Origin of the sequence: Corallococcus aberystwythensis, from assembly GCF_003612165.1 — a bacterium.
GTDB lineage: Bacteria > Myxococcota > Myxococcia > Myxococcales > Myxococcaceae > Corallococcus > Corallococcus aberystwythensis.
In genome coordinates, this window is record NZ_RAWK01000004.1 from 1 (window position 1) to 85,062 (window position 85,062).

At 71.6% G+C, this 85,062-nt stretch carries 15 protein-coding genes; 12 read left to right on the plus strand and 3 right to left on the minus strand.

Annotation, left to right across the window (positions count from 1 at the left end):
• The first annotated feature begins 261 nt into the window (after positions 1–261).
• The 12 genes from D7W81_RS01235 (at position 262) to D7W81_RS01290 (ending at position 12,041) form a co-directional block, all read left to right on the plus strand.
• Positions 262–1,968, plus strand: coding sequence for a 30S ribosomal protein S1 (locus tag D7W81_RS01235; protein WP_120553470.1), 1,707 nt, complete (start codon positions 262–264; stop codon positions 1,966–1,968).
• A 145-nt stretch (positions 1,969–2,113) separates the two neighbouring features.
• A complete protein-coding gene (locus D7W81_RS01240) occupies positions 2,114–3,295 on the plus strand; it encodes a thiolase family protein (RefSeq protein WP_120553458.1) in 1,182 nt (393 codons plus the stop codon).
• A gap of 14 nt (positions 3,296–3,309) precedes the next feature.
• Positions 3,310–4,011 (plus strand): CoA transferase subunit A, encoded by a 702-nt coding sequence (locus D7W81_RS01245; protein ID WP_120553459.1) that lies wholly within the window; start codon positions 3,310–3,312, stop codon positions 4,009–4,011.
• A 3-nt stretch (positions 4,012–4,014) separates the two neighbouring features.
• Complete coding sequence (locus tag D7W81_RS01250; protein WP_120529113.1) at positions 4,015–4,677, plus strand: CoA transferase subunit B; 663 nt, start codon at positions 4,015–4,017, stop codon at positions 4,675–4,677.
• A gap of 74 nt (positions 4,678–4,751) precedes the next feature.
• Complete coding sequence (locus D7W81_RS01255) at positions 4,752–5,144, plus strand: TIGR02266 family protein (RefSeq protein WP_120553460.1); 393 nt, start codon at positions 4,752–4,754, stop codon at positions 5,142–5,144.
• 39 nt (positions 5,145–5,183) lie between these two features.
• The gene (locus tag D7W81_RS01260; RefSeq protein ID WP_120553461.1) at positions 5,184–6,479 is read left to right on the plus strand and encodes a class I SAM-dependent RNA methyltransferase; all 1,296 of its coding nucleotides are present in this window, start codon (positions 5,184–5,186) and stop codon (positions 6,477–6,479) included.
• Between the two features lie 6 nt (positions 6,480–6,485).
• Positions 6,486–7,883 (plus strand): VWA domain-containing protein, encoded by a 1,398-nt coding sequence (locus tag D7W81_RS01265; protein WP_120553462.1) that lies wholly within the window; start codon positions 6,486–6,488, stop codon positions 7,881–7,883.
• A 28-nt stretch (positions 7,884–7,911) separates the two neighbouring features.
• The gene (locus tag D7W81_RS01270; RefSeq protein WP_120553463.1) at positions 7,912–8,427 is read left to right on the plus strand and encodes a hypothetical protein; all 516 of its coding nucleotides are present in this window, start codon (positions 7,912–7,914) and stop codon (positions 8,425–8,427) included.
• Positions 8,428–8,500: 73 nt separating this feature from the next.
• Positions 8,501–9,886 carry a tRNA (N6-isopentenyl adenosine(37)-C2)-methylthiotransferase MiaB gene (miaB, locus tag D7W81_RS01275; RefSeq protein ID WP_120553464.1) on the plus strand — a complete coding sequence of 462 codons (1,386 nt, stop codon included), beginning with the start codon at positions 8,501–8,503 and terminating at the stop codon, positions 9,884–9,886.
• 36 nt (positions 9,887–9,922) lie between these two features.
• Positions 9,923–10,438 (plus strand): gamma carbonic anhydrase family protein, encoded by a 516-nt coding sequence (locus D7W81_RS01280; protein ID WP_120553465.1) that lies wholly within the window; start codon positions 9,923–9,925, stop codon positions 10,436–10,438.
• 32 nt (positions 10,439–10,470) lie between these two features.
• Positions 10,471–10,941, plus strand: a complete 471-nt coding sequence (locus D7W81_RS01285; RefSeq protein WP_120553466.1) for a cyclic nucleotide-binding domain-containing protein — start codon at positions 10,471–10,473, stop codon at positions 10,939–10,941.
• A gap of 305 nt (positions 10,942–11,246) precedes the next feature.
• Complete coding sequence (locus tag D7W81_RS01290; protein WP_120553467.1) at positions 11,247–12,041, plus strand: DedA family protein; 795 nt, start codon at positions 11,247–11,249, stop codon at positions 12,039–12,041.
• Between the two features lie 75 nt (positions 12,042–12,116).
• Here the strand turns inward: D7W81_RS01290 and D7W81_RS01295 are convergent, their stop codons facing one another.
• The 3 genes from D7W81_RS01295 to D7W81_RS01305 form a co-directional block, all read right to left on the minus strand.
• Complete coding sequence (locus D7W81_RS01295; protein WP_120553468.1) at positions 12,117–45,908, minus strand: non-ribosomal peptide synthase/polyketide synthase; 33,792 nt, start codon at positions 45,906–45,908, stop codon at positions 12,117–12,119.
• A gap of 243 nt (positions 45,909–46,151) precedes the next feature.
• Entirely contained in the window at positions 46,152–83,141 is a 36,990-nt protein-coding gene (locus D7W81_RS01300) for a non-ribosomal peptide synthase/polyketide synthase (protein ID WP_120553469.1), read from the minus strand.
• A 92-nt stretch (positions 83,142–83,233) separates the two neighbouring features.
• Positions 83,234–85,062, minus strand: a 1,829-nt coding sequence (locus tag D7W81_RS01305) for an Hsp70 family protein (protein ID WP_120553471.1), incomplete at its 5' end; no start/stop codon positions are given.

The window sequence follows — 85,062 nt, forward strand, 5'->3', positions numbered from 1 at the left end:
GTCCCACATAGGGCGGGCGGGCAGGGGGGCCCCGGCAGGCACCAGAGGTGCGGCGCCGCCCGGGTGTTCATAGAACACGGATCACCACTTGGCGCTGTGCCCCGCTTGACTCCCGGAAACTCAGGTGTCTAGGGTGCGCGGCTTCCAACCAGCCTTGCGTCCCTGTTCGAGGGACAATCGCGGTTTCCCGTCGCTCCCCGCAGGCGGCCGCGCACCCATCTCAACAGGGGGCAGTTGTACCGTTCCAAGGACTTCCACTTCATGCAGCAGAACGTGAACCAGCAGATCGACGGCGGTGACGAAGACTTCGCGGCGATGTTCGAGGCCTCGCTCAAGGAGCGTGGCGGCGACGGAATCCTGAAGGAAGGCGAGATCGTCAAGGGCACGGTCGTGCAGGTGACGAAGGATTTCGCGATCGTGGACATCGGCTACAAGTCCGAGGGTCAGGTCCCGATCTCCGAGTTCACCAATCCCCGCGGGGAAGTCACGGTCAAGGCCGGCGACCCCGTCGAGGTCCTCCTGGAGAGCCGTGAGAACGACACCGGCATGGTCGTCCTCTCCAAGGAGAAGGCCGACAAGATGCGCATCTGGGACGAGATCTCCGCCGCTTGCGAGCGTGATGAGATCGTCAAGGGCACCATCGTCGGACGCGTGAAGGGCGGCCTCTCCGTCGACATCGGCGTGAAGGCGTTCCTCCCCGGCTCCCAGGTCGACATCCGCCCTGTGCGCAACCTTGACCAGTACATCTCGAAGGAATTCGAGTTCAAGGTCATCAAGTTCAACAAGAAGCGCGGCAACATCGTCCTCTCTCGCCGCGTGCTGCTGGAGAAGCAGCGCGAGGAGATGAAGAAGGAGACCCTCAAGAACCTCAAGGAGGGTGCGGTCCTCAAGGGCGTGGTCAAGAACCTCACGGACTACGGCGCCTTCATCGACCTCGGCGGCATCGACGGTCTGCTCCACATCACCGACATGTCCTGGGGCCGCATCGGTCACCCCAGCGAGATGTTCAACGTCGGTGACGAAGTGCGCGTCGTCGTCCTCAAGTTCGACCCCACGCAGGAGCGCGTCAGCCTGGGCCTCAAGCAGATCCAGGAGGACCCGTGGCACCGCGCCGACGAGAAGTACCCCGTCGGCACCCGCGTCGCCGGCAAGGTCGTGTCCATCACGGACTACGGCGCGTTCATCGAGATCGAGCAGGGCGTGGAGGGCCTGGTGCACGTGTCCGAGATGTCCTGGACCAAGCGCCTCAAGCACCCGTCCAAGATCCTGGAGGTCGGCCAGACGGTGGAGGCCGTCGTCCTCGACATCGATCCGAAGGCCAAGCGCATCGCGCTGGGCATGAAGCAGATCGAGCAGAACCCCTGGACGCTGCTCGAGGACAAGTACCCGATCGGCTCCGTCATCAAGGGCCAGATCCGCAACGTCACCGACTTCGGCGTGTTCGTCGGCGTCGAGGAGGGCGTGGACGGCCTGGTGCACGTGTCCGACATCTCCTGGACCCAGCGCATCAAGCACCCGGGCGAGATGTTCAAGAAGGGCGACGAGGTCGAGGCGGTGGTCCTCAACATCGACGTCGAGAACGAGCGCTTCAGCCTGGGCATCAAGCAGCTCCAGCCGGACCCCTGGGAGACGCTGTCCGAGCGCCTGCCCGTGGGCAGCCGCGTGAAGGGCAAGGTCACCAAGGTCACCGACTTCGGCGCGTTCGTGGAGATCGAGCCGGGCATCGAGGGCCTCGTCCACGTCTCCGAGCTGAAGGAAGAGCGCGTGGAGAACCCCCGCGACGTGGTGAGCGAGGGCCAGGATGTCGAGGTGAAGCTCATCGACATCAACACCCCCGACCGCAAGGTGGCGCTGTCCATCAAGGCGCTCATCGGCGAGGGCGAGGACTACCGCGAGTACCTGCGCAAGCAGGCCGAGGGGTCCAAGGCCCGCCTGGGCGACGTCATGGCCTCCAAGCTGAAGAAGTAATCAGCCCAACGTCCTGACGTGAATAGCGGCCGGGTTCCCCAGCGGGAGCCCGGCCGTTTCCATTTGATTCGCCCGAAACCGGCGGTGATAAGTCGCATCCAAGCTTTCCCGGCAGCTTTCGGTTCCCTCTCAAGGAGACAGTTCCATGGCTCGTGAAGTCGTCATCGTGGGCGCGGCCCGTACCCCCATCGGCTCCTTCCAGGGAGCGCTGTCCAAGCTCACCGCCCCCCAGCTGGGCGCCATCGCCATCAAGGCGGCGCTCGAGCGCGCGGGAGTGAAGCCGGAGGCCGTGCAGGAGGTCATCATGGGCAACGTCCTCCAGGCCGGCGTGGGCCAGGCGCCTGCCCGTCAGGCGGCCATCTTCGCGGGCATCCCGGAGTCCGTGCCGGCCGTCACCCTCAACAAGGTCTGTGGCTCCGGCCTGAAGACGGTCATCGCCGCGGCGCAGTCCATCGCCCTGGGTGACGCGGACGTCGTCGTCGCGGGCGGCATGGAGTCCATGTCCAACGCGCCCTACATCAGCCACACCATGCGCGGCGGCTCGCGCATGGGGAACGTGGAGTTCAAGGACGCGATGATCCACGACGGCCTCTGGGACGTGTACGACAACGTCCACATGGGCATCTGCGCGGAGGCCTGTGCCACCACGCAGGACATCAGCCGCGCGCAGCAGGACGAGTTCGCGCTGGAGTCCACGCGCCGCGCCATCCAGGCCCAGAAGGAAGGCCTGTTCGCCGCGGAGATCGTCCCCGTGCAGATTCCCGGCAAGAAGCCGGATGAGTTCACCACCGTCTCCGAGGACGAGGGCCCCAAGAACGCCAAGCCGGACAAGATCCCGGGCCTCAAGCCCGTGTTCAAGAAGGACGGCACCGTGACGGCCGCCAACGCGTCCTCCATCAACGACGGCGCCGCGGCGCTGGTGCTGATGAGCGAGGAGCGGGCGAAGGCGGAGGGCCGCACCATCCTGGGCCGCATCAAGGGCTACGCGCAGGCCGCCCGCAAGCCGGTGGAGTTCACCATCGCGCCGGCGGACGCCATCAACACGCTGCTCAAGAAGCAGAGCATCACCGCCAAGGACGTGGACCTCTGGGAGATCAACGAGGCCTTCTCCGTGGTGTCCATCGCCAACAACCGCATCCTCGGCCTGGAGCCGTCCAAGGTGAACGTGCGCGGCGGCGCGGTGGTGCTCGGCCACCCGATTGGCGCGTCCGGCGCTCGCGTGCTCGTCACGCTGCTCCAGACGATGAAGGACCAGGACAAGAAGCGCGGCGTGGCGTCGCTCTGCATCGGCGGCGGCGAAGGCATCGCGCTGATGGTCGAGCGCTAAAGGACACGGCCCGCATGAACAAGGTCTACTCGAGCGCGGATGAGGCGGTCGCCGACATCCCGGACAACATCACCCTCATGAGTGGTGGGTTCGGGCTGTGCGGCAACCCCGAGAACCTCATCACGGCCCTCCACAAGAAGAACGTGAAGGGCCTCACCATCATCTCCAACAACTGCGGCACCACGGAGCTGGGGCTGGGCGTCCTCCTGCAGAACAAGCAGGTGAAGAAGATGGTCGCCAGCTACGTGGGGGAGAACAAGGAGTTCGAGCGGCAGTTCCTCTCCGGCGAGCTGGAGGTGGAGTTGAACCCGCAGGGCACGCTCGCGGAGCGCATCCGCGCCGGGGGCTGCGGCATCGGCGGGTTCTTCACGCCGACGGGCGCGGGCACCCAGGTGGCCGAGGGCAAGGAGTCGCGCATCATCGACGGGCGGCTGCACGTGCTGGAGACGCCGCTGAAGGCCGACTTCGCCATCATCCACGCGTGGAAGGCGGACACCTGGGGCAACCTGGTGTTCCACAAGACGGCCCGGAACTTCTCTCCCATGATGTGCATGGCCGCCAAGGTCACCATCGTGGAGGCGGAGCACATCGTGCAGCCGGGGGAGCTGGACCCGGACCAGGTGCACATCCCGAGCATCTTCGTGCACCGGCTGGTGCAGGCGAAGAACCTCCACAAGTGGATTGAGCGGCGGACCGTCCGCAAGAAGGCGTCCTGAGCCATGCCCCTGACTCGTGAACAGATCGCGCAGCGCATCGCCCAGGAGCTCAAGGACGGCTTCTACGTCAACCTGGGCATCGGCATCCCCACGCTCGTGCCCAACTACATCCCGCCCGGGGTGGAGGTGGTGCTCCAGTCGGAGAACGGCCTGCTCGGCATCGGGCCCTACCCGGACGAGGGGAGCGAGGACCCGGACCTCATCAACGCGGGCAAGGAGACGGTGACGGTGGTGAAGGGCTCCGCCTTCTTCGACTCCGCGCTGTCCTTCGGGATGATCCGCGGCGGCCACATCGACCTGGCCGTGCTGGGCGCCATGGAGGTCAGCGAAGAGGGTGACCTGGCCAACTGGATGATCCCCGGCAAGATGGTGAAGGGCATGGGCGGCGCCATGGACCTGGCCGTGGGTGCCAAGCGCATCTACGTGGCCATGGAGCACGCCAACAAGGACGGGCAGCCGAAGATCTTGAAGAAGTGCTCGCTGCCGCTGACGGGCCTCAAGTGCGTGCACCACATCGTCACGGACCACGCGTTCATCGACGTCACGCCCGAAGGCCTGGTCCTCCGGGAGCTGGCGCCCGGACTGACGGTGGAACGGGTGCAGCAGCTCACCGAGCCGAAGCTGAAGATCGCGCCCGACCTGCGCGAGATGAAGTTCCAGGCCTGAAGTAGGGTGCTAGGGTGCGCTTCCGTCTCTCCGAGTGAGACGGAAGCCCCCTCTCCCGGAGAACGGAGCACCTCATGGCCGACACTTCGGAGAAGCCCGTCCCCGCGCCTCGTGCGCACCGCATCGACCATGAGCTGCCCGTGGCGTACCGCACGGTGTCGGGCTTCGTGACGGACTGGGCGGTGAACCTGTCGCGCGGCGGGCTCTACATCAACACGCAGCAGCCCCTGCCGGTGGGCACGGTGGTGCGCCTGCTGGTGTCGCTGCCGGGGGCCAGCTTCCCGGTGGACCTGTCGGGGAAGGTGACCCGCACCAACGCCCAGGGGACCCCGGGCTCCGAGGTGCCGGGGATGGCGGTGGAGTTCCTGGACGTTGACGACGAGAAGCGGTCGCGCATCGAAGCGTTCGTGGAGCGCCTGCGGGAAGCCCTGCCGGCGGACGAGCGTGGCAGTGCGACCCGGAAGTAGCGCGGCCCCACCCAGGCCGCCCCCGCGAGTGCGCCTGCGATGACGACGCTGCCCGAAGCCCCCATTGAACTGACGATTGAACGGCTGGGCCAGCTCGGGGAGGGCGTGGCCTCATGGGAGGGGCGCACCGTCTTCGTCCCCGGCGCGTTCCCCGGCGATACCGTGCGCGTCCACCTGGAAGTCCAGGGGAAGGTGCTGCGCGGCCTCCTGGGCCAGGTGCTGACGGACGGCGCGGAGCGCGTGGTGTCGCGCTGCGTGTACTCCGACGCGTGCGGCGGTTGTGACTGGCTGGAGCTGTCAGTGCCCGCGCAGCGGTCCGCGAAGCAGGAGATCGTCCTGTCCACGCTGGAGCACCTGGGGCGCCTGAAGCGCTCGGACTTCGCCGTGCGGCCGTTGATGGTGGCGCCTCGGGACTGGGGCTACCGTCGCCGCGCGGTGCTGCACGGGGTGGGGAAGGGAGCGCTCGGTTACTTCGGCCGGCGCACGCATGAGCGCATCCCGGTGGACGTCTGCCCCGCGCTCACGCCCGTGCTCATGGCGCTGCCCGGGAAGCTGCCCCCGCTGCTCAAGCCGCTGGCCAAGGACACCGAGGAGGTGCTGCTGCTGGCCGAGGGCGACAAGGCCGCGTTCGCGGTGAACCTGAGCGGCCCGGTGACGGCGCGGCACCTGGAGGCGGCGGAGGCCGCGGTGCGCGCGCTGCGGCTGGAGGGCGCGGTGCTGGTGCCGAAGGAGGGCTCGGCGCGGCTGATTGGCCGGCCGGTGCTGCGCTCGCTGTCCCCGCTGCGCCCCGAGGTGCCGGTGTACCTGCGGCCGGATGCGTTCGCCCAGGCGCACGCGGAGGCCAACGTGGGGCTCGTCACCGCGGCCCTGTACGAGTTGGGCGCGAAGGAGACGGACTCCGTGCTGGAGCTGTACTCCGGCAACGGCAACTTCACGTTCCCCCTGGCCGGCACGGCCGGGCCGGTGCTGGGCGTGGAGTCGTCCCCGGTGGGCGTGGAGCTGGCGCAGCGGAGTGCTCGCGAGGGTGGGGTGGCCAACGTGCGCTTCATCCAGGGTGACGCGCGCAAGGTGTGCGACGGGCTGGTGGCGGAGGGGCGTTCGTTCGACCTGTGCCTCGCGGATCCGCCGCGCGCCGGGGCTCCGGGCCTGGCGAAGTGGATGCGTGCGTTGAACGTGCGGCGGGTCGTGTACGTGGCGTGCGACCCGGCCTCGCTGGCGCGCGACGCGGCGGGGCTGGTGGAGGCCGGTTACAAGCCCGTGGCGCTCCAGGTGGTGGACATGTTCCCGCAGACGCACCACGTGGAAGCGGTGATGTCCTTCGAACGGGGAGCCTGACGCGCCATGGACGCCCGCATCGTCGAGTTCGTCGAAGTGCTCCGCCAGAACGGCGTCCGCGTCAGCACGTCCGAGGTGCAGGACGCCCTGCGCGCCACCGCCGAGGTGGGCGTGCAGGACCGGGCGCTGTTCCGCTCCGTGCTGCGCACCACGCTGGTGAAGCGCGAACTGGACGTGGAGACGTTCCGCCGCGCGTTCGACTTCTTCTTCTCCGGCGCGGCCAGCACGTTCGAGGCCATCGACGCATCGCTGGCGAAGCAGCTGGAGGAAGAGGGCTACCTGGAAGGCGACCTGCTGAAGATGGTCATCTACCAGATGAACCTCCTGGCCCCGGAGATGTCCCCGCTGGCGCAGGCCCTCCTCGCGGGGGACCGCGCGCGGCTGGCGCAGATCTTCCGGCAGGCGTCGCTCCAGCTGGACCTGGGGCAGCTGGAGAGCCCGCTGCAGACGGGGTTCTTCACGCGGCGGCTGCTCGCGGGCGCGGGCATGGAGCGGGCGCGCTCCGACTTGAAGTCGCTGGAGGACGAGCTCAAGGCGCGCGGGCTGCAAACCGAGGGTGTGGAGATCGTCTCGCGCCACGTGGCCGCGGCGATGCGCAAGATTGAAGAGGCCGCTCGCGCGGAGGTGAAGCGCCAGTCCGAGGCGCGCATCCGCCGCCGCACGGACTCCGTCACGGAGAAGCCGCTGCACCTGCTCACGCAGGCGGAGGTGGACCAGATGGAGGCCGCCGTCCGCACGATGGCGGAGAAGCTCAAGAGCCGGATGATCCGCAAGCAGCGCTCGCACCGCCGCGGGTCGCTCCACGCGCAGCGCACCCTGCGCCGGAACATGCCCTGGGACGGCGTGCCCATGGTGCCCGTGTTCCGCACCCGCAGGCCGGAGCGCCCGGAGCTGGTGGTGCTCTGCGACGTGTCCGACTCCGTGCGCAACGCGTCCCGGATGATGCTGCTGTTCATGCACACGCTCCAGTCGCTGTTCGTGCGCGTGCGCTCGTTCGTCTTCGTGTCCGACGTGGGGGAAGTGACGCAGTTCTTCAAGGACCTGGACGTGAGCGAGGCCATTGACGCGGCGACCGCCGGGCGCACCGTGTCCATGAGCGCGAACTCCAACTACGGCCGTGCGCTGGCGGACTTCACGCGCGACCACCTGGGCAGCATCACGCGCCGCACCACGGTGATGATCATTGGCGACGGCCGCAACAACTACAACGCGAGCAACGCCTGGGCCCTCAAGGACCTGAAGCGCAAGGCCAAGCGCGTGCTGTGGATCTGCCCCGAGGACCGGGGCAACTGGGGCATCGGCGACAGCGAGATGCTCACCTACGAGAAGCACTGCACCCAGGCCGTGGTCGTCACCTCCGTGTCGGACCTGGCCCGCATCGCGGAACAGCTCGTCCCCGTCTGAAAACCCGCTTTCAAAGCAGAGGAGCCCCATGGCCCCGTCCTTCTTCGACGACTACCAGGACGTCCCCAACGTGGAGACCGGTCCGGACTTCGACGCCGCCGACGACCGCACGCTGCGCATGGCGTCCCGGCCGGTGGACAAGGCGCTGCTCGACCAGCTGGTCCGCTACCAGGAGACCTTCCTGACGCACGTGGAGGCGGACGCCGGCCCGGAGGCCATGGCCCTCGCGGCGAAGGCGGCGCTGGAGACAAGCGGCCTGGACGTCAAGGCGGCGGAGTGGGGGAGCGCCGTGCTCCGCGCCTTCGGTGGGCGGCGGTGGACGGTGCAGCGGCTGCGCTCGAAGCTGACGGAGCTGGAGTCCCGCTCCGGCCCGGAGGTGGACGAGGTGAAGAAGCGCGTCCGAAACGAGCTGGTGAAGCAGGAGCGCGAGACGGACGCCCTGGGCCGGCGCTACGGGGTGGAGACGGTGGCCCTGCTCCGGGAGCGCGAGGCGGAGGTGGTGGCGCTGCACACCCGGCTCACCAAGGTGCTCAGCCGGGGATGACCTGGAGTGTCCGCCCGGTTGCATTCCGCGTCCGGGCGTCGCATAACGGCCCGTTTTCCTTCAAGGCCCACCCATGAAGCGCTACTTCATCCACACCTTCGGCTGTCAGATGAACGTCAACGACTCGCTCCGCATGAGCGAAGCGTTGTCGAAGATGTCCTACGTCCCCACGCCCGAGGCGGACAACGCGGACCTCATCATCCTCAACACCTGCTCCATCCGGGAGAAGGCCGAGGACAAGATGCTGTCCGCGCTGGGACGCTACCGCGCGGTGAAGGCCAGCCGCGGCGCCATCCTGGGCGTGGGCGGCTGCGTGGCCCAGCAGGAGAAGGACAAGCTGCTGAAGAAGGTGCCCTACCTGGACTTCGTCTTCGGCCCGGACAACATCGCGAAGCTGCCGGAGGTCATCGCCCGCGTGCAGGACGCCCGCGAGCGCGTGGTGGAGACGGCCTTCGTGGACTCCGAGGAGTACGTCTTCCCGCGCGCCGACGCGGAGACGTCCCGCGGCAAGGTGTCCGAGTTCGTCACGGTGATGAAGGGCTGCGACAACGTCTGCTCCTTCTGCATCGTCCCGCACACCCGTGGCCGCGAGGTGAGCCGCAACTTCCCGGAGGTGCTCAACGAGGTGGCGGACCTGGCGGGCGTGGGCGTGCGCGAAGTCACGCTCATTGGCCAGAACGTCAACTCGTACCAGGGCGGCATCAGCTTCGCGCAGCTGCTGCTGCGCACCGCGGAGGTGCCGGGCATCGAGCGCGTGCGCTTCACCACGAGCCACCCGCATGACCTGTCGGATGAGCTGATTGAGGCCTTCCGCGTGCAGCCGAAGATCGCCCCGCACTTCCATCTTCCCGTGCAGTGCGGCAGCGACCGCATCCTGAAGATGATGCGCCGCGACTACACCGTCGAGCAGTACATGGAGCGGCTGGAGAAGCTGCGCGCCGCGCGCCCCGGCATCGCCATCACCACGGACATCATCGTGGGCTTCCCCGGAGAGACCGAGGAAGAGTTCGAGATGACGCTCCAGCTCACCGAGCGGGTGAAGTACGACAACCAGTTCTCCTTCGTGTACAGCCCGCGCCCCAAGACGGGCGCCGCGCTGCGCGAGAAGGACTGGGGCCCCATCCCGCACGAGGTGAAGGTGGCCCGGCTGGAGCGGCTGCAGAAGGTCCAGCGGCGCATCAGCGGCGAGTACACCCAGTCGCAGGTGGGCCTGGATGTGGAGGTCCTGGTCGAGGGCCCCTCGCGCTACGACGCCACCAAGCGCTTTGGCCGCACGCCGGAGAACCGCACCGTGAACTTCGAGGGCGACGCTCCGGCGGGCTCCGTCGTGACGGTGCACGTGGAGCGCGCCACGCCCAACCAGCTCGCGGGCAAGCAGGTGGCCGTGCTGAAGGCCCCCACCGTGGCGCCGCTGCCGGTGGAGCTGCCCGTGCCGCTGCATGTCCCGGCGGAGGCCTGACGCTTCCGCCGTCGTTTCGCCGTCGGAGGTGCCACCATGCCGTTGAAGCCGTTTCGCGGGGTCTCCCCCCGCGTCCATCCGAGCTGCTTCATCGAGGACTCCGCCCAGGTGGTGGGCGACGTGGAGCTGGGCGAGGACTCGTCCATCTGGTTCAACTCCGTGCTGCGCGGGGACGTGAACTCCATCCGCATCGGCAAGCGCACCAACATCCAGGACCTCACCATGGTGCACGTCACCAGCCAGGGTGACTCCACGACGGTGGGCGACGACTGCACGGTGGGCCACCGGGTCATCCTCCACGGGTGCATCGTGGGCAACCGGGTGCTGGTGGGCATGGGCGCCATCCTGATGGACGGCGTGGAGGTGGGCGACGACTGCATCATCGGCGCCGGCACGCTGCTGACGCCTGGGACGAAGATTCCCCCGGGTTCGCTGGTGGTGGGCTCGCCCGGCAAGGTGAAGCGCCCCATCCACGACGGCGAGCGCGAGTTCCTGGTGCAGTCCGCCCTCCACTACGTGCACACCGCCGCCGAGCACCGCGCCAGCCGCTGACGCGGTCACGTTGTGCGTGTTAGGAACACCCCATGGCTCTCGTGCCCGAGACGACCCTGAAGGCCTGTCCGCTCTTCAAGGGCTTCACCGACACCGGCATCTCCATCTTCGCGGCGGCGGCCGTGTCGCGCGCCTTCCCCAAGGGGACGGCGCTGTTCACCGAGGGCAAGCCGGGGGACTCGCTCCTCATCGTGGGCGAGGGCACCGTGCGGCTGAGCGCCCGGAGCCCGTCGGGCGAGGACGTGCCCCTGGGGGAAGTCACCGTCGGCGAGCCCCTGGGCGAACTGGCGCTCGTGCAGAAGGGCGAGCGGCTGTGCTCCGCCACGGCTCAGACGGACGTGATGGCGCTGGAGATCCGCGCGGCGGACTTCCAGAAGCTGCTCGCGGCGAAGCCGCAGGCCTGCATCAAGCTGCTGATGGGCATCGTCAGCCACTTCGGCGCGAAGGCCCGGGACAACCGGGACATGCTGCGCACGCTGGTGGCGCGGGCCCCGGGCACCTGACCGACTGTCGGACAGGCCGCGCGGGGCTCCTGCCGGAAGGCCAGAAGCGCAAAGGGCCCTGCCTCCCGCACCGCTGGTGGTTACTGTCCTCGCCTGGAGCCCCCCCGGGCTTCCAGGCTGTCGCACACCGTAGGTGTGGGTGGACAACAGGCCGAAGGCTTTCGTGATGGGTCTCGGGCGCTTGAGGTGGGAAGCTGGGCGGCCGGAGTTTTCAACTGCCATACCCGGTTGTTGGCTGGGTAATGGACGGGCCGGCCCGGGTGGTTGCCGAGCGGCCCTTCGGAAGCGATTGGACGGAACGACGCGTGGAAGAACTGCTTACCAACCTGCTCGGTGACTCCCAGGGCCTCTTCGCCTACCTGTCCGTGTTCTCCATCCTGGTGGCGTGCGGCCTGGGCGTACCGCTGCCCGAGGACATCTCGCTCATCCTGGGTGGGTTCCTGGCGCACAAGGGCGCGGCCGACCTGCCGGTGATGATGGCGGTGGGGTTCTTCGGCATCCTGGTGGGTGACAGCCTCATCTACCTGGCGGGGCGCCGGCTGGGCACACGGCTGGGGCGCGACCCGGGGGCGAAGGGTGGGGGGTTCTTCTCCAAGATCGTCACGCCGGAGAAGCGGGCGAAGGTGGAGTCGCTCTTCGTCACGCACGGCCAGAAGATCGTGATGATCGCCCGCTTCATGCCGGGCGTGCGCGCGGTGACGTACTTCACCGCGGGCTCTGTGCACATGTCCTACTGGCGCTTCATCTTCTGGGACGGGCTGGCGGCGCTCCTGTCCGCGCCGGTGTTCGTGTGGCTCGGGTTCCACTTCGGTGGAGAGCTGGACATGGTCATCCGCAAGCTGAAGGACGGCCAGGTCGTGGTGATGGGGACGCTGGCGGTGCTGGCGGTGGGCTACTTCCTGTACCGCCGCCGCAAGAACGCGAAGCTCAAGGCCGAGTCCGCCGCCAAGGTGCAGGCGGCGCAGGCAGCCCTGCCGTCCGTGCCGGAGACGCTGGACAACAGCGTGTCGCCGACGCGCGCGTCCAGCCCCAGCGCCTTCTTCGACGTGCCCGCCGACAAGGCGCCTCCGTCCGAGGCGGACCTGAACGCGCACAAGTAGCCGCCGCTCGCCGGTGACGTGGTTCACGGACCCCGCCCCCTCGAAGGAGGGAGCGGGGTTCTTCGTTGCGGGGCGTTACGCCTTGCCTGCGTCGCGGAGCGCCTTCGCCAGCAGGTCCGCCACCGGCTGCACGGTGGGCTCGCGCAGCAGCGTGTGGTGGGTGCCCGGCAGGCGGTGTGACTCCAGCCGGTCTCCCACGAGCGCGGCCCAGCCGCCGCCATTCGTCCCCGTGTCGCCGGCATTTGCCTCCGCCTGGATGCGCAGGACGCGCTGGTCCATCGCGGGCGGGTGGTAGCGCCGGGCCGCTTCGAGGTTCGCCTCGAAGACCTGGAAGAGGGCCGTGGCATCCACGCCGGGAGGCAGTGCGCCTGCGCGGGCCGCGGCCTCCAGCACCTTCGCGAGCGCTGCTTCGGGCTCCAGCGTCGCCAGCTCCGCCGTGTCCACGTCCAGGTCCGTCAGGGATACGCCCATCAGGTCCTGTGCGAACAGGCCTACCGCCAGCGTGCGGTCCAGGTTCGGCTCTGAGTCCGGCACCGTCTCCGGCACGTAGGAGTCGATCATCGCCACCAGCTCCACTGCTTCACCCGCCTCGCGAAGCTGGTGCGCCATCTCGTAGGCGATGACGCCGCCCAGGGACCAACCGCCCAGGTGATACGGGCCGTGGGGTTGGACGTCTCGCACCACGCGCACGTAGCTGGCGGCCAGGGCCTCTACCGTGTCCAGCGGTTCCTTCTCTCCGTCCAGGCCTCGGGCCTGGAGGCCGTAGAAGGGTTGATCCGGTCCCAGCCTCCGCGCGAGTTCCGCGTAGGCCAGCACGTTGCCGCCCACCGGGTGCACGCAGAAGAACGGCGGCGCGCTGTCTGTGCCTTCCTTCGTGAAGGGCACCAGCGGCGTGAAGGGCTTCGGCTCCTCCGTGGCGACTTCGCTCAGCAGCATCGCGAACCGCTCCACGCTGGGAGCCTGGAAGAGCGCCGACAGCGGGAGCTTCTGGCCCGTCTCCCGGTTCACCGCCGCCATCAGGCGCACCGCCAGCAGCGAGTGCCCACCCAGCTCGAAGAAGCTGGTGCGTACGTCCACCGCGGACACGCCCAGGGCTTCGGCCCAGAGGCGCGCGAGCATTGCTTCACGCTCGTCCCTGGGGCCCATGAGAGCCTCGCTGCTCGCGGGGCCGTCCACGGGCTCGGGTAGCGCCGCGCGGTCCACCTTGCCGTTGGGCGTCAGCGGGAGCACGGGCAGCGCGACGTAGGCCGCCGGCACCATGTACTCCGGCAGCGAGCGCTGGAGGTGGCTTCGGAGCGGAGCAGTGTCCACCTCCGGCGCCACGTACGCGACCAGGCGCTGCACGCCCGGCACGTCCTCGCGCACCCGCACCGTCGCGTCCCGGATGCCGGGGTGCGTGCGCAGCGCGGCTTCGATTTCTCCCAACTCGATGCGGTAGCCGCGCAGCTTCACCTGGAAGTCCACGCGCCCCATGAAGTCGAGCGTGCCGTCCTGCTTCCAGCGGACCCGGTCGCCCGTGCGGTACATCCGAGCCCCGGGCTCCGTGCTGAACGGGTGGGGGATGAAGCGCTCCGCCGTGAGGTCCGCCCGGTTGCGGTAGCCGCGCGCCAGGCCTTCGCCCGAGATGAACAGCTCGCCGGGGACGCCCACGGACACAGGGTTCAGGTTCGCGTCGAGGACGTACACGCCGACGTTGAGCATGGGCCGGCCGATGACCGGCGCCGGCTGCGTCGTGCCCTGGATGCACCCGGTGGTCGCCGCCACGGTGCCCTCGGTGGGGCCGTAGGCGTTGTACGCGCGCGTGCGTTCCGTCGCCGCGAGCACTCGCCACGTCACCTCGTCCATCGCCTCACCGCCGATGAAGCAGATGGATGGCACGTGGGGCTGTTCCAGGAAGCCCGCCTCCAGCAGCAGCTTGAACAGCGACGGCGTGCAGTCCAGCGCGTCGATGCGTCGCTGCTCCAGCCACGCGAGCATCGCCTCCGGATCCTGCCTCACGGCCTCCGGGACGATGCACAGGCAGTGGCCGTCTCCCATCAACAACAGCTGCGTCACCGATGCGTCGAAGTAGAAGGGCCCGTTGAGGCTCACCCGCATCACCTTGGGCGCTTGCGTGTAGCAGGCCTCCGTCAGCGAACGCCGCAGGTGTGCCAGCGAGCGGTGCTGGATCATCACGCCCTTGGGCATGCCCGTGGAGCCCGAGGTGTAGATGACGTACGCCAGGTGCTCCGGCCTCACGCCCGAGCGCGGGTTGCCCGGCGAGGACGCTTCGATGCGCCGCGCATCCGCGTCCAGCCGCACCACGTGCCGCACCGCCGGCTGCCACGCCTCCACCTGCGCTTGCGTGGTCAGCAGCACGGCCGCGCCGCTGTTCTCCAGGATGAAGGCCCGTCGCGTTTCGGGGGCGGATGGATCCAACGGGACGTAGGCGCCGCCCGCCTTGAGGATGCCCAGGATGGCGACGATGGCCTCCGGCGAGCGCTCCAGGCAGAAGGCCACCGGCACATCCGGGCCTACCCCCAGCGAGCGCAGGTAGTGCGCCAGCTGGTTCGCGCGCACGTTGAGCTGGTGGAACGACACCGTCGTGTCGCCCATCACCACGGCGGGGGCCTTGGGCGTGCGCGTCACCTGCTGCTCGAAGCGCGTGTGGAAGGGTACGTCGGCCTCGAAAGGGGCCGTCTCGCCGCTCCACTCCTCCAGCACCCACTGGCGCTCCTCCGCCGTCAGCAGGGGCAGGGTGTCCAGCGCGGCGTCCGGCTTCGCGACCGCGCCCTCCAGCAGTTGGACAAGGTGTTCTGACAAGCGGCGCGCGGTGGCGGGCTCGAAGAGGTCGGTGGCGTAGGAGAGGACACCCTCGAAGCCGCGCTCCGTGCGGCCAAGCGTCAGCTCCAGATCGAACTTCGTCGTGGGCAGGTCCACCTCCACCGGGCGCAGCGTCAGCTCCGGCAGGCGCACCTCCGCGTCCGGCACGTTCTGGAGCGCGAAGAGGGCCTGGATGAGTGGCGTGCGCGACAGGTCGCGCATGGGCTGCACGGCTTCCACCAGCCGCTCGAAGGGGAGGTCCTGGTGTTCGTACGCGCCCAGCGTGGTGGTGCGCACCTGCGCGAGCAGCTTGCGGAACGACGGGCGGCCATCGAACCGCGCACGCAGCACCAACGTGTTCACGAAGAAGCCGATGAGCCCTTCGGTCTCCGCGTGGCGCCGGCCCGCGATGGACGTGCCCACCAGCAGATCCTCCTGACCGGAGTACCGGTGCAGCAGCGTCTGGAAGGCCGCGAGCAACAGCATGAAGGGCGTGGCTCCTTCGCGCTGAGCCAGTGCCTCGACTGCCTCACTCAAGGTCCGCGACAGGCGCACCGGGAACGTCGCGCCCCTGGCGGACCGCTGGGGAGGACGCGGCTTGTCCGTGGGCAGCGCCAGGGCGTGTGGGGCTCCGGCCAGCTGCTGCGTCCACCAGCCGAGCTGCGCGTCCAGCACCTCTCCCTGGAGCCAGCCACGCTGCCAGACGGCGAAGTCCGGGTACTGCACCGGCAACGGGGCCAACGGCGAGGGCTGTCCCTGCCGGAAGGCTTCGTAGAGCGCGGTGACTTCGCGCACCAGGATGCTCATGGACCAGCCATCGCCGATGGCGTGGTGCAGGCACAGGAGCAGCACGTGCTCCTGCGCACCCAGCTTCAAGAGCGTGAGGCGCGCGAGCGGACCCTCGGCGAGGTCGAAGGGCTTCAGCGCGTCCTCGGTCGCCAGCCGCACGGCCTCCGCTTCCCGAGCGTCATCGGGGAGCCCCGTCAGGTCCACCACCGACAGGGCTCCGGTGGGGGCGGGGTGTACGTGCTGGCGGGGTTCTCCGTCGTGCGCCTCGAAGGTGGTGCGCAGCGCTTCATGGCGCTGCACCAGGGTGTCGAAGGCCTGTTGCAGCGCGGGCACGTCCACCGCGCCAGAGAGGCGCAACGCGGTGGGCATGTTGTAGAGCGCGCTGCCCGGGTCGAGCTGGTCGATGAACCACAGCCGCTGCTGGGCGAATGACAGCGGGTGAGGGCCGGGGCCTGTCGCTGGACGCAGCGGCGGCAGGGCGTTGGCTTCCGGTGCATCCGGCAGCCGCTGGGCGAGCGCCGCCAGGGTGGGGGACTCGAACAGCGCCCGGACTCCCACGTCCACGCCGAAGCGGGCGCGGATGCGGGAGACCAGCTGCGTGGCCAGCAGCGAGTGGCCGCCCAGCTCGAAGAAGTGGTCGTTGCGGCCCACGACAGGGACGTTCAGCAGCTCCTCCCACAGCGAGGCCAGGGCCACCTCCGCGGGCGTCGCCGGGGCCTCGTACGAGCGCGCCGCGCGCAACTGCGCCTCCGGTGAAGGCAGGGCCTTGCGGTCCAGCTTGCCGTTGGGTGTCAGCGGCAGGGCGGGCAGGGTGACGAAGGCCGACGGCACCATGTACTCCGGCAGGTGCCTGCGCAGGTGCTCACGCAGCGCGTCCGTTTCGCCGTCCGTCACCACGTAGGCCACGAGCCTCGCGTCGCCCGGGGCGTCCTCGCGCACCAGTGCCACCGCGTCGCGGACTCCGGCGTGCGAGCGCAGCGTGGCTTCGATTTCGCCCAGCTCGATGCGGTAGCCGCGCAGCTTCACCTGGAAGTCCAGGCGGCCCATGAACTCCAGCGTGCCGTCCGGCCTCCAGCGGCCCTTGTCGCCGGTGCGGTAGAGGCGTGCTCCCGGCTCCGCGCTGAACGGATCCGGCATGAAGCGCTCAGCCGTCAGGGCCGGCCGGCCCAGGTAGCCGCGCGTGATGCTTTCGCCTGAGAAGCACAGTTCGCCCGGCGTACCGATGGGCACCAGGCGCTGCCGTGCATCGAGCACGTACGCGTTCAGGTTCGCCAGGGGCCGGCCGATGATGGGCTCCGTCCGGAGGCTCCCCTGGATGGGCGCGCCCGTGGTGCCGACGGTGCACTCCGTGGGGCCGTAGCCGTTGAAGGCACGCGTGCGGTCTGTCGCGGCCAGCTTCCGCCACGCCTCCGCGTCCAGCGCGTCACCCCCCATGAGGATGACTGGCGGTACCCAGGCCCGCTCCAGCATCCCCGCCGTCAGCAGCGGCTTGAGCTGCGCGGGCGTGCAATCGAACGAGTCGATGCGGTGCTGCTCCAGCCACGCGAGCAGCGCGTCCGGGTCCAGGCGCAGCGCGTCCGGGACGATGTGCAGGCAGTGGCCGTCGATGAGCTGCACCACGCGCTCCACCACCGCGTCGAAGTACAGCGGCGCGTTGACGGTGACGCGCTGGCCACGGGGCTGGCCCGCGTAGAACGTGCGGCCCATGGCCCGGTGCATGTTGAGCACGGAGCGGTGTTGCACCATCACGCCCTTGGGCGTGCCCGTGGAGCCGGACGTGTACAGCACGTACGCCAGGTGCTCCGGGCCTGTGAGCGCGGGCAGGGGTTCATGGGAGAGGGCGCCCAGGCCCGCCTGCTCCACGTCCAGCCACACCTCTTGGACTCCGGAGGGGCTCCAGCCCCCGCATGCGGCTTCCGTTGTGATGAGCACGGCCGCGGCGCTGTCGCGCAGCACGAAGTCCTTGCGCGCGGGCGGGGCTCCCGGATCCAGCGGGACGAAGGCGCCGCCGGCCTTGAGCACCGCCAGCAGCGCGACCATCGCCTCCACCGAACGCTCCAGGCACAGGGCTACCCGTACCTCGGGCCCCACGCCCATGGACCGCAGCCGCCATGCGAGCTGGTTGGCCCGGGTGTCCAGCTGCCGGTACGTCAGCGTCGTCTTTTCGAAGACCACGGCCGGGGCGTCCGGTGTGCGCGCCACCTGACGCTCGATGAGGCCGTGCAGCGTGGCGTCGCGCTCGAAGTCCACCAGCTCACCGCTGCCCATGCGCACCAGCCGGATCAGCTCCTCTGGCGAGACGAGCGACACGTCCGCCAGCGGCAGGTCCGGCGCGTCGCACACGGTTTCCAGCAGCCGGCGCAGGTGCGCGATGAACCGCTCGATGGTGCTCGCGTCGAACAGGTCCGCCGCGTAGTGGAAGCGGCCCTCGTAGCCATCGCGGGTCCGGTTCAGGTCCAGGGCCAGCTCGAACTGGGACGGGGTGCTGCCTTCGAAGTGGACCGGCGCAACCGTGAGTCCGGGGACCGCCAGCTCTGGCACCGGAGCGTTCTGGAGCGCGAACATCGCCTGGAACAGCGGCGTGCGGCCCAGGTCGCGCTCGGGCTGGAGCGCTTCCACCAAGTGCTCGAAGGGGAGGTCCTGGTGCTCGTAGGCGCCCAGTGTGGTGGTGCGCACCTGGGCCAGCAGTTCACGGAACGTCGTCCGCGCGCCGAAGCGGCCGCGCAGCACCAGCATGTTCACGAAGAAGCCGATGAGGCCCTCCGTCTCCGCGTGCCGGCGGTTGGCGATGGGCGAGCCCACCAACACGTCGTCCTGTCCGGACACCCGCGACAGCACCGCCTGGAACGCCGCCAGGAGCGCCATGAACGGCGTGGCGCCTTCGGCTTGCGCCAATGCCTCCAAGCGCTCGCTCAGGACTCGCGGAAGGGTCACCCGGACCCAGCCGCCACGCTGCGTGGAGGTCGCGGTCCTCGGACGGTCCGTGGGCACGTCCAGCACGAAGGGCGCTCCGGACAGCTGGTGCTTCCACCACTCCACCTGCGCCTGGAGCACGCCGCCCTGGAGCCAGCCTCGCTGCCAGACAGCGTAGTCCGCGTACTGCACCGGCAGCTCTGGCAGGGCGGCGGTACGGCCCGCGCGCCGGGCCTCGTAGAGGGCCGTGAGCTCCCGCACGAGGATGCCCAACGACCAACCATCGGAAACGATGTGATGCAGGTGCAGCACGAGCACGTGCTCGCGAGCGTCCAGCTTCATCAGCAGGGCGCGAATGACCGGCCCTCGCGTCAGGTCGAACGGACGGAGTGTTTCCGCGTGGCCCAGGCGCTGGGCTTCAGCCTGCCTCGCGGCGCGGCTGCCCAGGGCCGTCAGGTCCACGAACTCCAGCGGGACATGGCCCTCGGCGTGGATGTCCTGCACAGGCTTGCCGGCCTCCATGCGGAACGTCGTCCGCAGGGATTCATGCCGCACCATCAGCGCGTCCAGGCTCGAGCGGAGCGCGTCCACGTCCAGGTCGCCGGTAAGGCTCAGCGGCAGCGGCATGTTGTAGAGCGGGCTGCCTGGCTCCAACTGGTCGATGAACCACAGCCGGTGCTGCGCGAACGAGAGGGGCAGGACTTCCGGCCGCTCCGCGCGGACCAGCGCGGGCAGGGCGGAGGTGGGGGCCTCGGACTCCGGCTTCCGGAGCGCGTCGATGCGTTCAGCCAACGCGGCGACGGTGGGCCCTTCCAGCAGGGCCCGCAGGGGCAGCTCCACGCCGAAGTGCGTGCGCACTCGCGACACCAGCTGCGTGGCCAGCAGCGAGTGCCCACCCAGCTCGAAGAAGCCGTCGTGGCGTCCCACGGCGGGGACTCGCAGCACTTCGGACCAGAGCGTGGCCAGCACCGACTCGGTGGGCGTCGCGGGCGGCTCGATGACGCGCTCGGTGACTGGCGCTGCGTCCGGCGTGGGCAGCGCCTTGCGGTCCACCTTGCCGTTGGGCGTCAGGGGCAGGGCATCCAGCGCGATGAACGCGGCGGGCACCATGTACTCCGGCAGGTGCCGGCGCAGGTGCTCGCGCAGGGGCGACGTGTCCACCTGGGGCGCGACGTAGGCCACGAGCCGGTCGCCGTGCACCTGCACCACCGCGTCCCGGATGCCCACGTGCGCGCGCAGCGTGGCTTCGATTTCACCCAGCTCGATGCGGTTGCCGCGCAGCTTCACCTGGAAGTCCAGGCGGCCCATGAAGTCCAGCGTGCCGTCCTCGCGCCAGCGGGCCTTGTCGCCCGTGCGGTAGAGGCGCGCTCCGGGCTCCGTGCTGAAGGGATCCGGCAGGAAGCGCTCGGCGGTGAGCGCGGGCTGGCCCAGGTAGCCGCGCGCGGTGCTTTCGCCGGAGAGGCACAGCTCGCCCGGCGTTCCGATGGGGGCCAGACGCAGCCGCGCGTCGAGCACGTAGGCGCTCAGGTTGGCCACCGGCCGGCCGATGACGGGCAGCGGCTGGGGGGCGTCCTGGACGGCACAGGTCGTCGCGTCCACGGTGACCTCCGTGGGGCCGTAGCCGTTGTACGCGCGCGTCCGCTTCGTCGCGGCGAGCTGCCGCCAGGTCACCTCGTCCATTGCCTCGCCGCCGATGGAGAGCCGGGCGGGGACGTGAGCGCGCTCCAGCATTCCCGCGGACAGCAGGAGCTTGAGCTGCGACGGCGTGCAGTCCAGCACGTCGATGCGCTGGCGCTCCAGCCATCCGAGCAGGGCCTCCGGCTCCAGGCGCACGTCCTCTGGGACGATGCACAGGCAGTGACCGTCCAGCAGCTGGATCACCTGTTCGATGGACGCGTCGAAGTACAGCGGCGCGTTGACGGTGATGCGCTGAGCACGCGGCAGGTCCTCGTAGATGCTCCGCGTCATCGCCTGATGCAAGTTGAGGACCGACCGGTGCTGGACCATCACGCCCTTGGGCGTGCCGGTGGAGCCCGACGTGTAGATGACGTAGGCCAGGTTGCCCGAGGTCGCCGCCGGGGGCGGGTTGTCCGCCAACTGGTCCGACAGTCGGACCAGTTCAGCAGTCGTCGGCGCCAGAGGCTGGTCCGCCAACGGGTCCGACAGTCGGACTGGTTGGGCAGTCGCCGGCGCCAGAGGCTGGTCCGCCAACTGGTCCGACAGTCGGACCCGTTCAGCGTCGTCCAGCCGCACCAGGTGGGGCACTTCCGGGTTCCACGCGTCTTGCTGGGCCCGCGTCGTCACGAGCACCGACGCGCCGCAATCCTTGAGGACGAACGACTTGCGCGCCGCGGGCGCGGACGGGTCCAGCGGCACGAAGGCGCCTCCGGCCTTGAGCACCGCCAGCAGCGCGATGACGCTCTGCGCCGAGCGCTCCAGGCACAGGACCACCGTCACCTCCGGCCCCACGCCCAGCGAACGCAGGTGCCACGCGAGCTGGTTCGCCCTCGCGTTGAGCTGCCGGTAGCTGAGCGTCGTCTCGTTGAACACCACGGCGTCCGCATCCGGCGTTTCGGCGGCCTGCCGTTCGAAGTGCTCGTGCACCGTGGCGTCGCGCTCGAAGTCCACGGTGTCGCCACGGCCGGTGCGCAGCAGCCACGCGCGGTCGTCGGCTGGGAGGAGGGACACTTCCGCCAGCTTCGTGCCGGGCCGGGCCAGTCCTTCCAGCGCCTGCCGCCACTGACCCAGGAGCCGCTGGACCGTTTCCGCTGTGAAGCGGTTGGCGTCATGGGTCAGGTGGAGCAGGAGCCTTGAGGCCGGCATCACCGTGGCCAGCAGCGGGTAGTTCGTGGACTCGCCGATGCGCAGGTCCCGCACGTCGAGCGCAGTGGAGCGCCGCAGCAGGGCCTCGTCGAGGGGGTAGTTCTCGAAGACGAGCAGCGACTGGAAGAGCGGCGTGCCGCGCGGCATGTCGCTCCAGCCCTGCGCACTGACGAGCGGCGTGTGCTGGTGCTGCTGGATGCCCAGTTGCTGCGCCTGGAGCGCCTGGAGCCAGGGCAGCACGGGCGCGGTTTCCTCGGGGAGCACGACGCGGACTGGCAGTGTCGTGATGAGCATCCCCAGCATGGCCTCCGAACCCGGCAGCTCCGGGGGACGGCCCGCGAGGGTGGTGCCGAAGAGCACGTCTCGCGTGTCCGCGTGGCGCGCGAGCACCAGTGCCCAGGCCGCCTGCGCCAGCGTGTTGAGCGTCAGCTGGTGCTGGCGCGCGAACGATTGCAGCTCCGCCGTGCGCTCCTCCGAAAGCTCCAGCCGCGTCTCCAACGGCAGGCCCTCGCCGGACGTCCTCGCCACCGGGGGAAGCTCTCCGGGCAGTGGCGTGGGGGTGGACAGGCCGGCGAGCTGCGCGCGCCAGAAGGCCTCGTCGCTCGCGGGGTCCGCCTTGCGCAGCCACGCGATGTAGTCGCGGAACGAAGCGCGCGACGCGGGCGGCAGCGAGGTGCCGGTGCGGAACGCGTCGTAGAGGGCGAAGACCTCCTGGAAGAACAGACCAGTGCTCCAGCCGTCCAGCAGCAGGTGGTGGTGGCTCCAGATGAAGCGCCAGTGCTGTTCCCCCAGCCGCACCGCGGTCACTCGCATCAGCGGCGCCGTCGCGAGGTCGAAGCCCCGCGCGCGGTCTTCCACTTCCAACCGCTCCAGCCCGGACTGCTGCTCCGGTCCGGACAGGTGGCGCCAGTCGTGCGCTTCAAAGGGCAGGGCGGCGTGCGCGTGGACGGCCTGGAGCGGCGCGTCCAGTCCGTCCCAGACGAAGGCGGTGCGCAGCACGGGGTTGCGGTCCACCACTGCCTGCCACGTCTTGCGGAACAACGCGATGTCCACGGCCGAGTGGATGGACCAGGCGCTCTGCGTGAAGTACGCGCCCCCGGCGGGAGCATGGAGGGCATGGAAGAGCATGCCTTGCTGCACCGGAGAGAGCGGGTAGAGGTCCTCGACCGTGGGGCCCTGCGCGGTGAGCAGCGCGTCCAGCGGGGCCTGTGCAAGCCGGGCCAGCGGGAAGTCACCGGGCGTCCTGCGGCGTGCGTCGTCGGAGTGCCGCTGCGTGATGAGGGTGCGCAGCGCGCGTGTGAAGGCCTGGGCCAGGGACTCGATGGTGGCGGAGTGGTGCCACGCGTCGCTGAAGCCGAAGTCCATCCGCAGCCGCCCGTCCACGACGAAGCCGTCGACGGCCAGCAGGTGGGCTCGGAGGGCCTGGGGCGCCACGGTCATGCCGGTGGGCTCGCTGCCCAGGGCGAAGAGCCTGCTGGCACCCGTGGAACCGTCGAGCTGGCCCAGGTAGTTGAAGACCACCTGCGCGGACGGCAGGGCCGCGAGCCTCTGGCGGATCTCCGCCGGTCCCATGAAGCGCAGCAGGCCGTAGCCGATGCCGTGGTCGGGCCACGCGTTCAGCGAGTCACGCACCGCACGCAGGGAGTCCCCAGCGGAGCCGCCCTCCGGCAGCTGGAAGAGGGCGGGCGTGAGCGACGTGAACCACCCCACGGTGCGCGATACGTCCGCGTCCGTGAAGAGCTCCTCGCGCCCGTGGCCCTCCAGGTCGATGAGCAGGCGTGACTGGCCCGTCCATTCTCGCAGGGCCAGGGCCAGGGCGGTCAACAGCACGTCGTTGATCCGCGCGCGCCAGGCTCCCGGCGTCTCCTGGATCAGCAGCCGTGTCTCCTCCACGTCCAAGCGCACGGACACGGTGCGGTGCGAGTCCGCGGTGCCGGGTCCCGAGCCGTCAGTGGGCAGCGGGGCCACGTCCCGCCGGGCCTCGTCGAGCCAGAGGGACGTCTGGGCATGCAGGGCGTCGGAGAGGGCGTGGGCTTCCAGCCTGCGGGCCCAGGCCAGGAAGGAGGTCGTCTTCGCGGGGAGCGCGGGAGGCTGGCCCGCGCGCAGCCGCAGGTATGTGGCCTCCAGGTCCTCGACGAGGACGCGCCAGGATACGGCGTCCACCACCAGGTGGTGGAGGATCAACAACAGGCGCTGCTCCTGCCCGGCGCCGAAGTGGAAGAGCGCGGCGCGCAGCAGCGGCGGTTGGGTCAGGTCGAACGAGGCCTGGAGGCGCTGGGCCTCCTCCTCCAGCCGCGCCGCGCGCATTCCGGCGGGCAGTGTGGACAGGTCCACCTGGAGCAGGGTGACCCGGGCCTCCTCGGGCGTGGCGTCCTGCTGGCGCCAGGCTCCGCCGTCCTCGCGCACGAAGCGCATGCGCAGGGCGTCGTGGTGGACCGCCAGCGCCCGGAGCGCCTGCTCCAGCTGCGCCGCCATCAACGGCTGACGCGCCTGGAGCAGCAGCACCTGGTTGAAGTGGTGTGCGTGGGTGGGGTCGCGCTCCAGCAGGTTGCGCTGGATGGGCGTGAGCGGCACCTCGCCTACGACGGGGCCCTGTTCCGCGCGATGGACCTCGCTGACGCGGGCCACGGAGGCCAGGGCTCCCAACGTCGGGTGCTGGAACAGGTCGCGGACCAACAACGTCACGCCGGCCTGCCGTGCCCTCGCGACGGCCTGGAGGCTGATGATGGAGTCGCCGCCCAGCTCGAAGAAGTTGTCATCGAGCCCCACGCGTTCGACGCGCAGCACCTGCGCCAGGACCGCCGCGAGCGTCCGCTCCAGCTCCGTGCGGGGCGCCACGTACTCCCGCTTCGAGGCTCGCCGGATGTCCGGTGCGGGCAGGGCCTTGCGGTCCACCTTGCCGCTGGAGGTCAGAGGCAGTGCCGGCAGCGGGATGAAGGCGGAGGGCACCATGTACTCCGGCAGCCGCCGCAGCAGCAGGTCCCGCAGCGACGCCGGATCCAGATCCACGCCGGAGACGACGTAGGCGACGAGGCGCCGCGCACCGGGGGCGTCCTCGCGCACCACGGCCACGGTTTCCCGCACGTCCGGGTGGGAGCGCAGCGCGGCCTCGACTTCGCCGAGTTCGATGCGGAAGCCGCGCAGCTTCACCTGGAAGTCCGCGCGGCCCAGGTACTCCAGCGTGCCGTCGGTGAGCCATCGAGCGATGTCGCCCGTGCGGTACATGCGGGCGTCCGGCGTGTCGCTGAAGGCGTCCGGGAGGAAGCGCTCGGCCGTGAGGGCAGGGCGGCGCCAGTAGCCCCGGCCCACCTGCACGCCACCGATGAACAGCTCGCCCGGGACGCCCAGGGGCACCGGCTGCCCGTGGCGATCCAGGACGTACATCGCCGTGTTGGCCACGGGGCGTCCGATGGGGACGACGCGCAGCACGGCCTCGTCGCGTGGGCACTCCCAGGACGTCACGTCCACGGCGGCCTCGGTGGGGCCGTAGAGGTTGTGCAGCGTGGTGTGCGGCAGGCGGGTTTGCGCTCGGAGCACGAGGTCCGCGGACAGGGCCTCGCCGCTGCACATCACCTGGCGCAGGCGCGTCAGGGACTCCAGGCCGGGCTCCTCCACGAAGGCGCGCAGCATGGACGGTACGAAGTGCGCGGTCGTCACGCCCTCGCGCTCCATCAGCGCCGCCAGGTAGTCCGGCTCCTGGTGCCCACCGGGCCTCGCGAGCACCAGCCGCGCGCCCGTCATCAGGGGCCAGAAGAACTCCCACACGGACACGTCGAAGCTGAACGGCGTCTTCTGCAACACCGTGTCCGAGGACGTCAGGCCGTAGCGCGCCTGCATCCAGCGCAGACGGTTGACGACGCCCGCGTGAGCGTTCATCGCGCCCTTGGGACGGCCCGTACTGCCGGAGGTGAAGATGACGTAGGCGAGCGCGTCTTCACCGGCCAGCGGCGGAGGCTGAGCGGTGGACTCGCGCGCGATGGCATCCCACCGGGCGTCCAGCGCGATGACGTGCGCGGCATGCGGAGGCAGCGCGGCGCGGAAGCGCTCCTGGATGAGGAGCACGGGTGCGGCGGTGTCCTCAATCATCCCCGCGAGCCGTTCCGCGGGCATGGCCGGATCCAGCGGCACATAGGCGGCGCCGGACTTCAGGACGCCCAACAGGGCGACGACCATCTCCAGGGAGCGTTCCAGACACACGCCCACCAGCGTCTCCGGGCCCACGCCGTGCGCACGCAGGTGGTGCGCGAGCTGGTTGGCCCGCGCTTCGAGCTGCGCGTACGTGAGGCGCTGGTCCTCGAACTGGAGCGCGATGGCTTCCGGCGTGCGTTCGACCTGGGACTCGAAGAGCTGATGAAGCGTGGCGCCGCGCGGGTACTCCATGCGCGTGTCGTTCCAACCGCGCAGCACCTGCTCACGCTCCCCGGCGGAGAGCAGCGGCAGCTTCGCGAGCGCGGCTTCCGGTGCCGCGACGATCTCCCTTGCCAGTTCCACCAGGTGCTCCGCCATTCGCGCGACGGTGGCCTCGTCGAAGAGGGCAGTGGCGTACTCTAGGCGGCAGGAGAGGTCCGTGCGGCTCTCCCAGACCTCCAGCGCCAGGTCGAACTTGGCCGTGTCGGTGGGCACCTCCACGGGGCTCAACTCCAGGGACGGCAGCGTGGCCCGCGCCTCCGGCGTGTTGACGACGTTGAGGCTGACCTGGAAGACGGGCGTGCGGCTCAGGTCGCGGGGCAGCTCGAGCGTGTCCACGACGCGCTCGAATGGCACGTCCTGCCGCGCATAGGACTCCAGGGCCTGGGTGCGCACGCGGCCCAGCAGCTCCACGAACGACGGCGTGCCTTCCAACCGCGTGCGGAAGGGCAGGGTGTTGAGGAAGCACCCCATGAGCCACTCCACCTCCGGCCGGGTGCGGCCCGCGATGGGCGTGCCCACCACGAAGTCCTCCTGGCCCGAGTAGCGCGCCAGCAGCGTCTGGAAGAGCGACATCATCACCATGAACGACGTGGCGCCGTGCTTGCGGCCCAGCGCCAGCAACGGCGCGGACACGTCCGCCGGGAACGCGAAGCGGTGCTGCGCTCCCGCGAAGGACTGGACGGAGGGACGCGGCCGGTCCGTGGGCAGCTCCAACACCGGCGCCCCGGCCAGGTGCTGCTTCCACCACGCGAGCTGCGTCTCCATCACGCCGCCGGCCAGCCAGTCGCGCTGCCACACGGCGTAGTCCGCGTACTGCACCGGCAGCTCCGGCAGCGGCGAAGGCTGCCCTTGCGTGAACGCCGCGTAGAAGCCCGTCAGCTCGCGGGCGACCACCATGTTGCACCACGCATCGGACACCGCATGGTGGAGCACCAGCGACAGCACGTGCACCCGGGGCTCCAGGCGCAGCAGCCGCGCGCGGATCACGTCCTGCTCCAGATCGAACGGCACGCGCGCCTGGTCCTGGCACAGCCGGAGCAACTCCACCTCACGGGCCTCGGGCGAGTCCCCGGGCACGTCCATCAGCGGCAGGGGCAGACCCCGCGCCGGGTGGATGCGCTGCACGGCGGCGTCCCCCTCCAGCGCGTACGTGGTGCGGAGCACTTCGTGACGGGCCACCAGGGCGTCCAACGCGGCCTGGAGCGCCGCGACGTCCAGCTCGCCAGTGAGCCGGAAGGTGGAGGCGTTGTTGTACGCGCCGCTCCCGGGCTCCAGCTGCTGGAGGTACCACAGGCGCTGCTGCGCGAAGGACAGCGGCAGGGGCCGGTCCCTGCGCGCCAACGGGATGGGCGGCGGCCCGCTGGGAGTGGCGGCGACGATGGGGGCAACCACTGCTGCGGGGCGCGGCGCCTCCGTGCGCGGACGCGCCACGGGAGGAGGAGGCGGGAGCCGCTGCGTCACCGGCTCCACCCGTCCATCCGCGCGCAGCCGCGCGTAGCGCCCGGTGCGGTACAGCCGCGCCGAGGGCTCCACCGGATGCGGGACCAGGCGCGGACGCTCCTCGGCTCCCGCCTTCCACAGGCTCGCGGGAAGCCCGGCGCCGGCCAGCGCCAGCTCTCCCACCACGCCCGCGGGCACGGGCTGTCCCGCCGTGTCCAGCACCCACGTCTGGAGCTGCGCCGGGACTCGCTCCCCTGGGATGCTCGGCAGCAGCGCGCCTTCGCCCGCCGCTCCGGACAGGAGCACCTCCACGCCCGCGGCGCGGTGCAGCGCCGAGGCCAGCTCCGCCGACGCGCCTTCCAACACCAGCGCACCCACCGTGCCCAGCGACTCGCGCGAGCCGGGCACGTCCGCCAGCGTGCGCGCGAGCCGGGCCGAGGCGTGCATCAACACCGCGCCGGACTGACGCGCCAGCGCGAGCATCTCCTCCACACCCTGGCCGCCCTCCACCAGCACCTGCTCCTCGCGGGCGGCGCCTTCCGCCTCCATCCGCTCGCGCACCGTGGCCAGCCGGCGCAGGCCCTCCAGCACCACCGGGGTCTCCAGGCCGAAGTCGATGAGGGCCGCAACCTCGTCCACGTCCGCCTCGCGCACCTCGCGCAGGCGATTGAGGCCGCTGTCCACCGTGCCGATGAGGCCCGTCGTCTTCGCGTGGTGCTCGAAGGTGCGCTCCAGGAGCGCGTTGATGTCCTCGGGGGACAGCTTGCTGATCTCCCCCTGATAGCCCTGCGCCATCAGCAGCGATGTGACGATGTCCGCCGAGCTCCGGAAGTAGCCGAGCAGCGGCTGGCGCACCGTGCGCAGCACCTCCTGTTCGTCGTCCCCCAGGAACGTGTGCAGCATGCACGTGATGTGTCCGCGCCCCGGGTGTCCGTTGCGGCGCCAGGCCTCGCGGTACAGCGCCACCTTCTGCTTCAGCTCCTCCAACGAGTGCGACAGCAGGCCCGTGAGCACGCCCGCGCCCAGCTCACCCGCCATGCGGAAGGTCTCCGGGTTCACCGTGGCGGTGAGCCACACCGGCAGCTCCTTCTGGACGGGCTTCGGTCGCAGCGCCACCTCCACCGTCGCGCCAGCGCCCGCGGGCCGCGTCATGCGCTCGCCGCGCCACAGCGCCCGCAGCGTCTTCAGGTGCGACAGGAGGATGTCGCGCCGGTTCTCGAAGTTGCCCGGCGCGAAGGTGAAGTCGTGCACGTGCCAGCCCGTGGCCACCGACAGGCCCACGCGGCCCTGCGACAGGTTGTCCACCACGGACCACTGCTCCGCGATGAGCAGCGGATCATGCAGCGGCAGCACCACGCTGCCAGAGCGCAGGTGCAGGTGCTTCGTGACGGCCGCGAGCGCGGCGGCGACCACCGCGGGCTGCGGGTACAGACCGCCGAAGGAATGGAAGTGCCGCTCCGGCGTCCACACCGCGGAGAAGCCGTTCGCGTCCGCGAACTTCGCGCCCTCCATCAGGAGCTCGTACTTCGGCCCGGACAGCGAGTCCTCGTCGTTGGCGAAGTAGATAAGGCTCAGGTCCATCGCCTTCGCGCGAGGCCCACCGCCGTGCAGACGCACCAGCCGCGCGGAGACCTGCTCCGGCGGGAACACGACGCGAAGTCCACGCGTCAGCGCCCACAGCGCCTCCAGGTCCGGACGGTCCGGCGAGGCCTCACCCGCGGCCAGCCACGCTCCGCTGTCCGGAGGGGACAGGCGCGCGTCCAGACCGGTGAAGAACTCCGCCAGCTCCCGGTGGCCCAACGCCCACGCGGGCTGTCCCGCGCCCACGGGCAGCAACCACGCCAGGCCGTCGCCGGGACCGGCCTCGGCCCACGCGGTGTCAGCAGGGGCTTCTGACGCCAGGGCCTCCTCCACGTACACCACGCGCGAAGCGTCCAGGCGCACGGAGGTGACGAGGTCGCGCGAGGTGACGAGCACCGGCACGCGGGCGCCCTCGGGCGCGTAGAGCGGCAGGCCGCCCAGGTCCGCGGGGCCCAGCGCGACGCCCGCGCCACCGGCCTCCAGCACGGCCCACAGCGCGATCAGCTTCTCCGGCGACGCGCGCAGGCTCACGGCCACGGGCGTTCCGTCCTTCACGCCCAGGGCCTTCAGCCTCGCGGCCAGGGCCTTTGCCCCCGCGCCCAGCCGGGCCCACGTCCAGTGCGCATCCCCTCGCGACACGGCGATGGCGTCCGCCTGACGAACGCGCCGGTCCGCGAGCAGCGCGGGCACGGACGTGTAGCCGGACACGGTGCGCGGCTTCGGCCACGCGCGGCGCTCGGCCTCCGTGGACAGGGGCAGGCGGGAGACCTGCGTGTCGGGATGGGCCAGGGCCGCGGACAGCAGCACCTGGAGGTGTTCCACCAGCCGCTTCACGGTGCTCGCGTCGAAGAGCTCCGTCGCGTACTCCAGCGCGCCGTGCACGCGGCCGGGGGACTCGGAGAGCAGGAGCGTCAGGTCCGCCAGCGTGGCGCCCCACTGCACGGGCGTGCCCGGCACCTCCACCAGCGATCCGCGCATGCCGGTGAGCTCCAGCGACATCGCGCCCGCGCCCGCGCCGGAGTGGAAGACGAAGACAGAGTCGGCCATGCGCCCCCGGCCAATGTCCTTGCCGGGAACGAGCGCTTCCACCAGGTATTCGAAGGGCACGTCCGGACGCGACTGGGCGTCCGCCACCTCGTCGCGCACCTGGACGAGCATGTCGCGGAAGGTCGGGTCCCCGGCGAAGCGGGTGCGGAACGCGGCCGAGTGCGCCACGTAGCCGATGAGCGGGAACAGCTCCGGCCGCGTGCGGTTGGCGATGGGCGTGCCGACGATGAGGTCCGCCTGACCGCTGTAGCGGTGCAACAGCGTCTGCCACGCCGCGAGCACGAGCATGTATCCGGTGAAGCCCTCGCGCTTCGCGAACGCGGAGAGCTCCCGGGCGAGCGCGGGCGGGAAGTCCACCGTCAGGCGCGCGGAGGTGAGCGGGCAGTCCTTCGGCCGGGGGCGGTCGGTGGGCAGGTCCAGCTGCCGGGGCATGGCGGCCAGGCGCTGGCGCCACCCCTGGTCCTGTTCGGCCAGGTGCGAGCCGGCGATGGACTCCCGCTGCCACGCGCCGAAGTCCGCGTACTGGAGCGGCAGCGGGGGCAGGGGGGACGGACGGCCCTGGAGGAAGGCGTCGTAGAGCTGACCCAGCTCCTGGACGAAGAGGGCGACGGAGAGCGTGTCGCAGACGATGTGGTGGATGCAGGCCACCAGCAGGTGCAGCTTCGTGTCCAGGCGGACGAGCGTGGTGCGCAGCACGGGGCCGTGGACGAGGTCGAACGGCTTCGCCGCGTCCTCGCGGGCGATGCGCAGGGCCTCGGGCTCGCGCGTCTCCATCGGGCCGCGCAGCTCCAGGCGCGTGAGCGGGATGCGCACGTGCGAGTGGAAGCGCTGCACGGGGCGGCCATCCACGGCGTCGTAGGTGGTGCGCAGGGCTTCGTGCCGCTGGACGATCTCCTGGATGCCACGCTCCAGCACGTCGGCGTCCACGTCGCCTTCGAGCCGCAGTACGAACGGGATGTTGTACGCGGACAGGCCGGGCAGGTGCTGCTCCAGGCGCCAGACGCGCTCCTGCACGAAGGACAGGGGCAGCTCGCTCGTGCGTGCGCGAGGCACCAGGGGAAGCTCCGCGGACACGCGGGTCTGGGGAGCCTGGCGAAGGAGCGGCTCCACGCGCAGGGCGATGCCCGCGACGGTGGGGGCCTCGAAGAGCGCGGCGAGCGGCAACTGCACGCCGAACGTGTCGCGCACCTGGTTGAGGAGCTGGGCGGCCGTCAGCGAGTTGCCGCCGATCTCCAGGAAGTTGTCCTCGCGGCCGACGAAGTCCAGGCCCAGGCGTTCGCGCCACAGCGCGGCCACCCGTTCCTCGATGTCACCGCGCGGCGCGTCCTCACGGCCCGCGGGAACAGGAGCAGGGGCGACAGGGGCGGAGGCCGTGTGCGCGGTGAGCCCCGGCATCAAGGGACGCGCGGCGGATGGGACGTTGGCTTCGGGGCCGGCGGACACCGGTAGTGCGGCCAGGACTGCTGACGGCGCTGTCGCGACGAACGAAGCGGCCACCACCGGTGCCACACCGGCGGACAACGTTTGCCCCATGAATGATGCGGGCGCATGAGGTCCCGCGACGGCGGACGGCTCCGGCGCCATGAACCAGGTGGGTTCAGTCGGTGCCACGTTGGCGGACGACTCCGACGCCGTGAACGGGGCGGACGCCTGCGGTGCCACGATGGACGGCAACGTCGATGCCATGAACGAGGCGGGCGCCTGTGGCCCAAGAACAGCGGACGGCTTCAGCCCCACATCCAGGGCCGGTACCTGCGGCGCCGGAACGGCGGTCGAACCCGGAGACTGGAGCTGGGCGGGCAGGGCGCGCGGGCGCGGCTCCACCCAGACGGTCTTCTCCTGGAACGCATACGTCGGCAGGTGCAGCCGCAGGCGCTGCTCATGCGCGTAGAACGCGCTCCAGTCCACGGTGACGCCGGCGGTCCACAGCTCGCCCACGGCTTGGAGCCAGGCCATCTGCTCCGTCGTCGTCCCGCTCTGGCGCAGCGACGCCAGCGCACGGACGCGGCCTCCGTCCTGGCCCAGGTTCGCGCGCACCAGCGGCGTCAGGTCCTGACCGGGCCCCACCTCCAGCAGCACCCCGCAGCCCTCTTCCAGCAGCGCGCCCACCGCGTCGGTGAAGCGCACGGGCTGGCGCATCTGGTCCGTCCAATAACGCGGCTCCGCCAGCTGCCCGGGCCGGGCGAACGTTCCCGTCAAGCTGGACACGTACCGCACCGCCGGCTCCGCATGGCGCAGCGACGCCACCACGCGCGCCAGCTCCGGCACCAGCGGCTCCACATCCGCCGAGTGGAACGCATGCGGCGCGGGCATCCGCACAAAGCCCGCCTTGTGGTTCCGCAGCTCCGCTTCCAACCGCGCCACGTCCTCCACCGGACCGGACACGACGCAGCGGTCCGGAGCGTTGATGGCCGCCAGCGACAGCCGGTCCGTCAGGAGCGGCTGGACCCGGTCCCAGGGCAGCGCCACCGCGAGCATCGCGCCCGGCGGCATGCGGTGCATCAGCTCCCCACGCACCACCGCGAGCCGCATCGCGTCCTCCAGCGACAGCGCGCCCGCGACACAGGCCGCCGCGTATTCGCCGAAGCTGTGGCCCAGCACCGCGTGCGGCGTCACCCCCAGGTCACGCCACATGCCCGCCAGCGACACCTGCACGCTGAACAGAGCTGGCAGCGCCACGCGCGTGTCCGCCAGGCTCGCCTGCGCCTCCGCTTCCGCACCAGTCGAGGGCGACAGCAGCCCCGACACCCGCGCACGCAGCGACGCATCCAACAGCGCGAGGCACGCCTCCAGGTGCTCACGGAACCGGGGCGACGCCTCCGCCAGCTCGCGCCCCATGGCCACCTGCTGCGCTCCCTGGCCGGAGAACACGAACGCCACGCGCGGCGCCCGGTTCGAGCCCTTCACCGCCGCCTGCTTCTGGAGCTGCCGAGACAGGTCCTCCGCGTCCTTCACCACCAGCGCACGGCGGAACTCGAAGACCTTGCGGCCCACGGCGTGGGTGAAGGCCAGGTCCGCCAGCGCCTGTGCCTCCACGCCCTCCCGGACATGCGCGTCGAGCCGCCGAGACGCCGCCTCCAAGGCCTCCGGCGTGCGCGCGGACAGCAGGACGAGCTGGTGCGAGCGCGAAGTGGAACCGCTCCACCGGACGGGGGCTTCTTCAAGGACAGCGTGGGCATTGGTGCCCCCGATGCCGAACGAGCTGACCGCGGCGAAGCGGGGCGTCTCCCCCCGAGGCCACGGCCGCAAGGTGGTGTTGACGAAGAACGGCCCGGCGTCGAAGTCGATGGCCGGATTGGGCCGCTCGAAGTGGAGGCTGGGGGGAATCTCTCCGTGATGCAGCGACAGCGCGGCCTTCATCAAGCCCGCGATGCCCGCCACCGTGTCCAGGTGGCCCACGTTCGTCTTCAGCGACGCCAGCGCGATGCGCCCCCGGTGCTCCGCGCCCAGTCCGTACGCTCGCGTGAGCGCCGTCACTTCAATCGGGTCGCCCAGCGGCGTCGCGGTGCCGTGGGCCTCCACGTAGCCGATGGCCTCCGGGGCCACGCCTGAGTTGGCCAGGGCCTGGGAGACGACGGCCGCCTGTCCCTGCACACTGGGCGCGGTGAAGCCGGACTTGTGCCGGCCGTCGTTGTTCAGGGCCGACCCTCGGATGACCGCGTAGATGGCATCGCCATCCCGCACCGCGTCCTCCAGGCGCTTGAGCACCACCGCGCCCACGCCGTTGCCCGCGAGCGTGCCCTGCGCCTTCGCGTCGAACGCGCGGCAGTGCCCGTCCGGCGAGAAGACCATCCCGTCCTGGTACACGTAGCCCGTGCGCTGCGGCACCGACAGGCGCGTGGCGCCCGCGATCGCCACGTCGGAGCGCCCCATCTGGAGGCTCTGGCAGGCCAGGTGCACCGCCACCAGACCCGTGGAGCACGCCGTGTACACGAGCGTGCTCTCACCGGTCAGTCCCAGCTTGAAGGACGTCTTCGTCGGCAGGCTCTCATGCGTGGCGGTGCCGTGCAGTTCCATGAAGGACGCGGCGTCCAGCGGCATCGCCTGCCGCACGGCGTCCATGTAGCCACTCTCGGCGGCTCCCGCGTACAGCGAGATGGCCCCGGGCGCGCGGTCCGGATCCACGCCCGCATCCTCCAGCGCCGCCCACGCTGTCTGGAGGAACAACCGCTGCTGCGGATCCGTGAACTGCGCCTCGCGCAGGGACATGTCGAAGAAGGAGGGGTCGAAGCGGTCCACGCCGTCGAGCACGCCGCCCGCCGGGACGAACGCTGGATGCTGCGACAGCTCCAGTCCCTCGGGCAGGCCGGGCAGCCGCTCCAGCTGCTCCGGCGTGAAGCGGGAGATGGACTCCACGCCTCCACGCAGGTTGTCCCAGAACTCGGCGACCGACATCGCCCCGGGGAAGCGGCCCGCCATGCCGATGATGGCGATGGACTGGGACGCCGCGGCCTCCGGCGCCTCGCGGGGACGCTGCACGGGCGCGGGGGCGCCTTGCGACTCGCGCTCCAGGCGCTGGACGAATTCGTGCACGGTGGGGTGTTCGAACAGCCACACCACGGGCACGTCGCGCTGGAGCTCCTCGCGCAGGCGCGCGGCGATGCGCACGACGGACAGCGACGTACCGCCCAGGTCGTCGAAGAGGTGGTCATGCACGCCCACGCGGCCGGTGCCCAGCTCGCGGGCCCACACGGGCGCGATCCGCTGTTCCAGCGGATGGGTGGGCTCCACGAAGCGGCCCTGGCGGCCGGTCGTCTCCGCGTCCGGCGCGGGCAGGGCCTTGCGGTCCACCTTGCCGCTGGGATTCAGGGGCAGGGCGGGCAGCATCACGAACACCGACGGCACCATGTACTCCGGCAGCCGCTGCCGCAGGCCCGCGCGCAGCGACGCGGTGTCCAGCGGCTGGCCGTCACGAGGCATCGCGTAGGCGACGAGCCGCTTGTCGCCGGGCACGTCCTCGCGCACCACCGCGGCGGCCTCCTGCACGGAGGGCAGGTCGCGCAGGGCGGCCTCCACCTCCGCCAATTCGATGCGGAAGCCCCGCACCTTCACCTGGTGGTCCACGCGGCCCAGGAACTCCAGCACCCCGTCCGGGCGCCACCGGGCCAGGTCTCCCGTGCGGTACAGCCGCGCGCCCGGCACCGTGCCGTGCGCATCCGGGATGAAGCGCTCCGCCGTCAGGTCCGGGCGCGACACGTAGCCTCGCGCCACACCGTCGCCCCCGAGGAACAGCTCGCCCGGGACCCCCACGGGCACCGGCCGCAGGCCCGCGTCCAGCACGTACACCGCCGTGTTCGCCAGCGGCGGACCAATGGGCACCGACGTGCCCACCTGTTCCGGCCGCTCCACCGTGTACGTGGTGGCGACGACGGAGCACTCGGTGGGGCCGTAGGCGTTGGTGAACGCCACGCCCAGCGACTCCACGGCCTTGCGCACGTGGGGCGCGGAGACGATGTCGCCGCCCGCGTGCAGTTCACGCAGCCGTCCGAGGATGTCCGGCCGGTGCTCCATCAGCTGCGCGAAGAGGCCGGCGGGCAGGTGCGCGAAGGTGACGCCGTGCTGCTCCACCACCCGCGCGAGCGCGTCCATGTCGCCCGCGGGAATCCCGGCCGGGAAGATGACGAGCCGGCCGCCGTGCAGCAGTGGAATCCACAGCTCCAGCACGGAGCCGTCGAAGGAGACGGGCGCGAAGAGGAGCGACGTGTCGCGCGCGCCATAGCGCGGATAGGGCTGCGCATGCATGAGCCGCAACAGGCCCCGCTGTTCAATGCCCACGCCCTTCGGACGCCCGCCGCTGCCCGACGTGAAGATGACGTAGGCCAGGTTCCTCGGGCCCACGTCGACTTCAGGCGCGGTGACAGGCTGGGAGGCGACGGACAGCTCCTCCACGAAGAGGCACGGCAGTGACGCGTCCGGCGGGTGCAGCCGTCCGTGCAGCTCGCGCGTGGTGAGCAGCAAGTGGGGCCGCGCGTCCTCCAGCATGAAGGCCAGCCGCTGCGCGGGATAGGACGCATCCAGCGGCACGTACGCGCCGCCCGCCTTGAGGATGCCGAGCACCGTGACCACGAAGCCCACCGAGCGCTCCAGGCACAGCGCCACGGTCACGTCCGGCCCCACACCCCGGGCCCGCAACACGTGGGCGAGCTGGTTGGCCCGCGCATCGAGCTGCGCGTACGTCAGGCGCTCGTCATCGGACTCCACCGCGATGGCGTCCGGGTGCAGCGCCGCCTGCATCGCGAACCGCGCCGCGACGGTGCTGTCGGACGGGTAGGGCCGCGCGGTGTCGTTCCACGCGGTGAGCACCTGCCGCCGCTCGTCCATCGTGAGCCAGGGCAGCGCTGACACGGGAAGGTCGGGACTGGAAGCGGCGGCCTCCAGCAGCACGTGCAGGTGGCCGGCCATCCGGGCCACGGTGTCGCGCTCGAAGAGGTCGGTGCTGTATTCGATGGCGCCCCGCAGGCCGTCGGGCGTCCGCGTGAGCACCAGGCTCAGGTCCATGCGCGCGGTGGCGGTGTCCACGTCCACCATGCGCATCGTCAGGCCCGGCACGTCGAACGTTCCCTCCGGAGCGTTCTGGAGCGCGAAGAGGGCCTGCACCAATGGCGTACGGCCCAGGTCGCGCCGCACCTGGAGTTCCTCCACCAGCTTCTCGAAGGGCAGGTCCTGGTGCTCGTAGGCCGCGAGCGTGGTGTCCCGCGTCCGCGCCAGCAGCTCGCGGAAGCGCTGCCCCGGCTCGATGCGGGCCCGCAGCACCAGCGTGTTGACGAAGAAGCCGACCAGTCCCTCCACGTCGCCCTGATTGCGGCCCGCGATGGGCGACCCCACCAACAGGTCGTCCTGCCGGCTGTAGCGCGACAGCAGCAGCTGCCACACGGACAGCAGCGCCATGAACGGCGTCGCGCCCTCCTGCCGCGCGAACGCCTCCAGGCGCTCACCCAATTCCCGGGGCACATGCACGGGATGGAGCGCACCGCGAGGCGAGCGCACCGCCGGACGGGGACGGTCCGTGGGCAGATCCAGGACGTGTGGTGCCCCCGCGAGCTGCTGCTTCCACCACGCCAGCTCCGTGAAGAGCACGTCCCCCTGGAGCCAGCCGCGCTGCCACGCGGCGAAATCCGCGTACTGGATGGGGAGGGCCGGAAGGGCGGGCGCCGTCCCGGAAGCGAAGGCCGCGTAGGCCGCCGCCACCTCGCGCACCATCACGCCCACGGACCAGCCGTCGGACACGATGTGGTGCATGGCCAGCAGCAACACGTGGTGCGCGGGTTCCAGCCGCAGCAGCCGCGAGCGCAGCAGGGGCCCCGTGCCCAGGTCGAACGGGAGGCCCGCCTCCTCCAAGGCCAGCTGTTGCACGGCCGCCTCGCGGGCGCCGGAGGACAGCGCCTCCAGGTCCGTCACCGGCAGCGTCCACGCAGGGGAGGGGTGGATGAGCTGGACGGGCGCTCCGTCCTTCATCGCGAACGTGGTGCGCAGGGCCTCATGCCGTTCCACCAGCAGCGCCAGCGCGCGGCGCAGGGCGTCCGCGTCCAGCGCGCCCTCCAGCCTCACGGCCCCGAGCAGCACGTACGGCGTGGCACCGGGCTGGAGCTGCTCCATGACCCACAGCCGCTGCTGCGAGAAGGACAACGGCAGCGTCCCTCCACGCGGAACGGGGCGAGGACCGGATGCGCGCGGCGCTCCGATGTTGGACAGGAGCTGTTCCTCCACCAGGTCGGTGACGCGGGCCACGGTGGACGCGGCGAACAGGCCCCGCAGGGGCACCTCCACCTGGAACGTGGCGCGCAGGCGGGAGAGCAGCTGCGTCGCCAGCAGCGAGTGTCCACCCAGGGCGAAGAAGTCATCGTGCAGGCCCACGTGCTCCACGCGCAGCACGTCGCGGAAGAGACCGGCGACCCGCTGCTGGAAGGGCGTCAGGCGCTCGGGGACGGCGGGGAGCGGCGCGGCCTGCTCCGGCGCGGGCAGGGCCTTGCGGTCCAGCTTGCCTCCGGGCGTCAGCGGCAGCGCGGTCAGCGTCACGATGGCGGAGGGCACCAGGTGCGCGGGCAGCCGCTCGGAGAGGAAGGCGCGCAGCACGGCCGGCTCGAGCAGCGGCGAGCCCACGACGTAGGCGACCAGCCTGGGGTCTCCGGGCACGTCCTCGCGCACGACGACCACCGCCTCGCGCACGGACGGATGCGCGTGCAGCGCGGCTTCAATCTCTCCGGGCTCGATGCGGAAGCCGCGCACCTTCACCTGCGCGTCCACGCGGCCCACGAAGTCGAGCGTCCCGTCCGCCCGCCACCGGGCCCGGTCCCCCGTGCGGTACAGCCGCGCGCCCGGCACGCCGCTGAAGGCGTCCGGGATGAAGCGTTCGGCGGTGGCCTCGGGGTGCTGGGGATAGCCGCGCCCCACGCCCTCGCCGCCGATGAAGAGCTCTCCCGGGACGCCCGGCGCCACGGGTTCGCCGTGCGCATCTAGGACGTACAGCCGAGCGCGGGCCACGGGCCGGCCAATGGGGAGCACGGTGGCCTCCGCCGGCAGCGCGTCCACCTCATGGAAGGTCGCGCAGACGGTGGCCTCGGTGGGGCCGTACAGGTTGACGAGCCGCCCCCGCGGGCCCGCCGCGAGCACGTTGCGCACCGCGCGGGGATCCGCCCGGTCGCCGCCGAAGAACACGTTGCGGAGGGCCGCCAGCGCTCCGGGCTCCTCGCGCGCCACTTCGTGGAAGAGGGCGGTGGTGAGCAGCACGGTGGTGGCGCCCACTTCGCGCAGCTTCCGGGCCAGGTGTGGCGGAGACAGCGTGATGTCCCGGGGCACGATGATCAGCCGGGCGCCGTTGAGCAGCGCGCCCCAGATCTCGAACGTGGCCGCGTCGAACGACGGAGTGGACACCTGCGCGACGCGGTCCTCCGGCGTCAGGCGCACGTAGTTCGTGTCGCGCACCAGGTGGATGATGGAGCGGTGCTCCACGCCCGCACCCTTCGGCGTCCCGGTGGAGCCCGACGTGTAGAGCACGTATGCCAGCTGCTCCGGCCACCCAGAGCCGGGCGCGGCCGGGTCCTGGCGCGACAGCGCCTCCGCGTCCGTGTCCAGGCACACGGTGGGCCAGGACGGCTCCGGGAGCACTGACAGCAGCGGCCGTTCCGTCACCATCGCGGACAGGTCCGCGTCCTGGCACATGAACGTCAGGCGCCGCGCCGGATAGGCCGGATCCAACGGCACGTAGCAGCCGCCGGCCTTGAGGATGCCGAGCATGCCCACCACGAGTTCCAGGCCGCGTTCGAGGCACAGGCCCACCCGGCCCTCAGGCCGCAGGCCCAGGGACAGCAGGTGCCGCGCGAGCTGATTCGCGCGCGCCTCCAGCGCTCCGTACGTGAGCGTCCGTCCCTCGTGCTCCACCGCCACGGCCTCCGGCGCGCGCAGGGCCTGGGCCTCGAAGAGCCGGGGGAGGGTGTCCTGCGCGAAGGGGAGGACTCCGGTGCTGTTCCACTCCACCAGCACGCGGGCGCGTTCGGCCGCGTCCATCAGCGGCAGGCGGTGGACGGGCACCGTCGCGTCGAGCGCCACGGCCTCCAGCAACACGCGGAAGTGGTCCGCGAGCCGCGCGGCGGTGGCCGGCGTGAAGAGGTCCCGGCTGTACTCCAACGTCCCGTCCAGCCCGCCGTCCCGCTCCAGCATCGACAGGCTCAGGTCGAAGCGCGACGTGCTGACTTCGGTGGGCAGCAGCTCCCCGTGGACCCCGGGCAGCACGGGCGGCGGCACGGGCGCGTTGTGCAGCGCGAACATCACCTGGAAGAGCGACGCGCGGTCCTGTCCGCGCTCCGGGGCCAGGGACTCCACCAGCCGTTCGAACGGGACGTCCTGCCACGTGTACGCGGACAGGGCGGACTCACGCACGCGATCCAGCAGCTCCGTGAACCGGGAGGCTCCGTCCACGCGGGCCCGCAGCACCAGGGTGTTGAGGAACACGCCGATGAGCGGCTCCAGCTCCGGCCGCGTGCGGTGGGCCACGGGGCTGCCCACGGCGAAGTCGTCCTGCCCGGAGTAGCGCGCGAGCAGCGCCTCGTATCCGGCCAGCAGCACCATGAACAGCGTCGCGTCCCGGCCGCGCCCCACCTGCTCCAGCGCGCGCACCAGCGGGGCCGGCAGCGTGAAGACGTGGCTGCCGCCGCGAGAGGTCCGTGGCGTGGGAAGGCCGTGCTCGGCGGGCAGTGCCAGCGCGGGCAGGTCCTTCAGCGACGCCCGCAGCGCGTCCAGGTGGGCCCGCGCCTCCTCCGACTCGCCCTGCTGGTGCTGCCACACGGCGAAGTCGGCGGCCTGCACCTCCAGCGACGGAAGCGGCGACGGACGGTCCTCGCTGAATGCCGTGTAGAGGGTGCCCACCTCGTGGAGGAGCACGCCCATGGACCAACCGTCGGACACGATGTGGTGCATGCACAGGAGCAGCACGTGCTCCTGTTCGGACAACTGGAGCAGCCGCGTACGCAGCAGCGGGCCGGTGCCCAGGTCGAACGGACGTGCCACCTCCTCCCGCATGCGCTGGCGCAGGGTGGCCTCTTCCGGAACGGACTCCACGGGCAGGGGCCAGTCCGTGGGCGGAGCGTGGATGCGCTGGAGCGGCTGACCGTCTCGCTCCTCGAACGTGGTGCGCAGCGGTTCGTGCCGGCGGACGACCTCCGCGAAAGCGCGGCGCAGCACCTCCACGTCCAGGGCCCCGGCGAGCCGCAGGGCCAGCGGGATGGAGTAGAGGGCCTGACCGGGCTCCAGCCGGTCGAGGAACCACATGCGCTGCTGCGCGAACGACAGCGGCAGCGCTCCGCCCCGGGACACGGTGGGGATGGGGGCGGCGGAATGCCGGGAGGGGAGCGCTTCGATTCGCTCCGCGAGCCGGGCCACGGTGGGCGCGTCGAACAGCGCTCGCACGGGCAGGTCCACGCCGAAGCGGGCACCCACGCGGGTGATGAGCTGGGTGGCCCGCAGCGAATGCCCACCGAGCGCGAAGAAGTCATCGTGCGCGCCCACGTGCTCCACGTGCAGCACGTCCTGGAACAGCGCGGCCAGCTGCTCCTGGAGTGGCGTCAGGGGGCCCGCGTCCACGGGGGTGGCCGGAGTGATGACCGGGTCGGGCAGGGCGCGGCGATCCACCTTGCCGTTGGGGGTGAGCGGCAGGGTGTCCAGGCCGACGAAGGCCGAGGGCACCATGTACTCGGGGAGGCGGGAGCGCAGGTGTTCGCGCAGGGCGCCGGCATCCGTGGAGGCCGGGACGACGTAGGCCACGAGGCGCTCGTCGCGCAGGGCGACCACGGCCTCACGGACTTCGGGGTGCGTGCGGAGCGCGGCTTCAAGCTCGCCCGGTTCGATGCGAAAACCGCGCAGCTTCACCTGCTGGTCCATGCGGCCCAGGAACTCCAGCGTCCCGTCCGCGAGCCAGCGCGCCCGGTCTCCCGTGCGGTACATCCGCGCGCCTGGAGCCTCGCGGAAGGCGTCCGGAATGAAGCGCTCCGCCGTCAGGTCCGGCCGGCCCGCATAGCCGCGCACCACGCCTTCGCCCCCGATGAACAACTCACCCGGGACACCGACGGGCACTGGCCGCAGTCGCGAGTCCAGGACGTACAGCCCGGTGTTCGCCAGCGGCCGGCCCAGCGGCACGGTTCCCGGGGTGTCCGTCTCCACGCGATGCATGGACGACCACACCGTCGTTTCGGTGGGGCCGTACATGTTGAGCAGGACAGGGACGTGGGCCCGCAGCGTCGAGGCAAGGCCGCCCGGAAGCGCCTCTCCGCCCACGAGCAGCTGGCGCAGCCCTCCCAGCGCGCGCAGGACGCGAGGCTCCTCCACGAGTGCTCGTGCGTAGGACGGCGTGCATTGGAAGTGGGTGACGGCGTGGTGCTCCAGCACCTCCGCGAGCGCGGCGGGCTCCAGGCCCGTGGGCGCGAGCACCACCTGGAAGCCGCGTGTCCAGGACCAGAGCAGCTCCAGCACGGAGATGTCGAAGGAGATGCTCGTCATCGCCAGCCACGTGCCCGGGCACGGCGAGACGTGCGCATCCATCGCGCGGAAGAAGTTCATCACCGTCCGGTGCGGCACGCCCACGCCCTTGGGCCGCCCCGTCGAACCCGACGTGTAGAGCACGTACGCGAGCGTCCGCGCGTCACTCGCGGACCGCACGAAGTCCCCGCCCACGGAAGGGTCCACGTCGTCGAGGAAGAGCCGCCGCTCCGAAGGCACGGAGAGCACGTCCTCCAGGTGACGAGGAGTCACGAGGACCTTCGCTCCCGAGTCCTCCCACATCGCGGCGAGCCGCCGCGCCGGGTACGCAGGATCCAACGGCAGGTAGGCCGCCCCTGCCTCCAGGATGCCGAGCATCCCCACGGCCAGCTCCACCGACCGGTCCACGCACAGCCCCACCACGGACTCCGGCCCCACGCCGCGGTGCCGCAGCGTGTGCGCCAGGGCCCGGACCCGCGCGCGCAGCTCGCGGTACGTCAGCCGGTGCTCCCCGGCGACGAGCGCCACGGCATCGGGCGTGCGGGCCACCTGCGCCGCGAAGCGTGAGGAGACGGTCGCGTCCGACGGGAACTCGATGCCGGGTCCTCGCGACAGCGTGAGCCACTGCTCCGACTCCACGGCCTCCAGCCACGGCAGATCATCCACGCGGCGCGAAGGGTCCGCGACGGCGGCCTCCAGCAGCACGCGCAGGTGGCCGGCGAGTCGCGCCACGGTGTCCGCGTCGAAGAGCCCGGTGGCGTACTCCAGCCAGCCCTCGAAGCCCTGGGAGGATTCGGAGAGCGAGAGCGTCAGGTCGAACATCGCCGTGCCGGGGTGCACGTCCACGAGACGCGACTGGAGGCCCGGCAACACCGGGGCACCCACCTGCGCGCCCTGGAGGATGAACATCACCTGGAAGAGGGGCGTGTGCCCGCGCTCGCGAGTGGGGCGCAGCGCTTCCACCAGCTTCTCGAAGGGCACGTCCTGGTGCGCGTACGCGCCCATCGCGGTGGCGCGCACGCGGCCCAGCAGCTCGCGGAACGTGGGTGCGCCGGACAGCCGCGTGCGCATCACCAGCGTGTTGACGAAGAGGCCGACGAGCCCCTGGAGCTCCGCGCGGCCCCGGCCCGCGATGGCCGTGCCCACGCTGATGTCGTCCTGACCTGACCGGCGCGCGAGCACTGCCTGGAAGCCCGCCAGCAGCACCATGAAGGGGGTGACACCCTCGCGCACCGCCAGCGTCCGTACCGCTTCGGCCAGCCGCGAATCGAGCACCACCGGCACGCGGGCGCCCTGCGTCCCACGCTCGGCGGGACGCGGGCGGTCCGTCACCAGGTCCAGCAGCTGGGGCGCGTCCGCGAGCTGCTGGCGCCAGTAGTCCCGTTGCGACGCCAGCACGGCTCCGTCCAGCCACTCCCGCTGCCACTCCGCATGGTCGGCGTACGTCAACGGCAGCGCGGGCAGCGGCGACGGCCGGCCTTCGCGCAGCGCCGCGTAGAGGGCGGACACCTCACGCACCAGCACGGCCATGGACGTGCCGTCCGACACGGCGTGGTGCATGACGAGCACCAGCACGTGCGTGTGCGCGTCCAGCGTCAGCAATGTGGCGCGCACCAGTGGCCCTCGGGCCAGATCGACCGGGCGGCGGGCCTCTTCATGGGCCAGCCGGGACGCCTCGGCCTCGCGGGCCTCCAGCGGGAGGGACTCCAGCGATACGCGCGCCAGCGGCAGCACCGCGTCCTTCGCGATGACCTGGAGCGGCTGTCCGTCCGCTTCCCGGAACGAAGTCCTCAGCGCGTCATGGCGCGCCACGAGCGCCTGGAGGCTGCCCTCCAGCGCGGGAACATCCAGCTCACCTTCCAGGCGCACCGCCGCGGGCAGGTTGTACGCCACGTCACCCGGCGCGTACCGGTCCAGGAACCACAACCGCGCCTGCGCGAAGGACACCTGTCGATCGCCGGCCACGTCCCGGCGACGGAGCGTGTTCGACGCGGGCTTCGCGGCATCCCGAAGCGAGAGCAGCTGTTGCGCCAGGGACGTGATGCTGGGGCCCTGGAGCAGCCATTCCATGGGCACTGTCAGCCCGGTGCCCGCGCCCACTTCGTGCGCCAGTTCCACCGCGCCCAGTGAGTCCAGGCCGTAGCGTGTCACCGGGGCATCGACGTCGATGTCCTCGCGGCGCATGCGCATGTGCCGGGCCACGAGGTCGCGCAGCCACGCCACCAGCGCGTCCGCGCCCGGCTTCGCGACCAGGGCCACTGGCTCGCTGCTCGCGGATTCATCCAAGGCAGCGCCAGGTGCGGAGGGAAGGGGAGCATCGGACGAAGCACCTCGCGGCTCCGCCCGCCACGCCATCACCTCCTGCAACGTCCCGCCGAGGAAGGCCGCGCGGCACGCATGCCGCTGCACCTTGCCGCTGGACGTCTTGGGCAGGCTGCCCGGCTCAATCAGCACCACCGCGTGCGCCTGCACCTCGTGCGACTCCGCCAACTTCTGACGGATGGCCCCCACCGCCGCGTCCGCCACCTCGAACTTCTGGCGCAGGTCCCCCAGCCGCCGCACGTCAATCTCCTGCACCACCACCGCGCGCTCCTCGCCCTCCACCTCCACCGAAACCACCGCGCCGCCACCCGGCCGCAGCGCCGCGTGCGCCCCCTCCACCGTCGCCTCCAGGTCCTGCGGGTAGTGGTTCCTTCCCCGCAGGATGATGAGGTCCTTGCGCCGCCCGGTGACGTAGAGCTCTCCCTCCGGCCGCAGGAAGCCCAAGTCACCCGTGCGCAGATACGGCCCGCCGTCCTCACCCGCGATGCGCGCATGGAACGTCTCGCGCGTCGCGTCCTCCCGGCCCCAGTACCCCTGGGCCACGCTCGGCCCGGACACCCAGACTTCGCCCACCTCACCGGGCGCACGCCGCTCCAGCGTCTCCGGGTCCACGATGGCGATTCGCTGCTCCGCCAGCGTCCGCCCGCAGCCCACCAACGTCCGCGCTCCAGCCTCCGCCGCGCCCACTTCCTGCGCGCGGTGCCGCTCCAGCGCCTCTCCCGACAGCGTCACCGACACCGGCGGCGCTGCCTTCTCGCCTCCGGAGACGATGAGCGTCCCTTCCGCCAGCCCGTAGCAGGGGTAGAAGGCCTCGCGCCGGAAGCCGCTCGGGCCGAAGGCCTCCACGAAGCGCTCCAGCGTCTCCGGACGAATCGGCTCCGCGCCGCAGAAGGCCACTTCCCACCGGCTCAAGTCCAACGCCCGCCGCTGCTCCGGCGTGCTCTTCTTCACGCACAAGTCGAACGCGAAGTTCGGCCCTCCGCTGATGGTGCCCCCGAAGCGCGACACCGCCTCCAGCCACGCCATGGGCCGCTTGAGGAAGGCCATCGGTGACATGAGCGCCACCGGGAACCCGCCGTACAGCGGCTCCAGGATGCCGCCGATGAGTCCCATGTCGTGGTACGGCGGCAGCCAGATGACGCCCACGCTGTCCCTACGTGCCCCGAAGGCACCGTGGATGAGCGACAGGTTGTGCAGCAGGTTGCCGTGCGTGAGCATCACGCCCTTGGGCGTGCCCGTGCTCCCGGACGTGTACTGAAGGAACGCCAGCGACTCCGCGCCCATGCCCTCTGGCGCCACCCAGTCGCGCTCGCCGCCCTCCGGCAGCGTGTCCGTCGCCATCCAGTGCAGCGCGCGGAAGTCCGGCGCCTGCTCGAAGACGAAGTCCGACAGCCCCAGGATGCCCGACGTGGTGAGCACCACGGTCGCCCTGGCGTCCTGGATGATGGCGCGCAGCCGGGGCAGGGTGCGCTCCAGCCGCATCGGGTCCGGCGGATACGCGGGCACCGCCACCGCTCCCGCGTACAGACAGCCGAAGAAGCCCGCGATGTAGTCCAGCCCCGGCGGATACAGCAGCAGCACGCGTTCGCCCACCGCGCCCTGCTCACGCAGCGCCGAAGCAATCCGCCGCGCGCGCACGTCCAGGTCCGACGCGCTCCAGACGGTCTGCTCTCCGTCGTCCTCGCCCAGGAAAGTGTAGAGCGGCGCGAGGGCGGAAGGCCCTTGGACAAGCTTCAGCAGGACGCCGGGAAGGGTTCTCGAGAAGTCGTGCACGGGGGCCGTCCATGTGTCGAAAAATCGCCGACACTTAATAGCAGCCCCGTGCTCATCAATCCCGCCGGTCCTCCCAGTGAGAAACCCGGGAGGAACTCGACGCCAGCCCACTCAGGGAGCGGGGGTTCGCCGCGTCATCCAGCGCGGCGAACAACCCCTTCAACCACCCCATGAAACCTTTCTGCTTTGACGACACTGATACATCCAGTGCCACCCCTCGCGAGCCCTGAGGGGTGGGTTGCGTCATGCCTTGCTGTCGTCGCGGAGCGCCTTCGTCAGCAGCTCCGCCACGGTCTGCACGGTGGGCTCGCGCAGCAGCGTGTAGTGGGTGCCCGGCAGGCGGTGTGACTCCAGCCGCTCTCCCACGAGCGCCGTCCAGCCGCCGTCTGACGTGCCCGTGTCGCCTGCAGGGTCCTCCGCCTGGATGCGCAGCACGCGCTGCTCCATCACGGGCGGGTGGTAGCGCCGGGCCGCTTCGAGGTTCGCCTCGAAGACCTGGAAGAGGGCCGTGGCGTTCGCGATGTCGACGCCCTGCGGCAGCGCGCCGGACCGGGTCGCCGCCTCGAGCACCTTCGCGAGCGCGGCCTCGGGCTCCAAGGCCGCCAGCTCCGCCGTGTCCACGTCCAGGCCCGCCAGCGATAGGCCCATCAGGTCCTGCGCGAACAGGCCTACCGCCAGCGTGCGGTCCAGGTTCGGCTCCGAGTCCGCCACCGTCTCCGGCACGTACGAGTCGATGAGCGCCACCAGCTCCACTGCTTCACCTGCCTCGCGGAGCTGGTGCGCCATCTCGTAGGCGATGACGCCGCCCAGGGACCAACCGCCCAGGTGGTACGGGCCGTGGGGTTGGACGTCTCGCACCACCCGCACGTAGCTGGCGGCCAGGGCCTCCACCGTGTCCAGCGGTTCCTTCTCTCCGTCCAGGCCCCGGGCCTGGATGCCGTAGAAGGGCTGATCCGGTCCCAGCCTTTGTGCCAGCTCCGCGTAGGCCAGCACGTTGCCGCCCACCGGGTGCACGCAGAAGAACGGCGGCGCGCTGCCCGTGCCTTCCTTCGTGAAGGGCACCAGCGGCGTGAAGGGCTTCGCCGTATCCCCGGTCGCCAACAGCTCCGCGAACCGCTCCACGCTGGGAGCCTGGAAGAGCGCCGACAGCGGGAGCTTCTGGCCCATCTCCCGGTTCACCGCCGCCATCAAGCGCACCGCCAGCAGCGAGTGCCCGCCCAGCTCGAAGAAGCTGGTGCGCACGTCCACCGCGGCCACGCCCAGGGCTTCAGCCCAGAGGCGCTCAACCCGCGCCTCGCCTTCGTTCCGGGGACCGACGCGGGCCTCGATGCTCGCGGCGTCGTCCACGGGCGCAGGCAGTGCCTTGCGGTCCACCTTGCCGTTCGGCGTCAGCGGCAGGACGGGCAGGGCGACGTACGCCGCCGGCACCATGTACTCCGGCAGCGAGCGCTGGAGGTGACTCCGGAGCGGAGCGGTGTCCACCTCCGGCGTCACGTACGCCACCAGGCGTGGGAGTCCGGGCACGTCCTCGCGCAGCAGCACCGTCGCGTCGCGGACGCCTGGAGACGCACGCAGCGCGGCTTCAATCTCTCCCAGCTCGATGCGGTAGCCGCGCAGCTTCACCTGGAAGTCCAACCGGCCCAGGTACTCCACGTTGCCATCCTGTAGCCACCGGACCCGGTCGCCCGTGCGGTACATCCGCGCTCCGGGCTCCGTGCTGAACGGGTGGGGGATGAAGCGCTCCGCCGTGAGGTCCGGCCGGTGCCGGTAGCCGCGCGCCAGGCCCTCGCCCGCGATGAACAGCTCACCGGGGACGCCCACCGAGACGGGATTCAGGTTCGAATCCAGGACGTACACATCCAGGTTCAGCAACGGGCGCCCGATGACAGGCGTGGGCAGGGGGCTGCCCTGGATGGGAGCGATGGTGGCGTTCACCGTGGACTCCGTCGGACCGTACGCGTTGAAGGCCCAGGTCCGCTGCGTCGCCGCGAGCGTGCGCCACGTCACCTCGTCCATTGCCTCACCGCCGATGGAGCAGAGGCTCGGCACGTGTTCGCTCTCCAGCAGGCCCGCTTCCAGCAGCAACTGGTACTGCGACGGCGTGGTGTCCAGCACGTCGATGCGGTGCTGCTGCACCCACGCGAGCAGGGCCCCCGGGTCCCGGCGCACGGCCTCCGGAACGAGGAACAGGCCGTGGCCGTCCAGCAGCAGGGACAGCTGCTGCACCGATGCGTCGAAGAAGTACGGCGCGTTGAGGCTTGCCCGCATCGGCCGGGGGCCCCGGTCGAAGCAGAGCGCGTTCATCGCGCTTCGCAGGTGTGCCAGCGAGCGGTGCTGGATCATCACGCCCTTGGGCGCGCCCGTGGAGCCCGAGGTGTAGATGATGTACGCCAGATGCTCTGGCCGTACGCCCGAGCGCGGGTTGCCCGGCGAGGACGCCTCGATTCGCCGCGCATCCACGTCCAGCCGCACCACGTGCCGCACCGGCGGCTTCCATGCCTCCACCTGCGCCTGCGTGGTCAGCAGCACGGCCGCGCCGCTGTTCTCCAGGATGAAAGCCCGGCGTGCTTCAGGGGCCGCGGGGTCGAGCGGCACGTACGCGCCGCCCGCCTTGAGGATGCCCAGGATGGCGACGATGGCCTCCGGCGAGCGCTCCAGGCAGAAGGCCACCGGCACGTCCGGGCCCGCGCCCAGCGAGCGCAGGTAGTGCGCCAGCTGGTTCGCGCGCACGTTGAGCTGATGGAAGGACACGGTCTTGTCGCCCATCACCACGGCCGGGGCCTTGGGCGTGCGCGTCACCTGCTGCTCGAAGCGCGTGTGGAAGGGTACGTCGGCCTCGAAGGGGGCCGTCTCGCCACTCCACTCCTCCAGCACCCACTGGCGCTCCTCCGCCGTCAGCAGGGGCAGGCTGTCCACCCTCGCGTCTGGCCGGGTGACGGCGGCCTCCAGCAGCTGGAGGAAGTGCTCCGTCAGTCTGCGGGCCGTGGCGGGTTCGAAGAGGTCCGTGGCGTAGGAGAGGGCACCCTCGAAGCCGCGCTCCGTGCGGCCCAGGCCCAGGTCCAGGTCGAACTTCGTCGTGGGCAGGTCCACCTCCACCGGGCGCAGCGTCAGCTCCGGCAGGCGCACCTCCGCGTCCGGCGCGTTCTGGAGCGCGAAGAGGGCCTGGATGAGCGGCGTGCGCGACACGTCACGCGCGGGCTGCACGGCCTCCACCAGCCGCTCGAAGGGGATGTCCTGGTGCTCGTACGCGCCCAGCGTGGTGGCGCGCACCTGTGCCAGCAACTGGCGGAAGGACGGGCGTCCATCGAACCGTGCACGCAGCACCAGCGTGTTGACGAAGAAGCCGATGAGGCCCTCCGTCTCCGCGTGGCGCCGGCCCGCGATGGACGTGCCCACCAGCAGGTCCTCCTGACCGGAGTACCGGTGCAGCAGCGTCTGGAAGGCCGCGAGCAACAGCATGAAGGGCGTGGCTCCTTCGCGCTGGGCCAATGCCTCCACCGCCTCACTCAGCTCCAGCGAGAGACGCACCGGGAAGGTGGCCCCCCTGGCGGACCGCTGGGGAGGACGTGGCTTGTCCGTGGGCAGCGCCAGGACCTGCGGGGCTCCGGCCAGCTGCTGCGTCCACCAGCCGAGCTGTGCGTCCAGCACCTCGCCCTGGAGCCAGCCACGCTGCCAGAGGGCGAAGTCCGGGTACTGCACCGGCAGCGGGGCCAGCGGTGAGGGCTGTCCCTGCCGGAAGGCCTCGTAGAGCGCGGTGACTTCGCGCACCAGGATGCTCATGGACCAGCCGTCGCCGATGACGTGGTGCATGCACATCAGCAGCACGTGCTCCTGTTCGCCCAGCCTCAGGAGCGTGAGGCGCGCGAGCGGACCCTCGGCGAGATTGAAGGGCTTCAGTGCGTCCTCGGTCGCGAGCCGCACGGCCTCCGCTTCGCGCTCCGCGTCGGGGAGCGTGGTGAGGTCCACCACCGACAGGACTCCGGTGGGGGCGGGGTGTACGTGCTGGCGGGGCTCACCATCGTGGGACTCGAAGGTGGTGCGCAGCGCTTCGTGGCGCTGCACCAGGGCATCGAAGGCCTGCTGGAGCGCGGGCACGTCCACCGCGCCGGAGAGGCGCAGCGCGGCGGGCATGTTGTACAGCGCGCTGCCCGGGTCGAGCTGATCGATGAACCACAGCCGCTGCTGCGCGAACGACAGCGGGTGCGGCCCTGGGCCCGTCGCTGGACGCAGCGGCGGCAGGGCGCTGGCTTCCGGTGCATCCGGCAGCCGCTGGGCGAGCGCCGCCACGGTGGGGGACTCGAACAGCGCCCGGACTCCCACGTCCACGCCGAAGCGGGCGCGGATGCGGGACACCAGCTGCGTGGCCAGCAGCGAGTGGCCGCCCAGCTCGAAGAAGTGGTCGTTGCGCCCCACGACGGGCACGTTCAACAGCTCCTCCCACATCGAGGCCAGCGCCACCTCCGCGGGTGTCGCCGGGGCCTCGTACGAGCGCGCCGCGCGCAGCTGCGCCTCCGGCGAGGGCAGGGCCTTGCGGTCCAGCTTGCCGTTGGGCGTCAGCGGCAGCGCGGGCAGGGGGACGAAGGCCGACGGCACCATGTACTCCGGCAGGTGCCGGCGCAGGTGCTCGCGCAGCACGTCCATGTCGCCGTCCGCCACCACGTAGGCCACGAGCCTCGCGTCGCCCGGGACGTCCTCGCGGACCCGCGCCACCGCGTCCTGGACCGCCGGGTGCGAGCGCAGCGTGGCTTCGATTTCGCCCAGCTCGATGCGGTAGCCGCGCAGCTTCACCTGGAAGTCCAGGCGGCCCATGAACTCCAGCGTTCCGTCCGGCCTCCAGCGGCCCTTGTCGCCGGTGCGGTAGAGGCGCGCTCCGGGCTCCGTGCTGAACGGATCCGGCAGGAAGCGTTCGGCCGTCAGGTCCGGCCGGCCCAGGTAGCCGCGTGTGACGCCCTCACCGGAGAAGCACAGCTCGCCCGGTGTGCCGAAGGGCACCAGGCGCTGCCGTGCATCGAGCACGTACGCATTCAGGTTGCCCAGCGGCCTGCCGATGATGGGCTCCGTCTTCGTGCTGCCCTGGATGAGCGCGGCCGTGGTGCCGACGGTGCACTCCGTGGGGCCGTACGCGTTGAAGGCACGCGTGCGGTCCGTCGCGGCCAGCTTCCGCCACGACTCCGCATCCAGCGCGTCGCCGCCCAGCACGAGCAGCGGCGGCACCCAGGCCCGCTCCAGCAACCCCGCCGCCAGCAGTGGCTTGAGCTGCGCGGGCGTGCAGTCCAGCGAGTCGATGCGGTGCTGCTCCAACCACGCGAGCATCGCTTCCGGCTCCAGGCGCAGCGCGTCCGGAACGATGTGCAGGCAGTGGCCGTCGATGAGCTGGACCACGCGCTCCATCACTGCGTCGAAGTACAGCGGTGCGTTGACGGTGATGCGCTGGCCCCGGGGCTGGCCCGCGTAGAGCGCCCGGCCCATGGCCCGGTGCAGGTTGAGCACGGAGCGGTGCTGCGCCATCACGCCCTTGGGCGTGCCCGTGGAGCCGGACGTGTACAGCACGTACGCCAGATGCTCCGAGCCTGTCAGGGCGGGCAGGGGTTCGTGGGAGAGGGCGCCCAGGCCCGCCTGCTCCACGTCCAGCCACACCTCCTGGACACCATAGGGGCTCCAGTCCCCGCACGCCGCTTCGGTCGTGATGAGCACGGCCGCGCCGCTGTCCTTCAGCACGAAGTCCTTGCGCGCCGCGGGCGCTCCCGGATCCAGTGGAACGAAAGCGCCGCCGGCCTTGAGCACCGCGAGGAGCGCGACCATCGCCTCCACCGAACGCTCCAGGCACAGGCCGACCCGCACCTCCGGGCCCACCCCCATGGACCGCAGCCGCCATGCGAGCTGATTGGCCCGCGTGTCCAGCTGCCGGTACGTCAGCGCCGTCTCCTCGAAGACGACCGCCGGAGAGTCCGGGGTGCGCGCCACCTGACGCTCGATGAGGCCGTGCAGCGTGGCGTTGCGCTCGAAGTCCAGGAACTCACCGCCACCCGTGCGCACCAACCGCGCCAGCTCCTCGGGTGACACGAGCGACAGGTCGTCCACGGATACGTCCGGCGCGTCGCACACGGCCTCCAGCAGCCGGCGCAGGTGCGCGACGAACCGCTCGATGGTGCCCGCGTCGAACAGGTCCGCGGCGTAGCGCAGGTGGCCCTCGTAGCCATCCGTGAAGCGGCTCAGGTCCAACGCCAGCTCGAATTGCGACGGGGCGTCGCCCTCCAGATGGGCCGGCGCAACCGTGAGTCCGGGCACCGCCAGCTCTGGCACCGGAGCGTTCTGGAGCGCGAACATCGCCTGGAACAACGGCGTGCGTCCCAGGTCGCGCTCGGGCTGGAGCGCTTCCACCAGATGTTCGAACGGGATGTCCTGATGCTCGTACGCGCCCAGCGTGGTGGCGCGCACCCGGGCCAGCAGCTCACGGAACGTCGTCCGCGCGCCGAAGCGCCCGCGCAGCACCAGCATGTTCACGAAGAAGCCGATGAGCCCCTCCGTCTCCGCGTGCCGGCGGTTCGCGATGGGCGAACCCACCAGCACGTCCTCCTGGCCGGACGCGCGGTGCAGCAACGTCTGGAACGCCGCCAGCAGCACCATGAAGGGCGTGGCGCCTTCTGCTTGCGCCAGGGCATCCACGCGCTCACTCAAGGCGCGCGGAAGCGTCATGCGGACCAGGCCGCCGCGCCGCGACGAGGTGGCCGTCCGCGGCCGGTCCGTGGGCAGGTCCAGCACGAAGGGTGCACCGGACAGCTGGTGCTTCCACCACTCCACCTGCGCCTGGAGCACGCCGCCCTGGAGCCAGCCGCGCTGCCACACGGCGTAGTCCGCGTACTGCACCGGCAGCTCCGGCAGGGCGGCGGTACGGCCCGCGCGCCGGGCCTCGTAGAGGGCCGTGAGCTCCCTCACGATGACACCCAGCGACCAGCCGTCGGAGACGATGTGGTGCAGGTGCAGCACCAGCACGTGCTCGCTCGCGTCCAGCTTCAGGAGCAGCGCGCGGATGACCGGCCCACGCGTCAGATCGAACGGATGGAGCGATTCCGCGTGGCCCAGGCGCTGGGCCTCGGCCTGTTTCGCGGTCCGGCTGCCGACGGCCGTCAGGTCCACGAACTCCAGGGGCACCTGGCCCTCGGCGTGGATCACCTGCACCGGCTTGCCCGCCTCCATGCGGAACGTGGTCCGCAGGGATTCATGCCGTGCCATCAGCGCGTCCAGGCTTGAGCGCAGCGCGTCCACGTCCAGGTCGCCGGTGAGGCTCAGCGCCAGCGGCATGTTGTAGAGCGGGCTGCCCGGCTCCAGCTGGTCGATGAACCACAGCCGCTGCTGCGCGAATGACAGCGGCGGCGCGGTCGTCCTTTCGGCACGGACCAGTGTCGGCGCCTGGGTGCGGCGGGCATCCACCAGCCGCTCCGCCAACGACGCCACGGTGGGAGCACGGAACAGCTCGCCCAGCGGCAGCTCCACGCCCAGTGATGAACGGATGCGCGCGACCACCTGCGTGGCCAGCAGCGAGTGGCCTCCCAGCTCGAAGAAGTTGCCGTGGATGTCCACGGTGTCCAGGTGCAGCACCTCCGCCCAGATGTCCGCGAGCGCCTTCTCCAGGGTGCTCCGGGCCTGGGCCGCTCCCGGCTCCGCGGCACGGGCCCGAGGCGCGGGCAGGGCCTTGCGGTCCACCTTGCCGTTGGAGCTCAGCGGCAGCTTCGCCAGCAGCACGATGGCCGACGGCACCATGTAGTCCGGCAGCTGCTTCTGCATCGCCGCACGCAGCACGCCCGTGTCGAGGCTGTCGTCCGACACGACGTAGGCCACCAGGCGCTTGTCACCCGGCACGTCCTCGCGCACCACGACCACCGCCTCTTCGACCTCCGGCGACTGGCGCAGCACCGCTTCGATTTCGCCCGGCTCGATACGGAAGCCGCGCAGCTTCACCTGGAAGTCGGTGCGGCCCAGGAACTCCAACGTCCCGTCCCGCAGCCAGCGCACGCGGTCGCCCGTGTCGTAGAGGCGCGCTCCCGGCTCGGTGGCGAAGGGGTGGGGGATGAAGCGCTCGGCGGTGAGGTCCGGGCGCTGGAGGTAGCCCCAGGCCAGACCCTCTCCGCCGACGTACAGCGTGCCCGGCACTCCGGCCGGCACGGGCTGGAGCGCCGCGTCCAGCACCCACGCCGTGGAGTTCGTCAGCGGCCGGCCAATGGGCACCGAGCGGCCCACGGTGTCCCCGGCGCGCAGCGTGTGCGTGGCGGAGAACGTGGTGTTCTCCGTGGGGCCGTAGCCGTTGACCAGCACGGCGCCCGGAGGCAGCCGCTTCAGATGTTCACGCACGCGCTCGACGGGCAGCACGTCGCCACCCGCCAGCACCTGCTTCACGCGGGCCAGTGCTTCGCCCTGGTGCAGCACCATCTGCTCGAAGAGGGCGGCGGTGAGCCACAGCGTGGTGATGCCCTCACGCCGCAGCAGCGCGCCCGTCTCCTCCAGCGACAGCGTTTTGGGCGGCGCCAGCACCAGCGTCGCGCCATTCAGCAGCGCGCCCCAGACTTCCAGCGTGGACGCGTCGAACGCGATGGGCGCCAGCTGGAGGAACACCTCTTCCGGCCCGAAGTGGATGAAGTCCGTGCCTCGCACCAGGCGGGTGATGCCCCGGTGCGGCACGCTGACGCCCTTGGGCCTTCCCGTGCTGCCTGACGTGAACATCACGTAGGCCAGCGCGTCGGCCGGCACCGCGAGGTCCAGCGGAGTCTCCGGCTGCCTCGCAATCCGCGACGCATCCGCGTCCAGCAGGACCTGGAGGTCGGTGACCTGGGGCAACTCATCCGCCAGGGCTTCCTGCGTGACAAGCACGCTGACGCTTGCCGCATGGATCATCCAGGCAATGCGCTCGGCGGGGGCCTTCGCGTCCACCGGCACGTAGGCCGCGCCTGTCTTGAGGATGCCCAGCAAACCGGTGATGAGGTCGAACGACCGCTCCAGGCACAGGCCCACCCGGTGGCCGGGCCGCACGCCCTGACCGCGCAGGTGGTGCGCGAGCTGGTTCGATGCCCGGTCCAGGGCCGCGTACGTGAGCGTCTCCGCGCCGGCCTTCAGCGCGATGGCGTCCGGCGTGCGCGCGGCCTGCTCCGCGAAGAGCGCGGCCACGGACGCGTCACGCGGGAAGTCGCGGGAGGTGCCGCTCCAGTCGGCGAGCAGCCGCTGGCGCTCCTCTGGCGTGAACCACGGCAGCTCCGGCAGCCTCGCGTCCGGCGAGCGCAGCGCGGACTCCAGCAGCACCCGCAGGTGCGCCACCATCCCGGCCACCGTGTCCGGTTCGAACAGGTCCTGGTTGTAGCCCAGCACTCCCTCGAAGCCGTCCGGTCCCCGGCTCAGCACGCATTGCAGGTCGAAGGGGGTGGACTCCTTCAGGGCCTCCTGGGGCTTGAGCGTCAACCCCGGCAGCGCCAGCTCCGGCATGGGGGCGTTCTGGAGCGCGAACAGCACCTGGAAGAGCGGCGTGCGGCCCAGGTCGCGCTCCGGCTGGAGCACCTCCACCAGCTTCTCGAAGGGGAGGTCCTGGTGCTCGTACGCGCCCAGCGTGGTGGCGCGGACCTGCGAGAGCAGCTCGCGGAACGACTGGCGGCCGTCGAACCGGGCGCGCAGCACCAGCGTGTTCACGAAGAAGCCGATGAGCCCCTCCGTCTCCGCGTGGCGGCGGCCCGCGATGGGCGACCCCACGAGCACGTCGTCCTGCCCTGAGTACCGGTGCAGCAGCGTCTGGAACGCCGCGAGCAGCACCATGAAGGGCGTGGCCCCCTCCTTGATGGCCAGCGCCTCCACGGCGTCACTCACATCCGCGGGCAGGCGCACCGGGAAGGTGGCACCCCGCTCGGACCGCTGAGGCGGGCGGGGCTTGTCCGTGGGCAACAGCAGGGCCCTCGGAGCGCCGGACAGCTGCCGCGTCCACCACTGGAGCTGCGCGTCGAGCACCTCTCCCTGGAGCCAGCCGCGCTGCCAGACGGCGAAGTCCGGGTACTGCACCGGCAGCGGGGCCAGCGGCGAGGGCTGGCCCTGACGGAAGGCCTCGTAGAGCGCGGTGACTTCGCGCACGAGGATGCCCATGGACCAGCCGTCGCCGATGGCGTGGTGCAGGCACAGGAGCAGCACGTGGTCGTCGTCAGCCAGCCGCAGGAGCGTGAGGCGCGCGAGCGGCCCCACGGCCAGGTCGAAGGGCTTCAGTGCGTCCTCGGTCGCGAGCCGCAGCGCCTCCGCCTCGCGCTCCGCGACAGGGCGCGAGCGCAGGTCCACCACGGACAGCACGCCGTTGGGGGCAGGGTGGACGTGCTGGCGGGGTTCGCCTTCTTCATGGGCGCTGAACGTGGTGCGCAGCGCTTCGTGGCGCTGCACCAGCGCGTCGAAGGCCTGTTGCAGCGCGGGCACGTCCACCACGCCGGAGAGGCGCAACACGGCGGGCATGTTGTAGAGCGCGCTGCCCGGCTCCAACTGGTCGATGAACCACAGCCGCTGCTGGGCGAACGACAGCGGGTGCGGCCCCGGGCTCGTCGCTGGACGCAGCGGCGGCAGGGCGTTGGCCTCCGGGGCGTCCGGCAGCCGCTGGGCGAGCGCCGCCAGGGTGGGGGACTCGAACAGCGCCCGGACCCCCACGTCCACGCCGAACCGTTCGCGCACGCGGGACACCAGCTGCGTGGCCAGCAGCGAGTGGCCGCCCAATTCGAAGAAGTGGTCGTCGCGTCCGACGCGGGGCACGCCGAGCAGTTCCTCCCACAGCGAGGCCAGCGCCACTTCGGCGGGCGTCGCCGGGGCCTCATGGGGCCGCGATGCGCGCAGCAGCGCATCCGGCGTAGGCAGCGCCTTGCGGTCCACCTTGCCGTTGGGCGTCAGCGGCAGGGAGGGCAGGGGGATGAGGGCCGACGGCACCATGTACTCCGGCAGGTGCCGGCGCAGATGCTCGCGCAGTGACTCCGTGCCGCCGTCCGTCACCACGTAGGCCACGAGCCGCGCGTTGCCTGGCGCGTCCTCACGCACCAGGGCCACCGCGTCACCGACTCCGGCGTGTGAGCGCAGCGTGGCTTCGACTTCGCCCAGCTCGATGCGGTAGCCGCGCAGCTTCACCTGGAAGTCCAACCGGCCCAGGTATTCCAGCGTGCCGTCCGGCCGCCAGCGGGCCTTGTCTCCCGTGCGGTAGAGCCGCGCGCCCGGCTCCGCGCTGAACGGATCCGGCACGAAGCGCTCGGCCGTCAGGTCCGGCCGGCCCAGGTACCCGCGCGTGACGCCTTCACCGCTGATGCACAACTCACCCGGCGTACCGAAGGGCACCGGCCGCTGGTGCGCGTCCAGCACGTAGGCGTTCAGGTTGGCCAGCGGCCGGCCGATAACGGGCGTCTCCTGCTCGGCGTACTGGATGCGCCAGTCCACCGCGTTCACCGTGCACTCCGTGGGGCCGTATTCGTTGAAGGCCCGCGTACGGTTCGACGCACGCAGCCGGCTCCACATCTCCGCGTCCAGAGCCTCGCCGCCCACGGAGATGACTCCGGGCACGTGGGCGCGCTCCAGCAGCCCCGCGGCCAGCATCAGCCGCAGCTGCGACGGCGTGCAGTCCAGTACGTCGATGCGCTGGCCTTCCAGCCACCCGACCATCGCCTCCGGGTCCTGCCGCAGGGCCTCCGGGACGACGTGCAGGCAGTGGCCGCCCAGTAGCTGGACCACCTGGGCGATGGATGCATCGAAGTGCAGCGGCGCGTTGACGGTGACGCGCTGTCCCGAGGCCAGCCCCGCATGGAGGCTGCGCGTCAGTGCCTGATGCAAGTTGAGGACCGAGCGGTGCTGCACCATCACGCCCTTGGGCGTACCGGTGGAGCCCGACGTGTAGATGACGTAGGCGAGGTTGCCCGAAGCCGCCGCCGGGGGCGGGTTGTCCGCCAACTGGTCCGACAGTCGGACCAGTTCATCCGCGTCCAGCCGCACCAGGTGGGGCACTTCCGGGTTCCACGCGTCTTGCTGGGCCCGCGTCGTCACGAGCACCGACGCGCCGCAGTCCTTGAGGACGAACGACTTGCGCGCCGACGGGGCCGCCGGGTCCACGGGTACGAAGGCGCCTCCGGCCTTGAGCACCGCCAGCAGCGCGATGACGCTCTGCGCCGAGCGCTCCAGGCACAGGGCCACCGTCACCTCCGGGCCCACGCCCAGCGAACGCAGGTGCCACGCGAGCTGGTTGGCCCGCGCGTTGAGCTCCCGGTAGCTGAGCGTCGTCTCCTCGAACACCACGGCGTCGGCGTCCGGGGTCCGCTCCACCTGCCGCTCAATGAGGCCGTGCAGGGTGGCATGACGCTCGAAGGGCAGGAGCTCACCGCCGCCCACGCGCACCAGCCGCACCAGCTCCTCTGGCGACACGAACGACACGTCGGCCAGGGGCAGATCCGGTGTGTCACACACGGTCTCCAGCAGCCGCCGCAAGTGGACGGTGAGCCGTTCAATGGTGGCCGTGTCGAACAGGTTCGCCGCGTAGTGCAGGTGGCCCGCGTAGCCTTCCGCGAAGCGGCTCAGGTCCAGCGCCAGCTCGAATTGCGACGGAGCATCTCCCTCCAGGTGGGCCGGCGCCACGGTGAGACCGGGCACCGCCAGCTCCGGCAACGGAGCGTTCTGGAGCGCGAACGTCGCCTGGAACAGCGGCGCACGGCCCAGGTCGCGCTCCGGCTGGAGCGCTTCCACCAGGTGCTCGAAGGGGATGTCCTGATGCTCGTACGCGCCCAGCGTGGTGGTGCGCACCTGCGCCAGCAGCTCACGGAACGTCGTCCGCGCGCCGAAGCGGCCTCGCAGCACCAGCATGTTCACGAAGAAGCCGATGAGCCCCTCCGTCTCCGCGTGCTGGCGGTTCGCGATGGGCGAGCCCACCAGCACGTCGTCCTGACCGGACGCGCGGTGCAGCAACGTCTGGAACGCCGCCAGCAGCACCATGAAGGGCGTGGCGCCTTCCGCCTGGGCCAACGCCTCCACGCGCTCGCTCAGGGCGCGAGGCAGCGCCACCCGGACCAGCCCCCCTCGCCGCGAAGCACCGGCCGTCCGCGGCCGGTCCGTGGGCAGGTCCAGCACGAAGGGCGCTCCGGACAGCTGCTGCTTCCACCACTCCACCTGCGCGTGGAGCACGTCGCCCTGGAGCCAGCCGCGCTGCCAGACCGCGAAGTCCACGTACTGCACCGGCAGCTCCGGCAGCGTCACGGGCTGGCCCAAGCGCCCCGCCGCATAGAGGGCGGTGAGTTCGCGCACGATGACGCCCAGCGACCAGCCGTCGGAGACGATGTGGTGCAGGTGCAGCACCAGCACGTGCTCGTGAACGTCCAGCTTCATCAGCAGGGCGCGGATGACCGGCCCGCGCGTCAGGTCGAACGGGCGCAGCGATTCAGCGTGTCCCCGGCGCCGGGCTTCGGCCTGCCTCGCGGCGCGGCCGTTCAGGCCCGTCAGGTCCACGAACTCCAGGGGCACCTGGCCCTCCGCGTGGATCACCTGCACCGGCCGGCCGGACTCCATGCGGAACGTGGTCCGCAGGGATTCATGCCGCGCCATCAGCGCGTCCAGGCTCGAGCGCAGCGCGTCCACGTCCAGGTCGCCGGCAAGGCTCAGCGCCAGCGGCATGTTGTAGAGCGGGCTGCCCGGCTCCAACTGGTCGATGAACCACAGCCGCTGCTGCGCGAACGACAGCGGCGGCGCGGTCGTCCTTTCGGCACGGACCAGCGGCGGCGCCTGGGTGCGGTGGGCGTCCCCCAGCCGCTCCGCCAGCGAGGCCACCGTGGGCGACCGGAACAGCTCGCCCAGCGGTACCTCCAGCCCCAGCGTCGACCGGATGCGCGCGACCACCTGGGTGGCCAGCAGCGAGTGGCCTCCCAGCTCGAAGAAGTCGCCGTGGATGTCCACCGCGTCCAGGTTCAGCACTTCCGCCCAGATGTTCGCGAGCGCTTTCTCCAGGGGATTGCGGTGCGCGGTGAGGCTCGGAGCCGCGGTCCGGGCCTTCGGCGTGGGCAGGGCCTTGCGGTCCACCTTGCCGTTGGGGCTCAGCGGCAGCTTCGCCAGCACCACGATGGCCGACGGCACCATGTAGTCCGGCAACAACTTCTGCGCGGACTCGCGCAGCGCGCCCGTGTCGAGGCCATCGTCCGACACGACGTAGGCCACCAGGCGCTTGTCACCCGGCACGTCCTCGCGCACCACGACCACCGCCTCCTGGACCTCCGGCGACTGGCGCAGCACCGCTTCGATTTCGCCCGGCTCGATACGGAAGCCGCGCAGCTTCACCTGGAAGTCGGTGCGGCCCAGGAACTCCAACGTCCCGTCCCGCAGCCAGCGCACGCGGTCGCCCGTGTCGTAGAGACGCGCTCCCGGCTCGGTGGCGAAGGGGTGGGGGATGAAGCGTTCGGCGGTGAGGTCCGGCCGCTGGAGGTAGCCCCAGGCCAGGCCGTCTCCGCCTACGTACAGCGTGCCCGGCACTCCGGCCGGCACGGGCTGGAGCGCTGCGTCCAGCACCCACGCCGTGGAGTTCGTCAGCGGCCGGCCGATGGGTACCGAGCGGCCCACCGTATCCCCGGCGCGCAGCGTGTGCGTGGCGGAGAACGTCGTGTTCTCCGTGGGGCCGTAGCCGTTGACCAGCACGGCGCCCGGAGGCAGCCGCTTCAGGTGCTCGCGCACGCGCTCCACGGGCAGCACGTCACCGCCCGCCAGCACCTGCTTCACGCGGGCCAGCGCGTCGCCCTGGTGGAGCACCATCTGCTCGAAGAGGGCGGCGGTGAGCCACAGCGTGGTGATGCCCTCGCGCCGCAGCAGCGTGGCCGTATCCCCGAGCGACAGCGCGCCCGCTGGGGCGACCACGAGCGTCGCGCCATTCAGCAGCGCACCCCAGACCTCCAGCGTGGACGCGTCAAACGCGATGGGCGCCAGGTGGAGGAAGACCTCCTCGGGTCCGAAGTGGATGAAGTCCGCGCCGCGCACCAGGCGGGTGATGCCCCGGTGCGGCACGCTGACGCCCTTGGGCCTTCCCGTGCTGCCTGACGTGAACATCACGTAGGCCAGAGCCTCCGCGGACACCGCTACGTCCAGCGCCGCTTCGGACTGCCGGGCGATGACGGCCGCATCCGTATCCAGCAGGACCTGGAGGTCGGTCATGGCGGGCAGTTCGTCCGCCACGGCCTCCTCCGTCACGAGCAGGCTGACACCCGCCTCACGCAGCACCCATGCGATGCGCTCCGCGGGGGCCTGGGGATCCACCGGCACGTACGCCGCGCCGGCCTTCAGGATGCCCAGCAGGGCGGTGATGCTCCCGAACGAGCGCTCCACGCACAGGCCCACCCGGTGGCCGGGCCGCACGCCCTGGCGCCGCAGGTGATGCGCGAGCTGGTTCGACGCCCGGTCCAGGGCCGCGTAGGACATCCGCCGCTCCCCGGCCTTCAGCGCCGTGGCGTCCGGCGTGCGTGCGGCCTGCTCGGCGAAGAGCGCGGCCACGGATGCGTCACGCGGGAAGTCGCGAGAGGTGCCGCTCCAGTCGGAGAGCAGCCGCTGACGCTCCAGCTTCGTGAGCCACGGCAGCTCCGGCAACCGCGTGTCCGGCGAGCGCAGCGCGGACTCCAGCAGCACCCGCAGGTGCTCCACCATCCCGGCCACCGTGTCCGGCTCGAACAGGTCCTGGTTGTAGCCCAGCACTCCCTCGAAGCCGCCCGGTCCCCGGCTCAGCACGCATTGCAGGTCGAAGAGGGTGGACTCCTTCAGGGCCTCGCGGGGCTTGAGCGTCAACCCCGGCAGCGCCAGCTCCGGCATGGGGGCGTTCTGGAGCGTGAACGTCACCTGGAAGAGCGGCGTGCGGCCCAGGTCGCGCTCCGGCTGGAGCACCTCCACCAGCTTCTCGAAGGGGAGGTCCTGGTGCTCGTACGCGCCCAACGTGGTGGTGCGCACCGCGTCCAGCAGCTCGTGGAAGCGCAGCGTCCCGCGCACCCGGGTGCGCAGCACGACGGTGTTCGCGAAGTAGCCGATGAGCGACTCCGCCTCCGCGTGGCGGCGGCCCGCGATGGGCGACCCCACGAGCACGTCCTCCTGCCCGGAGTGCCGGGACAGCAGCGTCTGGAACGCCGCGAGCAGCACCATGAAGGGCGTGGCGGACGCCTGCCGCGCGTACGCCTCGACCGCTTCGCTCAGCTCCCGCGACAGGACGACGGCCTGTTCGCCGGCGCGATACGCCCCCTGACGGGACGGACGCGGGTGGTCCGTGGGCAGCTCCAGGTAGGGCGCCGCGCCCGCCAACTGGCCACGCCAGTACGCCACCTGCGACTCCAGCACCTCGCCCTGGAACCAGGAGCGCTGCCAGAGGGCGTGGTCCGCGAACTGCACCGTCAGCTCCGGCAGCGGCGACGGCTGCTCCGCCGCGAACGCCGCGTAGAGCGCACCCATCTCCCGCACCAGCACGCCGGTGGACCAGCCATCGGTGACGATGTGATGCGTGTTGAGCAGCAGCACGTGCTTCGTGGGCCCCAGCTTCATCAGGAGCCCCCGGAACAGCGGGCCGTGCTCCAGGTCGAACGGGCTGGAGGACTCCTCCCTCGCCAGCCGCGACACCTCCGCATCCCGAGCCTCTTGTGTCGGGAGCGCGGACAGGTCCGCGTGCCGCAGGGCCATGGGGAACGGCGGCTGGATGACCTGCGACGGCGTGCCTTCGTGCGACTGGAACGTGGTGCGCAGCGCTTCGTGACGGCGCACCAGTTCGTCGAACGCGGCCAGCAGGACGATGACGTCCAGCGAGCCGTCCAGGTCCAGCAGGTGCGGGATGCTATAGGCGGTGCCCGCGGTTCCCAGCTGCTCGGCGAACCACATGCGCTGCTGCGCGAACGACAACGGCAGCACGTCCGGCCGCTGCACGCGGACCAGCGAGGGCAATGCCGAGGCCGCTTGCTGCTGGGGCTGCTGGAGCGCGTCGATACGCCGAGCCAGCTCCGCCACCGTGGGCCCCTCCAACAGGGCCCGCAGGGGCAGCTCAATGCCGAAGCGTGCGCGAACCCTCGACACCAGCTGCGTGGCCAGCAGTGAGTGGCCGCCCAGCTCGAAGAAGCCGTCATGGCGGCCCACCGCTGGGACGCGCAGCACCTCGCTCCACAGCGTGGCCAGCGTCGCCTCGGTGGGCGTCGCGGGTGGTTCGATGACGCGCACGGAGGCCGGGCTGGCCTCCGGAGAGGGCAGGGCGTTGCGGTCCACCTTGCCGTTGGGTGTCTGGGGCAGGGCATCCAGCGCGATGACCGTCGCGGGCACCATGTACTCCGGCAGGGTCCGCCGGAGCTGCTGACGCAGGGGCGCCGTGTCCACCTGGGGCGCGACCCAGGCGATGAGCCGGTCCTCGCGCACCAGCACCACCGCGTCCCGGATGTCCGGGTGCGCACGCAGCGCGGACTCGATCTCTCCCAGCTCGATGCGGTAACCGCGCAGCTTCACCTGGAAGTCCAACCGGCCCAGGTACTCCAGCGTGCCGTCCTCGCGCCAACGGGCCTTGTCCCCCGTGCGGTAGAGCCGTGCTCCCGGCTCCGCGCTGAACGGATCCGGCACGAAGCGCTCGGCCGTCAGGTCCGGCCGGCCCAGGTAGCCGCGCGTGACGCCTTCACCGGAGAGGCACAGCTCTCCCGGCGTGCCGAAGGGCACCAGCCGCTGGTGCGCGTCCAGCACGTAGGCGTTCAGGTTGGCCAGCGGCCGGCCGATGACGGGCGTCTCCTGCTCGGCGTCCTGGATGCGCCAGTCCGCCGCGTTCACCGTGCATTCCGTCGGGCCGTATTCGTTGAAGGCCCGCGTTCGGTTCGACGCACGCAGCTGACGCCAGGAGCCTTCGTCCAGAGCCTCGCCGCCCACGGAGATGACTCCGGGCACGTGGGCGCGCTCCAGCAGCCCCGCGGCCAGCATCAGCCGCAGCTGCGACGGCGTGCAGTCCAGTACGTCGATGCGCTGGCCCTCCAGCCACGCGACCATCGCCTCCGGGTCCTGCCGCAGGGCCTCCGGGACGACGTGCAGGCAGTGGCCGCCCAGCAGCTGGACCACCTGGGCGATGGACGCATCGAAGTGCAGCGGCGCGTTGACGGTGACGCGCTGTCCCGAAGGCAGCCCCGCATGGAGGCTGCGCGTCAGCGCCTGATGCAAGTTGAGGACCGAGCGGTGCTGCACCATCACGCCCTTGGGCGTACCGGTAGAGCCCGACGTGTAGATGACGTAGGCGAGGCTGCCCGAAGCCGCCGCCGGGGGCGGGTTGTCCGCCAACTGGTCCGACAGTCGGACCCGTTCGTCGTCATCCAGCCGCACCAGGTGGGGCACTTCCGGGCTCCACGCGTCTTGCTGGGCTCGCGTCGTCACGAGCACCGACGCGCCACAGTCCTTGAGGACGAACGACTTGCGCGCCGACGGGGCCGCCGGGTCCACGGGCACGAAGGCGCCTCCGGCCTTGAGCACCGCGAGGAGCGCCACCATCGCCTCCACCGAGCGCTCCAGGCACAGGGCCACCGTCACCTCCGGGCCCACGCCCAGGGAGCGCAGGTGCCACGCGAGCTGGTTGGCCCGCGCGTTGAGCTCCCGGTAGCTGAGCGTCGTCTCCTCGAACACCACGGCGTCGGCGTCCGGGGTCCGCTCCACCTGCGCTTCGAAGCGCGCATGCAGGGTGGCATCGCGCTCGAAGTCCATGGCGCCGCCGGTGCCGGTGCGCAGCAACGCATCCCGGTCTCCGGCGGGCAGCAGCGACACATCCGCGAGCCGGGCGTCAGGATGGAGCAGCCCCTCCAGCGCCTGCCGCCACTGGCCCAGCACGCGCCGCACGGCGTCCACGTCGAAGCGGCTCGCGTCGTAGATCAGCTGCAACTGGAGCTCGCTGCGCGGCACCACGGTGGCGGACAGCGGGTAGTTCGTGCTGTCGCCAAACTCCAGGTCGCGCAGGTCCATCGCGGTGAAGCGGCGCAGCACGGATTCGTCGAACGGGTAGTTCTCGAAGACGAGCAGCGACTGGAACAGCGGCTGTCCCCGGGGGATGTCGCTCCAGCCGTGCGCGGTGACGAGCGGCGTGTACTGGTGCTGCTGGATGCCCAGCAGCTTCGCCTGGAGGGACTGGAGCCACGGCAGCACCGGCTCGCCGTCACCGGGCAGCGTGATGCGCACCGGCTGCGTGGTGATGAGCAGGCCCAGCATGGCGTCCGAACCCGGCAGCTCCGGCGGACGGCCCGCGAGCGTCGTTCCGAAGAGCACGTCGCGGCTGTCAGCGTGGCGCGCCAGCACCAGCGCCCAGGCCGCCTGCGCCAGCGTGTTGAGCGTGAGCTGATGCCGCCGCGCGAAGGCGTCCAGCGCGGTGGTGACCGCCTCCGGCAGCGTCACCCGCACATCGGGCCGCTTCGCGGAGGTGGTGGGCAGCGCCAGGGACGCGGGCCGCGCCGAGGGCAGGGGCGTGGGCGCCGACAGGCCCGCGAGCTGCTCGCGCCAGAAGCGCTCGTCCTCCACCGGGTCGCGGCGGTCCAGCCACGCGATGTAGTCCCGGAACGGGGGCCGGCCCGAGGGGGGCGGCGGCGTCCCGGCGTGCACGGCGTCGTAGAGGGCGAAGACCTCCTGGAAGAACAGGCCCATGCTCCAGCCGTCCATCAGCAGGTGGTGGTGGCTCCAGAGGAAGCGCCAGCGCGCATCCCCCAGGCGCACCACCGTCATCCGCGACAGCGGCGCCCGCGACACGTCGAAGCCCTGTGCGCGGTCCTCCTCCGTGAGCTTCGCCAGCGCGGCCGGCTGCTCCGCTTCTGGCAGGTGACGCCAGTCGTGCACGATGAACGGCAGCGTGACGCGCGAGTGCACCACCTGGAGCGGGGACTCCAGGCCCTCCCACACGAACGCGGTGCGCAGCACGGGGTTGCGGTCCACGGCCGCCTGCCACGTCCGCTGGAGCAGCGCGATGTCCACGTCCGAGTGGCTCGACCACGCGGCCTGCTCGAAGTAGAGGGCCGCCTCCGGATCATTCAGGGCGTGGAAGAGCATGCCCTCCTGGAGCGGGGACAGCGGGAACAGGTCCTCCACCGTGGGGCCCTGCGCCGCGAGCACCGCGTCCAGCGCGGCCTGGGACAGCCGGGCCAGCGGGAAATCGCCGGGCGTGCGCCGCTGCGCGTCCTCCGAATGGCGCTGGGCGATGAGCTCGCGCAGCACCCCGAGGAAGCGCTCCGCCAGCGCCCGCACCGTCGGCTCGTGGTACTGCTGGTGGCTGTAGCCGAACGTCATCCGCAGCCGGCCCTGGAGCACCGAGCCGTCCACGGCCAGCGCATGCGGCTGCACGGCCCGGGGCTCCACGATGGGGCCCAGCGGCTCGTCGCTCAGGGTGAAGAGGGTGCTGGCGGCGGCCGTGCCGTCCAGCTGGCCCAGGTAGTTGAACGACACCTGCGCCCTGGGCAGCGCGGCCAGCCGGGCCCGCGTCTCCGGAGGCCCCAGGTGGCGCAGCAGGTTGAAGCCGATGCCCCGCCCGGGCCACGCCTTCAGCGAGTCCCGCACGGCGCGCAGCCCGTCTCCCAGCGACCCGCCCGAGGGCACCCGCAGCAGGGCCGGTGCCACGGACGTGAACCAGCCCACGGTGCGCGACACGTCCACGTCCGCGAACAGCTCCTCGCGGCCGTGGCCCTCCAGCTCGATGAGGACGTCCGGCTTCCCCGTCCATTCGCCCAGCGTCCGCGCGAGCGCCGTCAGGAGCACGTCGTCGATGCGCGCCCGCCACCCGGTGGGCGTCTCCTGGAGCAACCGCCGCGTCTCCTCCGCGTCCAGCTCCACGGCGACGCTGGTCCGCGACGCGTACGTGTGCGGGCCCGGTCCGTCCACGGGCAGCGGGGCCACGTCGCCGCGCAGCGCTTCCTGCCAGAAGGACTCCTGCGCGCCCAGCGCGTCCGACAGGGCGTGCTGTTCCAGCCTCCGCGCCCAGGACTGGAACGACGTCGTCTTCGCGGGCAGCGACGGGGCGCGGGCGGACTGGAGCTGGAGGTACGCCGCCTCCAGGTCCTCCACCAGGATGCGCCACGACACCGCGTCCACCACCAGGTGGTGGATGATCAGCAGCAGGCGCTGGGGCTCCGCGGGGCCGAAGTCGAACAGCGCCACGCGCACCAGCGGCGGTGCCGCCAGGTCGAAGTCCGCCTGGAGGCGCGCGGCCTCCCGCTCCATCGCGGCGGGCCGGGCCTCCGGGGGCAGCATGGACAGGTCCACCTGGCGGAGCACGGGGCGCGCGTCCCCGGGCGCCACGCCCTCCTGGCGCCACGCGCCGTCCCCGGCGTGCACGTAGCGCAGGCGCAGGGCGTCGTGGTGGGTGACGAGCGCCTGGAGCGCCTGCTGGATCAGGCCGGCCTTCAGGGGCTGACGGGCCTTGAGCAGCAGGGCGTGGTTGAAGTGGTGCGGGTACGTCGGCTCACGCTCGAACAGGTCCACCTGGATGGGAGTGAGGGGCACCTCGCCCACCACCGGGCCCTGCTCCGCGAGGGAGGCCTCACCGTCGCGGGCGACCGCCGCCAGCGCGCCCAGGGTGGGGTGCTGGAACAGGTCCTTCACCTGCAACCGCACGCCGGCCTGCCGCGCCCGGGCCACCACCTGGAGGCTGATGATGGAGTCGCCGCCCAGCTCGAAGAAGTTGTCGTCCAGGCCCACGCGATCCACGCGCAGCACCTGCGCCAGCACCTGCGCCAGCGCCTGTTCCCGCGGCGTGCGCGGCGCGACGAACTCGCGGCGCGAGGCGCGCTGGCCCGTGGGCGCGGGCAGGGCCCTGCGGTCCACCTTGCCCTGGGGCGTCAGCGGCAGGGACTCCATTGGGACGAACACCGACGGCAGCATGTAGTCCGGCACCCGCTGGCGCATGAAGGCGCGCAACACCTCCGGCTCGGGGACGGACTCGGGGACGACGTAGGCCACGAGCCGCTTGTCGCCGGGCGCGTCCTCGCGCACCACCGCCACGGCCTCGCGCACCTCCGGATGCGCGGACAGGGCGGACTCCACCTCCGCCAGCTCCACGCGGAAGCCGCGCACCTTCACCTGGTGATCGCCGCGGCCCAGGAAGTCCAGCACCCCGTCCGGCCGCCAGCGCGCCAGGTCGCCCGTGCGGTAGAGGCGCTCACCGGGCCGCGAGGCGAAGGGGTGGGGGACGAAGCGCTCCGCGGTGAGGTCCGGCCGGGAGATGTACCCGCGCGCCAGGCCGTCACCGCCGATGAACAGCTCGCCGGGGACACCCGGAGGCACCGGCTGCCCGTGCGCGTCCAGGACGTACAGGTCCGTGCACGTGATGGGGCGGCCCAGGGGCACGGGGGTCTCCACGCGCGCGGGGTCCGACATCTCGTGCGCGGAGGCGATGACCGTCGCCTCGGTGGGGCCGTAGCAGGCGAGGAACACGAGGCCCGGATGCGCCTCCAGCAGCTTGCGCGAGTGCACGGGAGAGATGACGTCGCCGCCCGACATGAGCTTGCGCACGCCCCGCAGCGCGTCCGGCTTCAGGTCCACCACCTGGGTGAAGAGGCCCGCCGTGAGCATCATCGAAGTGACGCCGTGGCGCTGGATGACCTGCGCCAGCACCTCCAGGTCCGACGGCGACGTGGGCGGGAACACCACCAGCCGCCCGCCGTGGCTGAGCGGTCCCCAGATTTCGAGCGTCGCCGGGTCGAAGGAGATGGGCGCGAGGTGGAGGAACGTCTGGTTCGTGCTCAGGTCCACGAAGGCCGGGTGGTGCAAGAGGCGCATCACCGCGCGGTGCTCCACCGCGACGCCCTTGGGACGCCCGGTGCTGCCGGACGTGAAGTCCACGTAGGCCAGGTGGCGCGAGCGCACCCCAGACACGACGGGCGTCACGGGAAGGTCCGCGGCGCTGAGCTCCTCCACGAAGACGGACTCAATCCCCGCCGGCAGCGGCACCGCCGCGCGCATCGCCCGCGTGGTGAGCACCCACTTCGCGGGCGCGTCCTCCAGCATCGCGGCCAGGCGCGGCGCCGGGTAGCTGGGGTCCAGCGGCACGTACGCGCCCCCCGCCTTGAGGATGGCGAGCAGGGAGACGATGAGCTCCAGGGAGCGCTCCAGGCACACCGCCACCAGGGCGTCCGGCCCCACGCCGCGCTCCCGCAGCAGGTGCGCCCACTGGTTCGTGCGCGCGTCCAGCTGCGCGTACGTCAGGTGCTGGTCCCCGAACTCCACCGCCACCGCGTCCGGCCGCTGCGCGGCCTGACGGGCGAAGAGGTCCGGCAGGACGGCGTCGCGCGGGAGGTCCTGGAAGGTGTCGTTCCACTCCACCAGCACCCGCTGGCGCTCCGCCGCGTCCATCAGGGGCAGCAGGGCGACGGGCGTCCGGGGATGGGCCACCACCTCGCGCGCCAGGGTCACCATGTGCCCGGCCAGACGCTCCATCGTGGCCTCGTCGAAGAGGGCGGTGGCGTACTCCATGCTGCAGCTGAAGCCCGCGCGGCCCTCCACCACCTCCATGCCCAGGTCGAACTTGGACGTACCGGTCGGCACCTCCACCGGCGTCAGCTCCAGCCCCGCCGGACGGGCCTTGGCATCCGGCGTGTTCACCAGGTTGATGCTCGCCTGGAACAGCGGGGTGCGGCTCAGGTCGCGCGGAAGGTCCATCGCGTCCAGCACGCGCTCGAACGGGGCGTCCTGGTGCGCGTAGGCCTCCAGGGCCTGCGTGCGCACGCGGCCCAGGAGCTCCACGAAGGACGGCATGCCGGACAGCCGCGAGCGGAAGGGCAGGGTGTTGATGAAGCACCCCATCAGCCGTTCGAGCTCCGGCCGCGTGCGGCCCGCGATGGGCGTGCCCACCACGAAGTCCTCCTGGCCGGAGTAGCGCGACAGCACCGTCTGGTAGAGCGCCATCAGCACCATGAACGACGTGGCGCCGTGCTTGCGGCCCAGCGCGAGCAGCGGCGCGGACAGCTCCGACGGCAGGAGGAACGTGTACCGCGCGCCCGCGGAGGACATGACCGCCGGACGCGGCCGGTCCGTGGGCAGCTCCAGTGGAGGCGCGCCGGTCAGGTGGTCCTTCCACCAGGCCACCTGCTTCTCCATCTCGCCGCCTTCCAGCCAGGCGCGCTGCCACACGGCGTAGTCCGCGTACTGCACCGGCAGCTCCGGCAAGGGCGACGGCTGGCCCGCGCGGAACGCGGTGTAGTTCTCCGTCAGCTCATGCGCGATGACCACGGTGCACCACGCGTCGGACACCGCGTGGTGGAAGGTGACGAGCAGCACGTGCTCCCGCGCGCCCATGCGCAACAGCGCCCCGCGCACCACCTCCTTCTCCAGGTCGAACGGCTGGCGCACGGCCTCCTGGAAGAAGTGGCGCATCGCTGCTTCGCGCGCCTCCGGCGTGTCACCGGGCACGTCCCAGTGCTGGAGCGGCAGCCCCCGGGGCGGGTGGATGACCTGCACCGCGTGGTCCCCGTCCAGGGCGTAGGTGGTGCGCAGCACCTCGTGGCGGATCACCATCGCGTCCAGCGCGCGCTGGAGCGCGTCCCCGTCCAGCTCGCCCGTGAGCCGGAAGATGGCCGGGTTGTTGTACGCGCTGCTCGTGGGCTCCAATTGCTGGAGGTACCAGAGGCGCTGCTGCGCGAAGGACAGGGGCAGCGGCCGGCCGCGGTCCACGCGCGGGATGGGCGGCGGGCCCACGTGCACCTTCGCCGGAGCGGCGGCGGGCCCCACGGGGCGCGGGGCCTCCACGGCGGGATGCGCCACGGGCGGAGGGGGGAGCCGCGACGGCGAGGCCACCGGCTCCAGCCGGCCGTCCCCGCGCAGGCGGGCGTGACGGCCGGTGCGGAACAGCTTCGCGGAGGCCTCGCGGGGATGCGGCACCAGGCGGCGCTGCTCTTCCTCCCCCGCGCGCCACAGGGCGGAGGGGAGCCCCGCACCGGCCAGGGCCAGCTCACCCACCACGCCCGCGGGGACGGGCTGACCGGCCGCGTCCAGCACCCAGGCCTGGAGGTTGGCGGGGATGCGCTCCGCCAGCGTGCGCGGCAGGAGCGCGCCCTCCTGGGCGTCACCGGACAGCCACACCTCCACGCCCGCGGCCCGGTGCAGCGCCGAGCCCAACTCCACCGACGCGCCCTCCAGCACCAGGGCGCCCACGCGGGACAGCGACTCGCGCGCGCCGGGCAGCTCGCTGAGCGAACGCGCCAGCCGCGCCGACGTATGCAGCAGCACCGCGCCGGACTGGCGCGCCAGCTCCAGCAGGCCCTCCACGCCCGCCTCGGCCTCCACCAGCACCTGCTCCTGGCGGGCGGTGGCCTCCGCGTCCAGGCGCTCGCGCACCGTCGCGAGCCGGCGCAGGCCCTCCAGCACCACCGGGGTGTCCAGGCCGAAGTCGATGAGCGCCGCCACCTCGTCCACGTCCGCCGCGCGCACGTCGCGCAGCCGCCGCATCGCGCTGTCCACCGTGCCCAGCAGGCCGGTGTTCTTCGCGTGGTTCTCGAAGGTGCGCTCCAGCACCGCGTTGATGTCGTCCGGGGTCAGCTTCTGGACGTCGCTGATGCCCTGCGCCTGGAGCAGCGACGTGCTGATGTCCACCGAGCTGCGGAAGTAGCCGAGCAGCGGCTGACGCACCGTGCGCAGCACCTCCTGCTCGTCGTCGCCCAGGTACGTGTGCAGCATGCAGGTGATGTGGCCCCGGCCCGGGTGGCCGTTGCGGCGCCACGCGTCGCGGTAGAGCGCCACCTTCTGCTTCAGCTCCTCCAGCGAGTGCGACAGCAGGCCCGTGAGCACGCCCGCGCCCAGCTCGCCCGCCATGCGGAAGGTCTCCGGGTTGCCCGTGGCGGTGAGCCACACCGGCAGCTCCTTCTGCACGGGCTTCGGGCGCAGGCCGACCTCCGCCGTGCTGCCGGCGCCCGCGGGGCGCTTGAAGCGCTCGCCGCGCCACAGCGCGCGCAGCGTGGACAGCTTCTCCAGGAGGATGTCGCGCCGCTTCTCGTAGTTGCCCGGCGCGAAGGTGAAGTCCTGCGTGTGCCAGCCCGTGGCCACGGACAGGCCCACGCGGCCCTGCGACAGGTTGTCCACCACGGACCACTGCTCCGCGATGAGCAGCGGATCATGCAGCGGCAGCACCACGCTGCCGGAGCGCAGGCGCAGGTGCTTCGTGACCGTGGCCAGGCCCGCCGCCACCACCGCCGGCTGCGGGTACAGGCCGCCGAAGGAGTGGAAGTGCCGCTCCGGCGTCCACACCGCGGAGAAGCCGTTGGCGTCCGCGAACTTCGCGCCCTCCAGCAGCAGTTCGTACTTCGGTCCGGAGAGCGAGTCCTCGTCGTTGGCGAAGTAGATGAGGCTCACGTCCATGGCCTTCGCGCGAGGGCCGCCACCGCCCAGGCTCACCAGCCGCGCGGTGACCTGCTCCGGCGGGAACACGACGCGCAGGCCGCGAGTGAGCGCCCACAGGGCCTCCAGCTCCGGACGGTCGGAGGACGGCTCGCTCGCGGACAGCCACGCGCCGCCATCCGGGGGCGACAGCCGCGCGTCCAGGCCGGTGAAGAACTCAGACAGCTCGCGGTGGCCCAGGGCCCACGCGGGCTGGCCCCGGCCCGTGGGCAGCAGCCACGCCAGGGCGTGCGGCTCCACGTTCGCGGCGGTGGCCGTGCTCGCAGCCTGCGCGTTCGCGGCGGTGGCGAGGGCCGTGCCTGAAGCCCGCGCGTTCGCGACGGCGGCGATGAGCGAAACCGGACCGTTCCCGGCGGTGGTGCCGGGGGCCGCGCCCGAAGCCAGCACGTCCTCCACGTAGACGACGCGCGACGCGTCCACGCGCACGGAGGCCGTCAGCGCGCGGGTGGTGACGAGCACCGGCACCGGGGCGCCTTCGGGCGCGTACACGGGCAGGTGCCCCAGCTCTGACGGGCCCAGGGCGACGCACGCGCCCCCGGCGCCCAGCACGCCCCACAGCGCGGCCAGCTTCTCCGGCGACGTGCGCAGGCACACGGCCACCGGCGTCCCGGCCTTCACGCCCAGGGCCTTCAGCCGCGAGGCCAGGGCGTCCGCGCGAGCGCCCAGCTCGCCCCAGGTCCAGTGCGTCTCCCCCTGGGACAGGGCGGTGGCGTCAGCCTGACGCGCGCGCCGCTCCGCGAGCAGCGCGGGCACGGGGACAAGCCCCGGCGGGGTGCGAGGCGTGGGCCACGCGCGGCGCTCGTCATCGGTCGCGAGCGGCAGGTGCGCCACCTGCGTGTCGGGGTTCGCGAGCGCGGCGGCCAGCAGCACCTGGAAGTGCTCCACGAGCCGCGCCGTGGTGGCGGCGTCGAACAGGTCCGCCGCGTACTCCAGCGCGCCGTGGACGCGGCTGGGGGACTCGAAGAGAACGAGGGTGAGGGCGCTCAGGGTGGAGCCCCACTGCACGGGCGTGCCCGGCACCTCCACCAGCGTGCCGCGCACGCCGATGAGCTCCAGGGTCTCCGAGGAGCTCGCGCCCGTGTGGTAGACGAACACGGAGTCCGTCATGCGTCCCCGGCCGATGTCATGGCCCGGGATGAGCGCCTCCACCAGGTATTCGAAGGGCACGTCGGGCCGCGTCTGCGCGTCGGCGACCTCGCCGCGCACCTGGGCCAGCAGCTCACGGAACGTGAGGCCCTCGGTGAAGCGCGTGCGGAACGCCGCCGAGTGCGCCACGTAGCCGATGAGGGGCATCAGCTCCGGACGGGTGCGGTTGGCGATGGGCGTGCCGACGACGACGTCCGTCTGTCCGGAGTAGCGGTGCAGCAGCGTCTGCCACGCGGCGAGCACCGTCATGTAGCCGGTGAAGCCCTCGCGGCGGGTGAAGGCCACCAGCTCGCGGGCGAGCGCGGGCGGGAAGTCCAACGTCATGCGCGAGGAGGAGATGAGGGGCTCGCTGGAGCGGGGCCGGTCGGTGGGCAGGTCCAACCGTCGCGGCATGCCGGCCAGCCGCTGCCGCCAGCCCTGGTCCTGTTCGGCCAGGTGGCCGTTGCCCACGCTCCGGCGCTGCCACGCGCCGAAGTCCGCGTACTGGAGCTTCAGCGGCGCCAGCGGCGAGGGACGGCCCTGGACGAAGGCGTCGTAGAGCCGCCCCAGCTCCTGGACGAAGAGGGCGATGGACATCGTGTCGCTGATGATGTGGTGGATGCTGGCCACCAGCAGGTGCAGCTTCGTGTCCAGGCGGATGAGGGTGGTGCGCAGGACGGGGCCCTGGACCAGGTCGAACGGCCGGGAGGCGTCCTCGCGGGCGAGTCGCAGCGCCTCCGGTTCCCGCGTCTCCAGCGGGCCGCGCAGCTCCACGCGGGTGAGGGGCACGTGCATGCGCGGGTGGAAGCGCTGCACGGGGCGGCCGTCCACGGTGTCGTAGGTCGTGCGCAGGGCCTCGTGGCGCTGGACGACCTCCTGGATGCCGCGCTCCATCACCTCCGCGTCCAGGTCTCCTTCGAGCCGCAGGACGAACGGGAGGTTGTACGCGGACAGGCCGGGCAGGTGCTGCTCCAGGCGCCAGACGCGCTCCTGCACGAACGACAGCGGCAGCTCGCCGTCGCGGGGCAGGGGCACCAGCGGAAGCTCCAGGGAGACAGGGGCCTGGGGCGCCTGGAGCAGCAGGGGCTCCAGGCGTCCGGCGATGCCGGCGACGGTGGGGGCCTCGAAGAGGGCGGCCAGGGGCAGGTTCACGCCGAACGCGTCGCGGAGCTGGTTGAGCAGCTGGGCGGCCGTCAGCGAGTTGCCGCCCAGCTCCAGGAAGTCGTCATGGCGGCCCACGAACTCCAGGCCCAGACGGTCGCGCCACAGCGCGGCCACGCGCTCCTCGATGTCCCCTTGAGGCGCGTCCGCGCGGCCCGGCGGAGGCGCGGCGGCGGGCACGGCCTCGGCGGACGGGACGGGCGCGGCCCACCCGTCCGAGGACGCTCCGGTCCCCGGACGCGAACCGTGCACCGGAGCCGTGGCCTTCATCGCGGCCACGGCCTGGGGTGCGCGGACCGACGCCGTGACCAGGGCCAGGGAGTCCGTCCCGGGCGCCACTTCGGGCGCACGCTCCACGAGCGCCGCCGCAGCCACGACCGGAGCCACGACTGGAGCCTGAGGCGCCCGGACGAGGTTCCCCACCGGAGGCGCGAACGGGGACGTCGTGGCGCGCGCTCTTGGCTGCACCCAGACCGTCTTCTCCTGGAACGCATACGTGGGCAGGTGCAGCCGCAGGCGCTGCTCGTGCGCGTAGAACGCGCTCCACTTCACCGCCACCCCTGCGCCCCACAGCTCGCCCACGGCCTGGAGCCAGCCCAGCTGCTCCGTCGTCTTCCCGCCCACCCGCAGTGACGCCAGCGCGCGGGCAGGGGAGCCGCCGTCCTGCCGGGCCAGGTTCGCGCGCACCAGGGGCGTCACGTCCTGTCCCGGTCCCACCTCCAGCAGCACCGTGCAGCCCTCCGCCTGGAGCGTCTCCACCGCGCGGGTGAAGCGCACCGGCTGGCGCATCTGCTCCGTCCAGTAGTCCGGCGCGGACAGCTGCCCCGGCCCGGCCAGCGTCCCCGTGAGGCTGGACACGTACCGCACCGCCGGCTCCGTCCAGCGCAGCGTGTCCACCACGCGCGCCAGCTCCGGCATCAACGGCTCCACGTCCGCGGAATGGAACGCATGCGGCGCGGGCATCCGCACGACGCCCGCCTGATGGCGTTCCTTCAGCCCGGCCTCCAGGCGCTCCACCTCGTCCACCGGGCCGGACACCACGCACCGGTCCGGCGCGTTGATGGCCGCCACCGACAGCCGGCCCGACAGCAACGGCCGGACCTGGTCCACGGGCAGGGCCACCGCGAGCATCGCGCCCGGCGGCATGCGGTGCATCAGCTCACCGCGCGCCACCGCGAGGCGCATCCCGTCCTCGACCGGGAGCGCCCCCGCGATGCACGCCGCCGCGTACTCGCCGAAGCTGTGCCCCACCACCGCGTACGGCGTCACGCCCAGGTCCCGCCACATCCGCGCCAGCGCCACCTGCACGCTGAACAACGCGGGCAACGCCACACGCGTGTCCGCGAGGTCCACCGGGTCCTCCGCCCCGGGCGCGAGCACCGCCGACACCTTCGCGCGCAACGTCGCGTCCATCAGCGCGAGGCACGCGTCCAGGTGCGCGCGGAACAAGGGCGACGCCTCCGAAAGCTCACGCCCCATGGCCAGCCGCTGCGACCCCTGACCGGAGAACACGAACGCCACGCGCGGCGCCCTGGCCGAGCGCTTCACCGCCGTCACCGGCGACTGGAGCTGCCGCGACAGCTCCTCCGCGTCCTTCACCACCAGCGCGCGGCGGTATTCGAACCCCCTGCGGCCCACGGCCTGCGTGAACGCCAGGTCCGCCAGCGCCGCGTCCCCGATGCCGCGCGCCTCCAACTGCCGCGCCGCCGCCTCCAGCGCCTCTGGCGAGCGCGCGGACAGCACGACGAGCTGGTGGGACCGCGTGGTGGATCCACTCTGCCGCATGGGTGCTTCCTCGAGGATGGCGTGGGCATTGGTGCCACCAATGCCAAAGGAGCTGACCGCGGCGAAGCGGGGCGTCTCGCTCCGGGGCCACGACCGCAAGGTGGTGTTGACGAAGAACGGGCCCGCGTCGAAGTCGATCTGCGGATTGGACTGCTCGAAGTGGAGGCTGGGAGGAATCTCCCCGTGGTGCAGCGACAGCGCGGCCTTCATCAGGCCCGCGAGCCCCGCCACCGTGTCCAGGTGGCCCACGTTGGTCTTCAGCGACGCCAGCGCGATGCGGCTCCGGTGCTCCGCGCCCAGGCCGTACGCACGCGTCAGTGCCGCCACTTCAATCGGGTCGCCCAGCGGCGTCGCGGTGCCATGGGCCTCCACGTAGCCCACGGCCTCCGGAGGCACGCCCGCGTTCACCAGGGCCTGGGTCACCACCGCGGCCTGCCCCTGCACGCTGGGCGCGGTGAAGCCGGTCTTGTGCCCGCCGTCGTTGTTCAGCGCGGAGCCCCGGATGACGGCGTAGATGGCATCCCCATCCCGCACCGCGTCCTCCAGGCGCTTGAGCACCACCGCGCCCACGCCGTTGCCGGGCAGCGTCCCCTGGGCCCGCGCGTCGAACGCACGGCAGTGCCCGTCCGGGGAGAAGATGAGCCCTTCCTGCGCCACGTAGCCCGTGCGCTGCGGCACCGCCAGCCGCGTGGCCCCCGCGAGCGACACGTCGGACTGGCCCGTCCGCAGGCTCTGACAGGCCATGTGGACGGCCACCAGGCCCGTGGAGCACGCGGTGTAGAGCAGCGTGCTCTCACCCGTGAGGCCCAGCTTGAAGGACGCCTTCGTCGCCAGGCTCTCGTGCGTGGCGGTGCCGTGCAGCTCCAGGAAGGACGCGGCGTCCAGCGACATCGCCTGCCGCGCCGCCTCCGCGTACCCGGAGGACGCGGCGCCCGCGTACAGCGAGATGGCGCCGGGGAACACTTCCGGATCCACGCCCGCGTCCTCCAGCGCGGCCCACGCCGTCTGGAGGAACAGCCGCTGCTGCGGATCCGTGAACTGCGCCTCGCGCAGGGACATGTCGAAGAAGGCGTGGTCGAAGCGGTCCACGTCCTCCAGCACACCGGCGGCCGGGACGAAGGCCGGGTGGTGCCACAGCTCCCATCCCTCCGGCAGGGCGGGCAGGTGCTCCAGTTCCTCCTGCGCGAAGCGGGTGATGGACTCCACGCCCCCTCGCAGGTTCTCCCAGAACGCATCCACCGTCCGCGCGCCGGGGAAGCGGCCCGCCATGCCGATGATGGCGATGGAGCCGGACGCGCCGGGCCTCGACGCCTCGCGCGGGCCATGGCCGGGCGCGGTGGACGCGGTCGCGGGTGCTCCCGGCGCCAGGGTCTCCTGCGCCAGCCGCTGGGCGAGCGACTCCACCGTGGGGTGCTCGAACAGCCAGACCACGGGCACGTCGCGGCCCAGCGTCTCCTTCAGGCGCGAGGCGAGCCGCATCACGGACAGCGACGTGCCGCCCAGGTCATTGAACAGGTGGTCCTGCGAGCCCACCCGGTCCGCGCCCAGCTCGCGGGCCCACGCGGAGGCGAGCTGCTGCTCCAGCCCGGGGGACGGCGCCACGTAACGCTCGCGCCGCCCGGTGGAGTCGGCGTCCGGGGCGGGCAGGGCGTTGCGGTCCACCTTGCCGCTGGGGTTCAGGGGCAGGAGGGGGAGCGCCACGAACACGGACGGCACCATGAAGTCGGGGAGCTTGCGGCGCAGGGCCTCCCGCAGCCGCGAGGGCTCCAGCACCTGACCCGCGCGCGGCATCACGTAGGCGACGAGCCGCTTGTCTCCGGGCGCGTCCTCGCGCACCACCGCCGCGGCCTCGTGCACCTCGGGCAGCTCGCGCAGGGCGGCCTCCACCTCCGGAAGCTCGATGCGGAAGCCGCGCACCTTCACCTGGTGATCCGTGCGGCCCAGGAAGTCCAGCGTCCCGTCCGCGCTCCAGCGGACCCGGTCGCCCGTGCGGTACAGCCGCGCACCGGGCCTGGTGCCGTAGGCATCCGGAACGAAGCGCTCCGCGGTCAGGTCCGGCCGCGCCACGTAGCCGCGGGCCACGCCATCACCGCCGAGGAACAGCTCCCCGGGCACGCCCACCGGCACCGGCTGGAGCCGCGCGTCCAGCACGTACAGCGTGGTGTTCGCGAGCGGCCCGCCAATGGGCACCGACGCGCCCACCTGCTCCGGCCGCTCCACCGTGAAGAACGAGGCGGCCACGGAGCATTCGCTGGGGCCGTAGGCATTGGTGAGGGGCCGGCCCAGGGTCTCCACCGCCCGGCGCACGTGCGGGGCGGAGATGACGTCGCCCGCCACATGCAGCTCGCGCAGCCGCCCGAGGATGTCCGGCCGGTGCTCCAGCAACTGCGAGAAGAGCCCCGGCGACAGGTGGACGAAGCTGACCGCGTGGCGCTCCACCACGCGCGCGAGCGTGTCGATGTCCCCGGCGGGAGCCTTGCCGGGGAAGACGACGAGCCGGCCGCCATGCAGCAACATCATCCACAGCTCCATCACGGAGCCGTCGAAGGACAGCGGCGAGAAGAGCAGGCCCGTGTCGCGCGCGCCGAAGCGGGAGTAGGGCTGGGCATGCACGAGGCGCAGCAAGCCGCGCTGCTCGACGCCCACGCCCTTGGGGCGCCCGGCGCTGCCGGAGGTGAAGATGACGTAGGCCAGGTTGCGAGGCCCCACGGTGAGGGCGGGCGCGGTGACGGGCTGGTCGTCGAGCGCCAGCGCGTCCACGAAGAAGCAGGGCAGCGTCGCGTCCGGCACGTTCAGCCGCTCACGCAGCGAGAGCGTGGTGAGCAGCATCCGGGGCCGGGCGTCCTCCATCATCAAGGCCAGCCGCTGCGCGGGGTACGACGCGTCCAGCGGCACATAGGCGCCGCCCGCCTTGAGGATGGCGAGCACCGTGACGACGAAGTCCACGGAGCGCTCCATGCACACCGCCACCGGCACGTCCGGGCCCACGCCCCGGGCCCGGAGGAAGTGCGCGAGCGGATTGGCCCGTGCATCCAGCTGCGCGTACGTCAGGCGGACGTCCCCGTCCTCCAAGGCGATGGCGTCCGGATGGCGGGCGGCCTGGAGCGCGAACTGCGCTGGGATGTTGCTGCCGGAGGGGTAGTCGCCGGCCGAGTCATTCCACGCGGTGAGCACCTGGGCCCGCTCGTCGGCGGTCATCCACGGCAGCTGGAGGATGGACGTCTCCGGGGCCGCGATGGCTGCCTCCAGCAGCACGCGGAAGTGGCCGGACAGCCGCTCCGCGGTGCCGGCGTCGAACAACTCCGTGGCGTATTCGAGCCAGCCCTCGAAGCCCTGGGGGGACTCCGCCAGCGACAGGGTGAGGTCGAACATGGACGTGCCGGTGTGCACGTCCATGAGGCGCGACTGGAGGCCCGGCAGGACGGGCGCGTCCACGCGGGCGCCCTGGAGGTTGAACATCACCTGGAACAGCGGCGTGTATCCCAGCTCGCGAGGAGGCCGGAGCGCCTCCACGACGCGCTCGAAGGGCACGTCCTGGTGCGCGTACGCACCCAGCGCCGTCTGGCGCACGCGGCCCAGCAGCTCCCGGAACGACGGGTTGCCCGACAGCCGCGTGCGCAGGACCAGTGAGTTGACGAAGAGGCCAACGAGCCCCTGGAACTCCGCGCGCTGACGGCCCGCGATGGCCGTGCCCACGCTGACGTCCTCCTGGCCCGCGCGGCGGGAGAGCACGGTCTGGAAGGCCGCGAGCAGGACCATGAACGGCGTGACGCCTTCACGCTCCGCCAGCGTCCGGACGGAGGCCGCGAGGCCCACGTCCAGCACCACCGGGACCCGAGCGCCGGCCGACCCGCGCCGGGCGGGACGTGGCCGGTCCGTGGCCAGCTCCAGCAGATGGGGGGCACCGGCGAGCTGCGTCCGCCAGTAGTCCAGTCGCGACTCCAGCGCGGCGCCGTCCAGCGACTCGCGCTGCCAGTCGGCGGCGTCGGCGTAATCGAGGGGCAGGGCGGGAAGGGGCGACGGGCGGCCGTCACGCAGCGCCGCGTAGAGGGCGGAGACCTCGCGCACCAGCACCGCCATGGAGGTGGCGTCCGACACGGCGTGGTGCATGACGAGCACCAGCACGTGGGTCCGCGCATCCAGCGTGAAGAGCGTTGCGCGCACCAGCGGTCCGCGCTCCAGGTTGAACGGGCGACGGGCCTCTTCGTGGGCCAGACGGAGCGCCTCGGCCTCGCGAGCTTCGGCGGGCAGGGACTCCAGCGACACGCGGGCCAGCGGCAGGGACGCATCCGCCGAGATGATCTGCCGGGGCTGCCCCGGAGCCTCCCGGAAGGAGGTCCGCAGTCCTTCATGCCGGGCCGCGAGCGCCGCGAGGCTGCGCTCCAGCGCGGGCACGTCCAGCTCGCCCTCCAGGCGCACGGCGGCGGGCAGGTTGTAGCTCACGTCTCCAGGGGCGTACCTGGACAGGAAGAACAACCGGGCCTGCGAGGAGGAAGCCTCGCGGTCGCCGCCCACGCTCCGGCGCTGCGGCGCGGAGCCCGCCGTTTCGCGGAGGGACGCCAGCCTGCGTGCCAGGGACGTGATGCTCGGTCCCTGGAGCAACCACTCCATGGGCACGGTCAGCCCGGTGCCCGCGCCCACCGCGTGGGCCAGGTCCACCGCGCCCAGTGAGTCCAGGCCGTAGCGCGTGACCGGGGCATCAACGTCGATGTCCTCGCGGAGCATGCGCACGTGCCGGGCCACGAGGTCACGCAGCCACGCCACCAGAGCGTCCGCGTCCGGCGTTGAGGCTGGGTCCATGGAGGCGCGGGCCGCGGAACCAGGCAACGCCCCGCGTGCTCCAGATGCGGATGGGCGAATGGCTCCGGCCTCATGACTTGCTGACGGCTCCGAGGAAGCCAAAGGGCCGGATGCGCCGAAGGCCCGCGCGGTAATGGCTCCGGTCGCGCCGGGGCCCAAGACGGATGCAGCAGCTGAAGCAGAGGCTCCGGAAGCCTCAACGGAACCACCCGGTGCGGAGGGAAGGGGAGCATCGGACGAAGCACCTCGCGGCTCCGCCCGCCACGCCATCACCTCCTGCAACGTCCCGCCGAGGTAGGCCGCGCGGCACGCATGCCGCTGCACCTTGCCGCTGGACGTCTTGGGCAGGCTGCCCGGCTCAATCAGCACCACCGCGTGCGCCTGCACCTCGTGCGACTCCGCCAGCCGCTGACGGATGGCCCCTACCGCCGCGTCCGCCACTTCGAACTTCTGGCGCAGGTCCCCCAGCCGCCGCACGTCAATCTCCTGCACCACCACCGCGCGCTCCTCGCCCTCCACCTCCACCGAAACCACCGCGCCACCACCCGGCCGCAGCGCCGCGTGCGCCGCCTCCACCGTCGCCTCCAGGTCCTGCGGGTAGTGGTTCCTTCCCCGCAGGATGATGAGGTCCTTGCGCCGCCCGGTGACGTAGAGCTCTCCCTCCGGCCGCAGGAAGCCCAAGTCACCCGTGCGCAGATACGGCCCGCCGTCCTCACCCGAGATGCGCGCATGGAACGTCTCGCGCGTCGCGTCCTCCCGGCCCCAGTACCCCTGGGCCACGCTCGGCCCAGACACCCAGACTTCGCCCACCTCACCGGGCGCACGCCGCTCCAGCGTCTCCGGGTCCACGATGGCGATTCGCTGCTCCGCCAGCGTCCTGCCACACCCCACCAGCGTCCGCGCTCCAGCCTCCGCCGCGCCCACTTCCTGCGCGCGGTGCCGCTCCAGCGCCTCTCCCGACAGCGTCACCGACACCGGCGGCGCTGCCTTCTCGCCTCCGGAGACGATGAGCGTCCCTTCCGCCAGCCCGTAGCAGGGGTAGAAGGCCTCGCGCCGGAAGCCGCTCGGGCCGAAGGCCTCCACGAAGCGCTCCAGCGTCTCCGGACGAATCGGCTCCGCGCCGCAGAAGGCCACCTCCCACCGGCTCAAGTCCAACGCCCGCCGCTGCTCCGGCGTGCTCTTCTTCACGCACAAGTCGAACGCGAAGTTCGGCCCGCCGCTGATGGTGCCTCCGAAGCGCGACACCGCCTCCAGCCACGCCATGGGCCGCTTGAGGAAGGCCATCGGTGACATCAGCGCCACCGGGAACCTGCCGTACAGCGGCTCCAGGATGCCGCCGATGAGTCCCATGTCGTGGTACGGCGGCAGCCAGATGACGCCCACGCTGTCCGCTCGTGCCCCGAAGGCACCGTGGATGAGCGACAGGTTGTGCAGCAGGTTGCCGTGCGTGAGCATCACGCCCTTCGGCGTGCCCGTGCTCCCGGACGTGTACTGAAGGAACGCCAGCGACTCCGCGCCCATGCCCTCTGGCGCCACCCAGTCGCGCTCGCCGCCCTCCGGCAGCGTGTCCGTCGCCATCCAGTGCAGCGCGCGGAAGTCCGGCGCCTGCTCGAAGACGAAGTCCGACAGTCCCAGGATGCCCGACGTGGTGAGCACCACGGTCGCCCTGGCGTCCTGGATGATGGCGCGCAGCCGGGGCAGGGTGCGCTCCAGCCGCATCGGGTCCGGCGGATACGCGGGCACCGCCACCGCTCCCGCGTACAGGCAGCCGAAGAAGCCCGCGATGTAGTCCAGCCCCGGCGGGTACAGCAGCAGCACGCGTTCGCCCACCGCGCCCTGCTCACGCAGCGCCGAAGCGATCCGCCGGGCGCGCACGTCCAGGTCCGACGCGCTCCAGACGGTCTCTTCGCCGTCTTCACCCAGGAATGTGTAGAGCGGCGCGTGGGCCGTAGGCCCTTGGACAAACTTCTGCAGCACGCCAGGAAGGCATTGGGGGAGGTCGGTCACGGGGGGGGCCGTCCATGTGTCGAAAATTTCGACACTTCATAGCAGCCCTCGCGCTGAATCCCGCAGGCACTCGCGGTGAGGCCTCTACGGCATCACGCTCGCCCGAACAGCCCCTTCAACCACCCCATGAAACCTTTCTGCCTGGACACGACAGCCACATCCGGTGCCGCCTCCGGAGCGGCCGGCACGGACGCCGCCACGTTGCGCGCCGCCGCAGCCCCATTTCCGGGTGTCACGACCGGAGGCACCGGCGCCGCCGCGGTCTCCTCCTGCGCCAGCCGCGCCTTCACGACCTCTGGAGTGTCCCGGGTGGTGAACGTGCTGACCACCTCGCGCCCCGTGGTGCCCTCCTTCGCGGTCACCTTGAGCAGCGACTCGTTGTTCACCTCGAACGTCACCGACACCTGCACCGCGCCGCGAGGCTTCTTCGGCAGGCCCGCGAGCCGCAGCGTGCCCAGGTACTCGTTGTCCTGCGCACGGTCGGAGTCGCCCTGGAACACCGTGAGTTCCAGCTCCGTCTGCCCGTCCCGGTGCGTGGAGAGCGTGTAGCTCTTGACGGCTGGCAGCGACACGTTGCGCTCCAGCACCGGCTTGAAGCGCCCACCCGGCAGCCCCACGCCAATGGCCATGGGCAGCACGTCGATGAGCACCACGCCTTCCAGCTGCCCCAGGCTGTGCGCCAGCAGCGCCGCGCCCAGCGCCACGGCCTCGTCCGGGTGCACTCCCTTGCTGGGCGGCCGGCCGAAGAACTTCGTGATCTTCTCGTGCACCAGCGGGAAGCGGCTCTGCCCACCCACGAGAATCACTTCGTCGATGTCCTGCGGCTTCAGCCCCTTGGCCTGGAGCACTTCCTCACAGACCTGGACCGTGCGGTCCACCAGTCCCTCCGTGAGGGCGATCAACTTCTGCCGAGTGAGCGTGACGTCCAGGTCGTACGGCTTGTTGTCGATCATCGTGATGAAGGCCACGTGCACGCGCATCTCCGACCGTTCAGAGAGGGCGCACTTGGCCCGCTCCGCCGCGTCGTTGATTCGCTGCAGGGCCACCCGGTCCCCCTGGAAGGCGCGGCCCGTCTGCCGCTGGAACTCCTCCAGGAGGTACTCCACGATGGCGTTGTCGAAGTCGATACCGCCCAGGAACGTGTCGCCGCCCGTTGAAATCACTTCGTAGACGGTGTCGTGCAGCTCCAGCACCGACGCGTCGAACGTGCCGCCGCCCAGGTCGTACACCAGCACGCGCTGGTTGAGCTTCTTGCCGTAGCCGTACGCCAGCGCCGCCGCCGTGGGCTCGTTGAGGATGCGCTCCACGTACAGCCCGGCGAGCTTGCCCGCCTCGCGCACCGCGTGCCGCTGGTTGTCGTTGTAGTAGGCGGGCACCGTGATGACCGCCCGCGAGATGAGCTGGCCCAGCTGGTTCTGCGCCACCTCGCGCACTTCCCGCAGGATCAGCGCGGAGATCTGCTGGAGCGAATAGATGCGGTCGCCCAGGCGCACCGCCGCCTCACCGGCCTGGCCCGCGGCGATCTCGTAGTGGAAGCGGCCTTTTATCTGCCCCACGATGGGCGACGCGTAGGGCCGGCCCACCAGCCGCTTGGCGCCGTACACCGTCTGGCGCGGGTTGGTGAGCATCTGCCCCTTCGCGGGGTGGCCCACCACCAGCTTGCCTCGCTGGTTGAACGCGAGGATGGAGGGCACCGTGTTGTGGCCCTCGCGGCTGGGCAGCACCCCGGGCTTCGCGCCGCGCACGAACGCGGCGCACGAGTTCGTCGTCCCCAGGTCGATGCCGATGACGGGCCCCGTCCGGGGCGGCTCGTCGGTGTTCAGCCCCAGCGCGGCATCCGTCACCATCTCCAGGGCAGGCGCGGCCGGGGCCTCCATCCGGGGCGCGGCGCTGGCGTCCGCGGACGAGGGCAGGGCAGGGG

Coding starts and splice junctions, on each gene's coding strand:
- D7W81_RS01235 (WP_120553470.1), top strand. CDS start 262: ATGCAGCAGAACGTGAACCAGCAGATCGACGGCGGTGACGAAGACTTC.
- D7W81_RS01240 (WP_120553458.1), top strand. CDS start 2,114: ATGGCTCGTGAAGTCGTCATCGTGGGCGCGGCCCGTACCCCCATCGGC.
- D7W81_RS01245 (WP_120553459.1), top strand. CDS start 3,310: ATGAACAAGGTCTACTCGAGCGCGGATGAGGCGGTCGCCGACATCCCG.
- D7W81_RS01250 (WP_120529113.1), top strand. CDS start 4,015: ATGCCCCTGACTCGTGAACAGATCGCGCAGCGCATCGCCCAGGAGCTC.
- D7W81_RS01255 (WP_120553460.1), top strand. CDS start 4,752: ATGGCCGACACTTCGGAGAAGCCCGTCCCCGCGCCTCGTGCGCACCGC.
- D7W81_RS01260 (WP_120553461.1), top strand. CDS start 5,184: ATGACGACGCTGCCCGAAGCCCCCATTGAACTGACGATTGAACGGCTG.
- D7W81_RS01265 (WP_120553462.1), top strand. CDS start 6,486: ATGGACGCCCGCATCGTCGAGTTCGTCGAAGTGCTCCGCCAGAACGGC.
- D7W81_RS01270 (WP_120553463.1), top strand. CDS start 7,912: ATGGCCCCGTCCTTCTTCGACGACTACCAGGACGTCCCCAACGTGGAG.
- miaB (WP_120553464.1), top strand. CDS start 8,501: ATGAAGCGCTACTTCATCCACACCTTCGGCTGTCAGATGAACGTCAAC.
- D7W81_RS01280 (WP_120553465.1), top strand. CDS start 9,923: ATGCCGTTGAAGCCGTTTCGCGGGGTCTCCCCCCGCGTCCATCCGAGC.
- D7W81_RS01285 (WP_120553466.1), top strand. CDS start 10,471: ATGGCTCTCGTGCCCGAGACGACCCTGAAGGCCTGTCCGCTCTTCAAG.